General features: G+C 67.8%; 104 protein-coding genes, 3 tRNA genes and 2 pseudogenes (2 of these 109 cut by a window edge). 52 read left to right on the top strand and 57 right to left on the bottom strand.

Features of this window, described 5'->3' with window-relative positions; translation table 11 throughout:
- Positions 1-382 carry the 3' end of a DUF1839 family protein gene (locus tag GON04_RS22090; RefSeq protein ID WP_157400136.1) on the top strand. The gene continues 599 nt to the left of window position 1, outside the view, so only the last 382 of its 981 coding nucleotides appear in the window; its start codon lies beyond the left edge, outside the window; its stop codon occupies positions 380-382.
- A 161-nt stretch (positions 383-543) separates the two neighbouring features.
- Here GON04_RS22090 and GON04_RS22085 read toward each other — a convergent pair whose 3' ends face one another.
- The 9 genes from GON04_RS22085 to GON04_RS22045 all read right to left on the bottom strand — a co-directional run bounded on the left by GON04_RS22085 (position 544) and on the right by GON04_RS22045 (position 13543).
- Positions 544-1554 (bottom strand): class 1 fructose-bisphosphatase, encoded by a 1011-nt coding sequence (locus GON04_RS22085; RefSeq protein ID WP_157400135.1) that lies wholly within the window; start codon positions 1552-1554, stop codon positions 544-546.
- A gap of 20 nt (positions 1555-1574) precedes the next feature.
- The gene (pepN, locus tag GON04_RS22080) at positions 1575-4223 is read right to left on the bottom strand and encodes an aminopeptidase N (protein WP_157400134.1); all 2649 of its coding nucleotides are present in this window, start codon (positions 4221-4223) and stop codon (positions 1575-1577) included.
- A 26-nt stretch (positions 4224-4249) separates the two neighbouring features.
- Positions 4250-5354, bottom strand: a protein-coding gene (prfB, locus tag GON04_RS22075; RefSeq protein WP_157400133.1) for a peptide chain release factor 2 whose coding sequence is annotated in 2 segments (ribosomal slippage) — positions 4250-5272 and positions 5274-5354 — 1104 coding nt in all. Because the reading frame shifts where the segments join, the coding sequence is not laid out codon by codon here.
- A gap of 30 nt (positions 5355-5384) precedes the next feature.
- Positions 5385-6518 (bottom strand): hybrid sensor histidine kinase/response regulator, encoded by a 1134-nt coding sequence (locus GON04_RS22070; protein ID WP_157400132.1) that lies wholly within the window; start codon positions 6516-6518, stop codon positions 5385-5387.
- Complete coding sequence (locus tag GON04_RS22065; protein ID WP_157400131.1) at positions 6515-7093, bottom strand: chemotaxis protein CheB; 579 nt, start codon at positions 7091-7093, stop codon at positions 6515-6517. Before GON04_RS22065 ends, GON04_RS22070 begins: the two co-directional genes overlap by 4 nt.
- A 20-nt stretch (positions 7094-7113) precedes the next feature.
- Positions 7114-7935: a CheR family methyltransferase gene (locus tag GON04_RS22060; protein ID WP_181653707.1), complete on the bottom strand. Its 822-nt coding sequence runs from the start codon at positions 7933-7935 to the stop codon at positions 7114-7116.
- Positions 7935-11387: a response regulator gene (locus tag GON04_RS22055; RefSeq protein ID WP_181653706.1), complete on the bottom strand. Its 3453-nt coding sequence runs from the start codon at positions 11385-11387 to the stop codon at positions 7935-7937. Before GON04_RS22055 ends, GON04_RS22060 begins: the two co-directional genes overlap by 1 nt.
- 164 nt (positions 11388-11551) lie before the next feature.
- Positions 11552-12481 (bottom strand): hypothetical protein, encoded by a 930-nt coding sequence (locus tag GON04_RS22050; RefSeq protein WP_157400130.1) that lies wholly within the window; start codon positions 12479-12481, stop codon positions 11552-11554.
- Positions 12482-12637: 156 nt separating this feature from the next.
- Positions 12638-13543: an alpha/beta fold hydrolase gene (locus GON04_RS22045; protein WP_157400129.1), complete on the bottom strand. Its 906-nt coding sequence runs from the start codon at positions 13541-13543 to the stop codon at positions 12638-12640.
- A gap of 26 nt (positions 13544-13569) precedes the next feature.
- Here GON04_RS22045 and GON04_RS22040 point away from each other — a divergent pair, with 26 nt between their 5' ends.
- The 4 genes from GON04_RS22040 (at position 13570) to plsY (ending at position 17860) form a co-directional block, all read left to right on the top strand.
- Complete coding sequence (locus GON04_RS22040) at positions 13570-15489, top strand: acetate--CoA ligase (RefSeq protein ID WP_232533165.1); 1920 nt, start codon at positions 13570-13572, stop codon at positions 15487-15489.
- A gap of 132 nt (positions 15490-15621) precedes the next feature.
- The gene (locus tag GON04_RS22035; RefSeq protein ID WP_157400128.1) at positions 15622-16683 is read left to right on the top strand and encodes an aldo/keto reductase; all 1062 of its coding nucleotides are present in this window, start codon (positions 15622-15624) and stop codon (positions 16681-16683) included.
- A gap of 9 nt (positions 16684-16692) precedes the next feature.
- Positions 16693-17187: an aminoacyl-tRNA deacylase gene (locus GON04_RS22030; RefSeq protein WP_157400127.1), complete on the top strand. Its 495-nt coding sequence runs from the start codon at positions 16693-16695 to the stop codon at positions 17185-17187.
- A 40-nt stretch (positions 17188-17227) separates the two neighbouring features.
- Complete coding sequence (plsY, locus tag GON04_RS22025; RefSeq protein ID WP_157400126.1) at positions 17228-17860, top strand: glycerol-3-phosphate 1-O-acyltransferase PlsY; 633 nt, start codon at positions 17228-17230, stop codon at positions 17858-17860.
- Here plsY and pstS read toward each other — a convergent pair.
- The 4 genes from pstS to GON04_RS22005 form a co-directional block, all read right to left on the bottom strand.
- Positions 17805-18917, bottom strand: a complete 1113-nt coding sequence (gene pstS / locus GON04_RS22020; RefSeq protein WP_157400125.1) for a phosphate ABC transporter substrate-binding protein PstS — start codon at positions 18915-18917, stop codon at positions 17805-17807. The genes plsY and pstS overlap by 56 nt on opposite strands.
- A 92-nt stretch (positions 18918-19009) precedes the next feature.
- Complete coding sequence (locus GON04_RS22015) at positions 19010-20620, bottom strand: MFS transporter (RefSeq protein ID WP_157400124.1); 1611 nt, start codon at positions 20618-20620, stop codon at positions 19010-19012.
- Positions 20620-21264, bottom strand: a complete 645-nt coding sequence (locus GON04_RS22010; RefSeq protein WP_338051032.1) for a retropepsin-like aspartic protease family protein — start codon at positions 21262-21264, stop codon at positions 20620-20622. Before GON04_RS22010 ends, GON04_RS22015 begins: the two co-directional genes overlap by 1 nt.
- Positions 21265-21271: 7 nt before the next feature.
- Entirely contained in the window at positions 21272-21757 is a 486-nt protein-coding gene (locus GON04_RS22005) for a YajQ family cyclic di-GMP-binding protein (RefSeq protein WP_157400123.1), read from the bottom strand.
- Between the two features lie 49 nt (positions 21758-21806).
- On the opposite strand from GON04_RS22005, the gene murB reads away from it, so the two are divergent.
- The 3 genes from murB (at position 21807) to GON04_RS27220 (ending at position 28516) form a co-directional block, all read left to right on the top strand.
- Positions 21807-22862: a UDP-N-acetylmuramate dehydrogenase gene (gene murB, locus GON04_RS22000; RefSeq protein ID WP_181653783.1), complete on the top strand. Its 1056-nt coding sequence runs from the start codon at positions 21807-21809 to the stop codon at positions 22860-22862.
- A 105-nt stretch (positions 22863-22967) separates the two neighbouring features.
- The gene (locus GON04_RS21995) at positions 22968-24788 is read left to right on the top strand and encodes an autotransporter assembly complex protein TamA (protein ID WP_157400121.1); all 1821 of its coding nucleotides are present in this window, start codon (positions 22968-22970) and stop codon (positions 24786-24788) included.
- Entirely contained in the window at positions 24785-28516 is a 3732-nt protein-coding gene (locus GON04_RS27220; RefSeq protein WP_198349388.1) for a translocation/assembly module TamB domain-containing protein, read from the top strand. The genes GON04_RS21995 and GON04_RS27220 overlap by 4 nt, the downstream gene beginning before the upstream one ends.
- A 12-nt stretch (positions 28517-28528) precedes the next feature.
- Here GON04_RS27220 and argG read toward each other — a convergent pair whose 3' ends face one another.
- From argG to GON04_RS21970, 4 genes are all read right to left on the bottom strand, one after another.
- The gene (gene argG, locus GON04_RS21985) at positions 28529-29863 is read right to left on the bottom strand and encodes an argininosuccinate synthase (RefSeq protein WP_157400119.1); all 1335 of its coding nucleotides are present in this window, start codon (positions 29861-29863) and stop codon (positions 28529-28531) included.
- A gap of 19 nt (positions 29864-29882) precedes the next feature.
- Positions 29883-30200 (bottom strand): pyrimidine/purine nucleoside phosphorylase, encoded by a 318-nt coding sequence (gene ppnP, locus GON04_RS21980; RefSeq protein ID WP_157400118.1) that lies wholly within the window; start codon positions 30198-30200, stop codon positions 29883-29885.
- Between the two features lie 136 nt (positions 30201-30336).
- Complete coding sequence (locus GON04_RS21975; RefSeq protein WP_157400117.1) at positions 30337-31005, bottom strand: glycine zipper 2TM domain-containing protein; 669 nt, start codon at positions 31003-31005, stop codon at positions 30337-30339.
- Between the two features lie 96 nt (positions 31006-31101).
- Positions 31102-31458, bottom strand: coding sequence for an ArsC family reductase (locus GON04_RS21970; protein ID WP_157400116.1), 357 nt, complete (start codon positions 31456-31458; stop codon positions 31102-31104).
- 41 nt (positions 31459-31499) lie between these two features.
- Between GON04_RS21970 and folC the strand changes: the two genes are divergently transcribed.
- From folC to GON04_RS21925, 9 genes are all read left to right on the top strand, one after another.
- Complete coding sequence (gene folC / locus GON04_RS21965; RefSeq protein WP_157400115.1) at positions 31500-32789, top strand: bifunctional tetrahydrofolate synthase/dihydrofolate synthase; 1290 nt, start codon at positions 31500-31502, stop codon at positions 32787-32789.
- A gap of 21 nt (positions 32790-32810) precedes the next feature.
- Complete coding sequence (locus tag GON04_RS21960; protein WP_157400114.1) at positions 32811-33590, top strand: SPOR domain-containing protein; 780 nt, start codon at positions 32811-32813, stop codon at positions 33588-33590.
- 8 nt (positions 33591-33598) lie between these two features.
- Positions 33599-34087, top strand: coding sequence for a CvpA family protein (locus tag GON04_RS21955; RefSeq protein ID WP_157400113.1), 489 nt, complete (start codon positions 33599-33601; stop codon positions 34085-34087).
- Positions 34088-34106: 19 nt separating this feature from the next.
- Positions 34107-35627 (top strand): amidophosphoribosyltransferase, encoded by a 1521-nt coding sequence (gene purF, locus GON04_RS21950; protein ID WP_157400112.1) that lies wholly within the window; start codon positions 34107-34109, stop codon positions 35625-35627.
- A gap of 2 nt (positions 35628-35629) precedes the next feature.
- Positions 35630-36841, top strand: coding sequence for an O-succinylhomoserine sulfhydrylase (locus GON04_RS21945; RefSeq protein ID WP_181653705.1), 1212 nt, complete (start codon positions 35630-35632; stop codon positions 36839-36841).
- On the top strand, positions 36838-38220 hold the full coding sequence (gene gltX / locus GON04_RS21940; protein WP_181653704.1) for a glutamate--tRNA ligase: 1383 nt from the start codon (positions 36838-36840) through the stop codon (positions 38218-38220). Before GON04_RS21945 ends, gltX begins: the two co-directional genes overlap by 4 nt.
- A 35-nt stretch (positions 38221-38255) precedes the next feature.
- Positions 38256-38331: transfer RNA gene (locus tag GON04_RS21935), tRNA-Ala, on the top strand.
- Positions 38332-38371: 40 nt separating this feature from the next.
- Positions 38372-38447: transfer RNA gene (locus GON04_RS21930), tRNA-Glu, on the top strand.
- A 70-nt stretch (positions 38448-38517) separates the two neighbouring features.
- Positions 38518-38594: transfer RNA gene (locus GON04_RS21925), tRNA-Asp, on the top strand.
- An 89-nt stretch (positions 38595-38683) separates the two neighbouring features.
- Here GON04_RS21925 and GON04_RS21920 read toward each other — a convergent pair.
- From GON04_RS21920 to GON04_RS21875, 10 genes are all read right to left on the bottom strand, one after another.
- The gene (locus tag GON04_RS21920) at positions 38684-39781 is read right to left on the bottom strand and encodes a site-specific integrase (RefSeq protein WP_157400111.1); all 1098 of its coding nucleotides are present in this window, start codon (positions 39779-39781) and stop codon (positions 38684-38686) included.
- Positions 39778-39993 (bottom strand): hypothetical protein, encoded by a 216-nt coding sequence (locus GON04_RS27135; RefSeq protein WP_157400110.1) that lies wholly within the window; start codon positions 39991-39993, stop codon positions 39778-39780. Before GON04_RS27135 ends, GON04_RS21920 begins: the two co-directional genes overlap by 4 nt.
- A 997-nt stretch (positions 39994-40990) precedes the next feature.
- On the bottom strand, positions 40991-41362 hold the full coding sequence (locus tag GON04_RS21910; protein WP_157400109.1) for a hypothetical protein: 372 nt from the start codon (positions 41360-41362) through the stop codon (positions 40991-40993).
- 23 nt (positions 41363-41385) lie between these two features.
- Positions 41386-43149 (bottom strand): hydantoinase B/oxoprolinase family protein, encoded by a 1764-nt coding sequence (locus GON04_RS21905; protein ID WP_157400108.1) that lies wholly within the window; start codon positions 43147-43149, stop codon positions 41386-41388.
- Positions 43146-45218 (bottom strand): hydantoinase/oxoprolinase family protein, encoded by a 2073-nt coding sequence (locus GON04_RS21900; RefSeq protein WP_157400107.1) that lies wholly within the window; start codon positions 45216-45218, stop codon positions 43146-43148. The genes GON04_RS21905 and GON04_RS21900 overlap by 4 nt, the downstream gene beginning before the upstream one ends.
- A gap of 1 nt (position 45219) precedes the next feature.
- Entirely contained in the window at positions 45220-46083 is an 864-nt protein-coding gene (locus GON04_RS21895; RefSeq protein WP_157400106.1) for a fumarylacetoacetate hydrolase family protein, read from the bottom strand.
- A gap of 32 nt (positions 46084-46115) precedes the next feature.
- Positions 46116-47108, bottom strand: a complete 993-nt coding sequence (locus GON04_RS21890) for an NAD(P)H-quinone oxidoreductase (protein WP_157400105.1) — start codon at positions 47106-47108, stop codon at positions 46116-46118.
- Positions 47105-48517: an FAD-dependent oxidoreductase gene (locus tag GON04_RS21885; RefSeq protein ID WP_157400104.1), complete on the bottom strand. Its 1413-nt coding sequence runs from the start codon at positions 48515-48517 to the stop codon at positions 47105-47107. Before GON04_RS21885 ends, GON04_RS21890 begins: the two co-directional genes overlap by 4 nt.
- A 5-nt stretch (positions 48518-48522) precedes the next feature.
- Entirely contained in the window at positions 48523-48744 is a 222-nt protein-coding gene (locus GON04_RS21880; RefSeq protein WP_157400103.1) for a hypothetical protein, read from the bottom strand.
- A 20-nt stretch (positions 48745-48764) separates the two neighbouring features.
- Positions 48765-49760 (bottom strand): Bug family tripartite tricarboxylate transporter substrate binding protein, encoded by a 996-nt coding sequence (locus GON04_RS21875; RefSeq protein ID WP_157400102.1) that lies wholly within the window; start codon positions 49758-49760, stop codon positions 48765-48767.
- Between the two features lie 109 nt (positions 49761-49869).
- Between GON04_RS21875 and GON04_RS21870 the strand changes: the two genes are divergently transcribed.
- From GON04_RS21870 to GON04_RS21860, 3 genes are read left to right on the top strand one after another with little or no spacing between them, the layout of a single operon-like run.
- On the top strand, positions 49870-50703 hold the full coding sequence (locus GON04_RS21870) for an IclR family transcriptional regulator (RefSeq protein WP_157400101.1): 834 nt from the start codon (positions 49870-49872) through the stop codon (positions 50701-50703).
- On the top strand, positions 50669-52171 hold the full coding sequence (locus GON04_RS21865; RefSeq protein ID WP_157400100.1) for an FAD-dependent oxidoreductase: 1503 nt from the start codon (positions 50669-50671) through the stop codon (positions 52169-52171). Before GON04_RS21870 ends, GON04_RS21865 begins: the two co-directional genes overlap by 35 nt.
- Before the next feature lie 43 nt (positions 52172-52214).
- On the top strand, positions 52215-53186 hold the full coding sequence (locus GON04_RS21860; protein ID WP_157400099.1) for a Bug family tripartite tricarboxylate transporter substrate binding protein: 972 nt from the start codon (positions 52215-52217) through the stop codon (positions 53184-53186).
- A 194-nt stretch (positions 53187-53380) separates the two neighbouring features.
- Here GON04_RS21860 and GON04_RS27130 read toward each other — a convergent pair whose 3' ends face one another.
- Positions 53381-53848 (bottom strand): DUF2314 domain-containing protein, encoded by a 468-nt coding sequence (locus tag GON04_RS27130; RefSeq protein WP_157400098.1) that lies wholly within the window; start codon positions 53846-53848, stop codon positions 53381-53383.
- A gap of 229 nt (positions 53849-54077) precedes the next feature.
- Between GON04_RS27130 and GON04_RS21850 the strand changes: the two genes are divergently transcribed.
- Entirely contained in the window at positions 54078-54431 is a 354-nt protein-coding gene (locus tag GON04_RS21850) for a nuclear transport factor 2 family protein (RefSeq protein WP_157400097.1), read from the top strand.
- Between the two features lie 127 nt (positions 54432-54558).
- Here GON04_RS21850 and GON04_RS21845 read toward each other — a convergent pair whose 3' ends face one another.
- From GON04_RS21845 to GON04_RS21835, 3 genes are all read right to left on the bottom strand, one after another.
- On the bottom strand, positions 54559-56073 hold the full coding sequence (locus GON04_RS21845; protein WP_157400096.1) for a hypothetical protein: 1515 nt from the start codon (positions 56071-56073) through the stop codon (positions 54559-54561).
- 470 nt (positions 56074-56543) lie between these two features.
- On the bottom strand, positions 56544-56984 hold the full coding sequence (locus tag GON04_RS21840) for a thermonuclease family protein (RefSeq protein WP_157400095.1): 441 nt from the start codon (positions 56982-56984) through the stop codon (positions 56544-56546).
- 856 nt (positions 56985-57840) lie between these two features.
- On the bottom strand, positions 57841-58674 hold the full coding sequence (locus GON04_RS21835; RefSeq protein ID WP_157400094.1) for an AraC family transcriptional regulator: 834 nt from the start codon (positions 58672-58674) through the stop codon (positions 57841-57843).
- A gap of 100 nt (positions 58675-58774) precedes the next feature.
- Here GON04_RS21835 and GON04_RS21830 point away from each other — a divergent pair, with 100 nt between their 5' ends.
- From GON04_RS21830 to GON04_RS21805, 6 genes are all read left to right on the top strand, one after another.
- Positions 58775-60433 carry an FAD-dependent monooxygenase gene (locus GON04_RS21830; protein WP_157400093.1) on the top strand — a complete coding sequence of 553 codons (1659 nt, stop codon included), beginning with the start codon at positions 58775-58777 and terminating at the stop codon, positions 60431-60433.
- Entirely contained in the window at positions 60430-60825 is a 396-nt protein-coding gene (locus tag GON04_RS21825) for a VOC family protein (protein WP_157400092.1), read from the top strand. Before GON04_RS21830 ends, GON04_RS21825 begins: the two co-directional genes overlap by 4 nt.
- Positions 60822-61607 (top strand): alpha/beta fold hydrolase, encoded by a 786-nt coding sequence (locus GON04_RS21820; RefSeq protein ID WP_157400091.1) that lies wholly within the window; start codon positions 60822-60824, stop codon positions 61605-61607. Before GON04_RS21825 ends, GON04_RS21820 begins: the two co-directional genes overlap by 4 nt.
- Before the next feature lie 12 nt (positions 61608-61619).
- A complete protein-coding gene (locus tag GON04_RS21815; RefSeq protein ID WP_157400090.1) occupies positions 61620-62588 on the top strand; it encodes a Bug family tripartite tricarboxylate transporter substrate binding protein in 969 nt (322 codons plus the stop codon).
- Positions 62589-62590: 2 nt separating this feature from the next.
- Complete coding sequence (locus tag GON04_RS21810; protein WP_157400089.1) at positions 62591-62935, top strand: chorismate mutase; 345 nt, start codon at positions 62591-62593, stop codon at positions 62933-62935.
- A gap of 1046 nt (positions 62936-63981) precedes the next feature.
- On the top strand, positions 63982-64869 hold the full coding sequence (locus GON04_RS21805) for a hypothetical protein (protein WP_157400088.1): 888 nt from the start codon (positions 63982-63984) through the stop codon (positions 64867-64869).
- 129 nt (positions 64870-64998) lie between these two features.
- Here GON04_RS21805 and GON04_RS21800 read toward each other — a convergent pair.
- Positions 64999-65733 (bottom strand): annotated as a pseudogene (locus GON04_RS21800) (IS30 family transposase); the annotation flags it as partial.
- 483 nt (positions 65734-66216) lie between these two features.
- On the opposite strand from GON04_RS21800, the gene GON04_RS27300 reads away from it, so the two are divergent.
- On the top strand, positions 66217-66438 hold the full coding sequence (locus tag GON04_RS27300) for a carbonic anhydrase (protein ID WP_181653782.1): 222 nt from the start codon (positions 66217-66219) through the stop codon (positions 66436-66438).
- A gap of 300 nt (positions 66439-66738) precedes the next feature.
- Here GON04_RS27300 and GON04_RS21790 read toward each other — a convergent pair whose 3' ends face one another.
- A complete protein-coding gene (locus tag GON04_RS21790) occupies positions 66739-66942 on the bottom strand; it encodes a hypothetical protein (RefSeq protein WP_157400087.1) in 204 nt (67 codons plus the stop codon).
- Between the two features lie 354 nt (positions 66943-67296).
- Between GON04_RS21790 and GON04_RS21785 the strand changes: the two genes are divergently transcribed.
- Both GON04_RS21785 and GON04_RS21780 read left to right on the top strand, forming a co-directional pair.
- Positions 67297-67521, top strand: a complete 225-nt coding sequence (locus GON04_RS21785; protein WP_157400086.1) for a hypothetical protein — start codon at positions 67297-67299, stop codon at positions 67519-67521.
- A 633-nt stretch (positions 67522-68154) separates the two neighbouring features.
- On the top strand, positions 68155-71529 hold the full coding sequence (locus tag GON04_RS21780) for a PAS domain-containing hybrid sensor histidine kinase/response regulator (RefSeq protein WP_157400085.1): 3375 nt from the start codon (positions 68155-68157) through the stop codon (positions 71527-71529).
- Between the two features lie 748 nt (positions 71530-72277).
- Here GON04_RS21780 and GON04_RS21775 read toward each other — a convergent pair.
- Together GON04_RS21775 and GON04_RS21770 are read right to left on the bottom strand one after the other, a co-directional pair.
- The gene (locus GON04_RS21775) at positions 72278-73015 is read right to left on the bottom strand and encodes an anti-sigma factor family protein (RefSeq protein ID WP_198349381.1); all 738 of its coding nucleotides are present in this window, start codon (positions 73013-73015) and stop codon (positions 72278-72280) included.
- A 2-nt stretch (positions 73016-73017) separates the two neighbouring features.
- On the bottom strand, positions 73018-73593 hold the full coding sequence (locus GON04_RS21770; RefSeq protein WP_181653703.1) for a sigma-70 family RNA polymerase sigma factor: 576 nt from the start codon (positions 73591-73593) through the stop codon (positions 73018-73020).
- A gap of 120 nt (positions 73594-73713) precedes the next feature.
- Between GON04_RS21770 and GON04_RS21765 the strand changes: the two genes are divergently transcribed.
- The 5 genes from GON04_RS21765 (at position 73714) to GON04_RS21745 (ending at position 80688) form a co-directional block, all read left to right on the top strand.
- Positions 73714-74592: a metallophosphoesterase family protein gene (locus tag GON04_RS21765; RefSeq protein WP_157400083.1), complete on the top strand. Its 879-nt coding sequence runs from the start codon at positions 73714-73716 to the stop codon at positions 74590-74592.
- Positions 74593-74596: 4 nt separating this feature from the next.
- Positions 74597-74944, top strand: coding sequence for a cupredoxin domain-containing protein (locus GON04_RS21760; RefSeq protein WP_157400082.1), 348 nt, complete (start codon positions 74597-74599; stop codon positions 74942-74944).
- Positions 74945-75896: 952 nt separating this feature from the next.
- A complete protein-coding gene (gene wecB / locus GON04_RS21755; protein ID WP_157400081.1) occupies positions 75897-77051 on the top strand; it encodes a non-hydrolyzing UDP-N-acetylglucosamine 2-epimerase in 1155 nt (384 codons plus the stop codon).
- A complete protein-coding gene (locus GON04_RS21750) occupies positions 77048-78505 on the top strand; it encodes a glycosyl transferase family protein (protein WP_157400080.1) in 1458 nt (485 codons plus the stop codon). The genes wecB and GON04_RS21750 overlap by 4 nt, the downstream gene beginning before the upstream one ends.
- On the top strand, positions 78502-80688 hold the full coding sequence (locus GON04_RS21745; RefSeq protein ID WP_157400079.1) for an NfrA family protein: 2187 nt from the start codon (positions 78502-78504) through the stop codon (positions 80686-80688). Before GON04_RS21750 ends, GON04_RS21745 begins: the two co-directional genes overlap by 4 nt.
- A gap of 63 nt (positions 80689-80751) precedes the next feature.
- Here GON04_RS21745 and GON04_RS21740 read toward each other — a convergent pair whose 3' ends face one another.
- Positions 80752-81348: a DUF6151 family protein gene (locus GON04_RS21740; protein WP_220132892.1), complete on the bottom strand. Its 597-nt coding sequence runs from the start codon at positions 81346-81348 to the stop codon at positions 80752-80754.
- Between the two features lie 540 nt (positions 81349-81888).
- Here GON04_RS21740 and GON04_RS21735 point away from each other — a divergent pair.
- The 5 genes from GON04_RS21735 (at position 81889) to GON04_RS21715 (ending at position 87241) form a co-directional block, all read left to right on the top strand.
- Complete coding sequence (locus GON04_RS21735) at positions 81889-82332, top strand: hypothetical protein (RefSeq protein ID WP_157400078.1); 444 nt, start codon at positions 81889-81891, stop codon at positions 82330-82332.
- 17 nt (positions 82333-82349) lie between these two features.
- Positions 82350-83219, top strand: coding sequence for an alpha/beta fold hydrolase (locus GON04_RS21730; protein ID WP_157400077.1), 870 nt, complete (start codon positions 82350-82352; stop codon positions 83217-83219).
- Between the two features lie 815 nt (positions 83220-84034).
- Entirely contained in the window at positions 84035-84211 is a 177-nt protein-coding gene (locus GON04_RS21725; RefSeq protein WP_157400076.1) for a hypothetical protein, read from the top strand.
- 87 nt (positions 84212-84298) lie between these two features.
- Positions 84299-84691 carry a response regulator transcription factor gene (locus GON04_RS21720; RefSeq protein ID WP_232533164.1) on the top strand — a complete coding sequence of 131 codons (393 nt, stop codon included), beginning with the start codon at positions 84299-84301 and terminating at the stop codon, positions 84689-84691.
- A gap of 663 nt (positions 84692-85354) precedes the next feature.
- Positions 85355-87241 carry an ATP-binding protein gene (locus GON04_RS21715; RefSeq protein WP_181653702.1) on the top strand — a complete coding sequence of 629 codons (1887 nt, stop codon included), beginning with the start codon at positions 85355-85357 and terminating at the stop codon, positions 87239-87241.
- Positions 87242-87669: 428 nt separating this feature from the next.
- Here the strand turns inward: GON04_RS21715 and GON04_RS21710 are convergent, their stop codons facing one another.
- The gene (locus tag GON04_RS21710; RefSeq protein WP_157400074.1) at positions 87670-88644 is read right to left on the bottom strand and encodes a serine hydrolase domain-containing protein; all 975 of its coding nucleotides are present in this window, start codon (positions 88642-88644) and stop codon (positions 87670-87672) included.
- Between the two features lie 190 nt (positions 88645-88834).
- Positions 88835-89296, bottom strand: a complete 462-nt coding sequence (locus tag GON04_RS21705; RefSeq protein WP_157400073.1) for a cupin domain-containing protein — start codon at positions 89294-89296, stop codon at positions 88835-88837.
- 139 nt (positions 89297-89435) lie between these two features.
- Here GON04_RS21705 and GON04_RS21700 point away from each other — a divergent pair, with 139 nt between their 5' ends.
- Complete coding sequence (locus GON04_RS21700; RefSeq protein WP_181653701.1) at positions 89436-90326, top strand: LysR family transcriptional regulator; 891 nt, start codon at positions 89436-89438, stop codon at positions 90324-90326.
- 333 nt (positions 90327-90659) lie between these two features.
- Here the strand turns inward: GON04_RS21700 and GON04_RS21695 are convergent, their stop codons facing one another.
- The gene (locus GON04_RS21695; RefSeq protein WP_157400071.1) at positions 90660-91913 is read right to left on the bottom strand and encodes a hypothetical protein; all 1254 of its coding nucleotides are present in this window, start codon (positions 91911-91913) and stop codon (positions 90660-90662) included.
- Between the two features lie 135 nt (positions 91914-92048).
- Here GON04_RS21695 and GON04_RS21690 point away from each other — a divergent pair, with 135 nt between their 5' ends.
- Positions 92049-92252, top strand: coding sequence for a hypothetical protein (locus tag GON04_RS21690; protein ID WP_157400070.1), 204 nt, complete (start codon positions 92049-92051; stop codon positions 92250-92252).
- Between the two features lie 77 nt (positions 92253-92329).
- Here the strand turns inward: GON04_RS21690 and GON04_RS26900 are convergent.
- The 4 genes and pseudogenes from GON04_RS26900 to GON04_RS27295 all read right to left on the bottom strand — a co-directional run.
- Positions 92330-92685: pseudogene (locus GON04_RS26900) on the bottom strand (IS30 family transposase); the annotation flags it as partial.
- A gap of 181 nt (positions 92686-92866) precedes the next feature.
- Positions 92867-93214 (bottom strand): hypothetical protein, encoded by a 348-nt coding sequence (locus GON04_RS21685; protein WP_198349380.1) that lies wholly within the window; start codon positions 93212-93214, stop codon positions 92867-92869.
- Positions 93215-93468: 254 nt separating this feature from the next.
- The gene (locus tag GON04_RS21680; protein WP_157400068.1) at positions 93469-93756 is read right to left on the bottom strand and encodes a hypothetical protein; all 288 of its coding nucleotides are present in this window, start codon (positions 93754-93756) and stop codon (positions 93469-93471) included.
- Between the two features lie 96 nt (positions 93757-93852).
- Positions 93853-94143, bottom strand: a complete 291-nt coding sequence (locus GON04_RS27295; protein WP_370530020.1) for a BPSL0761 family protein — start codon at positions 94141-94143, stop codon at positions 93853-93855.
- Between the two features lie 100 nt (positions 94144-94243).
- Here GON04_RS27295 and GON04_RS21670 point away from each other — a divergent pair, with 100 nt between their 5' ends.
- Entirely contained in the window at positions 94244-94552 is a 309-nt protein-coding gene (locus GON04_RS21670; protein ID WP_157400066.1) for a hypothetical protein, read from the top strand.
- Positions 94553-94620: 68 nt separating this feature from the next.
- On the opposite strand, the gene GON04_RS21665 is transcribed toward GON04_RS21670, so the two are convergent.
- From GON04_RS21665 to GON04_RS21650, 4 genes are all read right to left on the bottom strand, one after another.
- A complete protein-coding gene (locus GON04_RS21665) occupies positions 94621-94830 on the bottom strand; it encodes a hypothetical protein (RefSeq protein ID WP_157400065.1) in 210 nt (69 codons plus the stop codon).
- 55 nt (positions 94831-94885) lie between these two features.
- The gene (locus GON04_RS21660) at positions 94886-95332 is read right to left on the bottom strand and encodes an AbrB/MazE/SpoVT family DNA-binding domain-containing protein (RefSeq protein ID WP_157400064.1); all 447 of its coding nucleotides are present in this window, start codon (positions 95330-95332) and stop codon (positions 94886-94888) included.
- A gap of 85 nt (positions 95333-95417) precedes the next feature.
- Positions 95418-95891, bottom strand: coding sequence for a hypothetical protein (locus GON04_RS21655; protein ID WP_157400063.1), 474 nt, complete (start codon positions 95889-95891; stop codon positions 95418-95420).
- 110 nt (positions 95892-96001) lie between these two features.
- Positions 96002-96604, bottom strand: a complete 603-nt coding sequence (locus GON04_RS21650) for a hypothetical protein (protein ID WP_157400062.1) — start codon at positions 96602-96604, stop codon at positions 96002-96004.
- Positions 96605-96892: 288 nt separating this feature from the next.
- Between GON04_RS21650 and GON04_RS27290 the strand changes: the two genes are divergently transcribed.
- The gene (locus GON04_RS27290) at positions 96893-97090 is read left to right on the top strand and encodes a DNA-binding protein (RefSeq protein ID WP_157400061.1); all 198 of its coding nucleotides are present in this window, start codon (positions 96893-96895) and stop codon (positions 97088-97090) included.
- 358 nt (positions 97091-97448) lie between these two features.
- A complete protein-coding gene (locus tag GON04_RS21640) occupies positions 97449-99341 on the top strand; it encodes a hypothetical protein (RefSeq protein WP_157400060.1) in 1893 nt (630 codons plus the stop codon).
- A gap of 741 nt (positions 99342-100082) precedes the next feature.
- Here GON04_RS21640 and GON04_RS21635 read toward each other — a convergent pair.
- Complete coding sequence (locus GON04_RS21635) at positions 100083-100382, bottom strand: hypothetical protein (protein WP_157400059.1); 300 nt, start codon at positions 100380-100382, stop codon at positions 100083-100085.
- 14 nt (positions 100383-100396) lie between these two features.
- Positions 100397-101902, bottom strand: a complete 1506-nt coding sequence (locus GON04_RS21630) for a DUF4331 domain-containing protein (protein WP_157400058.1) — start codon at positions 101900-101902, stop codon at positions 100397-100399.
- Between the two features lie 215 nt (positions 101903-102117).
- On the opposite strand from GON04_RS21630, the gene GON04_RS21625 reads away from it, so the two are divergent.
- The gene (locus GON04_RS21625; protein WP_198349379.1) at positions 102118-102945 is read left to right on the top strand and encodes a DUF4198 domain-containing protein; all 828 of its coding nucleotides are present in this window, start codon (positions 102118-102120) and stop codon (positions 102943-102945) included.
- A gap of 9 nt (positions 102946-102954) precedes the next feature.
- Here the strand turns inward: GON04_RS21625 and GON04_RS21620 are convergent, their stop codons facing one another.
- The 7 genes from GON04_RS21620 to GON04_RS21590 all read right to left on the bottom strand — a co-directional run bounded on the left by GON04_RS21620 (position 102955) and on the right by GON04_RS21590 (position 108199).
- Positions 102955-103386 carry a GAF domain-containing protein gene (locus GON04_RS21620; RefSeq protein WP_198349378.1) on the bottom strand — a complete coding sequence of 144 codons (432 nt, stop codon included), beginning with the start codon at positions 103384-103386 and terminating at the stop codon, positions 102955-102957.
- Positions 103387-103770: 384 nt separating this feature from the next.
- Positions 103771-104304, bottom strand: coding sequence for an ATP-binding protein (locus GON04_RS21615; RefSeq protein ID WP_157400055.1), 534 nt, complete (start codon positions 104302-104304; stop codon positions 103771-103773).
- A gap of 202 nt (positions 104305-104506) precedes the next feature.
- Entirely contained in the window at positions 104507-105130 is a 624-nt protein-coding gene (locus tag GON04_RS21610; protein ID WP_157400054.1) for a DNA-binding protein, read from the bottom strand.
- Between the two features lie 118 nt (positions 105131-105248).
- Positions 105249-105872 (bottom strand): site-specific integrase, encoded by a 624-nt coding sequence (locus tag GON04_RS21605; RefSeq protein WP_157400053.1) that lies wholly within the window; start codon positions 105870-105872, stop codon positions 105249-105251.
- Positions 105869-106264: a hypothetical protein gene (locus tag GON04_RS21600; RefSeq protein ID WP_157400052.1), complete on the bottom strand. Its 396-nt coding sequence runs from the start codon at positions 106262-106264 to the stop codon at positions 105869-105871. The genes GON04_RS21605 and GON04_RS21600 overlap by 4 nt, the downstream gene beginning before the upstream one ends.
- A 358-nt stretch (positions 106265-106622) precedes the next feature.
- The gene (locus GON04_RS21595; RefSeq protein WP_157400051.1) at positions 106623-107654 is read right to left on the bottom strand and encodes a DUF898 family protein; all 1032 of its coding nucleotides are present in this window, start codon (positions 107652-107654) and stop codon (positions 106623-106625) included.
- Between the two features lie 107 nt (positions 107655-107761).
- Complete coding sequence (locus GON04_RS21590; protein WP_157400050.1) at positions 107762-108199, bottom strand: HU family DNA-binding protein; 438 nt, start codon at positions 108197-108199, stop codon at positions 107762-107764.
- 196 nt (positions 108200-108395) lie between these two features.
- On the opposite strand from GON04_RS21590, the gene GON04_RS21585 reads away from it, so the two are divergent.
- From GON04_RS21585 to GON04_RS21565, 5 genes are all read left to right on the top strand, one after another.
- A complete protein-coding gene (locus tag GON04_RS21585; protein ID WP_157400049.1) occupies positions 108396-108680 on the top strand; it encodes an HU family DNA-binding protein in 285 nt (94 codons plus the stop codon).
- Between the two features lie 38 nt (positions 108681-108718).
- The gene (locus tag GON04_RS21580) at positions 108719-110041 is read left to right on the top strand and encodes a M16 family metallopeptidase (RefSeq protein WP_157400048.1); all 1323 of its coding nucleotides are present in this window, start codon (positions 108719-108721) and stop codon (positions 110039-110041) included.
- Between the two features lie 108 nt (positions 110042-110149).
- Entirely contained in the window at positions 110150-110629 is a 480-nt protein-coding gene (locus tag GON04_RS21575; protein ID WP_157400047.1) for a MarR family winged helix-turn-helix transcriptional regulator, read from the top strand.
- Positions 110626-111873 carry an MFS transporter gene (locus tag GON04_RS21570; protein ID WP_181653700.1) on the top strand — a complete coding sequence of 416 codons (1248 nt, stop codon included), beginning with the start codon at positions 110626-110628 and terminating at the stop codon, positions 111871-111873. Before GON04_RS21575 ends, GON04_RS21570 begins: the two co-directional genes overlap by 4 nt.
- A 9-nt stretch (positions 111874-111882) precedes the next feature.
- The gene (locus GON04_RS21565) at positions 111883-112185 is read left to right on the top strand and encodes a hypothetical protein (RefSeq protein WP_157400046.1); all 303 of its coding nucleotides are present in this window, start codon (positions 111883-111885) and stop codon (positions 112183-112185) included.
- A 43-nt stretch (positions 112186-112228) separates the two neighbouring features.
- Here GON04_RS21565 and GON04_RS21560 read toward each other — a convergent pair whose 3' ends face one another.
- Positions 112229-112963 carry a response regulator gene (locus GON04_RS21560; RefSeq protein WP_157400045.1) on the bottom strand — a complete coding sequence of 245 codons (735 nt, stop codon included), beginning with the start codon at positions 112961-112963 and terminating at the stop codon, positions 112229-112231.
- Positions 112964-113087: 124 nt separating this feature from the next.
- Between GON04_RS21560 and GON04_RS21555 the strand changes: the two genes are divergently transcribed.
- Positions 113088-113261: the 5' portion of a YjiS-like domain-containing protein gene (locus tag GON04_RS21555; protein ID WP_157400044.1), read on the top strand. 66 nt of this gene lie beyond the right edge of the window; 174 of the gene's 240 nt are visible here — the first part of the coding sequence; the start codon lies at positions 113088-113090; its stop codon lies off the right edge, out of view.

The following is a 113261-nucleotide window of genomic DNA, read 5'->3' as shown; positions in this document are numbered from 1 at the left end:
GCTGCTGTGCGACCACCATGGGTGGCGGCCGCGCACCAACCCGTTCCCGCGCTTCGCCGCCCGCCTCGAGCAGGACCTGCCGACGCTGCGCGAGCAGGGCCTGGCGCACTACCACCAGTGGGCGTTCGCCTCGGTGCGGCAGGCCGGCGCTGCCTTCGAACTGCTGGCCGCGCACCTGCGCTGGATGGCCACCCAGGGCTACCCGGAACTGGACGATCCGGCCGCCTGCTTCGAGGCGATCGCGCAGGCCAACAAGACGCTGATCCTCAAGGGCGCGCGCGCCGTCCATTCCGGCCGGCCGCTCGCGGCAGACGAACTGCTGCAGGGGATGGCCACGGACTGGGAGCAGGGGATGGCGCTGCTGGCGCCGCTGGTGGGGTGAAGGAACACATGAACCCGTCACGTCCTTGCGGGCTTGACCCGCAAGCCATCTTGCGCGCGAGGACCGGGTGCGGCCTGGTTCCGGAGATGGATGCCGGGTCAAGCCCGGCATGACGGGAAGGGGCGAAGACCGCCCCTCATTTCCCGCGCGACGGTCTAGCCCTACTGCTTGGCTTCGCGGTGGTACGACGTGACCCGCTCGACCTCGTTCTTCGACCCCAGGATCACGCTCACCCGCTCGTGCAGCTTCGTCGGCTGGATGTCTAGGATCCGCTCGTGGCCGTTGGTGGCGGCGCCGCCCGCCTGCTCGACGAGCCAGCCCATGGGGTTGGCCTCGTACATCAGGCGCAGCTTGCCCGGCTTCCCGGGCTCGCGCTTGTCCCAGGGGTACATGAAGATGCCGCCGCGCGTGAGGATGCGGTGCACGTCGGCCACCATGGAGGCGACCCAGCGCATGTTGAAGTCCTTGCCGCGCGGGCCTTCCTTGCCGGCCAGGCACTCGTCGATGTAGCGCTTCACGGGGGCGTCCCAGTGCCGCATGTTCGACATGTTGATGGCGAATTCCTTCGTGTCCTCGGGGATGCGCACGTTCTCCTGGGTGAGCACGAACGAGCCCTGCTCGCGGTCGAGCGTGAACATCGCGACGCCGTCGCCCACCGTCAGCACCAGCGTGGTCTGCGGGCCGTACACGCAGTAGCCGGCCGCCACCTGGCGGTTGCCCGGCTGCAGGAAGTCGCCTTCGTCCACGCCGCGGTCGTCCTCGGGCATGCGCAGCACGCTGAAGATGGTGCCGATGCTCACGTTGACGTCGATGTTGGACGAGCCGTCCAGCGGGTCGAACAGCAGCAGGTACTCGCCGTGCGGGTAGCGGTTGGGCACCACGTAGATGCCGTCCATTTCCTCGCTGGCCATGCCGGCCAGGTGGCCGCCCCATTCGTTGGCCTCGATCAGCACCTCGTTGGCGATGATGTCCAGCTTCTTCTGCATCTCGCCCTGCACGTTCTCGCTGCCGGCCGAGCCGAGCACGCCGCCCAGCGCGCCCTTGTTGACGGCGTGGCTGATGCTCTTGCAGGCCCGGGCCACGACTTCGAGCAGCAGCCGCAGCTGCGAGGGGATGAGGCCGTCGACGCGTTGCTGCTCGACGAGGTAGCGGGTGAGGGAGATCTTGCTCATGTCGGTCCTGGGGCGTTCGGTCAGTCGGCGAGGGCGCGGGTGACCACCTCGCGCACGTCGTTGGACAGGTCGGGCTTGGCGGCCACGCGGGCGATGGCCTCGCGGGCGGCGCCGCGCATCGGCTCGGCCAGCTTGCGCCAGCGGTCCAGCGCGCGCGCCAGCCGCGCCGCCACCTGCGGGTTCAGGCCGTCCAGCTCCATGACGCGCTCGCTCCAGAACACGTAGCCGGCCGCGTCGGGGCGGTGGAAGGCGCCCGGGTTGGCGCTGCAGTAGCTGAAGATCAGGCTGCGGGCGCGGTTCGGGTTGCGGATGTTGAAGTCCGGGTGGTGCATCAGCTGGCGCACCGCCGGCAGGATGTTGCCGCCGCGGTCGGGCGCGCCGGCCTGCAGCGCGAACCACTTGTCGAGCACCAGGGCCTCGTCGCGGAACATCGCGTGGAAGCGCTCCAGCGCCGGCCGCGCCAGGTCCTGGCCGCCCACCACCAGCGCCGCCAGGGCGTTGAAGCGGTCGGTCATGTTGGAGGCGTCCTTGAAGCGCTGGTAGGCCTTGCCCGGCCACACCGTGTCGCCGGCCTGGCGCGCGGCGATGCACAGGTGGGTGAGGGCCAGCCCGGCCAGGGCGCGCCGGCCCGACGACACCGGGTCGGGGCTGTAGGCGCCGCTCTCGCGGTGCGCGTCCCAGGCCCAGGCCCAGTCGTCCAGCAGCGCGGTGGCCAGCTGCTCGCGCATCGATTCGCGCACCGCATGCACCCGCTGCGGATCGACCACCTCGAGCTGCTCGCCGATGTAGGCCTCGGCGGGCAACGTGAGCACCAGCTCCTTGAAGGCGGCATCGAGCGTCGGGTGGCGCAGGATGCTGCGCATGGCCTCGATGTAGGGCGCGTCGAGCCGCAGCGGGCCGCCGGCGGGGTCGCCGATGCAGGCCAGCGCACGGTTGACGGCCAGCCGCTGCGCCGCTTCCCAGCGGTTGAACGGATCGGTGTCGTGCTCCAGCAGGGTCAGCAGCTGGGCATCGGTGTAGTCGAAGTCCAGCACCACCGGCGCGGTGAACCCGCGCAGGATGGAGGGCACCGGCTCGCCCTGCAGGCCGGGCACGGTGAGCGTCTCGCTCTCCTGCGTGAGCACGTGCATGCCGCTGGCGACCTCGCGGCCGCCGGCGTCCAGCAGGCCCCAGGCGATCGGGATCACGAACGGTTCCTTGGCGCCCTGGCCCGGCGTCGGCGGGCAGCTCTGCGACAGCGCAAGGCCGTAGGTGCCGCTGGCGGCATCCCAGCTCGCGCGCGCCGTGACGCGGGGCGTGCCGGCCTGGCTGTACCAGCGCTTGAACTGCGGCAGCAGCCCGGCGAACCGGCTCTGCGGGTTGGCGTCGGCGATGGCCTGGGCGAAGTCGTCGCAGGTGACCGCCTGGCCGTCGTGGCGCTGGAAGTACAGCTCCATGCCGCGCCGGAAGCCCTCGCGGCCGACCAGGGTCTGCATCATGCGGACGACTTCGGCGCCCTTCTCGTACACCGTCACGGTGTAGAAGTTGTTGATCTCCAGGTACTGGTCGGGGCGCACCGGGTGCGCCATCGGGCCGGCGTCCTCGGGGAACTGGGCGGTGCGCAGCACCCGCACGTCCTCGATGCGCTTGACCGCGCGGGCCGAGGCCTCGCCGGCCAGGTCCTGGCTGAACTCCTGGTCGCGAAAGACGGTGAGGCCTTCCTTGAGCGACAGCTGGAACCAGTCGCGGCAGGTGACCCGGTTGCCGGTCCAGTTGTGGAAGTACTCGTGTCCCACCACCGACTCGATGTTGCCGAAGTCGACGTCGGTCGCGGTGGCCTGGCTGGCCAGAACGTACTTCGTGTTGAAGATGTTCAGGCCCTTGTTCTCCATCGCGCCCATGTTGAAGTCGCTGGTGGCGACGATCATGAAGCGCTCGAGGTCGAGCGGCAGGCCGAAGCGGGCCTCGTCCCAGGCCACCGAGGCCATCAGCGAGTTCATCGCGTGCTCGGTCTTGTCCAGGTCGCCGGGACGCACGAACACCTGCAGCAGGTGGTCCTTCCCGGTGCGCGAGCGGATGCGCTGTTCGCGGCACACCAGCTGACCGGCTACCAGCGCGAACAGGTAGCAGGGCTTGCGGAACGGGTCGACCCACTTGGCGAAGTGGCGGCCGTCGCCCAGGTCGCCCTGCTCGACCAGGTTGCCGTTGGACAGCAGCACCGGGTACTTGCGGCGGTCGGCGCGCAGCAGCACGGTGTAGCTGGCCATCACGTCGGGCCGGTCGAGGAAGTAGGTGATGCGGCGGAAGCCCTCGGCCTCGCACTGGGTGAAGAACGAGTCGTTGCTGACGTACAGGCCCATCAGCTTGCTGTTCTTGGCCGGTGCGCAGGTGGTGAAGATCTCGAGCTTGAACGGCTCGTTGCCCGCCGGCAGGTTCTCCAGCACCAGCCGGCTGCCTTCCATCTTGAACGAGGTGCCCTGGCCGTCGACCAGCACCCGCGAGAGCACCAGTTCGTCGCCGTCCAGGCGCAGCGGCTGCGGCTGCACGTCCGGGTTGCGGCGCACCGTCATCCGGTTGAGCACCCGGGTCTTGGCAGGGTCGAGATCGAAGCACAGTTCGACGGTGTCGATCCAGTACGCGGGCGCCTGGTAATCGGCCCGGTAGACGACGGTGGATTGGCCTTCTCGCATGGTCACAGTGTTCGGTTGGGACGGCTTCAGACGCCCTGCTTGAGCGATGCCTGGATGAACGGGTCGAGATCGCCGTCCAGCACCTTCTGCGTGTTGGAGATCTCGACGTTGGTGCGCAGGTCCTTGATGCGGCTCTGGTCCAGCACGTAGCTGCGGATCTGGTGGCCCCAGCCGACGTCGGTCTTGGTGTCCTCCAGCTTCTGCTGCTCCTCCATGCGCTTGCGCATCTCGTGGTCGTACAGGCGCGAACGCAGGCGCTGCCAGGCGACGTCTCGGTTGCTGTGCTGGCTGCGGCTGTCCTGGCACTGCACCACGATGCCGGTGGGCACGTGGGTCAGGCGCACCGCCGAATCGGTCTTGTTGATGTGCTGGCCGCCGGCGCCCGAGGCGCGGAAGGTGTCGACCCGCACGTCGGCCGGGTTGATGTTGATCTCCACCGAGTCGTCGATCTCGGGGTAGACGAACACGCTGGCGAAGCTGGTGTGGCGGCCGCCGGCGGAGTCGAACGGCGACTTGCGCACCAGCCGGTGCACGCCGGTCTCGGTGCGCAGCAGGCCGTAGGCGTACTCGCCCTCGACCTTGATGGTGGCGCTCTTGATGCCGGCCACGTCGCCGGCGGTCTCGTCCTCGACGTTGGACTTGAAGCCCTTGCGCTCGGCGTACTTCAGGTACTGGCGCAGCAGCATGCCGGCCCAGTCGCAGGCCTCGGTGCCGCCCGCGCCGGCCTGGATGTCCAGGAAGGCGTTCATGGGGTCGGCCGCCTGGTTGAACATGCGCCGGAACTCCAGGTCCTCGACGATGGCGGTGAGCTTGGCGGCCTCGGCCTCGATGGTCTGCAGGCCGGCCTCGTCGCCGTCCTCCTTGCTCATCTCGTACAGCTCGAGGTTGTCGGCCAGTTCACGGTCGAGGTCCTGCAGCACGATGACGACGCCATCGAGCTGCTTCTTTTCCTTGCCCAGTTCCTGGGCCTTCTTCGGGTCGTTCCAGACCGCCGGGTCCTCGAGGGCGGCGGTGACGGTCCTCAGGCGTTCGGACTTGGCATCGTAGTCAAAGATACCCCCGAAGCTGACCGCACCTGGACTGCAGGTCCGCGAGGGTGGTGCCGATGAGGTTGATGCGTTCTGCGTCCATGGTGTGCTTTCGGGGAAACCGTCGATTTTCTCATGCGCCGCCGGGCGGCGAGGGAAGCCGGATGATGAACTCCGCGCCGTCGCCGCGGGTGCTGTGCACCTCCAGCCGGCCGCCGTGCGCCAGCACGATCTGCCGGCTGATGAACAGCCCCAGGCCCAGGCCCGGCACGTCGCGGCCGGACTCGGCGCGCTCGAACTGGCCGAAGATGCGCTCCTGGTCGGCCGGGTCGATGCCGTCGCCGTGGTCGCGCACCGACAGCGCCGCCTCGCCGCCGTCGACACGCAGCGTGACCGCCACCGGGCGCGAACGGCCGTAGCGCAGGGCGTTGGTCAGCAGGTTGGTGATGACCTGCTCCAGCCGCACCTCGTCGCCGACCAGGGGGATGCTGGCCGGCGCGTCCAGGCTGAGCGCGACGCCGGCGGCGCGCGCCGGCTCGTCCATCGCCTCCACGGCACGGCGCGCCAGCGCGGCCAGGTCCATCGGCGCGTACGACATCGCCAGCTGGCCGGTGCGCGAGCGCGACACGTCGATGATGTCGTCCAGCAGCCGGATCATGCTGCGGATCTGCTGCTCGTCCCGCTGCACCAGCTGGCCGAATGCCGCCGCGTCGGGCAACCTGCCGGCCGCGGCCATGCGCTTGCGCAGCTGCGCCTGCAGGAACAAGGTGTTGAGCGGGTTGCGCAGCTCGTGCGAGACCATGGACATGAAGTCGTCGCGCATGCGCACCGCTCGCTCGAGCTCGCCCTGCATGTGCAGCAGGTCCAGCCGCTGGCGGAACAGCTCGACGAACACGTTGACCTTGCTGCGCACGGCGTGGGGATCGAGCGGCTTGTAGAGGAAGTCGACCGCGCCGGATTCGTAGCCGCGGAAGGCGTAGTTCTGCTCGCGGCCGGCCGCACTGACGAACACGATGGGGATGCCGCGCGTGCGCTCGGTGCCGCGCATCAGCTCGGCCAGCTCGAAGCCGTTCATCGACGGCATCTGCACGTCCAGGATGGCGAGCGCGAACGGGTGCTCGATCATCAGCGACAGCGCCTCGTCGCCCGAGCGCGCCGTGTGGATGCGCCGGCCCGGCTGGCGGATCAGGGCCTCCAGGGCGACCAGGTTCTCCTGCAGGTCGTCGACCAGCAGCACGTTCACATCGGTTTCCGTCGACAGACTCATCGGGTCAGCAGGGTGTGGAGCAGGGTTCGGAGGTCGGGCAGGGGCAGCACGAAGTCCGGCGGGGCGGCTGCGATGGCAGCCGCGGGCATGGTCGGGTAGGCGGCATCGGCGGGGTCCTGTGCGGCCGTGAGGCCGCCCCGGGCGCCGATGGCGGCCAGCCCGCGCGCGCCGTCCTCGTTGGCGCCGGTGAGGAGCATTCCCGCCACGGCCGGGCCGAGGGCATCGGCGCAGGACTCCAGCAGCACGTCGATCGAAGGCCGCGAGAACAGCGCTGGCGGCTCACAGCTGAGGGAGAAGGTGCGATCGGCTTCCAGCAGCAGATGGTAGCCCGGGGGTGCGAAGTAGAGCCGCCCGGGCTCCAGCCGCGCACCGGGCTGGGCTTCGTGGACGCGATCGCGTCCCAGCCGCCGCGCGAACAACTCGACCAGCTGGCTGTCGTGGTCTTCCGGCAGGTGCAGCACCGTCACCACCGCTGCGTGGTCCGAGGGCGGCAGGCCGTCGAACAGCTGGAACAGCGCGTCGATGCCGCCGGCCGAGGTGCCGATGGCCACGAGCTCGGGCCGCCTCCGCGTCATGGGAGCGCCAGCGGGTGCGGTCACCGGCCCGCCCTCCGGTACAGGCGCTCCGGGCGGCTGACCGGCTCGAAGCGCGTCGCATAGGCCGAGAAGTCCAGCGTCTCCTTCGAGCCCAGGCCGAGGAAGCCGCGGTGCGACAGCGACTCGTGGAACAGGCCCAGCGCCCGGTCCTGCAGGCGCCGGTTGAAGTAGATCAGCACGTTGCGGCACGACACGAGCTGGGTCTCGGAGAACACGGCGTCGGTGGCCAGGCTGTGGTCGGCGAACGTGATCCGGTCGCGCAGCCGCCGGTCGAACAGCGCGCCGCCATAGGCCGCGGTGTAGTAGTCGGCGAAGCTGCGGGTGCCGCCGGCGCGCTGGTAGTCGCGCGTGAAGGCCTGCATGCGCTCCAGCTCGAAGATGCCCTGGCGCGCCTTGTCCAGCGAGGCGGGGTTGATGTCGGTGGCGTAGAGGATGGTGCGCTCCAGCAGCCCTTCCTCCTCCAGCACGATCGCCAGCGAGAACGGCTCCTCGCCGGTGCTGCAGCCGGCCACCCAGACCTTCAGCGAGGGGTAGGTGCGCAGCACCGGCACCACCTGCCGCCGCAGCGCCAGGAAGTAGGACGGGTCGCGGAACATGCCGCTGACCGGCACCGTGAGGTACTGCAGCAGCACGGCGAACTGGCCGGCGTCGTGCAGCACGCGTTCCTGCAGCGCCGACACCGAGGGCAGGCCCATCTTCTGCTGGGCCTGCAGCACGCGCCGCTTGAGCGACGCCGGTGCGTAGTCGCGGAAGTCATGGCCGTAGCGCAGGAAGACCGCCTCGGCCAGCAGGCGGATCTCGATCTCCGCCAGCCCCGCCATCAGATGCGCTCCATCTTCGGGATCCAGACCCGCATCAGCGAGAACAGCCGCTCCAGCTCGATCGGCTTGGCCAGGTAGTCGTTGGCGCCGGCCTCCAGGCAGCGCTGCTGGTCTTCCTTCATCGCCTTGGCGGTCACGGCGATGATCGGCAGCTTCTGCCAGCGCGGGTCCCGCCGGATCTCGCGGGTGGCGGCGTAGCCGTCCATCTCCGGCATCATGATGTCCATCAGCACCAGGTCGATGTCCGCCGGCGCGCGGCGCAGCTTGTCCAGCGCCTCCAGCCCGTTGCGCGCCACCTCGACGCCGGCGCCCTTTTGCTCCAGCGCGCTGGTCAGCGCGAAGATGTTGCGCATGTCGTCGTCCACCACCAGGATGCGGCGCCCCTCGAAGGCCTTGTCGCGGTTGCGCGCGGCGCGCAGCATCTTCTGGCGCTCGGTCGACAGCTGGGTCTCCACCTGGTGCAGGAACAGCGTCACCTCGTCGAGCAGGCGCTCGGGCGAGCGCGCACCCTTGATGATGATGGAGCGCGAGTAGCGCAGCAACTCGGCTTCCTCGTCGCGGGTGAGGTTGCGGCCCGTGTAGACGATGACCGGCGGGAACGAGCGGCTCTCGCCCGAGGCCATGCGCCGCAGCAGCTCCTGGCCCGTCATGTCGGGCAGCTTCAGGTCGATCACCATGACGTCGAACACCGAGCCGGCCAGCGCCTGCAGCGCCTGCCCGCCCTCGGACACCGGCACGATCTCGACGTCGCCGCCGCCGATCAGCTGCACGATGCTGTCGCGCTGGCGCGGGTCGTCCTCGACCACCAGCACCCGCTTGACCTTCTGGCTCAGCTTGGATTCCAGGCGCGAGAACACCTCCTGCAGCTGCTCGCGCGTGGCGGGCTTGAGCGCGTAGCCGATCGCGCCCAGGTGCAGGGCGGTCTCGGACCGGTCCTCGACCGAGATCACGTGCACCGGCACGTGGCGGGTGCCCGCGTTCTCCTTCAGGCGCTGCAGCACCGACAAGCCCGAGTCGTCGGGCAGGCGCATGTCCAGCAGCACGGCGTCGGGCGCATGGGCGAGGGCCAGTTCGACGCCCTCGTCGGCCTGGTGGGCGACCAGGCAGCGGTAGCCGAGCTCGTGCGCCAGGTCGAACAGGATGCGGGCGAAGGGCTCGTCGTCCTCCACCACCAGCACGGTGCGCCGGCCCTCCGCTGGCGCCGTGCGGTCGTCCTCGAACGCGGGCCCGCGCGCCGCTGCCGCCGCCGGAGGCACCGTGGGTGCCGGCAGGCGCGCGACCGGGGCGGACGTCGTCGCCGGCGCCGGGGCGGCGGCGCCCGCCTGGTACTCCAGCGGCAGCACCAGCGTGAAGGTGCTGCCCACGCCGGGCGAACTGGTAAGGGTGATGCTGCCGCCCAGCAGGCGGGCCAGGTCGCGCGAGATCGACAGGCCCAGGCCCGTGCCCCCGAAGCGCCGGCTCACCGTGCCGTCGGCCTGCCGGAAGGCTTCGAAGATCAGCTCCTGCTGCGACGGCTCGATGCCGATGCCGCTGTCGCGCACTTCGAAGGCGATGGCGTCGGTGCCGTGGCGCGTGACGTGCAGCGCCACCCGGCCGGTTTCGGTGAATTTCACCGCGTTGCCCACCAGGTTGCGCAGGATCTGCTCCAGCCGCTGGCGGTCGGTCGTCAGCGCCTTCGGCACGTCGGGCGCGACGTGCAGTTCCAGCGCCAGGCCCTTGCGGGTGGCCAGCGGCAGGAACATGGCCTTCAGGCCCTCGGCCAGCGCGCCCACCGGCGTCGGCTCGGGCCGCACTTCCAGCTTGCCCGCCTCGACCTTGGCGATGTCCAGGATGTCGTTGATGAGGTTCAGCAGGTCGGCGCCGGCGCCGTGGATGGACTGCGCGAAGCGCACCTGCTCCTCATTCAGGTTGCCCTCGGGGTTGTCGGCCAGCAGCTTGGCCAGGATGAGCGAGCTGTTCAGCGGCGTGCGCAGCTCGTGCGACATGTTGGCCAGGAACTCCGACTTGTAGCGGCTGGCGCGCTGCAGTTCGAGCGCGCGCTCCTCCAGCGCCTGCTGCGCACCCCGCAGCGCGTCGCGCTGCTGCTCGAGGCGGTCGGCCTGCTCGGACAGCTGCACGTTGGTCTGCTCCAGCTCGGCCTGCTGGCTCTCCAGGTGGGCCTGCGATTCCTTCAGCGCCCGCGACTGCTCCTCGAGCTCCTCGTTGGCGGTGCGCAGTTCCTCCTGCTGCACCTGCAACTCCTCGTTGAGCTGCTGGGTCTCTTCCAGCGCGTCCTGCAGCCGCTCGCGGTAGCGGGCGGCCGCCATGGCGCCGCCGAAGATCTCGCCGGCGGCGGCGGTGAGGTCGCGGTCGCGCGACTGCAGCGGCCGCAGGAAGCCCAGCTCCAGCACGCCGACCAGGCGGCCCTCGTGCAGCACCGGGGAGATGAGCACCGAGCGCGCGGTGCTCGAGCCCAGCGACGAGGCGACCTGCAGGTAGTCCGCGGGAACGTCGTCGAGCGCGATCTGGCGGCGCTGGGCCGCCGCTTCCGCCAGCAGGGTGCGCCCGGCCGGCACCTGGGCGTTGCCGTCGTCCTCGCCGGCCGGCCAGCCCCAGGTCGCGCGGCGCACGAAGCCGCCCTCCGCCTCCGCGGTGTAGACCGCGGCCACCGCCATCCCGAGCGACTCGCCCAGTGCCTCCAGCCCGGCATGGCCGACGGCCGTGAGCTCCTGTTCGCGGGCCAGCCGCTCCGACAGCCGGCTCTGGTTCTCGTGCAGCCAGGCATGCGCCTGCAGCGCGTCCGACTGGCGCTGCTGTTCGGCCCGAGCCGCCTCGTAGCTCTGCGACAGGCCGAGCAGGTCTTCACGGCCGCGCCAGGCCAGGGTGGCGCCCACCGCCAGCATCAGCAAGACGAAGGCGGTGACGGAGGTGATGGTGGTGCTGTTGACGGTCGCGGTGCGTTCCGCGCGCAGGCGCTCCTCGGTGGCCGCGATCTCGTCGAACAGGTCGCGCACCCCGTCCTTGAGCTGCCTGCCCAGGTTCGCCTGCGCGACCAGGCTGGCCTGGGAGTCGGCGCGGCGCAGCGCGATGCGCTCGGCCGCCCCGGCGGCCCATTGCTGCTGCAGGCCCTGGATGCGCTCGAGCCGGCGCACCTGCTCGGGGTTGTCGGCCACCAGCTCGCGCAGCTGCGCGACCTCGGCCGTGAGCTCGATCCGGGTGCGGTCGAAGTTCTCCAGGAAGCGCTCGTCGCCGGCGAGCTGGAAGCCGCGCACCGCCGACTCGAGCTCGAGGTCGAGCTTCTGCAGGGCATAGCTGCGCGCCAGCACCAGGTCGGAATGCTCGACCCAGCGCATGGCGCTCATCAGGTAGAGGATCAGGCCGATGAAGACGGCGGCACTGAAGACGCCGAGGCCGAGCGGCAGCGCGACGTTGCGAAGGAGGATGCGGCGGAATCGGATGGACGCTTGCGGCACTGCGGGGCGGGGGACGCGCCCGTCGATGCGCGGGCGGCCGGCAAGTGTGCCGGAAATGGCCCATCCGCGTGGGGTTTGCGCCCCAGGATCGTGCGTTCGCCGTCGGTCGCGGCCGCCGCCGCACCAGGCTCATCCGTGGCATGGCCCCGCGGGGCCGTGCCGGCTCAGCGGCGGTTGCCCAGCCAGGCCTGCGCGCCGCGGTTGCCGGCGCTGGCCGCGCGCTCGAACCAGGACAGCGCCTGCTTCTGGTCGACCGCCACGGTCGTGCCCTCGAAGTACGCCACACCCAGGAAATAGCTCATCTCGCTGCGGCCGCGGCGGATGCCTTCGTCGGTCGACTTGCCCGAGCGCTTGACGATGGACGGAATGTCGCCCTTGCCGGCCGCGTAGGCCTGCATCTGGTCCATCGTGCTGGCGAAGAAGCGGTCGCGGGTCTGGGCGGCCGTCGCCTTGTCGGGCATGGTGGCCACGAGCTCGTCGGCCAGCACGGGCAGGGCCTCGAAGGGGGTCATGCCGCCCTTCATGCGCGGCGAGTACCAGGCACGCAGCATCACCCGGTCGAGCGGCAGCAGGCCGTCGACCTTGACCGGGAAGTAGCTCAGCACGGTCTTGCCGGCCGGATGGCCGCGCACGCCCATCAGGTGCATGCCCTCGTGGTACGCGCAGCGGTACACGTCGCGGCTGCGCATCTGGATGCTGGCGGTGTCGACCTTGTCCTCGCTGCGGAAGTCGAGGTAGGTGACGCAGGGCTGGTTGTCCTCCAGGGCAGTGTCGGGCGTGACCTCGACCTTGAGGTTGGCCAGCTGGGTGGCATTGGGCTGGTCGGTGACGTCGACCAGGCGCACGCCGGCCTCGTCGGTGACGGTGCGCAGGGCGTTGAGGATGTAGTCGCGGTGCTGGGGCAGGTCGACGCCGGTCAGGCGCAGGCGGATCTCGTTCTCCCAGCGCACGATGCGGGTGGGCGTGCCGCTCTGGTGCCACAGCACTTCCCACAGCGTGGCCAGGCCCTGCTCCGTCTCATCCGCGGCCATCGCAGGCGCGGCGCAAGGCGCGAGGATCGCTGCCAGCAGCAGCGACCAGAACTTCCTGCTCATCCGAGTCACCCTTGTTAACTACGGATGAGAGTCTATGGGTAGGAGGCCTCCTACGCCAGCGCCTGTCGCAGACCGACATTTCGCCCGGCATTTCCGTGAACAATCACCGCCCCCCGCGGCGGACGGGTCACGCTCAGCCGTGGCTCCGGCCCTGGCTCAGCCGTCGAGGAAGGGCTCGACCACGGCGGCCAGTGCCTGCGGCTGGTCGTGGTGGAGCATGTGGCCGGCGTCCTGGACCACCGCCTTGCGCAGGTCGGGCACCGCCGCCAGCCGCTGGTGGAATTCGGCCAGGGTGAAGCGCCCCTCCCACCACTGCGACAGGCTGTCGTCGCTGGCCTCGACCCACAGCACCGGGCCGGTGATGCGGCGGTACAGCTCGAGCACCTCGTCGACCCGGAACAGCTGGGCGTTCGTGATCTTGTGGGCCGGGTCGCCCAGGATCTGCCAACGGCCGTCGGCCCCCTGCCGGGCCCAGTGGCGCGCCAGCCAGGCGGCCTTGTCCGCGGACAGGCGCCGGTTGGTCTTCATCAGCCGGCGCGCGACGCCGTCGGCGTCGTCGTAGGTCTTGAGCACCAGCTCGCCGCGGTGCAGCGCCTTCAGCTCGTCCATCCACCTGGCATAGCGCCCCGGCGCCTGCGCCGGGCGGGTGGCGGGCATGCCGAAGCCCTCGAGGTTGACCAGCCGCCGGATGCGCTGCGGCCGGGCGCCCGCGTACAGCATGGCGATGTTGCCGCCCATGCTGTGCCCGGCCAGGTCGACCGCCTGGCCGGGTGCATAGTGGTCCAGCAGCCAGTCGAGGTCGGCCAGGTAGTCGGGGAACCAGTAGTTGTCGACGACCGGCGTCTCGGTCAGGCCGTAGCCGCGCCAGTCGGGTGCGATGACGTGCCGGTCCTGCGCGAAGGCGTCGACCATGAACTGCCAGGACGCCGCCACGTCCATCCAGCCGTGCACCAGGACCAGCGGCACCTGGCCCGGCCGGGGCTCGCCCCACACCCGCACGTGGTAGCGCAGGTGGCGGATCGGGACAAACTCGCTGCGCGACGTACGTCGGGGTTGGTACATTGCGGCCGATCATAGGAGGGGAGCCCATGCCGGTCAGTCAAGGCAGCGACAACGCCGACCACCACGCGAGCATGCATGCAGCGTTCCGCTGGTCGGTGCCGGCGCAGTTCAACATCGCTCAGGTGTGCTGCACGCGCTGGGCCGAGCGGCCGGACGGCGCCGACCGCATCGCGATCCGCGCCCACGGGGCGGCCGGCAACGGCCGCGTGCTCACGTTCGGCGCGCTGCAGGCACAGGCCAACCGGCTCAGCCGCGTGCTCGCCGGCCTCGGGGTGCAGCGCGGCGACCGCGTCGCGCTGGTGATGCCGCAGCGCTTCGAGACCGCCATCGCCTACATGGCGATCTTCCAACTCGGCGCCATCGCCATGCCGTTGTCGATGCTGTTCGGCCCCGAGGCGCTGGACTACCGGCTGCGCGACAGCGAGGCGGTGGTGGCGCTGGTCGACGAGAGTTCCATCGCCAACATCCTGGCCGTGCGCGCGAACTGCCCGGCGCTGCGCACCATCGTGGGCGTGGACGCCGCCGCCCTGCAGGCCGACCTGGACTGGGGGGGCGAACTCGCGCGCCAGCCGTCGACCTTCGCCGCCGTCCCCACCCAGGCCGACGAAGGTGCCGTCCTGATCTACACCAGCGGCACAACCGGCCCACCCAAGGGCGCGCTCATCCCGCACCGCGCGCTGATCGGCAACCTGCCCGGCTTCGTCTGCAGCCAGAACTGGTTCGGCTTCGACCCAACACTCTCGGCCTCTCGCGTCGATGGGACCCCCACGCCTGTCACACCCTCCCCCGCGAGGGGCAGGGAAGGGGAGGGGGCGGGCGTCAAGCCATGGCAAGCGCCCAGCGCCGGGGACGACCAGAACACGGCAGTGTTCTGGTCCCCGGCAGACTGGGCGTGGACAGGAGGGTTGATGGACGCCCTGCTGCCGTCCCTCTACTTCGGCCGCCCCATCGTCGCCTACAACGGACGCTTCGCCCCCGAGACCGCCTTCGCCCTGCTGCAGGAGCACGGCGTCACGCACACCTTCCTGTTCCCGACGGCGCTCAAGGCCATGATGAAGGCCTATCCCGAGCCGCGGCGGCAGTTCCGGCTGAAGCTGCAGGCCATCATGAGCGCCGGCGAGGCGGTCGGCGACGCGGTGTTCGCCTACTGCCGCGACCAGCTGGGCGTGGCGGTCAACGAGATGTTCGGCCAGACCGAGATCAACTACGTGGTCGGCAACTGCAGCATGACCTGGGCCCCCACGCTTCCCGCTTCGCGTGGTGCGCTGCCCCCCGAGGGGGCCCAACCTGCCTTGGGGCGGCCCGGCGGCAGGTTGACGGCCTTCACCGGCGCCGTGGGCTGGCCGGCGCGTCCGGGGAGCATGGGCCGGCCCTATCCCGGGCACCGGGTTGCCGTCATCGACGACGACGGCAACGAATGCCCGGTCGGCGTGCCGGGTGACGTGGCCGTCAACCGCTACGACGTGCACGGCGATCCCGATCCGATCTTCTTCCTCGGCTACTGGCGCAACGAGGCCGCCACGCGCCGCAAGTCGACCGGCGACTGGTGCCGCACCGGCGACCTCGCCACCCGCGACGCCGACGGCTACCTGTGGTACCAGGGCCGGGCCGACGACGTGTTCAAGGCCGCCGGCTACCGCATCGGCCCGAGCGAGATCGAGAACTGCCTGGTCAAGCACCCGGCAGTGGCCAACGCCGCCGTCGTGCCCAAGCCGGACCGCGAACGCGGCGCGCTGGTCAAGGCCTACATCGTCCTCGCGCCGGGCCATCGGCCGGGCGACGAACTGGTGGCCGAACTGCAGCAGCACGTGCGCGGCAAGCTGGCGCCCTACGAGTATCCGAAGGAGATCGAGTTCATCGAGGCGCTGCCCATGACCACCACCGGCAAGGTGCAGCGCCGCGTGCTGCGGCTGCAGGAGGAAGAAAGGGCGCGCGCTGCGGGCTGAGGCCTCGGCCGCGGCGGACCCGGCCCGCGCAGGATCACCGGGGAAGGGCCTTCGGGCAGGGCGGGGACGGCGGGCCGGCGGGTTGGTTTATTCTGCGCAGCTTCGCCGTTCCGGCCCTGCCAGTCTTCCTCCATGAACCTCGTCCCGCTCGGCGCCAGCGACCTGCGCGTCACCCCCATCTGCCTGGGCACCATGACCTTCGGTGAACAGGTGTCCGAAGCCGATTCCCACGCCATCCTCGACCGCGCGCTGGAACGCGGCATCAACTTCCTGGACACCGCCGAGATGTACTCGGTGCCCACCCGCGCCGAGACCTTCGGCGCCACCGAGACCATCCTGGGCAACTGGTTCCGCAAGAACCCGGCGGCGCGTCAGAAGGTGGTGCTGGCCACCAAGGTGGCCGGTCCCTCGCGCGGCATGCCCTGGGTGCGCGAGGGCGTCGGCATGACGGCCAGCGACATCGTCGCCTCGTGCGAGAAGTCGCTGCGCCAGCTGCAGACGGACGTCATCGACCTCTACCAGATCCACTGGCCCGAGCGCCACGTGCCGATGTTCGGCTCCATGTACTACGACCCGCAGCAGGAGCGCACCCAGACCTCGATCCACGAGCAGCTGGAAGCCTTCGAGCGGCTGCGCAAGGCCGGCAAGATCCGCCACATCGGCCTGTCGAACGAGACCCCGTACGGCGTGCACGAGTTCGTGCGCCTGGCCGAGCAGCACGGCCTGCCGCGCGTGGCAACGGTGCAGAACGTCTACTGCCTGGTCAGCCGCGGGCTGGAGAACGGCCTGGACGAGACCATGCACCGCCTGGACGTGTCGCTGCTGGCGTATTCGCCGCTGGCCTTCGGCCTGCTCACCGGCAAGTACGACCTGTGCGGCACCGACGGCCCGGACACGCCGCGCGACGCCCGCATCGGCAAGTTCGAGTCGGTGCGCAAGCAGCGCTGGGGCCGGCCCGAGGCGCTGGCCGCCGCGCGCCGCTACAACCAGCTGGCGCGCGACCACGGCCTGACGCCGACCCGGATGGCGCTGGCCTTCTGCTACACCAAGTGGCAGGTCGCCAGCACCATCATCGGAGTGCGCACGCTGGCCCAGCTCGACGAGGACCTGGACGCCTGGGGCACCACGCTGGCGCCGGAACTGCTGGCCGAGATCGACAAGGTGCGCTGGGAGATCCGCGACCCCGCCGTCTGAAGGCGCACCATGGCCCGCAAGGAGCACGTGAGCGAGACCCCGGCCACGGCGCTGCTGAAGGCGCGCGGGGTGCCGTTCACCGAGCACCCCTACGAGTACCTGGAGCACGGCGGGGCCGAGCACAGCGCCAGGGTGCTGGGGTTCGATCCCTTCACCGTGGTCAAGACGCTGGTGATGGAGGACGAGAAGGCCCGCCCGCTGATCGTCCTGATGCACGGCAACCGCAAGGTCTCGACCAAGAACCTGGCGCGCCAGATCGGGGCCAAGTCGGTCGAGCCGTGCAAGCCCGAGGTCGCCAACCGGCACAGCGGTTACCTGGTGGGGGGCACCTCGCCGTTCGGCACCCGCAAGGCGATGCCGGTCTACGTCGAGGAGACCATCCTGGGGCTGCCGCGCATCGCCATCAACGGCGGCCGGCGCGGCTACCTGGTGGGCATCGACCCGCAGGTTTGCGTGCAGTTGCTGGACGCCAGGCCGGTGCGCTGCGCGCTCGACGAGACCTGATCGGCCGACCCGGGCCCGGCGCTGGCAGAATCGTCGACCGATGAGCTCGCTGTACCCCTCCATTGCCGCGCTGGCCGCCTACCTGCTGGGCTCGCTGGCCTTTGCCGTGATCGTCAGTCGCGTCATGGGCCTGTCGGACCCGCGCACCTTCGGCAGCAAGAACCCGGGCGCCACCAACGTGCTGCGCTCCGGCAGCAAGGCCGCCGCCGTCGTCACGTTGCTGCTCGACGCGATGAAGGGCCTGGTGCCGGTGCTGCTGGTGCGCACCGTCGGCAAGCGCTGGGGGCTGGACGAGGGCACGGTGGCCCTGGTGGCGCTGGGTGCGTTCCTCGGCCACCTCTACCCGGTGTTCTTCCGCTTCCAGGGCGGCAAGGGCGTGGCCACCTTCCTGGGCGCGGTGTTCGGCATCCACTGGGCGCTGGGCCTGGCCACCGCCGCGACCTGGCTGATCGTCGCGTTCTTCTTCCGCTACTCGTCGCTGGCGTCGCTGGTGGCGGCCGTGTTCGCGCCCGTCTACTACCTCATGGGCAAGGGCATCGCCTGGTACGCCGAGGCCGAGGTCGCGGCGGCGCTGTTCGTCATGGCCGCGCTGCTGGCCTGGCGCCACCGCGCGAACATCAAGCGCCTGCTGGCCGGGACCGAGTCGCGGCTGGGCGCGAAGAAAACCAGTTGAACGCGTACTCGGTGGCCCAGGGCTGGGCGCCGAGGAATTCGATCGGACGCCCGTCCGGACCGGTGATCTCGCGAAAGCGCGAGAGCAGCCGTGCCTGGATGCGGGTGGGCAGTGCCACGAAGCCGGTGTCCGAGGCCATCTGGTCGCCCTGGGCGAACACCCAGTAGAAGAAGTTCAGCGTGCGCTTGGCCTGGGCCGGGTCGGTGACGGTCTTGGGAAGCAGCACGAACGTGGTCTCGGTCAGCGGCCAGGCCTCGGGGCCGGCCACGTCGACCAGGTTCGCCGTCTCGTCGCCGCGCGACAGGTCGCTGGCCGCCACCGCCGCCTGGATGCTGCGTTCGCCCGCCAGGACGAAGGCGCCGCTGCGGTTCTGCAGTTGCGCGGCCGACAGGGACTGGCGCACCACTTCCTGGTAGGAGACGTAGCCAATGGCGCCTTCGGTGGCCTTCACCGCCTCGGCCATTCCCTTGGTGCCGCGCACCGCCTGCGCTTCGCCGGCCCAGTCGACCTTGAGCGCGATGCGCGGTTCCCAGCTGGCGTCGTGGCGTGCCAGGTAGCGCACCAGCGTGCGGGTCGACCCCGACGCCTCCTCGCGCACCACGCGGTGGATGGGCCGTGCCGGCAGGGCCAGGCCGCGGTTGAGGGCGGCCAGTTCCGGGTCGTTCCAGGCCTTGATGCGGCCGGCGAAGATCTTCGCCAGCACTGCGCCGTTCAGGCGCAGCTCGCCCGGCTTGACCCCTCGCAGGTTGTAGACCGGCACCAGGCCGCCGACCAGGGTCGGGAACTGCAGCAGGTTGTTCTTCTGCAGCTCGGCCGCGGCCATCGGTTCGTCGCTGGCGCCGAAGTCGACTTGGCGGGAGGTGATGCGCTTGACGCCTTCGCCCGAGCCGACGGCCTGGTACTGCAGGGGCACCTTCTTGTCGCGGGCATAGCCCGAGCCCCAGGCGGCATACACCTCGGCGGGAAAGGTGGCGCCGGCGCCGCGGATGGCCGGGGCGGACTGGGCGTGTGCGAGCACGGGAAACGCCAGGGCGGCAAGCACGCAGGCAATACGCATGGAAAACTCCTCCTTCTTGTGAATCGGGTGTGCGCGCCGGCGCGGCAGCAGCCGGGACCGCGCGGCGCCGCTGGGTCGCGGCGCGGCAGGACTCAGTCCTGCATGACGACGTAGCGCATCACGCGCGGCGGGCCGTCGCCGGTGTGGAAGGCCAGGCGGCGGTCGCGCAGCAGGGCGTCGGCCGCGGTCAGGCGGTCGAAGCGCCGCAGGTGCTCGGTCCAGGATTCGTCTGTGACCTGCTCGACGTAGCGGGTCGGGTCCGACACGTCGTGCAGCAGTTGCCAGTCGAGCGCGCCCTGCTGCAGGCGGCTGCGCCGGCTTTCCTGCATCACGGCCAGGAAGGCCTGGTTCTGGGCCGGATCGATGAGGTATTCCACGCACAGCCGGATGCGGCCCGACTCGGGCGGGCGCGGGATGTCGGGCACGCGGATGACCTGCGAGGGCGTGAGGTCCTCTTCGGTGCCGCGGTCGACCACCAGCCGCTGCGCCACCACCATCAGGAACACGCCGCTGAAGGCCGCCACCGAGAGGGCGTCGCGCACGCTGAAGACGGTGGCGATCTGGCCCCAGAACGCCGCGCCGCTGGCAGTGGCGCCCATGATGCAGATCTGGTAGATCGACATGCCGCGGGCGCGCACCCAGTCGGGCAGCGCCATCTGGGCGGCGACGGTGAGCGAGTTGGCCACCGAGATCCAGGCCGCGCCCGAGACGATCATGGCCGGCACGGCCAGCCACAGGGCGGGTGCGTAGGCCACGCCCAGCGTGCCCAGCGCCTGCAGGGTCATGCCCACCAGCAGCAGCCGCTGCAGCGGCAGCGCGGCGCGGATGCGCGGCATGTTCAGAGCGGCGACGATGGCGCCCGAGCCCATCGAGGCCAGCAGGATGGTGTAGGTGCTGGCGGCACCGCCGGGCAGGCCGCGCGCCACCAGCGGCAGCAGCGCCAGCTGGGCGGTGGAATGCAGGAAGAACAGCGCGATGCGCAGCAGGATGGCGCGCATGCGGCTGGACTGGCGCACGAACTGCACGCCCACCCGCATCGCGCTGGTCAGCCGCTCGCGGCCGAGCGGGCTCTCGTGGTGCTCGCGCCGCCAGCGCATGATGGTGAAGCCGGCCACCAGCGACAGCACGGCGTTGAGCACGAACACGTAGGCGCTGCCGGCGCCGGCGATGATGGCGCCGGCCAGCAGCGGGCCGATGATGCGCGAGCCGTTCATCGCGATGCCGTTGAGGGCCAGCGCCTGTGCCAGCTGCGCCCGCGGCACCACCTCGGGGATGATGGCCGCGAACACCGGCCAGCGCATCGCCAGGCCGACCCCGTTGGCGAAGGTCAGGGCCAGCAGCAGCGGCGCCGTCATCTCGTCGGCCAGGATCACGCCGCACAGCACCACCGCCACCATGGCCACCCAGAACTGGGTGGCCATGAAATAGCGCTTGCGATCCAGGATGTCGGCCAGCGCGCCGCTGGGCAGGCCGAGGAAGAACACCGGCAGCGTGGAGGCCGACTGCACCAGCGCCACCCACAGCGGCGACGGCGCAATGGTGGTCATGAGCCAGGCGGACGACACGTCGTTCATCCACATCGTCGTGTTCGCCGCCAGCCAGGTGAACCACAGCATGCGGAACACCGGGTTGGACAGCGGCTCGAGGGCGGAGTCGCGCGGCGGCGACGCAGTCGTGACGGCTCCCGGGGCGGTTTCAGGCATCAGTAGCGGCGCTCCAGCACCATCTGCTCGTTGTCGCGCCGCATCGAGAAGCGGCCGAGGAAGCTGTTGCCCAGCAGCACGTAGGGCATGGAGCCGGAACCCACTACGGCGTCGACCTCGCGCACCTCGACGTCGCCCAGCCGCACGCTGGGCAGCTTGACCTGCCAGCCCATGACCACGCCGTTGGCGGTGGACATGCGCACCGGCTGGCCGGCCTTGTAGTCGATGCCCAGCCGCTCGGCGTCGGTCGCGCCCAGGCCCACCAGGGTGGCGCCGGTGTCGACCATGAACATCGCGGCGCGGCCGTTGATGCTGCCCTCGCTGGTGAAATGTCCGCCGCTGCTGGCGCTCAGCACGATGCGGCTGCCGCCGGGGCGGGCCGGGCCGCCGCCGAAATTGCCGGGCGATTCGCCCACCCGCAGGGTCTGGCGCCGCCCGCCCACTTCGAGCACGGCCTGGTCGCCGGCGGTGGAGACCACCTTGACGCCCTTCCAGGTGTCGCCGACCGCCACGGTCTTGGGGGCGCCGCCGTCGACCACCAGCAGCGGCTTGCCGCCCAGCATGCCCTGGACCGCGACGGTCTGCGACTGCGCTGCGGCACAGGCCAGCAGCAGCCAGGAGGCCAGCGGGACGGCGCGCGGCACGGGGCGCTCAGTCGCGGAAATTGTTGAACGACAGCGGAAGATCGTCGATGTCCTTGCGGATGAGGGCCATGACGGCCTGCAGGTCGTCGCGCTTGGCGCCGGTGACGCGCACGCTGTCGCCCTGGATGGACGCCTGCACCTTGAGCTTGCTGTCCTTGATGAGCTTCTGGACCCGCTTGGCCTGCTCGGTCTCGATGCCGCTGCGCACCTTGATGACCTGCTTGACCTTGTCGCCCCCCATCTTCTCGACCTTGCCGCGGTCGAGGAAGCGCACGTCGACGTTGCGCTTGGCCAGCTTGCTGGTGAGGATGTCCTCGACCTGCGTCAGCTGGAAGTCGGCGTCGCCGAACAGGGTGATCTCCTTGTCCTTGAGCTCGATGGCGGCCGAGGTGCCCTTGAAGTCGAAGCGGGTGCCGATTTCCTTGGCCGTGTTGTCGACGGCATTGCGCACCTCGACCAGGTTGGGTTCGCACACGGTATCGAAGGACGGCATCGGCAGGGACCTCGGGATCGCGGGTGGGTTGGGCCACAATTGTCCCATGATCGTCGTGGAGCAGAACGTTTCGCTGGCGCCCCACAACAGCTTCGGCATCGTGGCCAAGGCGCGCGAGCTCGTGCGCGTGCGCGGCGAGGCCGAGGTAGTCCAGCTGCTGGCCGACCCGGCGCTGGCCGGGCGGCCCACGTTCATCCTCGGCGGCGGCAGCAACATCGTGCTGACCGGGGACGTCCGGGCGCTGGTCCTGAAGGTCGAGGTGGCCGGCCGGCGGGTGCTGGACGACGGCCCCCGGGCCACCATCGTCGAGGTCGGCGCGGGCGAGAACTGGCACGACACCGTCGCCTGGACGCTCGACCAGGGCTTCCCGGGCCTGGAGAACCTGGCCATGATCCCGGGCACCGTGGGCGCCTCGCCGGTGCAGAACGTCGGCGCCTACGGGGTCGAGCTGCAGGACCGGTTCGAGTCGCTGGACGCCATCGACCTGCAGACCGGGCGCCCGTTCACCCTCGACGCCACCCAGTGCGCGTTCGGCTACCGTGACTCGGTGTTCAAGCACCCGCCGGCCGACGCCGCCGAGGGCGGCTCGCGCGGCATGGGGCTGGCCGGCCGGGCCCTGATCCTGCGGGTGCGGCTGCGCCTGCCCAAGCCCTGGAAGCCGGTGATCGACTACGCCGACCTGCAGCGCAAGATGGCCGAGACCGGCATCCGCCACCCCACGCCGCGCCAGATCTTCGACTGGGTGTGCGCCATCCGCAGCGCCAAGCTGCCCGATCCGCGGGTGATCGGCAACGCCGGCAGCTTCTTCAAGAATCCCACCGTCACGCCCGAGCAGTGCACGGACATCATCGCCCGCGAGCCGGGCATCGTGCACTACCCCATGCCCGACGGCAGCGTGAAGCTGGCCGCCGGCTGGCTCATCGACGCCTGCGGCTGGAAGGGCAAGTCGGTCGGCAACGCCGGCGTCTACGAGAAGCAGGCGCTGGTGCTGGTCAACCGCGGCGGCGCCACCGGCGGCGAGGTGGTCACCCTGGCGCGCGCCATCCAGACCAGCGTGTACGAGCGATTCGGCATCCGCCTCGAGCCCGAGCCGGTGGTGGTCTGACGGCGGGCCCATCGGCAGCGTGTCGGTGGCGGCCTACGAGGCGGTCCCGGCAACCTCTGCATCATGGCGGCAGGCAACCGCCGCACCACAAGACCATGAGCAGCGATGACTCCCGGCCTGCGCGCCCGGCTTGAGCACGGGCTGCGGCTTGCCATCGCCTGCGCCTGTTTCGCCACCGCGTCCGCCGGCGCCCAGACCAGGGAGCCGGTGCGCCCGGCGTTCACGCTGGACGTCCGCGCCCCGGACGAGATCCGCAAGCTGCTGGAACAGCACCTGGACCTGCGGCGCTACCGCGCCGTGAGCGACCTCGACGAAGCCGAGCTGGCGCGGCTGGCCCGGCAGACCGACCGCGACGCCCGCGAGCTGCTCGGCACGCTGGGCTACTTCGCACCGGGGGTCGACGTGCGCCAGGAGCCCGGCGGGCCGGACGGCGTGCCGACGGTGGTGGTGGACGTGGCGCCGGGACCGCAGACCACCGTGGGCAGCATCGACATCCAGTTCGAGGGCGACATCAAGGCCTCCGAGGAGCCGAACGCCATCATCCAGCGCGGCCGCATCCGTGACACCTGGACCCTGCCGGTGGGGCGCCCGTTCACCCAGGACCGCTGGGACGACGCCAAGGCGCAGGCGATGCGCGAGCTGGTGATGCGGCGCTACCCGGCCGGCAAGGTGAGCTACAGCCTGGCCGACATCGACGCGGCTGACCACCGCGCCGCGCTGGGCCTGCGGCTGGATTCCGGGCCGCTGTTTCGCCTCGGCCCGATGCAGGTCACGGGCATCCAGCGCTACGACCCGGCACTGGCGCCGCGCATTGCCCGGCTGCCGCGCGGCTCCATCTACGACCAGGAGGAGATCCAGCGCGCCCAGGCGCGGCTGGTGGGCAGCGGCTACTTCGACTCGGCCTACATCTATGTCGACCCGGCCGCCGACCCCGAGGCGGCGCCGGTGCAGGTCACGCTGCGCGAGGCGCCGCTGCACAAGGTGGTGCTGGGCGTCGGCCTGTCGACCGACAGCGGGCCGCGCAGCTCGATCGAATACACGCACAACCAGGTGCCGGGCATCGGCTGGCGCGCCGTCACCAAGCTGCAGCTGGAAAAGAAGTCACCTTATTTCCAGACCGAGCTGAACGCGGTGCCGGGCGAGGACGGCTGGCGCTGGGGTGTGTCGGCGCGCGTCGAGCGGCTCGACGACGGAGCGCTGGTCACCCACGGCCAGCGCCTGCGGGTGGGGCGCACGCGCGCCGAGGAGCGCATCGACCGCAACGTGTACCTGCAGTACGACAACGCCGACGTGACGGCGGCCGAGGGTGCGCCGCCGCCCGAGGACACCGGCGACGGCAAATCGCTGAGCGCCAACTACATCTGGAACGGCCGTTACTTCGACCGCATTCCCTACCCCAGCCTGGGCTTCTTTGCCGGCGCCGAACTCGGCGGCGGCGTCACGCTCACCGGCAGCCGCAGCCCGTTCCAGCGCACGGTGCTGCGCTGGGTGGAGATCCATCCGGTGGGCCGCGGCCGCATCCAGTGGCGCTTCGAGGGCGGCAGCGTGCTGGCCGCGCAGAGCGCGCGCGTGCCCGCGACCCAGCTGTTCCGCACCGGCGGCGACACCTCGGTGCGCGGCTACGCGCTGCGCGAGATCGGTGAGCGGGTCAACGGCCAGGTGGTGCCCGGCCGCTTCATGGCCGTCGGCAGCATCGAGTACCAGCAGCCGATCCGTCGCGGCGGGGTCGACACGCCGCTCGAAGGCGTGGCGTTCGTGGACGCCGGCGCGGTGGCCAACCACCCCACCGACTTCCGGCCCTCGGTCGGGGTCGGTGTCGGTGTGCGCCTGCGCAGCCCGCTGGGACCGCTGCAGGTCGACCTGGCCTACGGAGTGCAGCCGCAGCACTACCGGCTGCACATCAACCTCGGCACCATCTACTGGTGAAGGAGCGACGCGTGCGTGTCCTGCGCTGGCTGCTGGGAACCCTGTTCGGGCTGGTCCTGCTCGTGCTGGCGGTCGCCGCCGCCCTGTGGCTGTGGTCCGGCACCGAGGGCTCGGCGCGCTTCGTGCTGGAGCAGGTGGCCCGGCGCCAGCCGCTGGTGGTCGAAGGCGTGCGCGGCGACCTGCGGCACGGCCTGCAGGCCGACCGGGTCGCGTGGCAGCAGGACGGCCTGGCGGCGGAGGCACGGCAGGTCGAACTGGCCTGGCAGCCGCTGGCGCTCCTGCAGGGCGTGCTGCGGCTCGACCGCCTGACCGCGGCCGTGGTGCGGATCGAGGACCGCCGGCCGCCCTCGGGCACCCGGCCGCAGCCGCCCGCGTCGGTGGCGCTGCCCATCCAGGTCGCGATCGGCGAACTGGCGCTGGGGCGGCTGGAGTGGGCCGGTCCGCCCGAGGTTGCCCTGCTCGAGGTGTCCGCCGGCTACAGCTGGGACGGCACCGAGCACCACCTGGCGCTGCGCAACCTGCGCGTGTTTGATGGGCACTACCGCGGCGACGTCCGGCTGGGCGCCGGGGAGGGCCTGCCGCTGCTGGCCTCGCTGCAGGGCCGCATCGTGGCGCCCGTGCCGGGTGGGAAGGCGCCGCTGCCGCTGGTGTTCGATGCCACGGCCAGCGGGCCGCTGGCGGGCTTCGATGCGCAGTTGCGGGTGCAGGGCGAGCCGGGGTCGGCCGCGGCGGCCGGCACCCGGCTGGTGGCCAATGCCCGCGTCACGCCCTTCGCCGAGCTGCCGGTCGCGACGGCCCAGGCCGAGCTGCAGGGCCTGGACGCCGGCGCGCTCTGGCCGCAGGCGCCGACCACGTCGCTGTCGGGGCGGGTGTCGGTGCGCCCGCAGGGAACCGAGACCTGGGTCATCAGCGCCGACCTGCGCAATGCGCTGCCCGGGCCCTGGGACAAGCGGCGGGCACCGGTCGAGCGCCTGCGTCTGGAAGGCGACTGGCGGTCCCCGGGCACGGTGCTGGTGCGCGAGCTCGATGCGCGGGTGGGCGGCGGCCGGCTGCAGGCGCGCGGCCAGTGGCAGGGCGAGGCGGCCTGGCAGGTCGACGGCACGCTCACCGGCGTCCATCCCGCTGCCCTGCACGGGATGCTGTCGGCGCTGCCCCTGAGCGGCCGCGCCACCGTGCGGGCCAACGGCCCGGCGATCACGTTCGACACCACGCTGGAGGCTCCCGATGCCGCGCCGCCCGCCACCAACGGGCTCGCGGCGGCAGCAGGGCCGCTGGAAGTGCGGTCGCTGGCGGCCAAGGGCCGCTGGGCCGGCGGCGAGCTCTCGCTGCAGACCCTGGTGGCCCGGACGGCCGACGCCCGGCTGGACGCGGCGCTGGACCTGCGGCCGTCGCGCCGCTCCGGCCGCGGCCGCATCGACCTGGAGGCCCCGGGGATGCGGGTGCGGGGCGTGGGGTCGCTGGCGCCCGGCAGCGGAGGCGGCACCATGCGGCTGTCGGCCACCGCCATCGGCCAGGCCCAACGCTGGTTGCAGAAGCTGCCCGGCCTGCCGCCGGCGATCGGCGCGCTCGCGCTCGACGGCCGGGCCGAGGTCCAGCTCGGCTGGCAAGGCGGCTGGGACGACCCCACCGTGCAGGCCACGGCGACCGTGCCGCTGCTGACGGCGCCGGGCGCCCCCGGCCAGCCGGCAGCATGGGCGGTGCGGGACCTGCAGGCCAAGGTCGACGGCCGGCTGGCCGATGCCCGGCTGGAACTGCGGGCCAAGGCGCAGCAGGCCACGCGCGAAGCGACGGTCGAACTCGCCGGTCGCGGTGGCCGGCGCGGCGCCGACGCCTGGCAGGGCGAGGTCGCCTCACTGCAGCTGGCGGCCAGCGACAGCGCGCTGGGGAAGGGCGTCTGGCGGCTGGTGCTGCGCCGTCCCGTGGCCCTGCGCTGGGCTGCCAGCCAGCTCGACCTGGATGCGGGCGAGGCCGGCCTGGTCGCGCCGGCGGCCCCGGGAACGCCGCCGGAGGCATCGCTGGCCTGGGACCCGCTGCGCTGGCGCGCCGGCCAGTTGCGCACGGCCGGCCGCCTGAGCGGCGTGCCGCTCGCCTGGCTGCAACTGTTCGCCGGCGCCCAGCTGGCGGGGACCACGCTGGGCGGTGACATGGTGGTCGATGCGCAATGGGATGCCCAGCTGGCCGACACCCTGCGCCTGCGCGCGTCGGTGGTGCGCGCGCGCGGCGATCTGTCGGTGCTGGCGGAGACTGCCGACGGCCACCCGGCGCGCGTGCAGGCCGGCGTGCGCGAGGCCCGCCTGACGCTCGACAGCGAAGGCGATGCGGTGACGCTCGCCCTGCGCTGGGACTCCGAACGGGCCGGCAGCGCCGACGCGCGTCTGGTCACGCGCCTGGCGCGCAGCGACAACGCCTGGACCTGGCCGCAGGATGCGCCGCTGTCGGGCACGGTGCACGCGCAGCTGCCGCGCCTGGGCGTGTGGTCGCTGCTGGCCCCGCCGGGCTGGCGCCTGCGCGGCTCGCTGGCGGCCGACATCAGCGTGGCCGGCACGCGCGGCGAGCCCGCGCTGAGCGGATCGCTGCGGGCCGACGACGTCGCCCTGCGCTCGGTGGTCGACGGCGTCGCGCTGCAGGACGGCCGGCTGCGCGCCCGGCTGGAGGCGCACCGGCTGGTGGTCGACGAACTGGTCCTGCGTGGTGCCGGCGACGACGGCGGCACGCTGAGCGGCAGCGGCGAGGCCAACTGGAGCGGCGGCAGTCCGCAGGTCGCCGTGACGGCGCGGCTGGAGCGCCTGCGCGCCAGCAGTCGCGGCGACCGCGAGCTCACGCTGTCGGGCACGATCGCCGCCGGCGTCGATGCCGAGGCTGCCCAGGTGCGCGGCGACCTGCGCATCGACCGCGCCCGCATCACCCTGCCGGACGAGGCCACGCCACGCCTGGGCCAGGACGTTGCGGTGCGCAATCTGCCGCCCGGCGTGGCGCTGGGCCCGCAGCGCCGCACGCCCGAGGCGGCCGCGGAGGGCGGTGCCCGCAAGCTCACGCTGGCGGTGAACCTCGATTTCGGTGACGACTTCCGCGTGACCGGCAAGGGCATCTCGACCCGCCTGGCGGGCGCGCTGGTGGTTTCCGGTGCATCGCTCGCCGAGCCGCAGATGGTCGGGCAGGTCCGCACCGTCGGCGGCGAATACCAGGCCTACGGCCAGCGGCTGGACATCGAACGCGGCGTGCTGCGCTTCACCGGCCCGGCCGACAACCCGGCCCTGGACGTGCTGGCGATCCGGCCGCACCTGATCCAGAAGGTCGGCGTGCAGGTCACTGGCACGGCGCAGCTGCCGTTCGTGCGCCTGTACGCCGATCCGGACCTGCCCGAAGCGGAGAAGCTGGCCTGGCTGGTGCTCGGGCGGCCGGCGGCGTCGGGCGGCGCCGAGGCCGCGGTGCTGCAGTCGGCGGCGCTGGCCCTGCTGGAGCGCCGCGCGGGCGGCGGCACGGGCCGGGGACCGGCGCAGCTGCTGGGGCTGGACGAAGTGGGAATCCGCCGCGATGCGGCCGAGGGTCCGGCCGTGACGCTGGGCAAGCGGATCGGGCGCAACCTGTACGCCTCGTACGAGCGCAGCCTGTCCACTGCGCTGGGTTCCCTGTACCTGTACTACGAGCTGTCGCGGCGGGTGCAGGTGCGCGCCGAGGCGGGCGAGCGCGGCGCGCTCGACCTGATCTTCACCTTCCAGTACGACTAGCCGCAGGTCCGGTCAGCGTTCGTCGGTGAGCTGCGGCAGCGGCGAATCGCCGCCCAGCGACAGCAGGCCGGCGCGGCTGTACACGCCCAGCTTCTGGCGCGTGTCGACGATGTCGAGGTTGCGCATGGTCAGCTGGCCGATGCGGTCGAGCGGCGAGAACGGCGCGTCCTCCACCTTCTCCATCGACAGCCGCTCGGGCGCATAGGTGAGGTTGGGGCTCTCGGTGTTGAGCAGCGAGTAGTCGTTGCCGCGCCGCAGTTCCAGCGTGACCTCGCCGGTGATGGCGCGCGCCACCCACCGCTGCGCGGCTTCGCGCAGCATGATGGCCTGCGGGTCGAACCAGCGGCCCTGGTACAGCAGGCGGCCGAGCTTGCGGCCGCTGTCGCGGTACTGCTCGATGGTGTCCTCGTTGTGGATGCCGGTGACCAGGCGCTCGTAGGCGATGTGCAGCAGCGCCAGGCCCGGGGCCTCGTAGATGCCGCGGCTCTTGGCCTCGATGATGCGGTTTTCGATCTGGTCGCTCATGCCCAGCCCGTGGCGGCCGCCGATGCGGTTGGCCTCGAGGATGAGGGCGACGGGGTCGGCGAACGTCTGGCCGTTGAGGGCGACCGGCTGGCCTTCCTCGAAGCGCACCGACACCTGCTCGCGCTTGACCTCGACCTCGTCCTTCCAGAACGCCACGCCCATGATGGGATTGACGATGCGGATGCCCGAGTCCAGCTGCTCCAGATCCTTGGCCTCGTGGGTCGCGCCCAGCATGTTGGAGTCGGTGCTGTAGGCCTTCTCGACCGACATCTTGTAGTCGAAGCCGTTGGCGATGAGGAACTCGCTCATCTCCTTGCGGCCGCCCAGTTCGTCGATGAAGGCCTGGTCGAGCCAGGGCTTGTAGATCTTCAGCGACGGGTTGGTCAGCAGGCCGTAGCGGTAGAACCGCTCGATGTCGTTGCCCTTGAAGGTGGAGCCGTCGCCCCAGATGTGGACGTCGTCCTCCTTCATGGCGGCCACCAGCATGGTGCCGGTGACGGCGCGGCCCAGCGGCGTGGTGTTGAAGTAGGTCAGGCCGGCGGTGGAGACGTGGAAGGCGCCGCTCTGCAGCGCCGCGATGCCCTCGTGCGCCAGCTGCAGGCGGCAGTCGATTAGGCGGGCCAGCTTGGCGCCGTACTCCATCGCCTTGCGCGGGATGGCGTCGTAGTCGGGCTCGTCGGGCTGGCCCAGGTTGGCGGTGTATGCATAGGGCAGGGCGCCCTTCTTCTGCATCCACAGCAGCGCGGCACTGGTGTCCAGGCCGCCGGAAAAGGCGATGCCGACCTTCTGGCCGGTGGGCAGGTTCTGCAGGATGGTGGCCATGGCCGGCGGTCCCTCGGGTTCAGCCGAAATGGCAGATGTAGTGGTACGCCTCGGTCACGCGGATCTCGAAGCTCGAGTTGCCCGGCACCGAGAAGCGCTCGCCGGCGGCCGAGGTCAGCCAGCGGTCGCTGCCGGCCAGCTTGTAGTCGCAGGCGCCGGCCACGCATTCCATGATCTCGGGCGCGCCGGTGTTGAAGGTCAGCTGGGCGGGCAGGATGACGCCCACCGATTTCTTCGTGCCGTCCGGGAAGGTGACGCCGTGGCTCACGCACTTGCCGTCGAAGTACACGTTGGCGCGCGTGGTCACGCTGACGCCGGGGAGGGTCTCGGTGGTCATGGGAAAGGGTGGGGATCGGGGGAAACGGTCGATTTTAGGCGACCCGCCACGGCGCCCATTCCGCCCGGCGCGGGCCGCCACCAATGACAAGGCCGCCCGGAGGCGGCCTTGGTTGCGGGCGCGGCGCGCGGCCGCGTCAGCGCCAGTGGCCGTGCCCGCCGTACACGAAGCCCAGGTTCACTCCCACGGGCGGGTAGTAGTACGGCCGCGGGTAGTAGTAGGCCGAGGGCACCACCACGGTCTGCACCGGCTGGCCGTACACGACCGGCGGGGCGCTGACCATGGGCTGGGGCGGGGCCGGCTGGTGGATTGCCGGGGGCGGCACCGACTCCATGCCGTTCGCCGTCATCGGCGTGACCTGCAGGCGCACCGTGGGGCCCGGATCCTGCGGCATGTTCACGGTGTATTGCTTGCCGTTGAACTCGTACACCACGTTGTAGCTCATGGTGCGGTTCTCGTAGACGGTCTGGGTCGTGCAGTTCTGCACGTTCTGCACCGTGGTGGGCGACCCCTCGATGCGGTCGCCGAGCACCAGCCCGCCGACCACGCCCAGGATGGTGGCCGCGGCCTTGCCGCCGCCGGAGCCGATCTGGTTGCCGACCGCACCGCCGGCGATGGCGCCCATGGCGGCACCGGCGCCGGTCTTGGGCTGCTGCACGGCGACCTGCTGGGTGCCGCACATCTGGCGCGGCACGGCCACCTGCTGGACGACCGGGGTGCTGGAGAGCACGCGGCCGACTTCCTGCGCCTGGGCGGCGCCGGCGGCCGCGAGGCCGAGGAGGGTGAGGGCAACGACTTGTTTCATGGAAAACCTCACAGGAGGCAGGGATGCAGGAAATTCTAGGGAAGGCATGTCAGCGGCACCTGACTGGAGGGTAAAGCGGCGGTAAAAGTTCCTGGATCAGCCACCCTCGGCCAACGATTCCCAGGTGGCGGGATCGAATCCCACCGTGGTGCGGCCCGGCCATTCCACCACCGGCCGCTTGATGACGCTGGGCTGGGCCAGCATCAGCTGGCGGGCGCTGGCGTCGTCGTGGACGGCGGCCTGCACGCCCGGATCGAGCTTGCGCCAGGTGGTGCCCTGGCGGTTGAGCAGCTTGTCCCAGCCGGCGGCGCGGCTCCAGGCCGCCAGCCGGTCGGCCGGGACGCCGGCCTTCTTGAAGTCGTGGAAGGCATAGGCCACGCCGTGGGCGTCTAGCCAGGTGCGCGCCTTCTTGACCGTGTCGCAGTTGGGGATGCCGTAGACGGTGATGGACATGGGAGCTCGGGGTGAACTGGTGAACTGGGACAATCGGGGCCATGCAGACCTTGCAAGACTGGCTCGCACACTGCGAGCGCCTGCACCCCAAGACGATCGCCCTGGGCCTGGATCGCGTCCGGATGGTGTCACAACGCATGGGCCTGGCGTTCCGTTGTCCGGTGGTCACCGTCGCCGGCACCAACGGCAAGGGCTCCACCTGCGCCATGCTGGAGTCCATCGCCCGGCAGGCGGGCTGGCGCACCGGGCTCTACACCTCGCCCCACCTCGTGCACTTCGAGGAGCGCTGCCGCCTGAACGGCGAGGCGGTGGCGGCCGAGGCGCTGGTGCCGCACTTCGCGCACGTGGAGGCGGCTCGCCAGGACGTGCAGCTGACCTATTTCGAGTTCACGACGCTGGCCATCCTGGACCTTCTGGCAGCCAGCGGGCTGGACCTGGTGATCCTGGAGGTGGGCTTGGGCGGCCGGCTGGATGCGGTGAACATCGTCGATGCCGACTGCGCCGTCATCACCAGCATCGACCTGGACCACCAGGAGTTCCTCGGTCCCGACCGGGAGGCGATCGGGCGCGAGAAGGCCGGCATCCTGCGGGTCGGCAAGCCGGCCATCGTGAGCGACCCGGTGCCGCCGCGCAGCGTGCTCGCCGCCGCCGAGACGACCGGCGCCGACCTGTGGCTGCTCGGCCGCGACTTCAATTTCTCGGGCGACAAGCAGCAGTGGGCCTGGGCCGGCCGCGGGCGGCGCTATGCCGGCCTGGGCTACCCGGCGCTGCGCGGCGCCAACCAGTTGATCAACGCCTCGGGCGTGCTGGCGGCGCTGACCGCCCTGCGCGACCGGGTGCCCGTCACGGCGCAGGCGGTGCGCAACGGCCTGTCGATGGTCGACCTGCCCGGCCGCTTCCAGATCGTGCCCGGCCAGCCGGCGCTGGTGCTCGACGTCGCCCACAACCCGCATTCGGTGGCGGCGCTGGCGGCCAACCTCGATGCCATGGGCTTCTACCCGACGACGCACGCGGTGTTCGGCGCCATGGGCGACAAGGACCTGGCGGTGATGCTGCGCAAGCTCGACCCGCTGGTGGACCGCTGGTACTTCGCCGACCTGCCGACGCCGCGCGCCGCCGCCGCCACCTCGCTGCAGGCCCTTTGGCAGTCGCAGACGGCCCGCAAGGACGTGGCCTCCAGCACCCATTCCTCGCCCGAGGAGGCCCTGCGCAGCGCGGTGGCCGCGGCAGACCCCACTGATAGAATCCTGGTCTTCGGATCGTTCTACACGGTGGGCGGTGTCCTCAAGGATGGCGTCCCCCGCCTCCAGGCCCGCCACCTGGGCTCCTGACCCTCCACCGCGACACGCTGCATGGCCTTTTTCAAGTTCCGCAAGGGTGGCGACGCGACACCGGCCACGCCGGCGCAGGCCGAGAGCGTCGAAGTCCTGCGGCGCCGCGCGCGGCATCGCCTGATCGGCGCGGCGGTGCTGGTGCTGATCGGCGTCATCGGCTTCCCCCTCCTGTTCGACACCCAGCCGCGCCCGGTGGCGGTCGACATCCCGATCGAGATCCCGGATCGCAACAAGGCCAAGCCGCTGCCGATGCCGGCCACCAGGGCGTCCGGCCCGCAGGCCGCGGTCGCCGCACCGGCGTCGGCGCCGGCGGTCGCCAAGGCGGAACCGCAGGACGCATCCAGGCCGGAAGCCAGGGAGCCGTCCAAGGCCGAGGCAGCCAGGCCCGCCGCCAGGCCGGAGACCGTTGCCCGGTCCGAGCCGGCGGCCAAGGCGCCCGCGTCGGCGCCCGTGGCCAAGACAACGTCGTCCGCGCCGGCCGCGCCGCCGGTCGATGCCTCGCGCGCGCAGAGCTTGCTCGAAGGCAAGCCGGTGCAGGCCGAGGCCCGCGACCGGCCTGCCGCCGCCGACGGCCGCTTCGTGGTCCAGGTCGGTGCCTTTGCCGATGCCGTCAAGGCGCGCGAGACCCGGCTGAAGGTCGAAAAATCGGGCCTCAAGACCTATACCCACGTGGCCGAGACCAAGGACGGCAAGCGCATCCGGGTCCGGGTCGGGCCGTTCGCGACCCGGTCAGAAGCCGACAAGGCGGCCAGCAAGATCAAGGAACTGGATTTGCCAGCGGCCATCCTCACCTTGTGAGGTGATCGTTGGCGCCGCTCGACTGGGTGTTCGTTGTCGTGCTGCTCGCGTCCTTCCTGCTGGGCGTGCTGCGCGGGCTGGTCTACGAGGTGCTCTCGGTGCTGAGCTGGCTGGTTGCCTTCGTGCTGGCACAGTGGCTGGCACCGCAGGCCGGGGGCTGGCTGCCGATGGGTGCTGCCGCCGAGCCGGTGCGCTACGCGGCGGGCTTCGGCACGGTGTTCGTGCTGGCGCTGTTCGCGGGCGGACTGGTGGCCTGGGGCATGCGCAAGCTGGTCGAGGCCGCGGGCCTGCGGCCGGTCGACCGCGCGCTGGGCGCGGCGTTCGGCCTGGTGCGCGGCGTGGTGCTGCTGCTGGCCGCGGCCGTGGTGGTGAACATGACCCCGCTGCGCAGTGCGGCGTGGTGGACCGAATCGATGGGCGCCGCCGTCTCGACGACGGCGCTCAAGGGATTGAAGCCGGTGCTGCCCGAGAGGTTCGGCCAGTACCTGCCGGAATGACTTCAGGAAGGCTCTTGCCATGTGTGGAATCGTCGGCGTCGTCAGCGCCGCCCCCGTCAACCAGCTGATCTACGACGCGCTGCTGCTGCTGCAGCACCGCGGCCAGGATGCGGCCGGCATCGTCACCCAGCTGGAGCGCAAGTTCTTCATGCACAAGGCCAAGGGCATGGTGCGTGACGTCTTCCGCACCCGCAACATGCGGGCCCTGCCGGGCAACGTTGGGCTGGGCCAGGTGCGCTACCCGACGGCCGGCAACGCGTACAGCGAGGAAGAGGCGCAGCCCTTCTACGTGAACGCGCCCTACGGCATCGTGCTGGTGCACAACGGCAACCTCACCAACGCGCAGGCGCTCCAGGCCGAGCTGTTCACCACCGACCACCGCCACATCAACACCGAGAGCGACTCCGAGGTGCTGCTCAACGTGTTCGCGCACGAGCTGGAGAAGTCGACCCGCGGCGCCCAGCTGCAGCCGCAGGACGTGTTCACGGCGGTGGCCAACGTGCACCGGCGCGTGCGCGGCTCCTACGCGGTGATCGCCCTCATCGCCGGCCACGGCGTGCTGGCCTTCCGCGATCCTTATGGCATCCGGCCGCTGTCGATCGGCCGCGGCAAGGACGGCACCGTGATGGTGGCCAGCGAATCGGTCACGCTGGAGGGCACCGGCCACCAGTTCGAGCGCCACGTGGCGGCGGGCGAGGCGGTGTTCATCGACCTGCAGGGCCAGCTGCACGCCAGGCAGTGCGCCGACAAGCCCAGCCTGCACCCCTGCATCTTCGAGTACGTCTACCTGGCGCGGCCCGACTCGGTGCTGGACGGCATCTCGGTCTACCAGGCCCGCCTGAACCTGGGCGAGACGCTGGCCAAGCGGGTGGTGTCGACGGTGCCGCCCAGTGAGATCGACGTCATCATCCCCATCCCCGAGTCGAGCCGGCCCAGCGCCACCCAGCTGGCCCACCTGCTGGGCGTGCCGTACCGCGAAGGCTTCGTGAAGAACCGCTACGTCGGCCGCACCTTCATCATGCCGGGGCAGGGCGTGCGCAAGAAGTCGGTGCGCCAGAAGCTCAACGTCATCGCCAGCGAGTTCCGCGGCCGCAACGTGCTGCTGGTCGACGACTCCATCGTGCGTGGCACCACCAGCCGCGAGATCGTGCAGATGGCGCGCGATGCCGGCGCGAAGAAGGTCTACCTGGCCAGCGCCGCGCCGCCGGTGCGTTTCCCCAACGTGTACGGCATCGACATGCCCACCGCCAGCGAGCTGGTGGCCTACGGCCGCACGGTGGACGAGGTGCGCGAGATCATCGGCTGCGACGCGCTGATCTACCAGGACGTCGACAGCATGAAGCGCGCGGTGATGGCCGCCTCGCCGGCCACCGGCCCGAAGCTGGACGGCTTCGACGCCTCCTGCTTCGACGGCGTGTACGTCACCGGCGACATCAACCCCGAGGACATCGTGCGCATCAACGAGGCGCGCGTCGGCCAGGAGGACCCGCTGGAGGAGTCCACCTCGCGCCTGGCGCTGCCCAACGCGCAGGAGGCCTGAGCATGCAAGTCAAGACCCTGCCACCGGGCCTGCACCGCGACACCCTGGCGGTGCGCGCCGGCCTGCCGCCCAGCCAGTGGGGCGAGAACTCCGAGGCGCTGTTCCTCACCAGCGGCTTCGTGCAGCCCGACGCCCAGACCTCGGCGCAGCGCTTCGCGAACCCGCAGGAGGGCTACACCTACGCGCGCACGTCCAACCCCACCGTCACCAGCTTCGAGCAGCGGCTGGCGGCGATGGAGGGGACGGAGGCCGCGATCGCGACGTCCACCGGCATGGCCGCCATCCTGCTGCTCGGCATGGGGCTGCTCAAGGCCGGCGACCACGTCGTCTGCTCCCGCTCGGTGTTCGGCTCGACGCTGAACCTGTTCGCCAAGGAGTTCGGCAAGTTCGGGGTCGAGTCCACCTTCGTGTCGCAGACCGACCTGCAGGAGTGGAAGGTGGCGATGCGCCCCAACACCCGGCTGCTGTTCGCCGAGACGCCGACCAACCCGCTCACCGAGGTCTGCGACATCCGCGCGCTGGCCGACATCGCGCACGCCGGCGGCGCGCTGCTGACGGTGGACAACTGCTTCTGCTCGCCCGCGCTGCAGCGCCCGGTCGACCTGGGCGCCGACCTGGTGATGCACTCCGGCACCAAGTATCTCGACGGCCAGGGCCGCGTGATGGCCGGTGCGCTGTGCGGCTCGGCCCGGTTGATCAACGAGGTGTTCGCGCCCATCGTGCGCACCGCCGGCATGACGCTGGCGCCGTTCAACGCCTGGGTGGTGCTCAAGGGCCTGGAGACGCTGGGCATCCGCATGCAGGCGCAGTGCGCCAACGCGATGGCGGTGGCACGCTTCCTCGAGTCGCACCCCGCCGTCACCCGCGTGTACTACCCCGGCCTGGAGTCGCACCCGCAGCACGCCCTGGCCATGCGCCAGCAGTCGGGCAAGGGCGGCGCCGTGCTGTCGTTCGACGTGCGGGGCGCCGATCCGCAGCAGCTGCGCGCCAACGCCTTCACGGTGATCGACAGCGCGCAGGTGATGAGCATCGCCACCAACCTCGGCGACACCAAGACCATCATCAGCCATTCGGCCACCACCTCCCATGGCCGGCTCACCGAGGAGCAGCGCCAGGCGGCCGGCATCGGCCAGGGCCTGCTGCGCGTGGCCGTTGGCCTCGAACACATCGACGACCTGAAGGCCGACCTCTCGCGCGGCCTCGACAAGCTGTGACCGTCAGAACCCGCTTCGCGCCGTCGCCCACCGGCTTCATCCACCTGGGCAACATCCGCTCGGCCCTGTACCCGTGGGCCTTCGCCCGTTCGCAGGGCGGCACCTTCATCCTGCGCATCGAGGACACCGACCTCGAGCGCTCGTCGCAGGCGGCGGTCGACGTCATCCTCGAAGGCATGGCCTGGCTCGGCCTCGACCACGACGAGGGCCCGCACTACCAGATGCAGCGCATGGACCGCTACAAGGAAGTGCTGCGGCAGATGCAGGAGCGCGACCTGGTCTATCCCTGCTACATGAGCGTGGCCGAGCTCGACGCCCTGCGCGAGCGGCAGATGGCCAACAAGGAAAAGCCGCGCTACGACGGCACCTGGCGGCCCGAGCCGGGCAAGACCCTGCCGCCGGTGCCGGCCGGCGTGCAGCCGGTGCTGCGCTTCCGCAACCCGGTGGGCGGCTCGGTGGCGTGGGACGACAAGGTCAAGGGCCGCATCGAGATCAGCAACGACGAACTCGACGACCTGGTCATCGCGCGGCCGGACGGCACGCCCACGTACAACTTCTGCGTGGTGGTGGACGACATCGACATGCGCATCACGCACGTGGTGCGCGGCGACGACCACGTGAACAACACGCCGCGCCAGATCAACATCTTCCGCGCACTCGGCCAGGAGCCGCCGGTGTACGCGCACCTGCCCACGGTGCTGAACGAGCGCGGCGAGAAGATGAGCAAGCGCAACGGCGCCAAGCCGGTGACGCAGTTCCGCGACGAGGGCTACCTGGCCGATGCGGTGGTGAACTACCTGGCGCGCCTGGGCTGGTCGCACGGCGACGCCGAGATCTTCAGCCGCGAGCAGTTCCTGCAGTGGTTCTCGCTCGACCACCTGGGCAAGAGCGCGGCCCAGTTCGACGAGGCCAAGCTGCGCTGGGTGAACGCCCAGCACATGAAGGCCATGCCCGACAGCGAGCTGGCCCCGCTGGTCGAGAAGCACCTGCGCGCGCGCGGCATCGAGCCCGACCAGCGCCTTGCGCAGCTGTGCGGCCTGCTCAAGGACCGCTGCGACACGACGGTGGCACTGGCCGACTGGGCTGCGCGCTTCTACCTGCCGGTGAAGCCGTCGGACGAAGACCTCGCCAAGCACATCACGGAAGGCGTGCGCCCGGCCCTGAGCATGCTGGCCCGGATGCTCGAAGGCGTGGCCTGGGAGAAGGCCGCCATCGCCGAGAGCATCAAGGAGGTGCTGCGCGCCACCGGGCTCAAGATGCCGCAACTGGCGATGCCGGTGCGCGTGCTGGTACTGGGCACGGCGCAGACGCCGTCGCTCGATGCGGTGCTCGAACTGCTGCCTCGCGAAGTTGTCTTGCAGAGACTGGCGAAGAGCTGATTTTTTGGGTTAGAATTCGAGGCTCGACACCCAACGGGGGTATAGCTCAGCTGGGAGAGCGCTTGCATGGCATGCAAGAGGTCAGCGGTTCGATCCCGCTTACCTCCACCATCAAAGTGTCGAGAGAGACGGAAGCAATTCCCTAGGTTACGACCCTATCGTCTAGAGGCCTAGGACATCACCCTTTCACGGTGAGTACCGGGGTTCGAATCCCCGTAGGGTCGCCAAGATTCACGTCAGTGATCGAGGCACAAGTGGCAGGCACTTGGCTCGCAAGAGCAAAACGCCGCACCACGTGGAGTGGTAGTTCAGTTGGTTAGAATACCGGCCTGTCACGCCGGGGGTCGCGGGTTCGAGTCCCGTCCACTCCGCCAAAAAACGAGGAAGATCAACGGGTTCCGGTCGCAAGACTGGAACCCGTTTTTCGTTTTTGGAATAAGTCCGGGTTTTTGGAATAAGCATCTCAGGTCACGGGCGTCGCGCGCCGCACCCGGCGGCGGTCGTACGTCGCCGCGATCATCTTGTCGCTGCTGTGCAAGGTGGCGTCCTTGACGTCCGTGTGACCCTTCTCGAGCTTGTCCGTCACGCCCATGGGGCGGCAGTCCTGCAGGCTGAACTTGGCGAACGGCTTACCCTCCAGCTTGGCGACCCGCTCGCACTCGGTCATCAGGTTGTGCAGGATCTTCTTCCAGCCGCCCTTGGTGTAGCGCTGCCCGCGCATGTTCCCGAACAGGTACATGGTGCCGGCGTCCTCGAAGCGCTTGATGGCCAGGGTTTCGTTGATGGCCTCGCGCAAGTCGTCGCTCCACTCGATGAGCGCCGCAGGTTTGGTCGGATCCTTGCCGTCGGACCACTTGATGCCCTCAGCTGTGATGCCCTCCACGGTGAGGGCACGCACTTCGACGGATCGCCGAACGCACAGCCAGGCGGTCTTGAGGCCCATGGCAACGATGTGGCAAGCGCCGCCCATCTTGCGGCCGGTCTCCACGGCCCGCTTGAGTTCCTCGGCGCTCACGCGACGCTTGGGCACATCGCTCCGGACGATGTTCTTGACCAGGTTTGCCAGAGGGTTCGTCTCCAGCAGGCCCTTGCCGGCCCCCCACTCGAGGATCACGGAGGCAAGCGCCATCTCCTTGTTGCCCTTCTTCGGGCGGGTGGCGAAGCATGCCTCAAGGTAGTCGGCGCCCATTTTCTTGGTGATCTCGCGCGGCTCAAAATGGCCCCAGGCGCGGACCAGATTGTTTGCCTCCCGACGGTTCTCGTTGATCGTTGATTCCGCGCGCTTGTGCCCGTTGGCTTGGGGCATCGCCTCCTGCCATGCGAACCACGCATTGACAAGGCCGGCGAAGGCGCCGATGGGCGCGTCGTTCGTGACGTTCTGGGATTCCAGGATGGCCTTCTTGCGTGCGATTGCGATTCCCCGGCGGTCGGTCACCTTGCACTGGTAGCTGAACGCCCACTTGTTGGACGGAAGCTTGTAGCCGATTGAATAGACACGCTTGCCGTACCGCTCGTACACGCGATAGGGAAGTCCGTCTGCGACTTCGCGGGGGCGCGTCATGCCTTCCCCTTCAGGAACTCGAGATTGGCCTGCTTGCGCACCGGCTGGGCGAGGACCTTTCCATCGACGACTGCGTGAACTTCGCCCCTGCTCACAGATTCGTAGTGCGCTCGCTCCAGCACCAGATCGCCGCGGCGGCTGATGAATGCGCGCAGAAACCCGCGGGTGTGCAACACGGCAAGCTGCCTTGTGGCCTGCTGGTAGCCGGTCAAGGCAACGAGTTCGTCCGTAGACAGCGTGATCCCGCTCACAGGCCACCCCCGTCCGACGGTGATCCGGACGCAGCCGAGCGACCGACAAGAACGGGAAGTGCGTGAACGATCCGGCGCGAAACGACAAGGGGCCTTTGCGGCGAAGGGCAAGTTGCTGAAACCATGGATCGTGTAGCCATGGTTACGGTGAACCGCCTTGGAGCGAGGCTCGAAAGGTGGAATCTGCAGCGGCGGGAGTGTTCCCGCCGGTAAAGGCGGCCGTGATGCTGTCGGAAGATCTTCTGCCACGGGTGCCAACGAGTTTTCAGGCCACGGCAACTTGAGGCCTGCGCGGGGATGCTCCTTCGGTAGGTGCCTCGCAGGCAAGAACTTCCGATTACGAAATCGGACCGAGCTGGAAGCACCCGGCAACGCGAGGAATGGCGACACGCGCCGGGTTCAGAGCCCTGCGGTGACAAGCGCTCACTCGGGTGACATCAGGGACTGAGCGAAGGGCGGAACTTGGGCGTGAACCATCGCCCTCGACCCCGCCGCCGCTACCGGGCTGATCGGACAGCGGCGCAAGCATGTTTGTCGGCCAGGAAACTGCCAAGGGCGACCTTGTCGCGCCCGTTGGCCAGGATGTCTCGCACGAGGCTGTGGCACGCCGTGCCCATCTCTAGCGCCACCAGGCACGCAGCTTCGAGCGTGGGCTTGCCGCACTTCCTTGCCAGCGAGAGCAGGCCCAGGCGGGCGCGGTAGCCGTGCTAGGGATGGCGCCGCTCTTCAAGCAGACGAGCGACGTGCGGCCGGTCGCCACCCCATTGGTCTAGCGCCAGTGCACAAGGCGCTCGAGCGTCCACTCCAGGTGGGCGCCGTGCGTGGCCCGCAAGTGCTCCACCCACGATGCTCGCCACTCCGGCCCACCAGCCTGAGGCCGCCCGGGCCTCTGGCCAGCCGTCCGCGTAAGCCGGTCGAGATCTGCTCGCCTGATCCCCCAGCCCTCCTGTGCCCTGCGTCAGCGCCGGTCGTTCGCGAGACCTGAAATGGCGCGTTCAAGATCGGCGAGCAGCGCCTCCAGCAGGGCCGGATCGTCGATGCGCGCTTCGGCAATGGTGCGCAGCAGGGTGGCGAGGTCGCAGCTGGCGTCGCTGGTGCAGCCAGCGGCCGCGAACAGCAGGCCTAGCGCCGGCGTCCCGCGGTGCTTCTCGTGGACGTAGTCGACCAGATCGTGCTCGAGGTCCTCGACGGATATACCGTCGAACGCCGAGCCGCAAGCGCAGGACACGCCGCCGCCCAGCGCCAGGTGGGCCGCGCCCAGCCGGCGCCACTCGGCCATGAGGCCGATGGCGCGCAACGCGATGGCACCGGAGTTGGCGGGAGCGGTCATGCGGGCTCCTGTAATGCCGCTGCTCACCCCGGGACGGCGCGGGCCGAGCGCAGGGCCTGCGTGGCCGCGCCGTCGACGCTGCCGTCGCCGCGCAGCACCACCTTGTACTTCTCCCGCGCGCCATCGGCGCCCACGTAGCCCTGGCGCACGTCGTGGGCCACCAGCTCGGGGTCGCGCTGTTCGGGCGGGCCGAAGCCGCCACCGCCGCCGGCGCGCAGGAACAGCCGATCGCCCGAGCGCAGTCGCTGGTTGCGCACCTTGCCCGTCTGCTGCTGCGCCGGGTCTTCCCCCTTAGCCGCGACGAACACCTCATTGGCCAGACCGGCGTGCCCGCCTTCCAGTCCCCAGGGCGGACAGTGCATGCGGTCGGACTGGATGTCCACTGCCAGCGTCGCGCGGGCCCGCACAACCGTCTCGGTGCCCAGGCCGCCGCGGTGAAGGCCGGCACCACCCGAGTCTGGCCGCAGGGCCTGTCGCTCGATCAGGATCGGGTACTTGGCCTCCAACTGCTCGCAAGGACTGTTGTGGGTATCGCCGTCGTTGGAGCACACCACGCCGCTCATGCCGTCCTCGGACTGCTTCGCCCCCCAGCCGCCGCCGGTGGGACCGATGAAGCCGATGAAGAACTGCCCGTCTTTCGGCGAGATGCCGTGGAACAGGGCGATCACCAGATCGGCGTGGTGGGCGGCAATGGTGCGGTCGGGAATGGCCTGCGCCATGGCCTTGAAGATGGTGTCGACTACGGTCATCGGGAAGGTCATCCACTTCCGCATCGCGGCCGGCTTGCTGGCGCTGACCACCGTTCCCTCGGGCACGATCACCTTCAGCGGCCGGAAGCTGCCTTCGTTGATCGGGTAGTCGGTCGGCGAGGTCAGGCACTTGTAGGCCACCTGCGCGCAGGAGTAGCCGGTGCTCGGGCCGGAGTTGAAGAAGCCGCGCACCTGTGGGGCCACCTCGGACAGGTCAACCGTGATCTGGTCGTCCTTTTTGATCACGCGCACCTTGATGGGCACGCGCGTCCCCAGGTCCAGCCCGTCGTCGTCCATGAACGACTCGGCCTCGTAGATGCCGTCCGGGATCGAGCGGGTGCGGGCCCGGGCCGCGGCCTCGGACAGGTCCATGATGTTGGCAATGGACGCCAGCACCGGCTCGCGGCCGTAGCGGGCCAGCAACTCCGAGAAGCGCCGGTGGCCGGTGTTCACTGCCACGATTTGGGCTCGCAGGTCGCCCATGGCGCGCTCGGCCAGCCGGACGTTGGTCTTGATGATGCGCACCAGGTCCTGGTTGACTCGGCCGGCGTCCTGGTACTTCATCACCGGGATCTGCAGGCCCTCGGAGTAGATGTCCGACGTGACTCCGCCCAGAGAGCCTCCGACGTCGGGCCAGTGCGCCATGCAACACGACCAGGCCGTGAGCCGGCCGTCGCAGAAGATCGGCTGGCTGAAGGTGAAGTGGTTGAGGTGGCTGCCGGTGGTGTAGGCGTCGTTTGTGACCAGGATGTCATCGGGCCCGATCGAGCCGTTCTCCGGGTCGACGTAGTGCGCCAGCTTGGCCTTGATCGTGTTGGACATGCCGCGGATGAAGCTGGGCAGCCCGATGCCGATGGAGATGGTCTCGCCCTCGGCGGTGAACAGGCCCACCGTGAAGTCCAGGGCCTCGTAGATAATCATGTTGTAGGCCGTGCGCATGAGGTTGGTCTTCATTTCCTCGGTCACGGCCAGCACGCCGTTGCGCACGATTTCTGTCAGCACCGCATCCGTGTGCGGGCGCCCGGTTGGCGTGGTCATGTCTTTCCTCCCAGTTCGATCCTCAGGTTGCCGTATGCGTCCACCTCGAGCCGGTCGCCCGGAAGGAGGACGGTGGTGGATGCGTGCTCCTCCACCAGCGCGGGGCCATCGATTCGGTTGCCCGCCAGCAGCCGGTCGCGGTCGAACACCATCGCGGGCACGGTGCGGCTCAGTTCGCTGTAGTAGACCTCGCGGCTGCCACGGCGTGCGGCGGCCGGGGGCGCGGCATCACCGGTCGCGATGGTCTCCATCGAAGGCTTGTCCATCACCCCGATCACCGCCGCGCGCAGGGTGACGATCTCCACCTTCTCGGCCGGGGCGCAGGTGCCGTAGCGCTGCTGGTGGACCTCGTCAAAGCGCCGCTTCAGGGCCTTCCGGTCGCGCGCGGCGAGCATGCCGGGCACCAGGTCCACCGTCACGGAATGCTCCTGGCCCACATAGCGCATGTCGGCGGCGTAGTCCACGTTCACCGAGGCGGTCTTCACCCGGCTCTCAGTCAGCGTGCGCCGGCCGATGGCGGCCAGTTCCTCGAAGGCGTGTTCGACCTCGGTGAAGTCCATCTCCTCGAGCTTGCGGAACGTGGTTCGAACATTGTCGTAGCGCAGGTCCGAATGCAGCATGCCGAAGGCGCAGAAGTGGCCCGGCGCGCGCGGAATGATCAGTTGGCGCATGCCGATCTCGCGGCCGATGGCACTGGCGTGCAGCGGCCCGGCGCCGCCGTAGGCGATGAGGGGAAAGGCCGCCGCATCGAAGCCGCGCTCGGTCGACACGCCCTTGACCGCATAGGACATCTTGGTGACCGCGATGCGCAGGATGCCCTCGGCCGCGGCCACTTCGTCCAGGCCCAGCGGCCGGGCCACGCGCTCGCGGATCGCCGTCGCCGCAGCGTCGCGGTCCAGCGGCATCTCGCCCCCCAGGAAGCTCGCGACGCCCAGCCGGCCGAGGACCAGGTTGGCATCGGTGACGGTCGCGAAGGTACCGCCGCGACCGTAGCAGGCCGGTCCGGGCTCGGCGCCGGCGCTGCGGGGGCCCACGTGCAGGGCGCCGCCCACGTCCACCTCGGCGATGCTCCCGCCACCCGTGCCGACCTCGAACACGTCGACCAGCGGGATCTGGATCGGCAGGCCCTCGTTGTAGCCGCCGACCATGGCCAGATTGGTGGTCAGCACGGCGTCGTTGTGGATCACGCCCGCCTTGGCGGTGGTCCCGCCCATGTCGAAGGCCACCGCATTGCGTAGGCCCAGCTCCCGGCACAGCGCATGCGCGCCGATCACGCCGGCGGCAGGACCGGACTCCAGCATGCGCACGCACTGCACCTGGGCCTGCTGCGACTCGTATAACCCGCCGGTGGACTGCACCAGCAGGAACTTGCCGTCGAAGCCGGCCTGGTTCAGGTGGGCGTCGATCCCCGACACATAGCGGCGGACGATGGGACCGACGTAGGCATTGGCCACGGCCGTGGAGCAGCGTTCGAACTCGCGGTACTCCTGCGACAGCTCGTGCGAAGCGCTGACGAAGGCGTGCGGCAGGCGCTGCTGCACGATGCGCTTGACGGCCAGCTCGTGCGCCGGGTTGGCGTAGCAGTGCAGCAACAGGATGGCGACCGCCTCGATGCCTTCCTCGACCAGCCGGTCGCAGATGCGGTGCACACCGTCCTCGTCGAGCGGCGTGTCCACCGTTCCCTCGGCCGTCAGCCGCTCGCGCACCTCGAAGCGCAACCGCCGCTCGACCAGCGGCACGTGCTTGCGGAAGAACAAGTTGTAGGCGTCCGGCCGATTGATGCGGCCGATCTCGTAGATATCGCGGAAGCCCTCGGTGACCAGCAGCGCCGTGCGGGTCCCCTTGCGCTCCAGCAACGTGTTGATGACGACCGTGGAGCCGTGCAGGAAGGTCTCGGGCCGCGCAAACGTCGTGCCGGCCTTGGCCACGCCGCCGGCGATGCCGTCCACCATGCGGCCGGGCGTGCTCAGCGTCTTGCCCAGCGACAGTGCGCCGGTGGCCGGGTCGAAGTACGCGACGTCGGTGAAGGTGCCGCCGATGTCGGCGGCCAGTCGGCTTCCCTTCTGCATCTCAGGCCCCCGCCCGCGATTCGTCGCGCACCGGGTTGCGCAGGATGCCGATTGCGTCAACCTCGATCTCGACCACGTCGCCGTCCTTCATGAAGACCGGCGGGTTGCGCTTGGCGCCCACGCCGCCCGGTGTGCCGGTGACGATGACATCGCCCGGGGACAGCGGCACGAACGACGAGACGTAGGCGATCTGGCGCGGGATGCCGTGGATCATCTTGTCGGTGGTCGTGCGCTGCATCTCCTGGCCATTCAGCCGGGTGACCAGGGTCATGACCTGGTCAGGCGCGATCTCGTCGGCGCTGACCATCCAGGGGCCGAAGCCGCCGGTGCGCCAGAAGTTCTTGCCGGCCGTCCACTGCGTGGTGGCGAGCTGCCAGTCGCGGATGGAGCCGTCGTTGTAGCAGGCGTAGCCCGCGATGTGGTTCCAGGCCTGGTCCTCCGCGATGCGGCGCCCGCCCTTGCCGATGACGATGGCGATCTCGCCCTCATAGTCGAGCCGCTCGGATTCCGGCGGCCGCACGATCGCCTCTCCATGCGCGACCTGCGAGTCCGGGAAACGCACGAACAGCGCCGGGCTCTCCGTGGTCTCGCGGCCGGTCTCGCGCACGTGCTCGCCGTAGTTGAGGCCCACGCAGATGATCTTTCCGGGGTTGGGGATCACCGGCAACTGCCGGACTTCGGCCAGCGCCACTGAGCCTTGCTCACGCTTGCCGAGCGCGATCGCCTCGGTCACCAGGCCCTGGGCGATCAGCGACTTCAGGTCGGGGGCACGGCCGCCCAGCGCGGCACCGAGGTCAAGGACACGGTCCTCCTGCACGATGCCGTAAGAGGCCTGGCCGTTGCGCTCGAAGCTGATGAACTTCATGGTGTTCCTGTGTGTGGGGTTGAATGGAGGGGTCAGGCCAGGGCCGGGTCGACCACCAGGACGACCTTGCCGATCTGTTCGTTGCGATCGAGGATGGCGTGCGCCTCGTCGGCGCGCTCGAGAGGGAAGGTCGACTGGATGCGGGTGCGGATGCGGCCGCTGGCCAGTTCGGGCCAGGCCTGCGCCACCAGTTCGTCAGCGATCTTCTGCTTGAAGTCGGTGTCGCGGCGGCGGATCTGCGCGCCGGTCAGGGTGAGGCTGCGCTGCACGAAGGCGCGCGTGCGCAGCGTGGAGTGGTCGCCGCGGTGGTTGGCGATCAGGGCGAGCCGTCCGCCGATGGCCAGCAGCTCGACTTCCAGGGCCACGTAGTCGGCCGCCTGCGAGTCCAGGATCACATCGACCCCGTGCGGGCCGGCCCAGTCGCGGACCGCCGCGTCCCAGGCGCCGTGGTAGTCGACGGCGTGGTGGGCGCCGTACTCCTCGCTTATGCGGCATTTCTGCGCCGTGCCGGCGGTGGCGATCACGCGCGCGTCGCGCAGCACGCGCGCCATCTGCATGGCCGCCATGCCGACGCCGCTGGTGCCTCCGTGGACCAGCAACGTCTCGCCGGCAGCCAGCCGGGACAGCTGGAAGACGTTGTGCCAGGCAGTGAAGAACACCTCCGGCAGCGAGGCGGCCTCCACCAGTCCGAGGCCGGCGGGCACCGGCAACACCTGGCCCTGTGGGACGGAACACAGCTCGGCGTAGCCGCCGCCGCTGGACAGGGCGCAGACGCGGTCGCCTGGCCGCCAGCGCGTGACGTGGGTGCCCACCTGCTCGACGATGCCGGCGGTGTCCAGGCCCGGGATGTCCGAGGCGCCGGGTGGCGGCGGGTACAGGCCCTTGCGCTGCTGCACGTCCGGGCGGTTGACGCCCGCGGCCGCGACCCGAATCAGGACGTCCAGCGGTCCGACCGGCGGCGTGGGGCGGTCGCACACCCGCAGCACCTCGGGGCCGCCCGGTTGGGTGATCTCGATCGCTTTCATGTGTTTTCCAGGATGTGCTCGGCGGCGCAGAGCGCGGTGACGGTCGCTTTCACGAGGCCGCCGAAGTAAGCGACGTTCTCGCCGCCTTCGAGCCCGCCCGCGGTCGAGCCGACGGCGTACAGCCCGGGCAGCGGCACGCCGGAGGTGGCGAGCACGCGTGAGTGCTGGTCGACGGCGATGCCGCCGAAGGTGTAGGTGATGCCGGCGGCAGCCGGCAGTGCGTAGAAGGGCGGCGTGAGGATCGGCCAGGCGCGGAACTGACCTGTGCTGCGCGCCGGCTGGAGCGTGCCGAACTCGCCGCTGCGCACCGCGGTGTTGTAGGCCGCTACCTCCCGCTCGAGGCCCTGGGCGTCGATGCCGGCTTCGGCCGCCAGGGCGGCGAGCGAGTGAGCGCGCAGGATGCGGCCGCCGGCGCGCTCCAGCTTCGGGTTGGGACCGGTGGGCCGGTCGGCGGCGGGGCCTTCCCACGCTGGGCGGTCGGCGATCACGAACGTGGACGCCGGCTCGCGCAGCCGGGCAATGCAATTGGCCAGGTGGATGCCGCCGCGGCCCTCGTCGGCGATGCGTCGTCCGTCGGCTCCCACCACGATGCAACTGCGGGCCAACTCGTCCAGCCAGGGGTAAGGCCACAGCTGGTCGTCGTCGAGCGCGCTGCGGGATTGCACATGGCCGTAGAAGGTGGCGGATTCCCTCATGGCCGCGCCGGCTGCCTGCGCCATGCGCCAGCCATCGCCGCGCCCGGTGCGCGCATTGCGCTGGACCAGGGCTTCGGGCCGCGGCGTGACGTGGCGGCGCAGCAGATCCGGATCCCCCTGGAAGCCGCCGTCGGCCAGCACCACGGTGCTGCTGCGGACCTCCAGCGCGCCCTCGGCTCCTTCGCACTGCGCGCCGGTACAACGGCCCTGCTCCTGGAGCAGCGCCTGCGCGCGGTGCCCGCGGCGCACCACGCCGCCGTGGCGCTGCAGCGTGGCTTCCAGCGCACGCAGGAGCACGTCGGCGCCGCGGCCCTGCCACGCACGTCCAGAGCGGGCGACGGCCGGCGGCGCCAGCACGTAGTCGTACAGCGGTTCGGCGCCGGCGCGCATGAAGTGCGCGCCAGCCTCGTCGCGCAGCCACCGCGCCGCACGCAGAGCGTTGTGTGCCAAGGTACGGATCAGCCGGGGATCGGCCGCGGGGTGGCGCTCGCGCATGCGGCGCTCGAGCTCCTCCGGCGCCGTGGCCGGCGAACAGAAGGCGACGTGGAACACGCCGCTGGCCAGCCGCGAATTGCAGACATGCCGCTCGTCGGACGCCTGTTCCAGGACCACCACGCGCCGGCCGCCGCGCGCGCAGCGCAGCGCGGCCACCAGCCCGGCGAGCCCGGCGCCGACCACGGCGACGTCTGCGTCGAGAGATTGCGTGCCCGTCATGGTTGCTACTTGGGCAGCAGGGTGTCCGCGACGAGTTCCAGGACCTCCGCTGCCACCCGCAGCAGGAGGAAGGCCAGAGTCGCGCCGGCGAGGCCGAGCGCCAGGCTGGCGGCCGACGAGGTGCGCAGCGCGTGGGCCACGGCAGCCGCGCCGCAGGCCAGGCCCACGGCCGCAGCGACGCGCCGGCCGTGCGAAGACGCGAATTCCAGGGCGGGGTAGTGTTTCATGCGGGGCCCGCGCTGCGTGCTCAGTCGAGCTGGATGTTGAGGTTCTTGACCGTGCCCGCCCAGGCTGCCGAGTCCTCCTTGATGAAGTCGGCGAACTGCTGCGGGGTCCACTGCGGCACGCGCAGCCCGTCGCGCAGGACGATCTGCTGGACCTCGGGCGTGGCCATGGCCTGCAGCACTTCCCTGTTCAGGCGCTCGACGATGGGCGCCGGCGTCCCCTTCGGGACGAAGACGCCGAACCAGCCTTCCTGCGTCATTGCGGGAAAGCCGAGTTCCTTGAAGGTCGGCACGGTCGGCAGCAGCGCCGAGCGCTCCGGCGTAGACACGGCCAGCGGCCGCAGCTTGTTCGCGCGCAGGTGCGGCATGGACGTGACCGCGGTGTCGATGAAGAACTGCACCTGGCCGGACATCAGGTCCACCAGCGCCGGGCCGGCGCCCCGGTAGTGGATGCTGGTGATGGGCACGCCGGCGGCGGCCGCGAAGCGCTCGTTGAGCAGGTGCGTCACCCCGCCCAGGCCGAGGGACACCGCGTTGACCTTGGCGGGCTCGCGCCTGGCGTAGTCGACCAGCTCCTTCACCGAGTTGGCCGGCACGTTCAGGTTGACGCTCAACACATAAGGATTGGTCACCAGCGGGGCCACCGGGATGAAGTCCTCGGTGCGGTAGCTGGGCTGCCTGGTGACCAGCACGTTGACCGAGAAAGCCAGGCTGTTGACCAGCACGGTGTGGCCGTCCGCAGCGGCGCGCGCCGCTGCCGCCGTGCCGATCATGGTGTTGCCGCCGCTGATGTTCTCGACGACCACCGGCTGCCCGAGCGATTTGGCCATCGGCACCGCGATCAGGCGGGCCAGCTGGTCCGTGGAACCGCCGGCGGGGTAGGGAACGATCAACTTGACCGGGCGCGATGGATAGGTCTGGGCCATCGCCCCGGTGCTGGCAAGGGCCTGCAGTCCGAGGCTGGCGAGTGCGGCGGCCGCGTAGCTCAGGATGCTGCGGCGAAGCGGGGTGGCGGGCATGCTGTCTCCTGGTTGTCGAGGCCGTCGGGATCGTGGGTAACCTGGGTTACCCACAACGGCGCGGCGATGGTAACATGGGTTACCACAACGCCGTCAAGGGGCAGGAGCCATGTCCAAGATTCCAGGCATTCCCGACAAGCAGACCGACACCATCACCGGGGTGGAGCGCGCGCTGTTCGTGATCGAGCAGCTCGCCGAGGCCCCGGATGGCCTGTCGTTCACCGAGATCCTCAACATCCTCGAGGTGAACAAGTCGATTGCGTTCAAGCTGCTGAACACGCTGATCGCCACGCGCTACGTGTTCAAGGACGAGAAGACCGGCAACTACTGCCTCACGTACCGCATCAGCAACGTCGGCATGAAGAAGATGTCGCGCTCCCGGCTGCTGAACCAGAGCCAGGTGATCCTGCGCGAGCTCGCCGACCAGACCGGCGAATTCATCCGCCTGGCGGTGGTGGAGCAGGACACGATCACGTGGGTGATGTCGATCCTCACGAAGAAGCGCTACCTGCAGATCGACCCGAACTACAGCACCGAGATCGGGCTGCACACGCACGCCGCGGGCAAGGCCTGGCTCGCCACCATCGAGCCGGATCGGGCGCGCCGCCTGATTCTCGAGCGCGGCATCCAGCGCATGACGCCGCACTCGCTGGTCGACATCAAGAAGATCATGGCGGACCTGCACGTGACGGCCGAGCGCGGCTACGCCATCTCCTACGAGGAGCACGGCCTGGGGGTCGGCGCCATCGGCGCGCCGATCATGGTGCAGCAGTTCGGCAGCGAGCAACCGCGCTGCGTCGGCGTGGTGACCCTGGCTGCGCCGGTGGCCCACATGGACCGCGCCGCGCTGGAGACGTGCGCGCCGCAGGTGGTTGCGACGGCAGAGAAGCTCGCCTCCGTCTGGCCCTATGCGCACACGGAGGTGTTCCATGAAGCAGTGTGACGTCCTAGTCGTCGGCGGCGGCGGTTCGGGCCTGGCGGCGGCCATCACCGCCGCCGAGGAGGGCCGGTCCGTGGTGCTGCTGGAGAAGGGCGAAAAGCTCGGCGGCACGACGGGCTGGTCGATCGGATCCATCACGGCGGCGGGGACTCCCGATCAGCGCGCGGCCGGCGTGGACGACTCGTGGCAGGACCACCTGGCCGACATGCCCGCCTGGGCCGGCGACCTCGCTCACCGCGACAACATGGCCCTCTGCGAGGTGCTCACGCGCCATGCTGCCGACGCCGTGGCGTGGCTGCGCGAGAGCGGTGTCGAGTTCATCGGCGTGTTCGAGGAGCCGCCGCACCGCAGGCCGCGAATGCACAACGTGCTGCCCAATTCGGGCTCATACATCTACCACCTGTCGCGCCGGGCGCAGCGCGCAGGCGTGCAGGTGCAGCTGGGGACCCGGGCCGAGAAGCTGCTGCAGGGGCCCGACGGCCGCATCGTCGGGGTCCAGGCCTGCGGGCCGGACGGCGCCTCGCACGCGATCGGCGCACGCTGTGTCGTACTGGCTGGCGGCGACTTCAACGCCAGCCGCGAATTCAAGATCGAATTCGGCAACCAGGACCAGGTGGACATCCCAGCGGTGAACCGGCTGGCCACGGGTGATTGCCAGCGGATGGCACGCGATGTCGGCGCCGTCATTGTCAACGGCGACATCGCCCTGAACGATCCGCGCTTTCGCTTCGCGCCGCCCGCGCGTCTGCCCTGGTTCCTGTCATTGCCGCCCGTGCGGCCGATCACGACGCTCATGCGCTGGGCCATGCGCACCATGCCGCCTGCGCTGGCGCGTCCGTTCGTCATGAGCTTCGTCACCACCGCCCTGGCGCCGGAGGCGCATCTGCTCAAGCTCGGGGCCGCCCTGGTCAATCGCGCCGGCGAGGCGTTCCTGGGTGACGGGGAAAAGATCGGATTCGGCATCGCGCGCCAACCCGGCAACGCCGCCTGGCTGTTCATGGACGGCGAGCGGCTGCAGTTGTTCTCCCGCTGGCCCAATTTCATTTCGACCGCGCCCAGCGTGGCGTATGCCTACGTCGACGACTACCAGCGCAACCGCCCGGATCTGTGCGCGCGAGCGCCGGACCTGGAGGCGCTGGCAGCGCGCAGCGGCATGCCGCTCCCCGGCCTGCAAGCCACCGCGACGGCGGCAGGGTTCCGCGACGGTCCGTTCCTGTTGCTCGGCCCTATCCATGCGGTCACCGTGCTGGCGGACGGCGGCCTCGCGGTCACGCCGCAGCTGGAGGTACTGGACGCTGGCGGGCACCCCGTCCCCGGCCTGTATGCCGCCGGCTCGACCGGCCAGGGCGGCTTGCTCCTCAAGGGCCACGGCCACCACCTGGCATGGGCGTTCGTTTCCGGGCGCCTAGCGGGGCGCAACGCCAGCCAGGCGGCAGTCCGGGCCCCGGCCACCGTGCACGCGGCCGCCTGAACGTCGCCCGATTCCGATCACCCACTAAAACTACGGAGACAACATGACCCGCCGACAACTCTTGCAGGCAGCCTTCACCGCAGCGCTGTCGTCAGCCGTGTGGCCCGGCGCCCGGGCGCAGACGCCCTTTCCCACCCGCCCCGTGACGCTGGTCAATCCCTATCCGGCCGGTGGCGGCGCGGACAGCGTGGCGCGTGCCGTGGCCCGCGACCTCTCGCAGGACTGGGGCCAACCGGTCATCGTCGAGAACCGGCCCGGCGCCGGAACCACCATCGCCGCGGCCTACGTGGCCCGGGCGCCGGCCGACGGCTACACCATGCTGCTGAGCACCACGCAGCACGCGATCGCACCGGCCATCTTCAAGAGCCTGTCGTACAACTACCTCACCAGTTTCTCGCCCATCGCGATCCTGTCCGACAGCCCGTTCTTCCTGGTGGTGCGGCCCGACCGGGGCATCAACACCATCGACGATCTCGTCGCCGAGCTCAAACAGAAGGGCGGTGCGATGAACTTCGCCTCCTCTGGCCCCGGCAGCCTGCCGCACCTGGCCGGCGCCTTCCTGAATCAGCTCACCGGCGCGAATGCCACGCACGTGCCCTTCGCCGGCACGGCCCCTGCCCTGACCGCGCTGCTGGGCAGCCAGGTCGACTTCCTGTTCGCCGACACCTCGGCCCTGCCGAACATCCAGGCCGGCAAGGCCAAGGCGATCGCGGTCAGCTCCGCGCAGCGCAGCCCGGTGCTGCCGTCCGTGCCCGCTGTCCAGGAAAGCATCCGGGGCTTTGAGCTCACGGTCTGGACCGCGCTCGAGGCGCCCGCCGGCACGCCGCAGGCGGTGATCGACCGCGTGCACGAGGCCGTCTACAAGGTCCTGCGCTCGCCCGGCATGACGCGCCTGTACGCGGAGAACTCCCGCCAGGTGGTCAACGTCACGCCGGCCCAGTTCTCCGCCTACAAGCAGGCAGAAGTGCAGAAGTACCAGAAGCTGGCGCGCGACGCCGGACTGAAGGTCGAGTAGCAGTGCCCCTTCAGCGGCCGCGCGTCAGACGAGACGCCGAAACCGCAGGACTTCTCGAACTCGCATCACATCCCCGCGCGCTCGCCAATTCCGCGGCGGATGGATGGCTGCTATGGATCGGTAGCAGCCGCGCCGCAACCGCAGCCGCAAAGTCCTTGCTTCGGTAGCAAGTTCGTGGCGAGCTCCCGGCCACACTAGGCGCCGTGCACCTCAGCTTCGACAACGCGAACATTGGCACCACTCAGCAATTGAGTGGTAACAGCGTCCGCAGCGGCGATCTTGATCACGTTCCTTGCCTTGAATCGCACCAGATCACCAAACCGAAGCGTGGTGATGAATTCGGGGGTGTTCGCGAGGCGGCCGATATAGCTGTCTCCCTCTCGCTGCCTGATCTTTACCCACATGCGCTCCGCGATGGACCGATACTCCACTTCCATTCTGAAGTTCAGCCTCACGTATTCGCCAGCTTGCACAGCAGATCTCTCTTGCGCGCTTGGGGTGCAGTATGTCTCGGGCGCGCTGCGTTGCATCGCTTCTCCGTCGTCGATGCTGTAGCGACACAGAAGAAGGTTGCCCAGCGAGAAGTTGTTTTCGAGGATGGGATGGACCTCGATACGCGGGTGCTGGGCATCGAGCACGATCTGGTCTTTGGATTTGGGCACGGTTTTTCCTTTGAGAGAATGTCAGCAGGACTGTCTGCTGTCTCCCATAGGCACAGGTAGTTCGAAGACCGCGCATTCAGTAAACCATACGGTCGGGGAACGAGAAGACGCACGTCGCTGGGGCGGCTGTGCTGTCGCATCCGCCTTTCGTCGTCCAGAGCGGCCTCCTCCGAATCGGCGGGGGATCGGCTCAAAGCCGGGCCTGCGGTTCGGGCGCTACAGTGTTTGAATGAACGACGCAACTAGGCTCCCTCCCGACCTTCAAGCCGCAATGCGTGCGCGCGACGAAGCCTTCTATGCTGTCGATCCCGCGCAGTGGGGCAAATACACAGCGGCGCAATTCACAACTGTCCAGCAGAACGGCAATTTCTACACGCGCGCCGATCGGATCGAGAATCTGAAGACGCAGAAACAGCGGCCATACGTCCCCCGCGAACGCGAGCAGTTCGAGATTCAAGGTGATGTTGTGGTCACTCGCTTTTTCAGCGGTGGGCTGTGGGTGGTGGAGGTCTGGAAGCGCGTAGACGGCGCGTGGGCAAGCGTGATGTCACAAGCCACGACTGCGAGCGCCACCGGACCCTGAGCCATGTGGAACGTCGCAAGCGAACGTCCGGCGTGCGGGGACGGCAGCGACGCGACTTGAGCCGTGCCGCCTTTCGCCCCGACGACACGGCTGCTCTTGGCCGGAAGCGGCCGTCGCCGGCTGTGCTTCAAGGCAGCCCGATTTCGCGCAAGCTCGCGATCATGCGGTCCCGACCCGCGATATTGTCCGGCTCCGTGCTGCGAATGCTGGCCTGAATGAACGCCGCATTGAAACCAGGGTTGCGGGATAGATGGTCTTGCAAGACCTTCCGGCCATCCTCCTGTCGCCCCGAGCGAACCAGCGAGGCGGCCAGCATGCCGGCCGACAATGGAAGCGCCGGATTTGCAATCAATGAGCGCCGGGAATTCTCCGCCGCGTCGGCATAGCGTTCCAGGTTGAACTGGTCGGCTGCGATCACAAAATACCAGATGCCAACACGGGGATCGAGTCTGCTGATTCTCAGCGCGCGTTCGGCAGCCGAGATGCTTTGCTCGAATCGCCCAAGGCTGAGCAGCGCGACCGCCTGGTGCTGGTGCCCGCTGGGTTCACTGGGAAAGCGATCGGCCAAGTCAGTGGCGATCCGCAACGCTGTTTCCCAGTCTCCATTCATGTTGGCAATCTGGACCCTGGAGTTGATGGCGAAGAAGTCGTTGGGATCGAGCTGTTGCAGGCGCGCCGTCGCTTCCTCGAGCTGCCTCCGCGCGGCGTCCTTGTCGGCGGCAAATCCCAAGCCCCGGCCGGTGCCGCTCATGGCGGCGACGCATCCCCACCCTCGAATAGATCGCGAATCCTTGGCGACTGCCTGCTCGCACGCGCGAAGCGCCCCCGCCACGTTTTCCGGAGTGATGCCGCGAAACCAGAAGCCCCAGCCCTGCATGGCCAGGTCATCGGCCTCGACTTCGTGCGGTTTCAACTTGGAAGCCCGTTCGCCAGCCGAACGATAAATTTCCATCCATAGCGCTCTGGCGATCTGCTGAGCGATGTTGTCGAACGAACTGGACAGCTCCGATCGATCGAAGTCGAAATTCTGCGCCCAGCGCTGCGAGCCGAATTCGCCGTCCACGATGGAAAGACTGAGGCGCACACGCTGGTCCGTACGCCGGGCACTGCCGTTCACGACGTAGCGCACGCCCAGTTCACGGGCGACTTGCCGCGGATCAGCGGCCCTGCCCTTGTAAGTGAATGCGGTGTCACGGGCAATCACGAGACTGTTTGTGATACGGCCCAGTTCGGTCGTGAGATCGCCGGTCAACGCGTCGGTGAACCATTCATCGTCAGCTCCTCCGACGTGAGAGAGGGGGAGAACCACCATCGACACTGGCGGAGTCGTGCCGGGCGTCGCCGACTTTTGCGACCGCACCGATTCCTGTTTGTGTAGCGCGCCGAACGTGACCTCGTAGGCGTGCCACCAGCCAATCATGCCCCCCACAAAGTGCCCGACCGCCGCTAGGGTGCCGAGCACAACTGCGGCGACGCCGAGCTGCCGTGCCCAGCCGAATCGCAGATCCTTCCAGAACCGCGCGGGCCAGGGACTCGCGATGGGAACGGTGAGTCCAACTGCGGCTGCCGCCGCAGGCTCGTCCGGCGCGATGGGCGGTGCGCTCGGATTCACTGGCTGGCCCGGGCTGGGCTCGGCGTTCATGTTTGCGCCCTCAGCTTGCTCCTCAGTGCGAACGTCGCTGCTCGGCAAGCGGTCGCCGACAAACTTTACTGCAGTTCGTCAGTCAGCGCGAGTCTTGGCGAGCGCGGCCCGGCGCGCTGCAGGTCCGCTGTCGCGGTGCGTTGAGGGCCGGTCCCGACCCGAAGCAGCTCCTGTGCGCCGAGGCGTTATCCGCCCCCCGTCCGTCGATCAGTGTCGCGGCCGTCTCAATACGCCACTGGGAGGAGCGGAGGTCGGAGAAGCAACCTGCGGTCCCACGCCGTACCAAGATTGGAGTTGTTCCGCAGAACAGCGCCCTGTCTGCGCACACGGTGGATCGATCATTGGAGGCGGGAAGTCACTCGGTGGCGGAGTGCCTGCGGGAAGAACCCTGGTCATAGGTCGCTTCGCAGGAAGAGTGTCAGGGACAGGGACTTGCGCTTCCGCAACGGAGACAAGGCCCAGGAAAGCAACTATGACCGACGCCCTCTGCATGGACATGAGCATAGCGTGACGCAACAGGATCGCCGGTCCGGCGCCGACTGCTCGCGCTGATATTGCTTGTAATGCCAAGCGAGCCCGGCCTGCACTTGGCGCAGGTTGCAGTCAACGCCGCTGACGACGACTTTGCCGACGAGACGTCCGTAGTGGTCGACCTTTTCGCCATCGACATGCGCCCGCTGTCCGAACGCGCATGCGGAGAGCGACTGCTTTGAGCGCGCTCCAAAGGCCTGCAACTTCTCCGGAGCGTCGATTCCGGCGAGGCGCACCTTGTGTTGAACGCGCTCATCGTCCAGCACCGTTATGGTGTCTTCGTCGGACACGCCGACGACGGCGCCATCGATGTCCGCGCGCGCCCAAGTCGCCGAGACAAGGATGAATGCAGTCAGAGCGAATCGCGTGTGGATGACCATCCGAGGTAAACGCGCCTCGCGCAGGATTCGTTGATCACGGCTCCGCCGGCCTCGTCAACGCTGAGCCTCAGCTTGGTGTGTTCGAGCAGCATGCCTCTGGGAGGGCAGAGTATTACTGCGCGTGGATCAGGGCCGCGGCGGCCTTGCGCTGAATCAGGCCGTGCCCTCGAGATTTAGTGCGTCATCAGTTATCCTTGTCCCAAGAGAGGCAGGAAACGGGATGAGTAGTCTAAAAATTTCTATTCTTTGCTTAGTGGGCGCTACCCTTGTCCAACTTGCGGGCTGCGGTAGTGAGGATGAAATTCAGAAGGTGTCCCGAGCAGTAGCACTGGATCGCGAGAGGGAAGCGTGTTTTGATAAGGGCCTTAACTACTTCATGGACATCGGTTCGTATCCGACCCTGAAGTCAGCTCCCAATGAGGGTCGCCTCGCCACGGATGTGATCAAAGAACGTTGCGCGCGGACCGTGAACGCATTCGGGGAGTTGAGTATCCGGAGATAAAGAGGTCTGCCCGAGTTCGCGGGCGTGGGTGCCGAATCGCGATCTCGCCGGTGAGTGGGTACGGCCTTGAAAGCACGGCATAGGGCGAGAACTCGTGCATCCGCAACCGCCTTTAGCCGACCTACTGTCCGCCACGGGATGATGTCGCCGTGCGCAGGCAGCCGGGATGGGCGCCACGTTCAGCTGCAGCTGCGTCGGCCCCGCTGGGCCGGCTGCTCTGCCGTTAGATCCGCCCGCTGGCCGCGCTCCGAGCTAGTCCCACTTGACCGCATCGGCCAGGAGCAGACCTACTTCCCGTTGATGTCACGAATCAAACGGACTCGATCCGCTCATTGATGCACTTGCCCCAGGCAACTACTGTGACGCGAAGTACCGTGCCGGGGGCTCGCCGAAGTGCCGCCGGAACATGGCGATGAATCCGCTCGGCGTGGCGTAACCCAAGGCATCGGCCACGCTCGCTACGCTCTCGCCGTGGGCCAGCCTGTCGACAGCCGCCATCAGTGCCGCTTGCTCGCGCCACTGCGCGAAACTGATCCGCACTTCTTCCTGGAAAAGCCGCGTCAGCGTGCGCGATGACAGGCCTGCCCAGGCAGCCCATTCGTCGCGTGTCCGGGTATCTGCCGGGTTGTCCAAGATGGCCGTGGCGATGCGCAGCAACCGCCGATCGCGCGGGATCGGCAACTGCATTCGGTCGTGCGGGGCCGACGCCAGCTCGTCGATCAGTACCGCCATCAAGCGGCCTTGCGCGGCATCGAGACGCTCCTGGGCCGTCCAGAGCACGGCGCGCGGCACGATGTCCTCGATCAACGGGTTAACCTCAATGACACAGGGGCGCGGCGGCATCGGCCGACTTGCTGCAGGAGACAGGTAGAGATGCCAGCTGTGGCTGACGCCGTTGCTGTTGACCGCGTGCGGCACGCCGGGGGGCACCCAGGCAGCCCGTCCCGGCGGAACGGCCCACGAGCCGTGCGTGGTCCGCACGTGCAATAAGCCGTCTTTCACACACATCAACTGGCCGCGGTGGTGGCTGTGCCAGCTGCCCTCGCGCTTGGCCTGGCGTCCCGTGAACGACGGCGTGCCTGCCGCGGAGATGGCGAGCACGCGATGCCCGATGCGGCGGGCGCCTAGGTCGTTCAAAGCCTGGTTGTAGGAGGCCAGCGAGGGGAAGACTTGCTGTTGCGCTTTCATGGCTCGATCTCGCAATTTCTTTGCAGCGTGACGCTATCGCGTCCAGGCCAGGAAGTGGGAAATTTCGCTTCGCCCGTCCCACTTATAGCGATTTCGAGCCATGAATCCCATCCGCCTTCCCGCGTCACCCGGCGCCACGGCAGTCCTGATCGTCGGCGCCGGCCCCACGGGCCTCGCGACCGCCCTGCTGATGGATCGCTTCGGCATCCCCTTCATGGTCGTCGAGCGCAATGCCGGCCTCACTGACCACCCGCGCGCCCGTGGCACCTGGGTGCGCACCATGGAGCTGTTCCGGCAGTGGGGCATCGAGCGCGCGGTGAAGGCGCGCGGCCTTCCAGACGATGCCAATGGCTTCGCCTTCGTGGAGTCGATCACGGGGCACGAATACGGACGTGTGCCGCGCGAGATCGATTTCGGCCAGACGCCGGCGTGGAAATGCACGGTGTCGCAGGACGTAGTGGAGGACGAGCTTTACCGCGTCGTGCGGCAATCCAGGCTGGGGCGTGTCTGCTTCGACACCGAATTCCTGCGCTACGAGGAGACCGCCGACGGCGTGGTGGCGTTTACACGCGACACCAGGACCGGCGAGGAAACGAAGAGGCCGGCCCTCTACCTGGTGGCCGCTGACGGCGCCGGCAGCGGCCTGCGCCGGCAGATGGACATTGCGATGACAGGCCCAGCCAGCCTGGCCATCATGAACAACGACTACTGGCAGGGCGATCTCTCGCACGTGCCGAGCGTGCGCCAAGTCGGCGTGTTCCGCATTCTGCCGGGCGACCCCGGTGTGTCGCAAGCCAGCGTGCTCAACACCAATGGCGCCGACCGCTGGCTCACCGTGACCAAGGTGGGCGACGGAAGCGACGTCACGCCGCCACAGCGCAGCGATGCAGAAGTGGTACGGCTCGCGCGCGCGCATTCGGGCGTTCCCAACCTGGACGTGAAGATCATCAACCGCTCGGTGTGGCGGGTGAGCAAGCAGGTGGCGGCACGCTACTCGCGCGGCCGGGTGTTCCTCGTCGGCGACGCTGCGCACCGCTTTCCTCCCACCGGCGGCTACGGCATGAACACCGGCATCCAGGACGCCCACAACCTGGCATGGAAGCTCGCCTTGGTGCTGCGCGGACAGGCGGGTGAGGCCTTGCTGGACACCTACGATACGGAACGCCGGCCCATCGGCCAGGCCAATGCGGACTTCAGTCACGGCAACACCGTCCGTTTCATGAAGCTGGAGGAAGCGTTCCGATCCCGCAACCTGCAGGCGATCAACTTCTGGATCAAGGACGTGGTTCACCACAGCCACAGCATCGGGCTGGGGCTGGGCTTCAGCTACGACGACGGCGCGATCGTGCCGGACGGCACGGCGCCCCGCGGCCTGACACTGGGCCGGTACGACCCCAGCGACCGGCCCGGCGGCCGCTTTCCCCACCTGTGGCTGGACCTGGCCCGGCAGCGTTCGACACTGGATCTGTTCGATCGCGATTTCGTCATCGTGCACGGTCCCCGGTCGGCCGACTGGAAAGCCGCCGCGCGCGACGTCTGCGAGCGCTTGGACGTGCCGATCCGCACGCATGAACTCGAGTCGGTGGACGCGCGCGACGGCCTCGACATGGGCCTGTACGGCGCGGTGCTGGTCCGTCCCGACGGCCATGTGGCCTGGCGCATGCCCTGGGTGCCGGAGGAGCCGGCCGCCAGCCTGGCCTCGGCAATGGAACACACGCTTCGGCGCCAAGGCGCCGCGACGCTGCGGAGGGCGGCGTGACAATCCACGGCCTGCACCATTTCACGCTCCGCTGCGATGCCGAAGACCTCGAAGGGCTGCGTGCCTTCTACTCGCAGGCGCTGGGACTCGAACCAGGCCCACGGCCCACGCTGCGCTTCGGCGGCTATTGGCTGTATGCCGCCGGCCAGCCGGTCGTGCATCTGTATGCCTCCGGCCGCGCCGCCAGCGTCGAGGCCGTCGCACTCGACCACGTGGCCTTCCGGGCCAGCGGTCTCGCCCCCACACGCAGCCGGCTCGCGGCGGCCGGCATCGGCTTCACCGAGGCGCCGGTGCCCGGCTGGACCTTGCACCAGGTCTTCCTTCGCGATCCGCTGGGCCTGAAGATCGAGCTCACGTTCGACCTGGCCGAGGAAGGGGAGCAGGCCGGATGACCCGCTTCGTGGACTTGCACGGTCATCGGACGGCGTACGACGTCCGAGGCGAAGGCGCCCCCATCCTGCTGGTGCATGGCGCCGAGGCCACGCGCGAAAGCTTCTCGGCGCTCGCAGAAGCCCTCGCCGCCCATGCCTGCGTCGTCACCTACGACCAGCGCGGCTGCGGCGAGTCCGCCGCCGACGCCGGCGAACACCACATCCCGGACCTGGCGCAGGATGCGAACGATCTCATGGAGTCGCTCGGATTCGCCCGCTTTGCGGTCATGGGGACCTCGCTGGGTGGCCGCATCGCGCAATCGGCGGCGCTGGGGCAACCGGCCCGCTTGACGGCACTGGTTCTCTGCAACACCTGGCCACTGGACCGCGCGATCGCCGATCTCCATCCGGAGGGGGCGAGGAAACTACGCACCCTGCGGGCGGGACTACCGTCATCGGCGCGGGCGCTTGCGGAAATGTTCTACACGCCGGCGCACGTCGCTACGCATCCGCAGCTGGCGGACCGCTTCGCACGAGCGCCCTCGACGTCGCGGCGCGGTTTACTAGCGGCAGAAACGCATCCGCTTCTGCGCGCGGAGTCCATCTCCGTGACCACCCTTTGCCTGTCGGGCAGCGAAGACCGAGTCGTGCCGTCCCGAGTGGCGAAAGGTCTGTCGGCGCGCATTCCCAATTCGCGCTTCGAGCCGCTCCCGGGTGTTGGGCATTCCGCGGCCGTCCAGGCGCCTGCGCTGCTCGCCGACCAGATCGCATCGTTTTTGGACCGTTCCATTCACCATCTCTGAAAGACTGCTTCCATGACAGCATCTCTCCTACATCGCCTGGCCAAGGCTGCTGCAGCTATCGCCGTGGCTAGCTTCGCCAGCGTAGCGTGGGCCCAGCAAACCGTCCGCGTGGTCGTGCCCTTCGCGGCCGGCAGCTCCACCGACCTGCTGGCCCGGCAGCTCACCGATGCACTGCGCAAGGTCAACGGCAACACCTACGTGATCGACAACAAACCCGGCGCCAGCGGGATCATCGGCTCGTCCGAGGTGAACAAAGCGAAGCCAGACGGCGCTACGCTGCTACTCACGACTGGCGGTCACATCACCAATGCGGTGCTGTACGAGAAGCTGCCTTACGAGCCGATTGGAGGATTCACCCCCATCTCGCAGCTCACGTCGACGGCGGGCTTCCTGCTTATGGTGCCAGCCAACTCGCCTTACAAGACGCTCGAACAGCTGATTGCCGCCGCCAAGGCGAAGCCAGACACCGTCAGCTACGGCTCGGCGGGCAACGGCAACACCACCCACCTTGCGGGCGCGCTGTTCGAGAAATCGGCTGGCCTCAAGCTTATCCACGCGCCCTATAAGGGCTCACCCATGAACGACCTGGTCGCGGGCCACATCCAGATGCTGTTCTGGGGCTCCTCGTTCGCCACGCCGATCGTGAAGGATGGCAAGGCGCACGCACTGGCTATTGCCGGCGAGAAGAGGATTGCAGAGTTGCCCAACGTGCCGACGCTCAACGAGAAGGGCATCCAGGGCGTCGACGTACCGGCCTGGGCCGGGCTGTTCGGCCCGCCCGGCATGGCACCCGACCTCGCCGGAAAGATCCAGCGGGAGGTTGCGACGGCGATGAAGTCGCCCGCATTCATCCAGCAGTTTGCGGCCACCCCCGGCAGCTCCAGACTGGCATCGACACCGGCGCAATTCAGCGAGGCGATCGACAAGGAGGTGGCGAGGCTGAAGCGAGACGTGACGCCCCTGGGCATCCGGATGGATTGAGGATGCAGGACGCGCACCAGTCTCTGACCACCTTGCGGGCGCAGATCGACGAGACCGATGACCGCATCGTCGCGCTGCTGGCCCAGCGCTTCATGCTGACCCGGCAGGTCGGAGAGTGCAAGGTGGCCATCGGCGAACCTCCCATCAGCCCAGCGCGGCAGACGGAGCGGCAGCACCTGTTGTCTCAGCTTGCCTCGAAGCACCGCGTGGACGAACTGCTCGTGCGGCATCTGTTTGACGTCGTCCGTCAGCACACCCTCGCGGATCACCAACGAATTGCGGCGGAGAGTTTCGTTGATTTCCAAGATGTTGCTTCCGGCAACGAGCGCACGCAAAACTACGGCTGAACGGCGAGTGCACGGCGCGGTCCGCAAGCCAAGGTCCTCAGTCAACGCTAGCGCTGCGCTATTTCGTTTCCGGGAAGGGCTCCCGACATGCAAACCGCAATGGACGCGGCGTAGTGCTTTCGGCGCGGAACTTCCCGGGGCCACCGCTCAACTCAAGGACTACGCCGCAGGACGCTATCTCCCGCCCAGCAACTTTAGCTCGAAGGTGAACCCTCACCCGCGCCACCGAGAACGTAGCCCGACTGCGCCTTCCAGACAAGCGGCAATCGGCGTGAGAGTTTGTTGAGCCGCTCGCTCCCTGCGTCCTGTCAAGCACGGCCGCAGCGCAGAGGGGGCCGAGCCCCCTCAGCCTGAAACTCGCACGTTCAGCAACGTCACATCTCGGCACAGACGCTCCCAAGCGCGCTTGCGGCCCCAGAGTTAGGTTCCGAACATAGCCTTCTCCGTCAAAAAGGGGTTTGGCGATGCGCAGCGAGAAAACCCTGGCCAGCGTGACCACGCTGTTTGCGCTCGTCTTAGCAGCCTGTGGAGGCGGCGGGGGCGGCGGCACCGCCCCTGCGCCCGGGGCAGCATCCGAGGGCACGGCGGGGGCTGCGAGCGCCCCGGCCGCCGCATCGAACCCTGCGAGCGCACCAGCCCCAGGCCCCGCAACCACTCCTCCGGCGGCATCAGGCCCTGCAGCTCTCCCTCCCGCAGCGGGTCCGGCCAGCCCTGCACCGCCGCCGGCCGCCGGAGGCGGCACCTCAAATGGTGCGCAGTTCGCCGCGTTCGGCCCTCTCGCCGTGGCGTCCTCTGTCGCTTTCGCGAGCATAGGAGCGTCCACGGCCGGGCCAAAGGCGGCCCGGCTTGCCCAAGGTGGCGCCGTCATTGCGTGGACCCAGGCGGGAGCGCTAATCGCCCAGCTGATCGACGCCGCCGGCGGACCAGTAGGCCCTCAGCTGGCAGTCGCCAGCCAAGCCACGATCTTCAGCGTCGCAGGCACCTCCAACGGCGAGTGGGTCATCGCCTGGAGCGCCTCCTCGGGACCGGCCGCGGCCACGGTGCAGATGAGACGCTACAGCGCGAGCGGGGCACTGCTGCAGGACACGACTTCAGTCACCACGGCCCCGGCGGCGGCGATCGACGCAGGCTTGGACGTCGCCGCAGCGCCCGACGGCGGACATGCTGTCGCCTGGTCAGCGCAATCGACAGCGGCGGGGCCGCGACAGATCTTGGTGCAACGTTTTTCCGCGAACGGCGCTGCGGTCGGGAGCGCTCCCACAGTGGCTAACGAGACCCAAGGCGACCAGGCGCAGCCACGCATCGTGCCACTCGCAGACGGCTCCCTCGTACTGACATGGCTGCAGACCCAGGGCGATGCAGCCTTAGGCGGGCTCAGCTTCACGATCACCACCCGACCGTTTAGCGGCTTGACGGCCCCCTTGGCAGCCGCACGGGGCGTGGCGGCATCCGCGGCAGCTGCGACTTTTCCGTTCGCCGCAGCGCCACTGGCAGACGGGCGCGTGGGACTGGCCTGGGGACAGCCGGCGTCGACTAGCTCGAGCTCGCCCCAGGCACGCTGGCAGATCGTCGACGCGCAAGGCAACCCAGAGTCTGTCATCGGAGGAATCACGGTCCTGCAAATCGACTCGGTGGCCATCGCGCGGGCAGACCGGGGCTTCACCGCGTTTTTCCAGACGGTCATTGGCGAACGCCGCGGGACCACCGCCAGCATCAACTCAATCGCCGTCAACAACGATGCCGTAGCCGCCGCAACTGTCTTGACACAGGAGGTGGACCGAACCCTGAACCTGGTGGTCTCTCCCACCCTTGGGATCTTTACTGGGCCTGCCGCGCCGGGCTTTGCCGTCGCAGGCGGATCAGACGGCCGCTACGTTCTCACGTATGCGAGCGCGACAGCCAACGGAGCGGATGTGATCGCGTTGGGCAAGTGACCCGCCGGAAGTGGTTCCCGGACGCAGCTGTGGACGCAGCGAATTCTTGTTGTCGGAGGTACCGCCCAGCAAGTGAAGGACGTCGCGAACTGCCAGTGAGAGCGGGCATGTCCGCTTCTGGCGGCGGATTCAACCGGTCGACGCAACGCGTTCGTCGAACATCTCAGCCGGCGTCCTGAAGCCCAGAGTCTTCCTCGGACGCTCATTCAATTTTCGTGCGATCGCATCCAAGCTGGTCTGCGAGTAGCTTGAGATGTCCAGGCCCTTGGGCAGGTACTGCCTGAGCAGCCCATTGGTGTTCTCATTCGAGCCGCGCTGCCATGGGCTCTGAGGATCACAGAAGTACACCTTGATGTCTGTGGCCAGCGTGAAGCGCTTGTGAGCTGCCAACTCCTTGCCGCGGTCCCATGTGAGTGATCGATAGAGTTCCTGCGGCAGCTTCCGGGCGTGGCGCACAAGTGCATCGACCACAGTCTGCGTGTCCTTGCCACCCACCTTCACCAGCATCACGTATCGTGTCTGCCTCTCCACAAGGGTCGCGATCTGGCTGTTGCCACTGCCGAAGAACAGATCGCCTTCCCAATGTCCTGGCACTGCTCGATCTTCGACCGCAGCAGGACGCACGCTGATCGAGATCGCGTCAGAGATCTTGCCGTGCACCGCGGTCTTCTGCGTATGGTGGCGTGAGCGGCGCATTCCACGCGTTCGCCTCAGATGCTCGAGCAGTTCCTTCTTCAGAGCACCTCGCGCCTGGATGAAGAGGCTTCGGTAAATGGCTTCGTGTGACACCTGCAGGCTCTCGTCGTCTGGATAAGTATGCTTTAGCCAGCCCGCGATCTGCTCGGGCGACCACTGGCTCTGGAGCGGGACGCAAGCCCAGTCACGGAACGATGTAAAGGCCAGTGCAGCGGTCACTTTTCGCCACTCGTCGGGTTCCCTCGTAAACACGCGGAGCTAGGTAGCTACCTCCAAGCCGGAGGACGGCAGCAATCGACCCGCGGTTGCCCTCAGCCGCCGCTGGCCCGCTTTTGCTTCTGTTCAAGATCATGGGATAGGTCTTCTGCCCCCCGTGGACCTGAAGTCGCAAGGAACTGCTCGATCGAATCGGCGCTGTGCATCGGTGTAGGGTCCGCGGCGGCGCTGACCACAGTCGTGCCGGTTGACGCCTGTTGCGCGGAATCGGATCAGGACCTTGTCTTCGCGCGGGATGGGAACAGGCAGGCGCCTGACGTGCAGGACCTCCGGGCGCCGCCGGCGGCCGTGATGACTGAGCAGTTGTGTTCGACAGGAATGCTCGTACGGTGACTGTTCATGCGTTGTTAAGAGTGAGGGCGGCGAGGCAGTCGAATCGCTGCGCTGCTGGAAGACATCGTACCGGCCCTCGATGGCCTCGACGCGTCGCAGCCCGACGAGGCACTGCTGCACCAGGCCGTGGAAGCGAATGTCCGCCAGACCGTGCGATTGCTGCGCGAGACGCCGGAGGGTCAGGCGCGTCTCGCGCAAGGTACGATGAAACTCGTCGGCGCGGTGTACGAGCTTGAGTCAGGGCGGGTGCGCTTCCTTGAATAGCCGAGATAGCCTAACGATCCATTCAGGGCAAGTCGTTGAGACGCTGCTGCAGCTGAACCAGCCTGGCGCCGGCCACATGAAGGCCAGCACGAGCAGCTGCCACGGGAGCCGGCGCTCGCCCGTCGTGACGCCGGCCTGGATCCGACGCTCGACGAAGGCTGTTTCAAACTATACCGGTACGCTCGCCGTGCACTTCGGCCAATGTCCAGTGTCGGGAATCGCCGTCATCGCGCGTTCGAACTGGACCGACCGCACTCAGTCTTGAGTGGTCCTTCCTCCGGCTTCCGCGAAGGAACATTTCTAGCCGAAAGCTGCCATCAGCCGGCGGACTAGGAATCCACGGGTCGTGCTATCCGAATGGTCGAGCCCGGCGGGGCAGACCGCCGCAGCCACGGCGACGATCAGCGCTAGAGCGACGAGGATGATGCCGCCCGCGACGATCAACGGCAGCAGCGCAATGATGATGTACGCCAAGACGATGCCCAGCGCGATCTCCAGGATCATGTAGTTCTCCTCTACCCCGCTGATGGGTTTGATGTGCCTTAACATGGGCCTTATCAAGGCGGACATCGACAGAACTTCCACAGCACTACCGAAGGTGATTGGCACGCGTGTCCACCTTCATCGCGCACATGACCAAGCCGAAGCCAAGATCGGCTGGCACTGGACCACGCGCCTGTTGAGTTTCTGATCCCCATCCGGACGGACTTGCTCCGTTCGATCCCAGAACTGCGGCTCAGCCCTGCAGACTCGACGTCGATCTGTTCCCCGCCACCCCCAGGCTGCTATGCCTAGATCAAGCGCGCGAATGTGATCGAAATGCCGGCCGAGACCAATCAAGCCTTGTGGGGTCGCTGAATGGACGAGCAAATCCAGCACTGGCACGACGTCGAGCGCGCCATAAGGGACATCGAGAGAAGATTGCTGATCGCCCAGACGCTGTTGCAGCCCGGCGCGGTGCGATCAGCAGTGTCTGCACTACGACAACAGCTTGAGGAAGCCCAGGCCGCTGCAGACCGGGCGCTTGAAGCTTGCCTTGGCCAAGTCAACGAACACAGCGGTCTACCGCGCCGAACTACCTGATGCCTCGTCGGAACCGCTCCGCCGGCGCAGTCCCCGGCCGCTCGGTCATCCGCTCGCCCAGCAGTAGACTGGGTTGGACTTGGCCACCTAACGCTTCCGGCAGATTGGCGTACTGGGACTTGCCGAGGCCTGATGAGTGCACGGCCGCATCTGGCCGGAAGCAGCCGTAGCGCAGAGTAGCGAGCTCAAGCGCTCCGCTTCGCGAGTCCGCGCAGTCCGGCTGCTGCGGTGACTCGTCGAAGTGTGGGAGTCCGTCATTCAGGCTGACCCACGGCGGCTTACTGCCTACCGAGAGACATGACGATTCGGGACATCAGGTCTTGTTACGGCGGCCCGCAGAGATCGATGGCCACATGGACTCTAGGCCCGACCTAGCGTTGCTCCGAATCGCCATCAGGGAAGGCGGCGCTGCGCCGCTGGTGGCTGCCGCCATGCTGTGCCGGACCGCCGGCGCGTCATGCAGTGACGACTAAATGTCTACATAACTTGGATAGATGCCCCGTTACGGTGCAAAATAAGCACTTTTGGTGCGCTGGCGTGGCGTCAAAAGCACGATTCATGCTGACGGCCAGCGCGAGGCCAGGCTGTTTCGGCCGCAACGCCCCACACCGTTTAAGGCGAACGAACTGCCGCATGACGACAGCCATCCCCAGCCAAGCCCTCCCCGTATCCGAACCCGAGGGGCCTACAGTTTGGTTGCGCTTTCTTACGCCCCTGCTCGGACTCACCCTGCTCATCGGGGCTCTTGGCGTGGTCGGCTATCGCCACCTCAGCGAGGGTGTCCGGCGCGACAACGATCGCACGCTGGCCGTGATCGCCGAGCAAAAGCGCCAGCAGATCGAAGGTGTCCTGGCCGATGCGCGGATGGATGCCCAACTGAATTTCGCCAGCCACTCGCAACTCGAAAACCTCTTCGGCCGCTGGATCGCTGGCGGGCGCCGCGACGGCGCCATGCAGGAATGGATACGCCGACGTCTGGTCGAAGTTGCCGAGATTCGAGGCTGGGACGGCGTACTCATGTTCGATGCCAGTGCGAAGCTGGCGCTGGCGGTCGGCCAGGGCAGTCTTGCGAACGAGCAGGAACGAATCCTCGACATCATTCGACGACCGCGAATCGAACTCGTTGACCTGCACGTCGACGCGGCCGGCAGGGTGCACTATGGCATTCTGTCACCCATCGGCGGGGCCGGACAAACGCCGCATGGCGTCGCCTACATCAGCTGGCCTGCAGACAGCACCCTCTATCCGCAAGTCAAGTCCTGGCCGGTGCCGACGCAGACGGCGGAAACCTATCTGGTGCGCCGCGAGGGCGCGGACGTGCGCTTCGTGACACCGCTGCGCCACTTCGAACGCGCAGATCTGGGTTTCGTGCAGTCCATGAGTCGTCAGGATATGCCGGCCGCCCGAGCGGCCCGCGGCGAACACGGAATCATCTCGGGAGGGCGTGACTACCGGAATGTTCCGGTGCTGGCCTACGCCGTCCCGGTTGCCGGCACGTCCTGGCTGATGCTTGCCGAGATCGATGAAGTCGAGGCCTACGCGGCCATCCGGGCCATGGGCTGGGAGGCCGGCGTGCTGGTCGGTCTGGGGCTGCTGCTGGTGTATTCCGGCGCATTCCTGCTCTCGCGCCGTGCCCGCCAACGGGCCGAGTTGGCCAGCCTGCAATCCCACCAGGCGGCGGAGTCGCGCTTCCGCGTCGTCTTCGAGCAGGCGCCGCTGGGCGTCGTCATGGTCGATGCCAGCAGTGGGCGTATCGTCGAAGCCAACCAGCGTTTCGCCGAAATCGTCGGACACAGCCATGAAGATTTGCCCGGCATGGCACCTGTGCGCTTCACGCACCCCGACGACCGCGCCGAAATCCGCACGCAGATCGAGCGACTGCAACTTGGCGAGAGCCAGGTCTTCCGGCTGAACATGCGCTACGTCCATAGCGACGGATCGGTGATCTGGGTCAGCCTGACCGCATCCCCGGTCAAGGTGGCGGACGCCGCCGCACCGCGCTTCCTGTTCATCGTCGAGGACATCACGGCTCGCATGTCCATCGAGGAGCGTCTGCGCATCAGCGAACAACGGCACCGCCTCCTCGCCGACAACGCCATCGACGTGATCATGACGATGGACCTGGCCGGACGCTTTTCCTATGTCAGTCCGTCGGTCGAACGGCTGCTCGGCTACACGGTGGACGAAATGCTGAGTCAAACCCTGAGCGACGTGCTGACACCGCCGTCGCTGGCCACCGTCGAGGGCTATTTCGACAGGCTGCGAGCGGCCCAGGGCGGGGGGGGCGCACTCTTTTTCCGTGACGAGTTGGAGTGTCGCTGCAAGGACGGCGCGACGGTGTGGGTCGAGCTGACTGTCAGCCCCTTGCTGCGTCCTGATGACAGCCTGGTCGAGATTCTCGGCGTGGCCCGCGACATCAGCGAGCGGCGCCGCTACGAGGTCGAACTGCGCGGCGCCTACGACGCCGCGGAGGCCGCCAACGCGGCGAAGAGCGAGTTTCTGGCCCACATGAGCCACGAAATCCGTACGCCGATGAATGCCGTGCTCGGATTAGCGCAGGTGCTCCAACGCGAGCCCCTGGCCAACAACCAGCGAGATATGGTGGCGCGCATCCGCGGCGCCGGCCAATCCCTTCTGAGCATTCTCAACGACGTGCTCGATCTGTCCAAAGTGGAGGCTGGGCAACTGCGTATCGAGCCGCGTCCTTTCGAACTGTCCAGTCTGCTCGCCGACATCGACAGCTTGATGGGACAGGCAGCCAACGCCAAGGGCTTGACATTGCGTGTCGCCTTACCGGACACCGGGGCGGACTTGCTGCTCGGAGACGGCCTGCGCCTCGAACAGGTGCTGCTGAACCTGATCGGCAACGCGATCAAGTTCACCGAACGAGGCGAAGTCACCTTGATCACTTCGTGCAGCGAGCGCAACGAGGCGGGTCTGCGGCTGCGTTTCGAGGTGCGCGACAACGGTATCGGCATCGTCCCCGAGGCCCTGGAACGGCTTTTCGAGCCATTCGCCCAGGCCGATGCAGGGATCAGTCGCCGTTACGGTGGCACGGGACTCGGGCTGTCGATCTGCAAACGCCTGGTCGAGTTGATGGGGGGGCAGATTGGCGCTACGAGCGAGCCGGGGCAGGGGAGCTGTTTCTGGTTCGAGCTGCCCATGTTGCTGGCCGAGGCACAGGCCGCCCCGGCACTGCCCGGACGACCAGTGCGGCCGATGGGGCCTTGTCTGGTCGGAGCGCACCTGCTGGTGGTGGACGACAGCGCTATGAACCGCGACCTGGTCGATCGGGCGCTTCGCCAAGAGGGCGCTCGCGTCAGTCTCGCTGCCGATGGCCAGCAGGCCGTGCAGATCCTGTCGAATCGATCGGATGCATTCGACGGAGTTCTGATGGATGTGCAGATGCCGGTGATGGACGGACTCACAGCGATTCGCATGATCCGCGACAAGCTTGGCATGGTCGACCTGCCCATCATCGCGTTCACGGCCGGGGTCGGGGCCAAGCAGCAGGCGGCCGCCCGCGAGGCTGGCGCCAACGACGTGCTGCCCAAGCCGATGGATCTTGACGAGATGGCGGAACTGCTCTCGCGCTGGATTCTGCCCCGGGTGCCAGCGGTGGCTCAGGGGCAGGGGCAGGAACCAGGCAACGAATTCCCCGACATCCCGGGCATCGACCGCGAGCGCGCGGCACAACGCCTGGGGCACGATCGAGACATCTTCTTGTCGCTGCTCGACTTCTTCATCAAGGACAACGCCGACGCGGTGAAGCATGTCCGCGCGGAACTGGCGGCGGGTGACCGCGAGGCCGCCGGGCGCCGCATGCATACGCTGGCCAGCAATGCCGGTTTTCTGTGCGCGCTCAATTTGATGGAAGTGGCGCGCCAAGCCGAAGCGGCCATCGACCGGGGCGAGCTCGAGCTCGAGCTCGAGGCCATGCTCGATGCGATCGCCGCGCAAGTATCAGAGTTGGTCGAAGCCAGCCAGCCTTGGTGCCTGACCGTCTAAGCGCGCTGCAGTTCGATCCTGGCTGCAGCGTCGCTAATCGGACGCCTCCATTGCGCAGAGCCAGGGCAGCCTGCTCGGTTCAATCCTACACTTCCGAGATGGTTGATGAGCTACAAGAGGAACTGGAGCAGTTGCGGAAGACGTATGCGTCGTCGAAGCCCGCAGCTAGACTGGGTGTTATCCGCCAGCGGCTTTCTCGCGCAGACGCGGAGGTCGGTCCGACGAGGTTGGTGACAGTGGTGTCGGCGGTGGAGGCACTAGCTAGGTCCCTCGTGGTTCACGCGCCTGGTCGACCAGCTTCAAGCGCGCACTTCCGGTACCAGCAAGTCCGTCTCAAGGCGCCTCTGGAGTTGGTAGAAGAGGCGCTGCGGGTCTATGGGGCGTCCCCAGCGGTCGAACAGTACGGCGAGGAGACGTGGCAGATGTTCGAACTCGCACACAAGTACCGCAATTTGGTGGTCCATGAGTGCACCTATCTCGGCCAGGACAAGTATCCGGGCCTGGTCGCGGCGTCACAGCGAGTGCTAGAAGGTCTGGTCGTAGCCGGGGGACTGCCCCGCTTGGTCTCAGCCCAGGCCTGAGCGGCCGAGCAGGGCTGCGTTTGGCCGAGAGCAGCCCTAGATCCGTGCGCACAATTCGGAGCAAGCCAGGTAGAGGTCGGGGCGTCTTTCGCAGGCAAGCCGGCGGACAGGCACGAAGGCAGTCGACCTTTTGACGTTTAGCCGGTCCCGCAAGACATGCGCGGAGTCTAGTCCTGCGCGCGCAGGTCACGAACCAGGGCAGCGAACTCCTGCGGATTGAGGTCCGACACCAGCCAGCGGCGCATGCCGTGCGCGGTCCAGCCCGCCAGCTGGAAGCCGCGCTGCTGCGCCAGGACCACGCCCTCGTCCGCGCCCGCTACCGGCCAGGCGTAGGACTCGGCGACGTGCCCGGCATGGCGCAGCACAAGTACGGCCACCGGGCGGCCATCGACGAAATCGACCCGCGCACCCAGTAGTTCGCTGCCCAGCGGAGGTGACACCGGCGGAGAGAAATCCAGCCGGCCGGATAGCCAGGGCTTGACCGTGTGGTGATCCGAGGAAGCGACGTCGACCAGACGTCCGGACATGATCGCGCGCGCATGGCTGGCCAACACCTCGCCCTGGATGCGGCCGACATCCTGCTGGGGCAGCAGGAGCCACTGCACCGAGGCCAGCACTAGGGCGAGCGCAGCCGCCCCGGCAACGAAGGACGGCCAGGCGATGGCCCAGCGCCGCCGCGGCAGCGCGGGTGAGGGGCGGACCTCCGCGCGCAGCAGCGCTTGCACGTGGTCGCGCAGTTCGGGCGGCGCAGCGTGATAGCTCGCATGCTCCCGCACGGTCGTGCGCAATGCGCGCAGGCGCTCCACCGCGGCCCGTTCGACGGCGTCGGTGTCGCGCTCGAGGGCCAGCTGGCGCTCGAGCTCCAGTTCGCCGTCGACGAAGGCGTTCAGCAGCCGCGGATCCATGCTCATCGCCGGCCCTCCTCGTTGGCGGCGCGCGGCACGGCCCTCAGGCCCGGCCGCGCCTCCGTTCGCAGCGCCGCGCGCAGTTGGTCGCGGGCGCGCGCCAGGCGCGACATCACTGTGCCCACCGGCACCTGCGCGATGGTTGCGATGTCGCGGTAGCTCAAGTCCTCAAGTTCGCGCAGCACCAGCACCTCGCGGTAGTGCACGGGCAGGCTGGCCAGCGCGCGATTGACCTGCGCGCGCTCGTCGCGCAAGGCGGCGGCCACGTGCGGCTCGTCGCGTTCGGGCGCGGGCAGCTGTGCACCTTCGTCCTCCTCGTCGTCCAGCGGCGACAGCAGCGCGGGCCGGTTGTCACGCAGCCAGCCCATGCAGGTGTTGCGGACGATCGCCAGCAGCCAGGGCCGAGCATTCTCACCGCGGAAGGCGGCGAAGTAGCGCAGCGCGCGCAGCATCGCCTCCTGCACCACGTCCTGCGCGTCCTGCTCGTCGCGCGTTAGCCAGCGCGCGAGATTCCAGGCCGCATCGAGATGTGGCAGCGCAAGCCGCTCGAAGCGGCTCAGGTCGGTCTCGTGCGTCACGGAGGTCCTTACCGCAGGCAGCGCCAGTTTATTCCCCTTGCCCCTGCGAGCCGCAGGGGCGTGGAATGTGCGCGCGCTTGCGCCGGTACTGCACGCACGCAATCCACTCCAGGAGCAAGCATGACTGAACTCGATCGCAGGCAATTCCTGCAACTGGCCGCCTTCGGCGGCGCGGTGTTCTCCTCGGCGCTGCCGGGCGTGGCGCGCGCGGCGGCGGACGACTTCTACTTCGTGCAACTGTCGGACACGCACTGGGGCTTCGAAGGGCCCGAGAACCCCGACGCACACGGCACGCTGCCTAAGGCGATCGCGGCGGTGAACGCGCTGGCCGAGCAGCCCGACTTCGTCATCTTTACCGGCGACCTCACCCACACCACCGAGGACGGACGCGAGCGGCGCAGGCGCCTGGCCGAGTTCCAGCAGCAGGCGCGGGCGCTGAAGGTGCGCGAGGTGCGCTACATCCCTGGCGAGCACGATGCAGCGCTAGACCAGGGAAAGGCCTTCAGCGAATTCTTCGGGCCCACGCACTACGTGTTCGACCACCGGGGCGTGCACTTCATCGTGCTGGACAACGTCAGCGACCCGGCGGCCAAGCTGGGCGACGCGCAGCTCGCCTGGCTGCAGGCGGACCTGCAGGGGCAGCCGCGCGACGCGCGCATCGTGGTGTTCGCGCACCGGCCGTTGTTCGACCTCTACCCGCAATGGGACTGGGCCACGCGCGACGGCGCTCAGGCGTTGGAGCTGCTGCAGGCGCAGACCAACGTCGTTGTGTTCTACGGCCACATCCACCAAGAGAACCACCACATGACGGGCGCGATCGCACACCACTCGGCGAAGTCACTGATATTCCCGTTGCCCGCGCCGGGTTCGCAACCCAAGCGCACGCCGGTGGCCTGGGACCCCTCGCAGCCTTATCGCGGGCTGGGCTTCCGCGAGGTGGAGGCCGAGCCGGACACGCCGCGCTACGTGCTGTCCGAACTGCCGGTGACACGGGGGTGATGCGATGGCCGTCAATTCCCTGCGCCGAGCGATCGTCATCGCCCTGCCGGCCGCCGCGCTGGCGCAATCCGAAGGCGTGCTCGAACTGCACGTGGTGGCGCGGCGCTTCCGGTTCGATCCCGAGACCTTGCGCGTGCGCGCCGGCGTCCCGGTGCTGCTGCGCCTCACTTCGCCCGAAGTGCCAATGGGCTTCAACCTGCCGGACTTTGGCGTGCGCACCGACATCGTCCCGGGCAAGGAGGCGCAGCTGCGCTTCACGCCACAGCGCACGGGACAGTTCACCTTCCTGTGTGACGTGTTCTGCGGTAACGGACACGAGAACATGAGCGGGACGCTGGAGGTCCACGGCTGAAAAGCCGGGGCCTCCGCTAGAGTTTTGCGGCGCACAAAAGGGCGGAGCTGCCACGAAAATCGACGAGTCCTGCGGCGAGCTCGGCCGTTCTGCAGCCCATCAGAGCCAGCAGCAGGACGTTCAAAAGCTGCTGCAAATGGTACTGGAGGCGCGGCGCGCGCGTCGACAGGAGATGTACGACCTTCTAGTGGACATGCTGACGTCCGATATCAAGTTGCGGCAGTTCATTCGCGAATAGGTTTCTGCCGTCGGGCCGGGACGTCATCCAGGATCGGCAATCGCGGTATTGCGGCAGTACTTCTCCAAGCCTTCACGTTTTGTCCAGGAAGTCTGCTTGGGGTCGATTGCCGCTGTCGCAAGCAGGTGAGTGCTTCCTGGCGGCCGAGAGACCTGACGACATGGAAGGCGGCCGCTCGCTCCCGCCTGCGCATCTCGTTTGCGGAATTTTGCCAACCTTAGGGACATACCCGCGCTCAGGTCGACTCCACCCAGAACCCGACGCATCATCAGCAGCGGCAGGCGTTCTTTGCAAGTTTCTTCAGCCTGACCATTGAGCCCTCTGGCAAAGAACCAGAGGGCTCTTTTTGTGCCCAGTCGGTTGCCCGCTACTGGTCAGCAGCAGGCTGGATGCCAGACTTGCCTCAAGGCGCCGGTTCTACGTCCGCGGATCACATGAGGCTGAGAGCGCCCCAAGCAGGCATGAGACCCGCACGATCACACCAAGCGCGCGGTCGCACAGGTTGCGCGACGCTTTCACCGTGATCTTCTCGCCGCGGGCGCGCATCGCCACCTTTTCCCTCCTCCGAGTGCGCCGGCGTCCGCTGCTGGCCAGGATGAGCTTGTCCACCAAGCTGAGCAGCAGGCCGCCAGGTCGGCCTGAGCCTTGCATGTGTAGCTACGCCACGCGTTGACGGTTAATCTCGCGCCTTCGAATTTGAACCAGAAGCTGCCCATGCAGACTTCGGCCTCGGCCGCGCTCCAGGTCCTTTGCGTCTTCGGCACGCGGCCCGAGGCCATCAAGATGGCTCCGGTGGTCCGCGCGCTCAAGGCCGATGGGCGCTTCGACTGCCGCCTGTGCGTCACCGCACAGCACCGCCAGATGTTGGACCAGGTGCTCGAACTGTTCGACCTGGTGCCCGACGAAGACCTGAACCTCATGCGCGCCGACCAGGGCCTGGCGGAGCTCAGTGCCCGCGCGCTCACCGGCCTGGACGAGGTGCTGCAGCGCCGCCAGCCTCACGTCGTGCTGGTGCATGGCGACACCACCACCAGCTTCATCGCCGGGCTGGCCGCCTTCTACCGCCGCATTCCGGTGGGGCACGTGGAAGCGGGCCTGCGCACCGGCGACTTGCACGCGCCGTGGCCCGAGGAATTCAACCGGCGCGTGGTGGGCCTGGTGGCGCGGCTGCATTTCGCGCCCACGCAGCGCGCCTTCCGCGCGCTCGTGAACGAAGGCGTGCCGGCCTCGCACATCGGCATCACGGGCAACACGGTGATCGATGCGCTCAAGGTGGTGAGCCAGCGCCTGGACGAGGACACGGCGCTGTCGGCGCGGCAGGCGGCGCTGCTGCCCACGCTCGATCCCGCGCGCAGACTGATCCTGGTAACCGGCCATCGGCGCGAGAACTTCGGCGAAGGTTTCCAGAACATCTGCCGCGCGCTGGCCGAACTGTCCCGGCGGCCGGATGTGCAGATCGTCTACCCGGTGCATCTCAATCCCAATGTGCAGGGCCCGGTGCATGCCATGTTGTCCAGGTGCGGCAACGTGCACCTGATTGCGCCGCAGGACTACCTGCCCTTCGTGTGGCTGCTCAAAAACTGCCACCTGGCGCTCACCGACAGCGGCGGACTACAGGAAGAGGCGCCCGTGCTCGGCAAGCCCGTGCTGGTCATGCGCGAAACCACCGAGCGGCCCGAGGCGCTCGAGGCCGGCACCGCCGAACTGGTGGGCACCAACGTGCAGCGCATCGTGGGCGCCGCGGCGCGCCTGCTGGACTATCCGGCGGCCTACCAGCGCATGGCGCAGGCCCACAACCCCTACGGCGACGGCACTGCAGCCACACGGATCGCGCACCTGTTGGCGCAATGGGACAGGACCCTGGTGTGACCCTGGTCGACTTCCTCGCGTTCTTCTGGCTGGTCATCTCCGTGATGCTGCGCATCGGCGTCGTGATCATCCTGATCAGTTCGATCGACGACTTCTTCATCGACCTGCACTACTGGTACTGGCGCCTGACGCACCACGGGGACTGGCGCCGCAGCGATGCGCTGCCACCCCATGCCGACGCCCTGTACCGGGATCGGCAGCAGCACATCGCCATCATGATCCCGGCCTGGCACGAGGCACCGGTGATCGCGCGCATGGCCGACTATCTAGCCAGGAGCTTCGACTACGACAACTACCACGTCTTCATCGGCACCTATCCCAACGACCCCGAGACGCAGGCGGAGGTCGACAAGGTGGTGGAGCGCTACCCGCACCTGCACAAGGTGGTGACCAACCGCGCCGGACCCACGACCAAGGCCGACTGCCTGAACCACATCATCGCCGCCATCACCGCCTTCGAGGCCAGGCACGGCCTGCACTTCGGCTGCCTGGCCTACCACGACGCCGAGGACGTCGTGCACCCCCTGGAACTACGCGTGTTCAACCACCTGGTGCCGCACCACGACCTGGTGCAGCTTCCGGTGATGCCGTTGGTGCGCCCCTGGTGGCAGATGGTGGGCAACCACTACGTCGACGAATTCGCCGAATGGCATGGCAAGGACCTGCTGGTGCGCCAGCGGCTCACCGGTCAGGTGCCCAGCGCTGGCGTGGGCACCGCTTTCAGCCGCAAGGCGATCGCGCTGCTGGAGGAGATCAACGAAGGCCAGGTCTTCGACACCTCCGCCCTGACCGAGGACTACGAGATCGGCGTGCGCCTGCACGAGGTGGGCGCGCGCCAGATGCTGGTGCATTACCCCGTGCGCTTTGAGGGACAGCCGCCGGCCTGGTTCCGGCGCGCGGGTGTGCAGGACACGGTGTGCGTGCAGGAGTACTTCCCCCACGCGGTCTCGGGGGCGGTGCGGCAGAAGGCGCGCTGGGTGGTGGGCATCGTGTTCCAGAGCTGGCACAAGCTCGGCTGGCGCGGCGACCTGGCCATGCGCTACATGCTGATGCGCGATCGCAAGAGCGTGCTGGCCTTTCCCTCACTGCTGCTGGGCTACCTGATCGTGCTGTCGGTGCTGGTGCGCGAAGGGCACTTGCTGATCGACCCCGACTGGTGGCGCTTCCCCGACCTGATTCCCGCCGACAGCACCTTCTGGACGCTGGCCTTCATCAACTTCCTGTTCATGCTCAACAGGCTGGCGCAGCGCTTTGTCTGCACGCAGCGCCACTACGGCTTCTGGCAGGGCGTGCAATCGGTGCCGCGCATGGTGGTGGGCAACTTCATCAACATCGGAGCCTTCTTCCGCGCCTTCCTGCTGATGCGGGCTAGCGGACGCAGCGGGCGACCGGTGCGCTGGGACAAGACGCACCACGTCTTTCCCGACCTGCACGCCGGGGAGCGCGAGCCATGAGAGGCCCCCTCCGGATGCTGGGCCTGCTGGCGGCCCTCGGCGGCGCGGCCGCACCGGTGCATGCCAACTGGCTGGCCAGCGAGTTGCGCGCCTATCGCAGCTTTCCCAGGCTCAACGAGGCCCTGCGCCTGTACGACCTCCGGCAGTACGACAAGGCCCGCGAATACATCGACCAGGTCGAGCGCATCGACCCCGGCAGCCGGCAAGCCGCCGTGGTCAAGTTCAACATTTGCGAGAAGCAGAAGGACCATGCCTGTATCCGCGAGCTGAGCCAGGCTTGGCAGGCGCGCGCCCCCGGGGACGGGCTCGGGACCGCCCTGGCGACCTACCTGGCGTACGTTGATGGCCGCGACGCCGACCTGGCGCAGCTGGCGCCCGAGGCCCTGCGAGGCAGCGGACTGACGGCGGCCGTCCGTCGCACCCTCGGGCAGGAATGGGTGAGGGCGCTGCTGCGCCTGGATCGTTTCGACGATGCCAGGGCGGCCATCGAGTGGCTCGATGCCAACAAGGTGACCATCGGCGATCGCGATCGCAGCGCGTGGCAGCAGGCCATTGCCGCGGGCACGTCGGCGCCGGTGGCGCGCGGGATGCCGACGGGACCGAGCGTGCCGCCGGCGCAGGTCGTGCCCGGCGCACCGGCCCCATCCCAGCCGGCAGCGCGCGCGCAGCCCCCCGTGCGGGGCGCACCCGGCGCGAGGGCCGCCCAGTCGGTCGCACCCGCGGTGCCCACGCCGCCGCCGGCTCCGCCCCCACGGCCCTCGGCGGAATCGGAAGTGCTGCCGCTGATCGAAGCGGGCCGGCATTCCGATGCGGTCGCCAGGATCCAGCAGCTGCAATCGGAAGGCCGCCTGACTGCGCAGGAGCGCGAAGCTTTCGTGCTCACCTTGCAGGGCCGCGACTGCGCGGGCGTGCTGCGGCTAGTGCCGCCGGATGCATCCTCACCGCTGACCACGGCGCGCCAGCAACTGGCCGCCGCCTACTGCAGCGGTCAGGCCTCGGCCCGCGCCGGCCGGCATTTCGCCGCGGCGCAGGCCCTGGCCGGCGGCGACGCCGCCTTGGCAGCCCAGGCACTGACCGGCAAGGCGAACGCCCTGGCGCTGCAAGGCGACGCCGCCGGCGCCCGGGCCGCGCTGGCCGAGGCGGTTCGCATGGCGCCCAACGACGCGCAGGCGCGTGCCGCCCATGGCTACCAGCTCAAGTCCGCGGGCGCCGACGAAGAGGCCCTGCGCGAGTTCGAGGCGGCCTGGCAGCTCGACGGCGCGCGCACCGAGCTCCTGCCCGAGATGGCGCTGCTGGCCCAGCACCTGAACCGGCGCGAAGACTCGATCCGCTACGGCCGCGCCGCCATCGACGAGTCCGACGGCATCCGGCGGCGCCAGCCTCTGTCCGAGGACGAGGCCCGGCGCCGCCTGTTCGGCTGGCGCCGCGAGGTGCAGACGCAGGAAGACCGCTTCAACTGGATCGCCAACGCCAACGTCCGGCTGGATCATGGTCCCGACATCAACCAGCCGCTCTCGCCGGTGGACTATGCGCAGTACGCCGGCTCGCTGAACCTGGGTGGCTCCTACCGCTACACGCCGCTCGGCGCGCAGTTGCCCACCTGGGCCTTCGCGCGCGCCGCCACGGGCCTGCAGGACCGCAGCCTCGCGTTCGAGCCCGAGAACAAGCTGCTAGGCCTGGGCGTGCGCCAGCGCCTGTCGCGGGACTACCTGGCCGTCGCTTCGGCGGAGTACCTGTGGCGCAAGTCCGCCGCGTACCCGGACGACGTCATGCTGCGTCTGTCTGGCTCGCACACTTGGAATGGCGACTGGAACCCTGCGGACCGCCAATGGAATTTCGCCAACGTCTACGCCGACTTCGCCTGGCTGGTGCGTGCCGAGACCTACTACGCGACGCTGTCGGGCGAACTGGGACGGCACTACAAGTTGCCCGATGTCCCCTTCGATGCCAGCGTCATGCCCTACCTGCTCGGCAGCTACACCTCGAGCAACGACAGCATCGGGCGCGCCGCCGTGGACCGCCTGGACGTCGGGCTGGGCCTGGCGTTCCAGAGCTGGCACTGGGAGGACAAGCACCGCGCGCCGGCCCTGAGCCATCGCCTGTCGCTCGAGGTGCGCCGGGTGGTGGGTGGCAACACCACCGATCGCCATGCCGTGCAGCTCAAATGGATCCTTCAGCATTGAGCGAGCGCAGCTTCTGGCCGGATGCGGACATCCCACTCTGCGGACTCGCAATGACCGTGGGTGTTAGGTGTCACCTCGGAGCACGTGACGTTCGTCCGGCTTCAGAACGTGCGGAACCACTATTGGCACGGCGGAGCCTGGGCGGAAGAACGGGTTTTCCTTGAACGCTCCGCTCAGGCGAGCGCCCAAGACATTCCTCATGATCTTCAGGATGGCGAAGAAGGCTGCGATTCGCGTGGGACTGACCTGACCGTTCGCCGAGCCGGTGTTCAGTGAAACCCGGGCGGGCCCGAAAGCGCCATCAAGTTCGCTTGGAGTGCCCGGTAGGCAAGTTCGAACAAGACCGACGTAAGGGAGCTTTGGATCCGGCGGAGTGTTGCCAATAGGTGTACGGCAGCAACTCGCGTACCACCGCAACATCCCTTTGTCGCTCAAGCGCACGCAGAGCAAGCGCTCCGCGCCCTTTGTCAGGTGAACGTGACGGGGCAGCGTGGCGATGATGTCGGTGCCACCTTGGTCATTCAGAATGCCCTCCGGCGTGCCCAAGTAGCGGGCGAAGGCTTGGCAGTCTCGGCAGTAGCACACGGCCCGACCTGCGGCGCCGGGTGATGTCAGAAATCCCTCGATAGCGCCGCACTGGCAACGCAATGGGTAGTTCATGGCGCGAGCGTAGCGCAATCGATCGCCTTGTGACGCCTAGGTCCGAGCTGGGGGTGGTTTGAAGCCAGCGCACCTTTGCTAAGCGCGAACGCACATGGATTGAAAGACTTCTGCGGATAGATCACGAACCCGCGCGTGCCGCCGCTGGTTGCAGACGACCTGCGCTGGCACGATGTTCAAGTGACAGTGCCATCCTTGACGGATGCAGGCTCGATTGCGGGCGGACTGGATGGATGCAGCACCCATGGGCAGATCTCCTTGGGGCAAGACCAGATGAATGGAATTGCGCCAGGAGAGACACTCTTCCATGGACGCGGGGCCAGCAGCGGCCAGGGTCGCACGACGATCGGGAAGCTCAGCTGAAAAATTTGCGCACTGCCGAGCTTGTGCCTGAACGGCGGCGACATACGATCACGCGACCTCGCCGACGAGGACGGTTCCGGGGCGCAACCCGGTCATCCGACGAATCTTCGCAGTCCGTTCTTTCGCAGTCCGTTCTTCAACTGCAACTGTGGACACCGTGTCCACCTGGAGCGCGCCATGAATCGCCGCACGATCCTCACTGGGTCGCTCATGACCGCACTCGGCCTGGGCGCGGGGTTGCTGGGCCCGCAGGCAACTGCTGCGGAGCCAACCGTCGCGGGCACATGGGTCCTCAATGTGCCGGCATCCAGGTCCACGGACCCCATGCCGAAGAGTGCCACGCGAACCTACGAGCTCGTTAGGAATTCCGAACGAATGACCGGCTCGGTCGACACCGCTGATGGCAAGGACAGCCCCTCGCAGGACCCGGGCGTGGACACCGTCGTTCTGACGCCGATCGACGCGCGGACGGTGAGCTTCGTGACGAAGCTGGCACGAAAGAGCGTCTACAGCGGCACGCGCATCATCTCCGAAGACGGAAAGACCATGTCGCTAACCACGAAGGGCGTCAATCCCGCTGGCAAGCCGTTCGAGTCCACGATGGTCTTCGATCGGCACTGAGACTGATTGGCCTCGTCATGCCTTCGACGGTTTCGGCCCAGGACTTCGCCTTTGCGGGATTCGCGGTACGCGAAATTGCGGTCAATGGCGCCACGATCCACACGCGATCAGGCGGTTCAGGACCGGCGGTCGTGCTGTTGCATGGCTACGGGGAAACCGGGGACATGTGGGCCCCCCTGGCCGTCGACCTCGCGCGCGACCACACAGTGGTCGTCCCCGACCTGCGTGGGCTAGGCCTGTCGTCCAAGCCGGCGGGCGGCTTCGACAAGAAGAACCAGGCCGTCGACGTGGACGCCCTGCTCACGGCATTGAGTGTGAAAGAGGTCGACATCGTAGCGCACGACATCGGCAACATGGTGGCGTTCCAGTTCGCCGCACAGCACCCCGAGCGTGTCCGGCGGCTGGTGCTGATCGACGCGCCAGTCCCCGGCGTCGGGCCGTGGGAAGAAATCCTGAAGAACCCGTTGCTGTGGCATTTCCGCTTCGGCGGACCCGACATGGAGCGTCTGGTCGCCGGCCGCGAGCGCATCTACCTGGACCGCTTCTGGAACGAGTTCTCGGCGTCTCCCGAACGCTTCAGCGAAAGTGCCCGGCGCCACTATGCCGCGCTCTACGCACTTCCCGGCGCCATGCACTCCGGCTTCGCGCAATTCGCCGCGTTCGACCAGGATGCCATCGACAACCGCGCTTTCTTGGCTCGTGGCCGGCTGAAGATGCCGATCCTTGCGGTGGGTGGCGAAAAGTCCTTCGGCCCGACGATGGCCGCGGTGATGCGTGCCGCCGGCGACGACGTGACAGAAGGCATCGTTCCCGATTCGGGGCACTGGATCATGGAAGAGAACCCGCGAGCTACGATTCGCCTGGTCCGCGACTTTCTTGCTCGATAGGAGACGCCGGCCCTGAGCCACTGCCTGTCACTCGAGGTGCGCCGGGGGGTGGGCGGCAACACCACCGATCGTCATGCCGTGCAGCTCAAATGGCTTTCAGCATTGATCGATGGCAGCTCCTGGCCGATTTCGGTCGTCGGCGGGGGAAGCTGAGCAGAGGGGGAGGAATTGGCTGGAGTCCTCCCATGCTCGTAAGAGAGGACGGGCAGAAGCTGAGCCACCGAGAGCGCCCCGCTGGTCGGCCACGAGTCCAGCGCGGAAATTGAAGGCATGCCCTTGCCTACTTGAAAGGGGTCCCGAGGGGCGAACTAGGCGACCGGCGGAGTGGCCGTGCCAAGTAAGTGGCAGTCCTCCCCCGAAACAGGCAAGCAGAACAAATTGCGCACGGCCTGTGGTCCGAGCACTTCGAGTGCTGCATCGACGGAATGGAGCGCTGAGGAGGGCAAGACTTTCCCAGGGAGTTCACACGATGGCTCTGCTGCACTCCCTCGAATCGCTCGATTCCGGTGCGTTGCGCGCCGGAGGTCCGGCTTCTTCTTGCGCGATGGAGGCAGTAGTTTTTCCACTTGCGCAGACGGCGCCGGCGCGCGGCGTGCACGGTAGTCCGCGACCTACCGGCGGTCGGAGGACGCGACGACAGACCCCGACAAGCCTATCGCAAAAATGGGCGGCTTGTCATCGCAACCCCAACAACCAACGCCGCTGCATCCCTACTGCCAGGCACGACCAGCCCCGTAACCGAGGAACAGGTGGAGTCCTTGGATTTCTGCACGAACTTGGTGCGGCGGATGTGGACGAACGCTTGAAGCACGCCGATGGAAAACGAAGAACAACGCGGCCAGGACGACAAACCGCGTATGGACTCCACCGGCGACGCGGCAGCGGTCTTCACGTTCTGGCGCACCCAAGGGAAGCGGGCGGAGGACGTTCCTCTCGAGTGGCGCGAGCCATACGTCGCCTGGCTGCGCAAACAGGCCATGCCGCCGTTCTAGGCCTCCCCGCATGGCCCGCCGCCACGCCGATCAACGAGAAATATAAGAACAGCAGAGGTATCGGTCGTGCGGTCGTACTACGTTCTGTTGTCCGACGATGACGTCGAACTCGAGGCCCAACTGGCGCGTCTGTTGCGTCTTCATGACTACGTGCCTCAGGGTACCGGTGACGGAGCATTGTCCCCGATCGCTCTATTCCAAACGGACTTAACGGTATGGTTCAGCGATGGCACTGACGTCGATTCCATTTCGGTTGTCCATCGGGAGCGAGAAGACATCCAGGCGCGGCTGGCGTCGCTGACCGAGCGCGAGCAGCAGGTACTCTCGGGCGTTGTGGCGGGCCGATTGAACAAGCAGATCGCCTCGGAAATGGGCATTGCAGAGAGGACCGTGAAGATCCACCGCGGCCGCGTGATGGCTAAGATGGCCGCCGCGTCGCTGGCCGAACTGGTGCGCCTCTGCGAACGCGTGGGTCGATGAGGCGCGGGCTCGGCCTCATCTGACGCGAGTTCCACTGGCGTGGAACGTTGAGCCGGCCTTTTTGACCATCACTGAGAAGAGCGACGGCGGCACCGTTTTGGGGATGGCGTCAAAGACTGCAGCGTCTTGCGGAACCCGCGACGTAGCAATCAACCCATAGCCCGGCGCAGGAAAGAACCCCCATCGCACTCGCGAGGTGGCTGGGGAATGCTGCGCCGCAAGCGGCGAATGAGTAAGACCAATGTCCGATGGCAGACAGTGAAGGAAACGATAAGCTTTTGGGAATCGTCGCTTGCGCAGGCCGTCGTCGCTCGTGCTTTTCTCAGCGCCACGAAAGGAGTGCGACTGGAGCCATGTGTGGTGCGCGGTACGACGATCAAAACGCTCTGGGAATGGGTTGTCAGATCGCATTCATGCTCGACGCCAGGATGATTCCAAGCTGCAACACGAAGCTGGCGTGCGCCAGCCAAAGGCACGCCAGCCCTTCCCAAAGCCCGGCGATGAGGGCGCCCGACGCCCACGCCCAGCGGCCAAGCGCCGGATTCCGCGGACAGACTGGGTGGATCACAGCAAGAACCATGGGTCACCGCCCACGACGTGACCAAATGCATGTCTACTGGAGCTGATGACCTGCAGCGATACACGCATGCCCTTCAGGAGCGAGTGAAGGAACTGGAGTGCCTCTACGCCGTCGCGCGAATCACGGGCCAAGCCGAGCTGTCCGACGATGCGCTGAAGGCGATTTTGCAAAACTTGGCGAAGGCATATCAGTATCCTCAGGTCACGTATGCCAAGGTCGAACTCGAGGGGCGGGTCGATCAGACCGATAACTACCGGACCACCGAATGGCGACAGCGCAGCGTCATCCAGGCGGACGGCCGTGACTTCGGGTTTGTAGAGGTAGGTTACATCGAACCTCGCCCAGACGAGGACGAGGGGCCGTTCCTCAAGGAGGAGCGCGACCTGATCGATGCCATCGCGGGCCTGATAGCCAGCTATGCCAGTCGGGGGCGAGACCGCGCCAAACTTGTCGAGAGTGAAGTGCAGCTTCGGCACTTAGCAGACGCAATGCCCGAAATCCTGTATCGAGGCAGCGGCTCTTCTGACTCCAAGCTCACCTTCGTCAGCCCAGCTGTGGTGCGCCTGCTCGGCTTCACTCCCGACGAATGGTTGCAGGGGCGGGAGCGCTGGGTTCATCAGTTGCACGATGAAGATCGCGACGTTGTCCTCCGCGAGTTGGCGGCGGCGCGTGCGAGTCCCGACGTCGAGTTCTTCACCACTGAATACCGAATTTGGACGAAGGATGGCAAGACCCTGCGGTGGGTCCGAGATAGCCAGCACATCGAGCGTGATCAGGAGGGCAACGTGGTTTCATGGGTCGGCGTGGTCAGCGACATTACCGATCGCAAGCACCTGGAACAGGAACTTCAAAAGGCCCATCGACGCAAGGACGCCTTTCTGGCCACGCTCGCGCACGAGCTACGCAATCCACTCGCACCGATCCGCAACGCCTTCGCACTGATTCGGCGAGGTGGCGATCGTCCTGAGATCGCAAGTAAGGCCCTAGAGATGGGCGAGCGGCAGATGGGCCAGTTGGTGCGCGTCGTCGATGAGCTTTTGGACGCTGCACGCATCAGTAGTGGAAAGATTGCACTGCATCTGGAGTGGGTCAGCTTGCGCAGTGTTGTCGAACATGCGGAGGAGTCGAGCCGTCCACAGATCGAAGCCGGCAAGCATCAACTCACCATCGAGCTGCCGGAGTCCGAGGCGCTGTTGCAGGCCGATCCGTTAAGGTTGGCTCAGGTTCTGTCCAACCTCTTAAACAACGCCGCAAAGTACACCGAGAGTGGCGGACGCATCCACCTGGCAGCGAGGATTGTGGCCTCTGATCAGGCGCTCGTGATCGAGGTTCGGGACAACGGCATTGGTATGGCGCCTGACGTGCTGCCGACCATTTTTGACCTTTTCCTGCAGGGCGCCCGTTCGCGTCACCGAATCTGGCAGGGGCTAGGCGTTGGGCTGCCGCTGGCAAGGTACTTGGTCGAACTGCATGGAGGCAGGCTGGCTGCTGCCAGTGACGGCCCGGGCCTGGGAAGCACCTTCAGCATCTACCTGCCGTTAGTGGCTACGCCCGCGCAAGCGATAGACGGGGGTGGCGAGGCGAGCGTAGCGCCGAACCCGCTTCGGCTTCTCATCGTGGATGACGAGAAGGACGTGGCGGACTCTACCGCAATGCTCTTGCGCGAAGACGGTCACGAAGTGGAGATTGCCAACGACGGCACAACGGCAATTGAGATGGCGCTCGCCCGTCCACCCGCAGTGGTGCTCCTGGATATTGGGATGCCGGGAATGAACGGCTACGAAGTTGCACGCCGATTGCGTGCCGAGCGCGAGCTTGATGCCACATGGCTTGTTGCCCTGACCGGGTGGGGCCAAGAGCAAGACCGACGCAGGTCTGAGGCGGCTGGCTTCGACCAGCACCTTATCAAGCCAGTGAACTCTGAGACGCTGGAAGCGCTATTGGGCGCGTGCTCTGCTTCCCGGTGTTAGTCCGCAACCTCAAATCGACACCGAGAATCCGACCGCGCGCATCCGTGGTGCTCGCGAGCGGCGCCCGAGTTCGGAAGCTGGGCGTGCCTGGCGAGAAGGAGCCAAGCGAGCTGGCATGCCTTCAGCGGGCAGTCATCCCAGGTCGCGCGCTGAGCGGCACATCCCTCGCCGTTCTCATCTTTCTTGGGGAGACAACACGGCGCGCACTTCTGAATCAAGGCGAGCCGCTCGCCGATCAAAAGCAACGCATCCGCTCGCCTTGGCCCTCTACGCGCGCTTCATGGTCGCAACAACCGTACGTCCTCCGACGGCAGCAAACGACCCGTAGCGAACATCGAGGCATCAAGGCGAGGGGTCAAGGTACTCCTGCCATACGCTCGGGGCGCTGCCTTCCTTCTGAAGGTCGCACGTTCGACGGTGGCGCTGGGTCACTTTCCACGGCCAGGCGAGGCGAGGAGCCGATCGAACACCATTCGCTCTGCCCAAAGCTCCTCATCGGCGCAAAGCGCGCAGTCGACCCGGGCCAGCCCGTTCGCGTCGAATTGGGCAAAAGCCGACGCGGAGTAGCCCGGACCTCCGCCGGTATGCCCGAATACCGGGCCGGCGGGAGAGGCAGGATCCCCCATGATGCCCAGGCCATAGCTCGGCTCGTACCACGGCGGATGCACCCCTGGAACACGCCGCATGCGCACCATCTCCGCCATCGTCTTGGCACCGAGCAGCCGCCCTCCGAACAGCGCCTCTATGAAGCGGACGAGTTCCTCCGCGGTGGATGCGATCAGGCCGTGTAAAACCCATCCCGGGTGGTAGCGTGCAGGGACACTTTGCGATTGACCGTCGACAGAAATCTGCCTGGACAGCGCCGGCGCCAGATCCTCCATGGACGCTTGCGAATCGACGACACGGGTTCGGGAGAGAGCTAGGGGACGGCAGATCTCCAATGCCACGATGTCTCGAAAGTCGAGGCCATGCACGGCCTGCAGAATCTCCTTGAGGAGCATGTAGCCCGGATTGGAGTAGGCCCACCCTTGCCCCGGCGGGAAGAGAAGAGGCTTCGCAAGGGTATGCGCCCGAAAGGTGTCAAACGTCCACGGGTTGCCGGGATGCTGCCGGACCGCCTCGTGGTACGCCTTGACACCTCCGTAATCTGGAAGACCGGAGGTGTGTGAGAGCACGTGTCGAAGGGTGATACCGCTTTCAAGCTCGGGAAGATTCGAAAGGTGTAGCAGCGGTGCGTCCAGCGCGAGTCGGCCCTGCTCCACCAATCTCAGGATGCACACAGCGATGAACACCTTGGTGACGCTGTAGATCGGGAACTGAGCTTGCGGCAAAGTTCCGCCGATCTCCAGTCCATCAGAGCGGCTCCAGGTTGCAAGTGCAAAAGGGGGTTCGGCTACGGACATGTCCCTTCAATTGTGAATTGTGACGCGAGTTCTTCGGCTCATGCGCTCAACGAGGGGGCGTTCCAGCGCCTGACTGTGGCCAGCACTCTAAGACGGCTTCGGATGTCTGTTTCTGGCCGGAGGCAGCCATCGAACTCCGGATGTCGCCGCAGCGCCTCAGGATTGGTTGACATGAGGGCTCCGCGGCACGTCAGCCGGGGACCTGCTCGAGCGGATGGTTTGCCGGTGCCGGCGGCCGCGCCGGGACCAGTCCATATCGCGCCATCACTTGGGCCAACTTCACTCGATCAGGCGGCCCGCCCGCATTGACGACGGCGCCGACATCGTGGAAGTACCGCGGCCCGATGTCCGGCGTCATGATGACCAGCGCGCGCACAGCGGCTTCGGTCTTGTTGATGAAGTGATGTGTCGAGCCCCGCGGCGTCGACATCCAGTCGCCCGGCCCGAGGTCGCGCGCTCCCCCGTCGACGGAATAGCGAAGCAGGCCTTCCAGGACGTAGACGCACTCCTCGTTGTCGGCGTGGCTGTGTGGCGGGGGAACGATGGCCCCCGCAGGCACCGTCATCTCGAACACGCCCAACCCGCCCTTTCCCGCACCATCGACGAGATAGCGGATCTCGAGTTGGCCTACCTTGATCTCTTCACCGTTCATGACCTTCTCCTGGGTTCGTTGCCGGGCCGGATATCGGTGCCGGTGCGATGAATCTAGAACGTTGCTGGAATCTGATAAATAGGGTCTAGTTCAACTCATTGTTGCGAGGGCATCGCTAATGAGAAACAGGCTGGCCGGCATGAACGTGTTCGCGGAGGTGGTGGGCGCGAAGAGTTTTTCCGCCGCCGCCGACAAGCTCGGCATCTCAAAATCGCTCGTCAGCCGGGAGGTCAGCGCGCTGGAGCGCTCGCTGGCGGTGAAGCTGCTGAACCGCTCGACGCGCAAGCTCAGCCTGACCGAAGCCGGCAGCATCTTGTACGAGCACTGCGTGAACATCCTGCACGAAGCGGAGCTTGCCGAGCGGCGCGTGACGCAGGCCCAGTCCGAGCCGGCCGGAATCGTGAAGATGACCGCGATCCCGGCGTTCGCCGTGCGGCACGTGTTGCCGGCAATCGTCGAATTCCAGAAGCAGTATCCGAAGATCCAGGTCAAGCTCTCCTGCAGCAATCGCACGGTGGACTTGGGCGCCGAGGGCTTCGACATCGGCATCCGGTCGTCGCCCCCGGCGCCGAACCTGGTCGCACGAAAGCTCGCGATCAGCCGGCTCGTCCTGGTCGCCTCGCCTGCATATCTGGCGAAGCGCGGCACGCCGCGCCGGATCGAGGACCTGGAAATGCACGACTGCGTGTTCTTCCCGATGCTCGCGCCCAAAGGGATGTGGACGTTCCGGCGCGGCGGGCGGAAATACATGCTGAAGGTTCCGGCCGCATTCGAGACCGATGACATGGAGGCCGTCCGCGCGGCCAGCCTTTCCGGCCTCGGCGTGGCCCTGCTGCCGCTCCACATGGTCGACGCGGACGTGCGCCAAGGGACCCTCGTGCCGTTCCTGCGGCAGTTCCAGCCGGTGCCCGAGGGCAGCATCTATCTTGTCTACCTGCCCAATCGCACGCATCCTTCACGGATGCGGGTGCTCATTGACTTTCTCGTCGCGCGCTTCGGTCCCGTGCCGCCCTGGGAGGAGGGTTGGTAGCGACCGGCGGCGCAAGCCGAGTGGTGTGGAACTACGATGCGGCAAACGTGTTTGACCTTTCCCTGCGGGTGAAGCGCCTGCGGGGCCGGGAGAAGCCGCTAGCTCTGCAGTTCGACGGCTGCTTCCGGCCAGAAGCTGCCCTCATGGCTACGGGCTAGAAAACGATGGGCGAGAGCTAAAGGCGATCCGGCGCCGACCGCTATGCCATTGGAGGAATGGGCATCGTTCGCACCGCAGTCCCCAAAATGGTCGAAGGGAAGGATTCAGCATGTCAGGCCCAGACTGCCAGGGCACGGCCCGGGCCTCGCGCGGGCGACCTGGCCTATCCGCGCGTCATGCAGCGCAGCGGCACGGGGCGGCAGGATGCGGCGAGAACGCATACCCGGCGCGGTGCAAGCGTTCGTATAGGCATCCGGTCCCGAACTCCCATCCCGGCGGCATACGCGTCTTCCAACGGTGGCTGTGGTCCAGGGCGTCGGCCTCGGCCTTCGTGATCTCCACGATGGCAAGATAGTCGCGCAGCCAGGCGGCGACCTCGGCGACGCTTGTTCCCTCTGCGAGCATCTCGTTGCTTCGATCTCGCAACAACTTGAGGGGAACCACGTGTTCGCGGCGACCCGTCCCGTTCGCACCTTTGCCCACCGGCACGTACTCGTCCGGAATGAAATCCTCGAACGCCCGGGAGCTGGCGCCGACGCCCGCCCGCCTCCGGAGATCCAGGTAGCGCACAGCGCGCACAGCCGCACGGGCACGCAGCGTCTTTGCGTCAGTCACGCGCTCTGCCGCGAGCTCGCTCTCGAAAGGCGCGCAGGCGCGAGCCACGTCGTCGGCCGACACGTTCGCGGCCGCGCACGCATCGGGAAACCAGTCGCGGGCCATCCAGGTCGCAGCGGCGGTGACCGGTGTCGTGCGAGCAGCGAGAATTACTGATCGCACGCGCGCCCAGTTCGAGCGCGGCCGCTCCAGCCCGGGTTCCAGGAGGGCATCGCTGGCGCGAGTGTTCGCGCCGACGCCCTCTTCGACGCTCTCGGCGTAGTAGCGGGCCAGCGTGACGATCCGGTCAATCAGGAACTCCGGCATCGCGCAACGCGCCTGGATCTCCCGTGCGCGGTGCAGACCAGGGCCTGTCGCTTGGCGCTGGATGGCCTCGATCCCGCCCGGTGCCATGAGATCAGTGTCTAAGAGGACCTGGATTCCGGGCATCCCGGCCTCCGGCCAGTTTCGCGCAATCCACTCCTTCGAGGCGAGTCCTCCGGGCGGCATTCCCTTTGCGATCAGTTGACTCGCCACGCTGTAGAGGGCCACGAACTTCAGGCAGTCGCCGACTTCGCGGAACTTCTCGCAATCAGCGGCGAGGCTGGCAGGTGCGGCGTCCTGCCCTTCGATCTCAAAGGCAGCGACCACGTGGCCATGATGGAGCCACACCCAGTCGATTTCGCCTGCGGCGCCGTTACCCAGTGAGACACGGAACTCGCTCTGAACTTCGAAGCCTGCGGTTCGCCCAGCTCGACGAATGAGTTCGGCGAGGTCGTGCAGAGTCAGGTGGTGGGGGTTGGAGGTGTAGCCTCCGAGCACTTCTCTCAGCATGTCCGCTCCTGTGTGACGATTATCGGTGCGCGACTGTTATCGGCCAAAAGCAGCGTAATGGCCTGCCCGGCATGTGCCCCTGCGAGCGGTTTTTGGGGAAGGGCGGCGAAAATAGATGCCCAGAGAGGGGGCGCCATGAAGCTACGCTACTACAAGCTCCGCATGCCGACGAGGACCCCGAGTGGCGTGCGCGCCAAGCACAAGCTGAAGCCGCGCATTGGTCGGGGTGGCTACGATGCGGCCATCGCAGATTTGCTCGCGCTCAGTCCTGCGCTGGCGGACATCGACTTTGAGCCGCCTCGCCTCGACATTCATCTTCGACCGGCTGATCTTGCCTGATTTGCGAGGGAAGCCCTCGGCGACAAAGTCACTGCTGTGGTCAGGTAGCCGCATGACTCGGCTCACTGCTTTCCACGAGCTGCCGGGCGGGCCAACTTGGCGCACTGAGCTAGCTCGCACTGTTTGGGCCGATGTGCCCGCTGCCAAGCCGCTTGGTCGGCCTGAGTAGCTCGATAGCAAGAGGCGCCACCGTTCCGGGCGATGGAGGGAGCGCGCGCGAGCCGGACGGCTACAGCCGGTATGGATTCGCCGGCCACCAAGGCGCGAGAGATTTCCTCTTGCTCAACCAGGGTCAGAGCCAACTTGGAGTGGCGGCGCTCAGGAGGGCGGATGCCACCCGATTCGGCCAGGACCTGCCAGATCGAGGTATGCGGGCGATCGAACAGGCGAGCGATCTGGTGAAGGGTCTCCCCTTTTTCCATCGCTCCCACATCAGCGCCTTCTGCGTTTCCGTGTACTTGGTTCTTGGTCTTCTCCGCAATCCACACTCCTTCTGCTTGCGCAGCCTAGTGTGTTGCGTCGATCAGTTGAATCCGCCGCCGAAAGGAGACGTGGCCGCCCTCATCCTCAACTAAAGATCGAAGCGACTGCGGGGCATAAGTCTGCCGCGCTACTCAATGAGGGTCGAGCCGATTCTCGAGTTCCCACTGCGCGTGCGCAACCACTGATTCAGGATCGCCCTCGAGCATGTCAACTGAGCGCAGCCCCCCGTGGAACCATGTGGGGTTTGCTAGCCAGACCACAAAAGCATCTTCAGACAGCACATCTGGCACCAGAATCTCCAAGGCCCGCCGAACAGCTGGATGGTCCCTGTGCGGCGCGACGAGCGCCTTGCGTTCAGCCACGACCCGCTCCCACTCGGCTTCGGACATGTCCAGCGCGAGCGGTCTCGCAGGCAGGTCTGGCGGGCTGCGGCCGCGCTCGAGCAGCGATCCCGATTGGACGTCAGGTTTCTTCACCATTGCACAGCCAATGCAATACCTCGCCTGCTCGCATCGCAACGAATCCCCATGAATGCTGGGCCAGCCAACAGGTGTGAATGGTCATCAGGAACCTCCTTGGAACTAGCAACGGAACTTCGAAGTGGTGACGGCATTCCTGCGACCAGCAGCCCTTTAAGCGACCGCTAGTGGCCACCTGCCACAGCCGGGCCTGCGCGATCATCGCTGGCCGCATGCGCGGCCGGACGCCCGGTTCATTGCCGCCCTGCAAGTCACTAATCCTGGGCGCGCGTCTTGACAAGCCTGTTCTGTTGGTCGACCTCCGGGCCCCAGCCGAGCGTCTCAAGTTGTTCGCCAATCCAAGCATGCAGTTTGGTGCGGCTGGCGGCAATCGGTGCACCTGTAACCGGAACGACGAGGTTTTCGTTCGAATCCATGGTCGATTCGAGCAGCAAGTTGGTTCGGCTGTCATCGAGGCGCGCACGACCGTAGACGCCTTGTCCTCTAAATCCCTTGAACGCACACGTCCAACGACCGGGGCCCGCGCCGTCGAGCGAGATCATGTCAATTCGGAAAGTCATTGGTCCATTCCCGTTCGGTCAGCACGACAGCCACTTGGACGACGCGGTCAGTTGGGGCAACTACAGCCACTTAAGGGCTCAGTCGGCCCGACTATCCCCGGCGTTTCCTAGCCCCTCGCCGGCGGCAATCACTGCGTCGGTCTGTGGATTGCCGCGCATGCGCGAGAACGGCGGAGGTGGACCGAAAAGGTTCGGGAGAGCCTCATGGACCCGCTGCAAATCGCCGAGCGTCGGGAAGTGCTTCAAGACCGCTGCGGCGTGTTGCCGTACGGCGTCCGGAACTCCGGGCAGCGCGACGGCATCCTCGAGGACGCGCAGCAGCTCCTTGGTTTGCACCAGGGCGCGGGTCCGTTGATATGGTGAGCTCATGACGCAACCACTCCGCTAGTTTGTGATCTGCCGAGTTACCGGCCTCGGGGGCACATTGCGCGCGCAGCGAGGCCTCGCGGCCCGCCGGACCAAGACGGACATGCGGATCAACGACATCGCCGCGATGCTCCAGGCGGCCATTGATCCAATTGGTGTGGCCTGGCGCGCAGCGTCATGGTCCGCCCTCCTTGCCGTCGGTCCGGCCTGTGTACCTGCATCTGTGGACATCTACTCGTCGATGACGCAGCAAGTCAGTGTCACGCCCGTGGGCGCATCGTCGGGGCGCGCCGGCCGGAACTGCGCGGTCGGTGCGCCGCAGCCAAAGCAGGTCAGAAACGGTTCCATCGACCCCCCGGGGTCCAACCTGGTGAGGACCCGTTCAGCCTCATCACGCGAGATGCGCATGTGAACACGGCCGCAGCGCGGGCAGGTGTATTCGCCAAGGATCATGGTGCAATAAGAATCTGATCGAGTTTTCTAAAGGGGTTGCGCGGCTGCGAGCAGCGCGGACAGTCGTTCCACGACGGCCGCCTCGCTGGCTTCCTGGAACCGCTGTCGGGGGCCGTCGCCGCTGAGTGGGAGGAGTTCGACGGTCCAGGGCAGGGCGATCGGCGCCTCATTCGGATCCATCGGGTGTGAGTGCTCGATGCGAACCGCGCAGTCCCGGGCCCAGGACACGGCGGACATCAGTTGCTCCAGCTGCGCCTCGGTTGACATAAGCGCCGTTCGATCAAGTGCTGTTTCAGGGTGCATCACCGTCGTGCTGATCAGCGCCTTCCGGTGGCAAGCGTTCATCCAGGTCTACCCGGACCCCCGCGACGCTCTCGCGAAGGCGTTGGACGAGTTCCGGATCCACGGGAAGCGCCACGTCCTCGATGCTGTCCAGTTCCTTGATGGTCGCTCCCGCCGCGCGCGCCTGCTCCTGGTAGCTCGCGAGCACGCGGGAGACGAATGCGGACGTACCCTGGGCGCCCTTGACGCAGATGTAGACGCTGCCGGTGGTGTCGTTGTGAACGCGGTAGTGGTCTGGGCCCGGCTCGATCTTGGAGATGCCGCTGCTCATCCGCCAGCTATCGCTGCCGAGAAATCCTCCATACCAGGACGCCAGAATCCGGAAATGGCGCTCGCCGGCCGCGTTGGTGATCGCGAGGACCGTCCACCGGTCAGGGGTGTAAGTCGCGGAACTCATCTCGTGGCGTTCCTCTTGGAGGCGATGCCGGCCCAGGAACCGCTGCTCCATACGGTCGACCGAAGCGCTGCATATGATTCGGACATCAGCGCTCCTGTGGCGAAGCACGCTCGCAGCGAGCGCATGTCACCCGAAGCCAACCACCCTTTCGAAGCAGGCCGGGCGATCCGCATCTCGAGCAGGTGACGGCGGACAGCCTCTCTGCCTCGCCGACCAAGGCGTCCACAGCAGCCGCCGGAAACAGCGGCGGATATGACGGTTCCATGTGGATCCGCTGAGTCCCATCCGTTCCCTGGATGTCGATCGTCAGCTTGGCGTCGTGCGCAAACTGATAGTAGAAGCGCAGCGTTCCGAACTTTTCCTTGACCTGGAGCACTTGAAATTCGGCGGCGAGCCGGTCGTCGAGAAGGCGATCAATACCGGCACAGAGCGTTCGGAGAATCCCGGCCCAGCCGGGCGGAAACCACACATCCAGGCGCGCGCCTTTCGCGAAAAGCCGGGGATAGTCGTCCAGCAGCTTGGATACCTGCTGCGGGACCTGGTACTCGGGCTCATTCATGGCTTCTCCAGTTGAATGACCGTGCCGGTGAAGTGCCTGGCAAACCACGTTGGGGCCGGCGATCGCGTCGACTCGATTCGTTCAATCAACTCATGCCGGCTTGTCGCCGATCAAGCCCCGAATGTCAGCTCGAGCTCGTTCCAGTATTCAAGCGGTAGCACGCTCGAGACGGAAATGGTGGTGGGGCGCGGCATCCCGTGCGCGGGGTCCAGGGACGAGGGGGCCAGGATATGTGCCAAGGCTCGTGCATGCTCCTCTATGAGACGCCCTTCGTCTACGGCGGTGTTGTGCTTCTCTCGCAGATCCGAAAGCATGTCGTCGGAGATGCTCAGGCGCGCCTCGAGAAATGGCGTCGGAAGGCCCGTGTGCATGACCAAGCCGACGCTGCTGTGAGGGATGCCGGCCAAGAGGGATCCGACGAAGGCGCCGGCCAGCGGAAGCACGATTCGATGCTGAACCTTCTTAGCCTGGTAGGCCACGACCCAGAACGCGCTCTCTCCGTCTCTGCCGATCAGGTCGGTCGTGATCGCCGCGGACGATCGTGCCGCTTGAAAGCACGAATAGGCCTGGCGCGGGATGGGGGTTATGAGGTTCCAGTGGTCCGTACAGGCTGGGTCCTCCGGCGTCCGTGAGTGCACTAGTTGGCCGTCAACAAGTCGGCCTTCTTCGATCGCGACGTTCACGCGGTCGGCGAGGTTCTCTGATTCCTTCATTGCGCGAAAAACTACTTCTGGGCAGCAATGCTCGCCCACGATGCCGCGCGCGGCAAGAAATTTCCATTACGAAATTCAAGGCGCGAAGAGAGTCCTCCATCGAACGCGTCGACTGCCTATCGAGAGCCCGTCTCCTCACATGGAATGCCTGCCTGCGCCCATGTGACGTCCGTCGGAGTAGCCGCTTCGCTGGGTCTTCGCCGGAGCGTGCCGATCGAACGAGATCCTTTGCCTTGTGCCCATTGCTAGACGGTGTGCGGGGGACGTCCCCGCGCAACGAAGGACAGCATGGGCAAGAAGGGACGTGGCCGACCCGGCATCACTTTGGAGGACGTGAGACGGGCGTGCCGGGAGCTTGAGTTGCAGGGCCGCAAAGTGGGGCCGTCCAATGTACGGCTCGAACTAGGAACGGGCAGCTTCGACACCATCCAGGAGCATTTGCGGACCCTTGGCTATGCCACGCGTCCGCGACCCCGAAAGAAGTGACGTGATCTATGGCGGCCCCGATCGGGGCCGCCTTCCTTTGCATCTCGGGATCCGTTTCTGTGCACCCCTCATTGCGGCACCTGGCGTCAGGCCGGCAAGGCGCCGACGCCTAAACGCACGGGCCTACACCCATCGCGAGTGTTCAACCCATTCGCCCGAATCTGGTGTGCCAGGTCACCACATCCACTGTTAATGACACGCACAGCGCCTTCCTTGCAAAGGAAAGGAGCTGGACGTGAAAGAAAAAGGTCAAGAAAGACGGCTTGAGCAGCTCAAGCGTCATTACACAGCCCCGGTGCCGCTTGATGACACTACGCCGGCAGGGGAACGCCACAGGTTTCGGGCGCCAAAGCGACCGATGACCCTTCCTCCCCTGACCTTTGCACAACTCAAGAATGTGATGATCGAGCGCTCGCGATCTGGCGACGCCGTCTCCGCCAGCTCACTGCCGAACGCGATGAGTGCGCTTGTCCAGTTCATGGCTGAGCGTGGATTTCGAGATGACAGCCTCATCGGCACACACCTGCGCGCCAGCTATTACAAACAGGTGGCCGCCCACGTCAAAGCACTTCGGGAGGAGGGCCGGCCAGGGGCATACATCCGCAACCGAAAGTCGTTGGTCAAGCAGTGGCGCGCGCTGGTATTGGAGCTCGACAGGCAGGCGGCAGCGCAAGGTGGCACCGAGACGCCGCTGCAACGTGCTCTGCGAGAACTGTTGGATGGGGGCCTGCCGCTCAAGACCGTTGCCTCACGCGCACGCGTTCCGCACGCAAGCCTCAAGCGCTGGCTCAGGGGAAGCCTTCCCCAACGCGGGAAGCTCGGTCATCTGCAGAGCCTGGAGCGGTTCTTTGGGCAACCTCCCGGGACCCTGACCGATCTGCTGCCCATTGCGCGACCGTCCGCCGGATCTGAGTCCGCCAGTGAGGCAGAACCGCCGAAGATTGCCTACAGAGCCCGCCTCGGCGAGCAAATCAAGCTGAAGTACCGCTTGAAGGATCCGTGCGAGACCTTGGTCAAGGAGTGGAAAGACTTTCTCCTTCACAAGACCAGCCTGACCGCGTCGGGCCTGAAGCGGCAGAAAAGGGGCAAATGGAACACGACCAGCCGCCCCGTGAAACCCGAAGACAAGGTCCAGTGGTTCGAATCCGTGACGTTCCTTGGACAGAGGACCATTTGCCAGACGGCCGCAATCACCTGGACGCATTTCTCCCAGTACGTGGGATGGCTTTCCTTGGCCGTTGAATCGGGCGGCGCGGGCCTGCCCGCAGAGGCCGTGCAGTCGCTGGCATCCCTTCTGAACCGCGAGCACCTGGAGGCATACATCGAGTGGCGGGTCGCCCGAGCCGGAGGTGTCCTTCATCGTGGCATTTGCAGCATCCTGAAATTGGCTGCGAGCATTTGCCATCCCGTGACCGGCTATCTGACGCAGTGTCGCAACCGCTTCCCCGTGCACCCAGACGCTCGGGACGAACTCGCCTGGAATGCCACGTGCCGTTCCGCCCACGAGGGGGCTCGCCAGCTCATTCAGCACATCGAAAGCACGTGCGAGCTGTCGCGTGACCCGAGCGCGCCTGTGGCCGCCATCCTGTCCCTCCCGAATCCTTTGGCGGCCATCAAGGATGCGACCAAGCGGATGGATGCTGTACGGCCGAGCACCGGGGGAATGGCCGAAGCCATCTGGGCGCGCGACCGACTGATGGTCAAGCTCCTGACCTCCAACCCCCTGCGGGCCAAGAACCTCATTCTGCTCACAATCGCACCAAGCCCCTCGGGCGAACCGGCGCAGCTCCGGGAGGTGAACGGAGTCTGGCGAATCGCGATCGACAAGAAGGACTTTAAAAACCTGGCCGGAGCAGCCAAAGACCGTGCGTATGACATGCCGGTGCGTCGAGAGCTCTGGAGCGATATTGAGGCCTATCGCGACACGTACAGAAAGATGTTGGCAAGCCCTTCGAACCCCTACCTGTTCGTTTCAAGCAAATCCCCGGATGGGCCCATGTACAGCCTGAACCGGCAATTCGAGAACATCTCGAAGCGGTACTTCAGTGATTGCCCTGGGGTCGGTCCGCAAACCATGAGGCACATCGTCGCCACGACGATACTGAAAATGCATCCCAATGCGTGGGCCGCTGCGGCATACGTGCTTCACGATCGCGAAGAAACTGTGCGCAAGAATTACGCTCACCTTGCGAGCGACGATGCTGCGCGGTGGCTGGACGAGATGATGACTAAAGCGCTCTCTGGGCTGTGATCTTTGCCTGGGTCGGGTCGTTCGCAGCTCAGCTGTTGCAGGCCCGTTTGATTAGCTGGGGCACTCTAGGCATGATCTGGCGCCATACGGGCGGATGATCTTGCATACGCAACTCATAAGAGCTCGTATGGGGCGCTGAATGGGGACGCTGCGCCGTAAGCGCCAATTTCCCCCCGCTGCTTAGGTCTAAATGCTGAGGCTGCAAGTGCCTTTGGAACGGCGGTGATCAACGCTGAAAGCCGCGCAGATATCTGGCGGTACTTGGGGGCGCCGGCCTCATCAGGCGGGCGTAGGCGAAGACTCACGCCGCGGAAGGGGGCCTCGCATTGCTGCGCCGTCCTGGGTTCGCTCGCTGCCGTTATGGTGGGGCTCCGCGGGTGCCGGATGAGGCGCGCCGTCCTGCCGATGACGCGCGAGAGCTGACAGCACCCGAAGGCGTAGACACAGCAGCGAATGTGCTGCATCGCGCTCCGCTGGGTTGAGCGCTGAGCTGGCCCGCTGGGACTCAGCGCTGACAGAAGCAGCGTCCGAAAGGAATCCAAGCGAAAAAGAAAACACCCCCGAAGCCTTCCCGCCGCGGGGGTGAACAAGCCGACGATGAAACTAGAAGACGTCGGCCCGCGCAAGATGGTGTACCGCAGATCAATAGTTCTCGCTACTTGCTCGTCGTCCGGGGCGGCTACCACGTCGCCCGTCAGCGGAGCTCCCCTCGTGGCAGGTGACAACCTGCCCAGGGAGTCGTCAGATCGGCGTCGAGCCGACGGTGTCGTCCACCGGCAGTGTCACACCCTCCAGCGACACCGGCGTGGCAGTTTCGTTGGTGCCGGCGATCAGCGATTGCAGGTAGGCGATCAATCCGGCCACACTAGCCTGCGCGGATTGGGGTACGCCGCTGCCGCTGTTGTTTGTGGTGGACGGCGTCGTGCCGCCGCCGTTGTTGGTGGTAGTGGTCGTTGTGCCGCCGCCGTCACCGCCGCCACCGCCGCAAGCGGTGAGTGCGAAGCAGGTGGCGGCCAGCGTCAGCAAAGTTCTGGTCTTCATGGCCGAGCCTCCGCTCAGGGGAAGGTTGTGCCGCCAGCGGGCGCCGGGTTCAGGTTGCCCGGCAGCGGCGCCGTCAGGTACGGGAAGACGGTGTCGTAGTTGGCGGCCGTCTTGCGCACGCCATCGGTCAGCGCCGCCGTGCCGGCGGGTGCATCCGCGGGCTTGCAGCCCACCTGCAGCGTGTCCGTCGCTCCGGTCAGCGCGCAGAGTGCACCCATGGCCACTCGAAGCGACAAGTCGACCACATCGTCGGCGGGCCGACGGCCGTTCGGGAAGCCGGCATTGTCGCCGGCGGCCACGCCCAGCGGATTCTGCGCTCCAGCGGCGGCCGGGGCGATGGAGGTGTTCAGGCGCAGCATCTCGCTGGCGACCACGTTGGCCGGCTGGTTGACGTTCTTGATGCCCTTCAGGAACACGGTCACGAGGTCAGTGCGCGGGAAGTTGGTGGGCGCCGGCGCGGACGGGAACAGCGTTTGAATCAGTGCCGGCAGCGTCGGGTTGGTGACGTAGTCGGCGAACTGCGCGTCGTCTTTGGGCTTGGACGCGTTGAACCTATCCTTGTCATCCAGACCGATGACCACCTCATTGACCAGCGGCATACCAAGCCGCGAAACCTGGGTCCAGGCGCCGCCCGACTTGGCTGCGTTGCCCAGGCCACTGCCGGGGTTGCCGTTGGCCAGCCGTGCCTGCCGCACGCTGGCGGTGGTGAAGGCGCCGATCACGGGTTCGCCGGCGCTGGTCACGCACGAGATCGGCAGTTCCATCGCGATGGTGCTGACGTTCTTGCCTTCCAGGTCGTTGTTGTTGCCGCCGACCTCCGGGCCGAGCGGATTCAGGTTGATCAGGTCGAAGGTCTTGCCGACCGCGATGTAGAACGGCTCCTTGCGCTGGCCGACGAACACGCGCCCGGGCGTGGCGCAGCCGGGGATGTTGACACTGTAGATGTGCAGGTTCGCGTACGCCGCGTAGCCGGCCGCGAAGGTCTTCTCGCCGATGTTGTCGGCCGGCTTGTCGAAGTCGCCAGTGCCGGAGGCCTTGCTGACGCTGCTTCGGGTGCCCGAACGGCGGTCACCGCGCACCATGTCGACCGTGAAGGTTTCGCGCACGTTCAGGCTGGCCGGGTTGATGCCGCTGATCGTGTTGCTGTTGATGAGGGGAATCTTGACCGACTTGCCGCCGACGGTGAGCGCGGCAGCCTTGGATGTGTTCTTGAAGCGGAACTGGAAGGTCAGGTCCTCGACGGCGTCGCCGTTGTTGTCCAGGTGGATCTCGTACAGCGCGTCGGGATCGAACATGGAGAAGTTGGGGCCGCCCTGGGGATCCTGGAACGGCATGTAGTTGGCCAGGACGGTGACGAAGTCCTGCCGTCCGGTTTCGTAGCTTCGGAACATGTACAGGTCCGTGGCGTCGAGCTTGGGCATGCCGGTCAATGCCGGCGATTCACGGTGGCTGGAAGCCAGGGATCCAGTGGCGGCCAGGGCCAGCATGCATGCCGGCAACAGGCGCAGGGTTGCTTTCATCGGGTTCTCCTGTGAGGATTTGAACTGCTCGGTCTCGATATGACTCGTGCGGTTTCATTCTTGGAGCCCGTCCTTCCCTCGCCTTGTAGGACAGTCGTTGCCGCCCACGTTCGCGGACGTAATAAGGTGCTGCTGCCACGACACATCCTGAGCAGACGCAGATGACGCGACATGGCGGTTGGTACCGACAGGAACCGTTCACCGGCCAGACTAGCGTGGGGCAGCACCGCCCTCCGGTCCCTTCCCTGAACCTCCTCTCCCGCACCCTGTTTCGCCTCATCCTCGGATGGGCATGCGTCGTGGCCCAGGCGAGTTGGGCGCATGACAGCTGGATTCGTGCGATGCCAGGCGGCGCGTCGCTGGAGATCGGTACCGGCAACCGGTTCCCCGTAATGGACGTGGGCGTCGGCCCCGACAACGTGAAGCAGTCGCATTGCACCGATGGTGAGAGCGTGGTCACGCTGCAGGCCGGCATGGCCGGGCCGCGCTCGCTGCCACTGGTGCCCACGGGGGGCTTGCAGCCGCTGGCATGCTGGGTCGAGCTCGGCGCGCTCGACGTTGTCATCGACCCGGCCCTGGTGCAGGTCTACTTCAATGACATCCAGGCCCCTGCGGCGACGCGGCAGGCATGGGCCGATCAGCAGGCGCGCGGCCTGCGCTGGCAGGAGACCTACCGGAAGTTCGCGCGCATCGAGCTGGCGGCGGCGGCTGAGGCGCAGACGACGCTGCGGTTGCAGGCCCGCAAGCCGGCCGGCCTGCCGCTGGAGATCGTGGTGCTGGGCGAACAAGCGCTTGCTGCGCGTGCACCGCTGCAATTCCAAGTGCTGCGCGATGGCACGCCGCTCGCGGACTTTCCGGTCGAATTCGTCAGCGCGCGCAGCCCGGTAGGAATCTGGCGCCGCACTGACGGGCAGGGGCGCCTGCGCGAATCGCTGCCATTTCCGGGCCGGTGGCTGTTGCGCGGCACGGACCTTCGCCCCGCGCCTGGCGAAGTCGACCGATGGGCCAGCCGCTTCGTCACCCTCGCAATCGAGTTGCGCTGAGCGCCCGGATCAGCAGATGGTGGCGTCCGCCGCCAGGCAGTAGGTCCACACCAGCCCTGCAGCGGTTCGAATCGTGGGCAATTCCGCCTTCGGGATACGGCACGGTCGCAGGTCGAAGTGGCACACCGTCCCGATGACGTCTCCACGCGGCTCGAACACCGGCACGCCGCAGTAGGCAATCACCGCGCTGCCCTGCATCCAGGGGAAGCGCGGATCGACCTGGCCGTTCTCGACATTCAGGACATCGCCGCCCGACCCGGTGATGCCGCAGTAGGTCTGGCTCACCGGCGCATCCTGGCCACCGGACTCGCCCGGGGCCTCGCGGTCGAACAGGCAGACGTTGCGCAAGATCGCGCCGTCGAAGCGGTACACGCCGGTAAAGCGGAAGTCGACGCGGTTATTCAGGAACCCGAGCGCAGCGTACAGGCCGTCGCGGACCAACACATCCCGGAAGGTAGAGGTTCGGCCAACGGAAGTCACACCGTACTCTATTGGCCGGTCCGGCCATCAGATGTCGGACACCAATCCATTTGCACTACCGACAACGGCGAAGCGCGAATAAGCCGCCGGCTCCTGCCGGGATTCAACGAGCCGGAGTGACGGCTCGCGGTCATATCGCGAAGCTCGGTTTGTGATCGACCGGAACCAATGGTTGGCTGCGCGGGCACTCGTGGTCCGTTGGCGCAGTTGGCCTCCAGTCACGCTAAGTCAGCTTCACCTGCAGCAAGCTGGACCCGGGCTTCGGGCTCAGGTAGTCGCCGTTGCGGCCCCGGCTATTACGCGGGACACGCCGATCGCTGCGCAGGGTCGTCTAGTTAGTCGCTGCTACTGCGAGGGTTCCGGCTCTGCACCGATCCGGGGCAGGATGACGGTGAATGGGCTGCCATGCCCGGCCCCGAGGCTGCGCACCTCCACCTGGCCCTGATGCTCCGACACCAGGCGATGGACGAGCGTCAAGCCGATGCCCAGGCCTCCCTCCTTCACCCGGTCGGGAGCGCCCTGGACAAACAGGTCAAAGATGTGTGGCAACAGATCGCCCGGGATCCCGATGCCGCTGTCGACAACGTCGACGATCGCCGACTCCGCGTCGGCCCGCGACGAGATCTGGATGCTGCCACCCGGTGGCGTGTAGCGAGCCGCGTTCTGGATCAGGTTCGAAAAGACCTGCTCCATCCTGGAGGCGTCCGCAATGACCCAGATGGGCTCGGCCCGCAACTGGGTCGAGAGCTCATGCGATTTGCCGGCTACGACCGCCCGGCCCGTCTCCTCCCAGTAGAAGTCGCCCGAGTAGCCGAAGCTCCAGTAGGCCACGAGTTCGGCGGTGTCGGTGTTGTAGGTGCGGCCTTCGATGACTTTCACGATTGCTCCAGTGCAAGTTGGGTTGGCGCCGCTTGCGAAGCCCATCCCCGGGCGGCGTTCATTGAATAGCGATGACAACGAACGAAAATTTCGCAATCGCGCGCGGGCCCGCCGGCCGCTCGTCCTGGGATCCAACCAGGAAGCCTGAGCGGCACCAGGTGTCCGCGCTACGGTTGCTACGGTAATTACCGTAGCGCGGCGGTCAGGTCGCGGCGTTGCGCCGCTGCTTCGGTGCTGGCTGGGTGCCCTGCAGCCGGGCCATCGCGTCCAGCAGCTGCTGGCGCAGCGACTCGCACTGCCCCTCCAGGGTTGCCGCGCGAGCCAGTTGCTCCTGCGCCTGGGTGCGCGCCAGCTCCAGGGCCTGGGTGACTTGGCTGTTCTGCGCTTCGAGGCGATCGAGCCGCTGCGTCAGGAAGTGGCCGTGCGAGCGCTCCCGCTCGATGGTCTGCAGGGCGATCGTGAGCTGCTGCTGCAGCTGCTCGCCTTGGCGCTCCAGCTGTCCGATGTGCTCCTGCGCGAAGGTGAGCTCCGAGGTGGCCTTCTGCACCTGGGTCTGCGCTGCCTGTCGCAGTTGCTGCACTTGCCGATCCGCTTCCTCCTTGGCTGCCCTCCACAGGACGCGGGCGAACCGATCTGTCCTGGCCGCGATCTCGGGCGGCGGCGGCGCAGCGTTGCGCTCCTCGTTCCATTTCTCCAGTTCTGGCCCGATGCTGCTGTAGCTGCCGCCGGTGCGGGCCTGCAGGCGGCGGAGGGTCGGCTCCACGCCCTGGGCGTGCAGCTCGTCGCAGGCGGCGAAGACCGCTTCCTTGGTGGCTAACTTTTTCATGGTGTGCTCCTCGGTCAGATGAACTGCTGCATCGAGAACCCGAGCGCGCGCTGCAGCGCGAGCACTTGCGGGTCAGGACGGGGCAGGAGATGGGCTCGTCGAGGCAGGAGCTGGCCGCCTAGCGACGCGGCCGCGCGGGGCGCGCCGGCGCCGACTCCGGGTCCGCGGCCATGGACGCCCGCAGGTTCGGGACGACGTAGCGCTTGATCGTGTTCAGGCGCTTGTGCCCCGTGGCTTCCTCGGCCGCTCGGAGCGCCTCGTGTGGCTCCTCACGGTCCAGCTTGGGTGACGCCGAAGATCTTGCGCAGGTCGAGCTCGGACACCGTGTACTTGTTGCGGTTGAGGAAGCCGGGCGCAGGTCCTTGCTCTGGAAATCGGACACGCCCGCGGCCTCACAGGCGGCTTCGATCTGCTTGCAGATGTCATCCGGACCATTGAAGGCGGGGAACAGGGGGCCGTTTCCGTGTAGCTTCTTGCGGTCCAGCAGGAGCTGGGCAGCAACCAGCGACAGCTGCACGTCTCGTCTCGTTGCCGTTTTGTGATACGTCTTGTGCTTGAACAGGTGCAGGCGGCCGCCGAAGAGGTGCCCTTCTTCGTCATAGAAGAAGGTCACCTGCGAGCCATGGGCCTCGCTCACTTCTTTCGGACGGCAGCCAGTCTCGTCCAGCACCTGGATCAGAATGCCCAGGGGGCTGTCGAGGCCGACGGCGCGCAGGGCCGCATCGGTTGTCTTGACTCTCATGCTGCGCTCCACGACGTGAATTGCACAGAGGCGAACTGAATCCGCGGCGGTGCCTTCTCAGCCGTCCGGTCTTGGCGCGCGGCGCGCGTCGAGAGGCTGCCGGCCATCGCCGCAGCGAGTGCCTGGCCGTGCCACTGTTGGGCCAGACTTTGTTGGTCGAAGGTTCGGGGCCAGAAGTAGCGGCTACCGCGCCACATCGGGGCCCGAAAGTTGATCATGCCGGTCTTGCCGGCGACTGCTTTGACGCTCACGTTGCGCTCCAGAGGTTGATGAAGTTGATGAAGTGAAGAGAGATAGGAAAGAGCTAGTTCAAGAGTTGCGGTGGTATACTGAATGCCCAACAGTTGGGCGCTGTGCAGACCTGCGCAATCGGCGGACTTGTTGGTCTCCACCCTCGCGCAAACGGTTTGCTGGCCGCGATCGCCAGACCAGGCTGTGCGTCGATCCGGCGACCCGGGGCATCGGGAATTTTTGGAATGCATTCCTGGAGCCCCCGCGACGAACAAGGGTCGAACTTGGGATTTTTGGAATTCCGAATCGGCCGCCAGCCCGCGCCAGATCTCACTTCTGCCACCGGCCTGTCACGCCGGGGGTCGCGGGTTCGAATCCCGTCCACTCCGCCAAAATCAGCGGTCCGCCGCGGAAAAGCGCCCACTCACCAGTGGGCGCTTTTTTTTCAGCTCGGAACACTCGCTCCAGCGTGTGTCTCCTGTCGAGAAGGTGCCGTGCGTCGCGCAGGCCCGAGCAAACCTACTCGACCCAAACCCGCAGCGATGCCAGCTTGGCCTGGTACGCGCGCACCACGGCCTGCGCCCGGTGCCATCCCAACGTCCCGATCGTGCGCCAGGCGTCCAGCGTGCGCAGGCGGACGAATGTCCGGACGTCGAGGACGCAGTCGATGCGTGCAGTGCCCGTGACGCGCAGCCCATCCCAGGTGAGCACGTGCATCCTTGCTTCGTGCCACGCCCGCGCCGGCGCGGACAGCGCCAGCAGCAGGACGAAGGCGGCGCCGTAGACGAGTGCGGCCTCGGTCACCGGCAGCCGCTGGAGGGTGAGCGAGCCGAAGAGGACCGTACGCAGGAGCAGCACCGGCGCGACCGCCGTCGCCAGCAGCACCACACCGCTCAGAAAGCACTGTCGCAGGTAGGCCGGCAGGCGGGCGGCCCAGGCGATCGGCGCCTGCGCCAGACGGGTGTGCGTGAAGCGCAGCCGCCGCAGGTTGAAGGCCTGCCAGGCGAGCAGCGGCCATGCGACCGCAGCCGCTGCGGCTGTCCCGAGCAGCCACTGCAGGTCGGTCATGGATGCGGCGGCGGCACGGGCGGCGACCTGCGGCTGCGCGAAGGCCCAGGCGACTCCCAGCAGCAGGAGCGGCCAGCTGGCGCGATAGACCTCGGCCATCGGGGCTTCGAAGGTCAGCCGCATCCCACGCCACTGGATCGCGTCGATGGTTCTTGCCGCTGCGGTGGTCCACAGGACGGGAAAGAACAGGACGGCGCCGACGATCAGCAGGGGCAGCGGGGGACCATGTCCGAACTCGTCGGCCACCCGCAGGGCAACGAAGGCGGCGACCAGCACGATCGCCGGCCAGCGCCGGCGCGCGACCGGCACGTGCTCGATGGGCGCGCCATCGATGGTGGTCCGGCTCGCGAGGTAGTCCGCCGTGTGGCGGCGGGCCACCGGCGTGTAGAGGCCGCCGAGGACGACGTTGATGAGGAAGTCGCGGCGGGAACGCCGGCGCAGTTCCTCGCCGCTGCCCGTGAAGGCGACCGCCACTGCACGCATGCCGGCGATTGTGAGGGGCCGCGGCACGGCCGGGGCGGGAGGCCGTGGCCGGAAAGAAGAACGGCCGTCGCGGGGACGGCCGTTGCCAACAGGGCGGGGAGCGCGCGTTAGGCCGCGGCGTCCTTCAGCTTCTTGAGCGGGCGCACCTTCAGTTTCACCGAGGCGGGCTTGGCCTTGAAGACCGTCTCTTCCTTGGTGAACGGGTTGATGCCCTTGCGCGCCTTCTTGGCCGGCACCGCGATCGCCGTGACCTTCAGCAGGCCCGGGAGCTGGAAGCTGCCGGCGCCCTTGCGATTGACGGACGCGATCATCGTGCTCTCGAGCGCGGCCATCACGGCCTTGACGGCCTTGGGCTCGACACCGGTGGTCTCGGCCAGGTGGGTGGCCAGGCTGCTCTTGTTGAACACTTCCTTGATGGGCTTCATCGGGCCGGCAGCCGCCTTGGTGGGAGCTGCCTTGCGGGCCGCCTTCGCGGGCGCCTTGGTCTTGCCGGCAGCAGCCTTCGGGGTGGATGCAGTCTTGGTCGATTTCTTCGCAGTTGCCATGGTTGCCTTGTGATTGGTTGGTCTTTGCCTCGCGATTCGAGGTCCGGCGATTCTAAGTTCGGCGCCGGCAGGCAAGGCAAATCACGTGCATGGAACCGATGCAACCAGGCCGAGCCGGCGCAACGGGGTGTTACTCCGGACCCCAGCCCGAGCGTTGGGGTGCCTACACTGCCGGCTTTCCATGAAGGACCCATCGATGAACAAGACCGAGCTCGTGCAATCTTTGGCTTCCACCACCGACCAGACTCAGGCATCCGCCCTCCGGTCCATCGATGCCTTCGTCAAGATCGTCTCCGACGAGCTCGCGAAAGGCGGAGAGATCGTGATTCCCGGCTTCGGCAGCTTCAAGAGGGCTGACCGGGCGGAGCGCGCCGGCCGCAATCCCAAGACGGGCGAGGCCCTGACGATCGCCGCGTCCACGACCGTGCGGTTCATCCCGGGTGCCGCGCTGAAGGGCGCCGTCAACAACCGGAGCGACTGACCTCCTGCTGCGGCGCCGCCCGCAGCGACAATGCCGCCATGGTTCACGACACCGCGGCGGGCACGCCGGTCCTGCGCACGCTCGCCAACGGGGTCAGGCTGCTGGCCATCCCCATGCCCCATGTGCGCAGCGCCAGCATCGGCGTGTTCCTGCACGTGGGCTCGCGCGACGAGACGCCGGCCACCAACGGCATCGGCCACGTCCTGGAGCACATGGCGTTCAAGGGAACGACCACCCGGTCCGTGCAGGCCATCAACCTGGATGCCGAGCGGCTGGGCGCGGACGTCAATGCGTTCACCGGCAAGGACACGACCGGCTACTTCATGACGGGCCTGGGCCGGCACGCGGAGCAACTGCTGCGCATGACGGCCGACATTGTCCTGAACAGCACCTTCCCCGAAGCCGAACTGCAGCGCGAGCTGGAGGTGATCCGCCAGGAGGCGATCGAGTACGAGGAAGACCCGCAGGAGAGCTCCAGCGACCTGCTGGACCGTGCGATCTGGGGCGACGATCCGATGGGAATGCCGGTGATCGGCACCGTGGCGAACATCGAACGCTTCAGCCGCCAGGACTTGGTCGGCCACGTGCAAGCCCACTACGCGGCGGACAAGACCGTCGTCGCCGCGGCCGGCAACTTCGACGTCGCCGCCTGGCTGGCCCTGGCCGCCGAGCTCTTCGCCGCGATGCCGGCATCGGCGGCCCGCGCCGACGCGCGGCCCGTCGTGCCGGCGACCTACGTCGGCCATGCCCTGGGCCGGCGCTTCACGCAGGTCTCGCAGGTGTTCCTGAACATGGCCTACCCGCTGGCGCCGGCGGCGCAGGACCAGCTGCCGCAGCAGCGCTGGCGCCTGGCGGCTTCGCTGGCCGCCAATTTGTTCGGCGGCGGGATGTCAGCTCCCCTGGTGGACACGGTGCGCGAGCAGCTCGGCCTGGCCTACACGGCCCATTCGACGGTGGACAGCGGAGACGCCTGGGCCAACTTCGTGGTGCAGGCGGTCACGACACCGGACAAGCTCGATGCGCTGGTGACGGCCACCGGCCGCCTGCTGCGGGCGCAGGCCGGCGCCATCGACCCGGTGCACCTGGAGCGGGCCAAGAACCAGCTGACGGTGTCGCGCGTGCGCGCCGGCGAGAGGACCTATGCCACCATGGAACAGGCGGTCGAGGAGCTCTTCGCCAGCGGGACCGTCACGTCGATACCGCAAGCGCTCGCCCTGATCGACGACATCGACGCGGACGAAGTGCGGGCGGTGTTCGAGCGCATGCTGGCCAACCCGATCGCGCTGGCGATCACCGGCAAGGGCGCCAGTGCCCGGGGCGCGCGCCAGCTGGTGGCCTCCCTGGCGGCCGCCGACCGTTAGCCGGAACAGCCTTTCTCCTTGCGGCCGGCGTGGCCATCGCCGGTCCTTCCTGACGCCGTGCAGATATGAAGGTAACCTTCACAGCTAGCCTTCCTAGTCAGCACCCGCATGGCCACCGACACTTCCCAGCCCGACCTTCCCGCGCAGCTGGCCGTCGAGCTGCATGAGCTCGTGGGCAACCTGCGGCGGCGGCTGCGCGAGCAGGCCGATGCGGGCGACCTGCCGCCTTCCCAGGTCGCCGTGTTGCGGCGGCTGGAACGCCAGGGCCCCCTCACCGTCAGTGCGCTCGCGCGGGTCGCCGGCATCCGTCCCCAGTCCATGGGCGCGACCGTCGCCGCATTGCAGGAGGCCGGCCTGGTGACGGGCACGCCCGACCCGGCGGACGGGCGCCAGACGTTGCTGTCGCTCACGCCGGCGTGCCGCAAGTGGATCCGCCAGAACCGCGCGGCCAAGCAGGACTGGCTGCTGCGCGCGATCCACGCGGAACTCAGCGCGCGTGAACAGCAGGAGCTGGCACGCGCCCTCGCGCTGCTGAACCGCGTCGTCCACTCGCAGCCCGCCGCCGCGGGCGGGGCATCCGGGCCGTGAGGACCACCTTCCGCTCCCTCGCGGGCTACAACTACCGGCTGTGGGCGGCCGGCGCCCTGGTCTCCAACGTGGGGACCTGGATGCAGCGCACGGCCCAGGACTGGATCGTCCTCACGCAGCTGACCAACCAGGACGCCACGGCGGTGGGCATCGTGATGAGCCTGCAGTTCGGACCGCAGTTCCTGCTGCTGCCGCTCACCGGCTACGTGGCCGACGGGCTCGACCGGCGCAAGCTGCTGTTCTTCACGCAGGCCGCCATGGCGCTGCTCGCGCTCGGGCTGGGCGTGCTGACGCTGCTGGATGCGGTGCAGCTGTGGCATGTCTACCTGTTCGCCTTCCTGCTCGGGTGCGTCACCGCCTTCGACGCCCCCACCCGCCAGAGCTTCGTGGCCGAGCTGGTGGGCGACGCCCACCTGTCGAACGCGGTGGCGCTGAACTCCACGTCGTTCAACGCGGCCCGCATGGTCGGGCCTGCGGTTGCGGGCGTCCTCATCGCCGCCGTCGGTTGCGGCTGGGTCTTCATGCTCAACGCGCTGTCCTTCGTGGCCGTGCTGGGGGCCCTGGCCCTGCTGCGTCCTGGTCAATTCCATCCACGGGTGGCCGGCGGCGGCCAGCGCCGCGGCGTGGCCGACGGCATGCGCCATGTCTGGCACCGTCCGGACCTGCGCGTGGTCCTGGCCATGTTCTTCCTGATCGGGGCCTTCGGCATCAACTTCCCGATCTACATCTCCACCATGGCGGTCTCGGTGTTCCATGTGGGCGCCAGCCAGTTCGGCCTGCTCACCTCGTCCATGGCCGTCGGCTCGGTGACCGGTGCACTGATGGCGGCGGGGCGGGAGAAGCCGCGCATGCAACTCCTGCTGGGGGCCGCCCTGGCCTTCGGCACCTTCCTCCTGGTCGCGGCCGTGATGCCCAGCTACCGGCTGTTCGCGGTGGCCCTGTTCTTCGTCGGCCTGTCGACGCAGACCTTCACGACGACCGCGCACAGCGCCGCGCAGCTGTGGTGCGACCCCGCGCTGCGCGGCCGCGTCATCGCGCTGGTGCTCGCCGTCTCCGCCGGCAGCACGCCGCTGGGCGCGCCGCTGATCGGGCTGGTGGCCAACACGCTCGGGCCACGCTGGTCGCTGGTGGCCGGCGCCAGCTCGGGCTTCCTCGCCGCGATCGTGGGCCTGTCGGCGCTGGCGCGCCAACGCCGGGCAGCGCGCGCGGCCTTGGCCGCGAATGCCGGCGCGCGCACCGGTTAGAGTGCTCCGATGCTTTCGCTTCGCTCCCGTATCGCCCGGTCCCCGCGGTTCGCCATGGTGGTCGGCAAGACGCTGTTCCTGGCCGGCAGCATCCTCGTCCTCGGCGCGGTGTTCGCGCGCGCCGACCTGTCGAACCTGAACGCGCAGCGGGTGCAGGCCAACCAGGCGCCGCTGCACAGCTTGGCCCAGGCCTACCCGCAGTACCCGACCTGGCTGGTGCCCGAAGGGCCGGTGGGCTTCAGCATCGCGGCCGCGCTGGTCCTGGCCGGGCTGGGCGTGGTCCTGCTGGCGGAAAAGGCGATCAAGCGCTAGCCGGGAGTCGACGGCCCGACGGCCTCGCGTTGCAACCCGGCCGTTATTTCGCGTCCGGCACGAACATGTAGCCGGCGTTGCGCACCGTCCTGATCACGCGCGGCTCGCCCGCCGGATCGGGTTCGACCTTGCGGCGCAGGCGGCCGATGCGGATGTCGATCGAGCGGTCGAACGGCTCCCACTCGCGGTTGCGCGTCTTCATCAGCAGCTGGTCGCGTGTCAGCACCCGGTTGGGGCTGGCGAGGAAGGCCGTGAGCAGGTCGTATTCCATGGCCGTGATGGCCACTTCCGCGCCGCCGGCCTCGAACAGGCGGCGCGACTGCAGGTCGAGCTCGCAGCGGCCGAAGCCGCGCCGCTGCGGCGCTGCTTCCGGCCTGCCGGCGGCGCCGGCGGGTGCGGCCGGCCTGGCCTGCAGCCGGCGCAGCACGGTCTTGATGCGGGCCAGCAGTTCGCGCAGGTCGAAGGGCTTGGCGATGTAGTCGTCGGCACCCAGCTCCAGGCCGACGATGCGATCGACCACGTCGCCCGAAGCGGTGACCATCAGGATGCCCACGTCGTAGTGCTCGCGCAGGTAGCGCGCCAGCGCCAGGCCGTCCTCGCCGGGCAGCCGGACGTCCAGCAGCACGGCGTCGGGCAGTTCGCGCTCGATCTCGGCCCGCATCTGCGCGCCGTTGCCGGCCTGCGCGACGTCGAAGCCATGGCCGTGGAGATAGTCGTGCAGCATGGTGCGCACCGACGGGTCGTCGTCCACCACCAGCAGCCGAGTTCGCTCGTCCATCGCCGGATTTTCCCGCGGTCGATACAAAAACGCTACGCGCCGTGCACCGCCTGCAGCGTTGTGGTTACCGACGCACGCCATTGTTGCCGGACGGCCTTGCAGGGCCGACAGCAAGGAGTGTGCGATGACCAACCTTCTTCTCCTGACCCACCTGCGCGAACTGCTGGGCTGGGCGGCCACCTGGCTGGCGGAGGCGCGGCGCCGTGCCGCGGCCCGCCGTGAATTCCAGGCCCTGGACAACGCGGCGCTGCGCGACCTCGGCATGGCACGTTCGGAGTTCGGCTCGTTCTGGGCCGAA

This window comes from Ramlibacter pinisoli (assembly GCF_009758015.1).
In the GTDB taxonomy this organism is placed as follows: domain Bacteria; phylum Pseudomonadota; class Gammaproteobacteria; order Burkholderiales; family Burkholderiaceae_C; genus Ramlibacter; species Ramlibacter pinisoli.
This window is presented reverse-complemented; position numbering and strand designations above follow the sequence as displayed.

What these genes read in the sequence shown, in the direction of transcription:
- GON04_RS21890 (WP_157400105.1), bottom strand. Translation starts at nt 47,108, where the DNA reads ATGAAAGCGATCGAGATCACCCAACCGGGCGGCCCCGAGGTGCTGCGG.
- GON04_RS21880 (WP_157400103.1), bottom strand. Translation starts at nt 48,744, where the DNA reads ATGAAACACTACCCCGCCCTGGAATTCGCGTCTTCGCACGGCCGGCGC.
- GON04_RS21860 (WP_157400099.1), top strand. Translation starts at nt 52,215, where the DNA reads ATGACCCGCCGACAACTCTTGCAGGCAGCCTTCACCGCAGCGCTGTCG.
- GON04_RS21690 (WP_157400070.1), top strand. Translation starts at nt 92,049, where the DNA reads ATGAAGCTACGCTACTACAAGCTCCGCATGCCGACGAGGACCCCGAGT.
- GON04_RS21865 (WP_157400100.1), top strand. Translation starts at nt 50,669, where the DNA reads ATGCGCACACGGAGGTGTTCCATGAAGCAGTGTGACGTCCTAGTCGTC.
- GON04_RS21885 (WP_157400104.1), bottom strand. Translation starts at nt 48,517, where the DNA reads ATGACGGGCACGCAATCTCTCGACGCAGACGTCGCCGTGGTCGGCGCC.
- wecB (WP_157400081.1), top strand. Translation starts at nt 75,897, where the DNA reads ATGCAGACTTCGGCCTCGGCCGCGCTCCAGGTCCTTTGCGTCTTCGGC.
- GON04_RS21820 (WP_157400091.1), top strand. Translation starts at nt 60,822, where the DNA reads ATGACCCGCTTCGTGGACTTGCACGGTCATCGGACGGCGTACGACGTC.
- GON04_RS21585 (WP_157400049.1), top strand. Translation starts at nt 108,396, where the DNA reads ATGAACAAGACCGAGCTCGTGCAATCTTTGGCTTCCACCACCGACCAG.
- GON04_RS21605 (WP_157400053.1), bottom strand. Translation starts at nt 105,872, where the DNA reads ATGAGAGTCAAGACAACCGATGCGGCCCTGCGCGCCGTCGGCCTCGAC.
- GON04_RS27290 (WP_157400061.1), top strand. Translation starts at nt 96,893, where the DNA reads ATGGGCAAGAAGGGACGTGGCCGACCCGGCATCACTTTGGAGGACGTG.
- GON04_RS21780 (WP_157400085.1), top strand. Translation starts at nt 68,155, where the DNA reads ATGACGACAGCCATCCCCAGCCAAGCCCTCCCCGTATCCGAACCCGAG.
- GON04_RS21700 (WP_181653701.1), top strand. Translation starts at nt 89,436, where the DNA reads ATGAACGTGTTCGCGGAGGTGGTGGGCGCGAAGAGTTTTTCCGCCGCC.
- GON04_RS21660 (WP_157400064.1), bottom strand. Translation starts at nt 95,332, where the DNA reads ATGAGTTCCGCGACTTACACCCCTGACCGGTGGACGGTCCTCGCGATC.
- GON04_RS21910 (WP_157400109.1), bottom strand. Translation starts at nt 41,362, where the DNA reads ATGACCGCTCCCGCCAACTCCGGTGCCATCGCGTTGCGCGCCATCGGC.
- GON04_RS22065 (WP_157400131.1), bottom strand. Translation starts at nt 7,093, where the DNA reads ATGACGCGGAGGCGGCCCGAGCTCGTGGCCATCGGCACCTCGGCCGGC.
- GON04_RS21735 (WP_157400078.1), top strand. Translation starts at nt 81,889, where the DNA reads ATGAATCGCCGCACGATCCTCACTGGGTCGCTCATGACCGCACTCGGC.
- GON04_RS21815 (WP_157400090.1), top strand. Translation starts at nt 61,620, where the DNA reads ATGACAGCATCTCTCCTACATCGCCTGGCCAAGGCTGCTGCAGCTATC.
- GON04_RS21905 (WP_157400108.1), bottom strand. Translation starts at nt 43,149, where the DNA reads ATGACCACGCCAACCGGGCGCCCGCACACGGATGCGGTGCTGACAGAA.
- GON04_RS21590 (WP_157400050.1), bottom strand. Translation starts at nt 108,199, where the DNA reads ATGGCAACTGCGAAGAAATCGACCAAGACTGCATCCACCCCGAAGGCT.
- GON04_RS21595 (WP_157400051.1), bottom strand. Translation starts at nt 107,654, where the DNA reads ATGCGTGCAGTGGCGGTCGCCTTCACGGGCAGCGGCGAGGAACTGCGC.
- pstS (WP_157400125.1), bottom strand. Translation starts at nt 18,917, where the DNA reads ATGCGTATTGCCTGCGTGCTTGCCGCCCTGGCGTTTCCCGTGCTCGCA.
- GON04_RS21975 (WP_157400117.1), bottom strand. Translation starts at nt 31,005, where the DNA reads ATGAAACAAGTCGTTGCCCTCACCCTCCTCGGCCTCGCGGCCGCCGGC.
- GON04_RS21710 (WP_157400074.1), bottom strand. Translation starts at nt 88,644, where the DNA reads ATGTCCGTAGCCGAACCCCCTTTTGCACTTGCAACCTGGAGCCGCTCT.
- GON04_RS21725 (WP_157400076.1), top strand. Translation starts at nt 84,035, where the DNA reads ATGGAAAACGAAGAACAACGCGGCCAGGACGACAAACCGCGTATGGAC.
- GON04_RS21850 (WP_157400097.1), top strand. Translation starts at nt 54,078, where the DNA reads ATGAACGACGCAACTAGGCTCCCTCCCGACCTTCAAGCCGCAATGCGT.
- GON04_RS21920 (WP_157400111.1), bottom strand. Translation starts at nt 39,781, where the DNA reads ATGACGCGCCCCCGCGAAGTCGCAGACGGACTTCCCTATCGCGTGTAC.
- folC (WP_157400115.1), top strand. Translation starts at nt 31,500, where the DNA reads ATGCAGACCTTGCAAGACTGGCTCGCACACTGCGAGCGCCTGCACCCC.
- plsY (WP_157400126.1), top strand. Translation starts at nt 17,228, where the DNA reads ATGAGCTCGCTGTACCCCTCCATTGCCGCGCTGGCCGCCTACCTGCTG.
- GON04_RS21650 (WP_157400062.1), bottom strand. Translation starts at nt 96,604, where the DNA reads ATGAAGGAATCAGAGAACCTCGCCGACCGCGTGAACGTCGCGATCGAA.
- GON04_RS21805 (WP_157400088.1), top strand. Translation starts at nt 63,982, where the DNA reads ATGAGACGCTACAGCGCGAGCGGGGCACTGCTGCAGGACACGACTTCA.
- GON04_RS21695 (WP_157400071.1), bottom strand. Translation starts at nt 91,913, where the DNA reads ATGCTGAGAGAAGTGCTCGGAGGCTACACCTCCAACCCCCACCACCTG.
- GON04_RS21845 (WP_157400096.1), bottom strand. Translation starts at nt 56,073, where the DNA reads ATGAACGCCGAGCCCAGCCCGGGCCAGCCAGTGAATCCGAGCGCACCG.
- GON04_RS21655 (WP_157400063.1), bottom strand. Translation starts at nt 95,891, where the DNA reads ATGAATGAGCCCGAGTACCAGGTCCCGCAGCAGGTATCCAAGCTGCTG.
- GON04_RS21785 (WP_157400086.1), top strand. Translation starts at nt 67,297, where the DNA reads ATGGACGAGCAAATCCAGCACTGGCACGACGTCGAGCGCGCCATAAGG.
- GON04_RS22070 (WP_157400132.1), bottom strand. Translation starts at nt 6,518, where the DNA reads ATGAGTCTGTCGACGGAAACCGATGTGAACGTGCTGCTGGTCGACGAC.
- GON04_RS21835 (WP_157400094.1), bottom strand. Translation starts at nt 58,674, where the DNA reads ATGAAAGCGCAACAGCAAGTCTTCCCCTCGCTGGCCTCCTACAACCAG.
- GON04_RS21630 (WP_157400058.1), bottom strand. Translation starts at nt 101,902, where the DNA reads ATGAAAGCAACCCTGCGCCTGTTGCCGGCATGCATGCTGGCCCTGGCC.
- GON04_RS22035 (WP_157400128.1), top strand. Translation starts at nt 15,622, where the DNA reads ATGAACCTCGTCCCGCTCGGCGCCAGCGACCTGCGCGTCACCCCCATC.
- GON04_RS21665 (WP_157400065.1), bottom strand. Translation starts at nt 94,830, where the DNA reads ATGTCCGCCGTGTCCTGGGCCCGGGACTGCGCGGTTCGCATCGAGCAC.
- GON04_RS21610 (WP_157400054.1), bottom strand. Translation starts at nt 105,130, where the DNA reads ATGAAAAAGTTAGCCACCAAGGAAGCGGTCTTCGCCGCCTGCGACGAG.
- GON04_RS21560 (WP_157400045.1), bottom strand. Translation starts at nt 112,963, where the DNA reads ATGGACGAGCGAACTCGGCTGCTGGTGGTGGACGACGACCCGTCGGTG.
- GON04_RS22005 (WP_157400123.1), bottom strand. Translation starts at nt 21,757, where the DNA reads ATGCCGTCCTTCGATACCGTGTGCGAACCCAACCTGGTCGAGGTGCGC.
- GON04_RS21580 (WP_157400048.1), top strand. Translation starts at nt 108,719, where the DNA reads ATGGTTCACGACACCGCGGCGGGCACGCCGGTCCTGCGCACGCTCGCC.
- GON04_RS21745 (WP_157400079.1), top strand. Translation starts at nt 78,502, where the DNA reads ATGAGAGGCCCCCTCCGGATGCTGGGCCTGCTGGCGGCCCTCGGCGGC.
- GON04_RS21830 (WP_157400093.1), top strand. Translation starts at nt 58,775, where the DNA reads ATGAATCCCATCCGCCTTCCCGCGTCACCCGGCGCCACGGCAGTCCTG.
- GON04_RS21875 (WP_157400102.1), bottom strand. Translation starts at nt 49,760, where the DNA reads ATGCCCGCCACCCCGCTTCGCCGCAGCATCCTGAGCTACGCGGCCGCC.
- GON04_RS21945 (WP_181653705.1), top strand. Translation starts at nt 35,630, where the DNA reads ATGCAAGTCAAGACCCTGCCACCGGGCCTGCACCGCGACACCCTGGCG.
- GON04_RS21870 (WP_157400101.1), top strand. Translation starts at nt 49,870, where the DNA reads ATGTCCAAGATTCCAGGCATTCCCGACAAGCAGACCGACACCATCACC.
- GON04_RS21640 (WP_157400060.1), top strand. Translation starts at nt 97,449, where the DNA reads ATGACCCTTCCTCCCCTGACCTTTGCACAACTCAAGAATGTGATGATC.
- ppnP (WP_157400118.1), bottom strand. Translation starts at nt 30,200, where the DNA reads ATGACCACCGAGACCCTCCCCGGCGTCAGCGTGACCACGCGCGCCAAC.
- GON04_RS22060 (WP_181653707.1), bottom strand. Translation starts at nt 7,935, where the DNA reads ATGGCGGGGCTGGCGGAGATCGAGATCCGCCTGCTGGCCGAGGCGGTC.
- GON04_RS21740 (WP_220132892.1), bottom strand. Translation starts at nt 81,348, where the DNA reads ATGAACTACCCATTGCGTTGCCAGTGCGGCGCTATCGAGGGATTTCTG.
- GON04_RS21685 (WP_198349380.1), bottom strand. Translation starts at nt 93,214, where the DNA reads ATGGTGAAGAAACCTGACGTCCAATCGGGATCGCTGCTCGAGCGCGGC.
- GON04_RS22045 (WP_157400129.1), bottom strand. Translation starts at nt 13,543, where the DNA reads ATGTACCAACCCCGACGTACGTCGCGCAGCGAGTTTGTCCCGATCCGC.
- GON04_RS22030 (WP_157400127.1), top strand. Translation starts at nt 16,693, where the DNA reads ATGGCCCGCAAGGAGCACGTGAGCGAGACCCCGGCCACGGCGCTGCTG.
- GON04_RS21575 (WP_157400047.1), top strand. Translation starts at nt 110,150, where the DNA reads ATGGCCACCGACACTTCCCAGCCCGACCTTCCCGCGCAGCTGGCCGTC.
- GON04_RS22015 (WP_157400124.1), bottom strand. Translation starts at nt 20,620, where the DNA reads ATGCCTGAAACCGCCCCGGGAGCCGTCACGACTGCGTCGCCGCCGCGC.
- GON04_RS21810 (WP_157400089.1), top strand. Translation starts at nt 62,591, where the DNA reads ATGCAGGACGCGCACCAGTCTCTGACCACCTTGCGGGCGCAGATCGAC.
- GON04_RS21995 (WP_157400121.1), top strand. Translation starts at nt 22,968, where the DNA reads ATGACTCCCGGCCTGCGCGCCCGGCTTGAGCACGGGCTGCGGCTTGCC.
- GON04_RS21790 (WP_157400087.1), bottom strand. Translation starts at nt 66,942, where the DNA reads ATGATCCTGGAGATCGCGCTGGGCATCGTCTTGGCGTACATCATCATT.
- GON04_RS21970 (WP_157400116.1), bottom strand. Translation starts at nt 31,458, where the DNA reads ATGTCCATCACCGTCTACGGCATCCCCAACTGCGACACGGTCAAGAAG.
- pepN (WP_157400134.1), bottom strand. Translation starts at nt 4,223, where the DNA reads ATGCGAGAAGGCCAATCCACCGTCGTCTACCGGGCCGATTACCAGGCG.
- GON04_RS21760 (WP_157400082.1), top strand. Translation starts at nt 74,597, where the DNA reads ATGGCCGTCAATTCCCTGCGCCGAGCGATCGTCATCGCCCTGCCGGCC.
- GON04_RS21680 (WP_157400068.1), bottom strand. Translation starts at nt 93,756, where the DNA reads ATGATCTCGCTCGACGGCGCGGGCCCCGGTCGTTGGACGTGTGCGTTC.
- GON04_RS21765 (WP_157400083.1), top strand. Translation starts at nt 73,714, where the DNA reads ATGACTGAACTCGATCGCAGGCAATTCCTGCAACTGGCCGCCTTCGGC.
- GON04_RS21840 (WP_157400095.1), bottom strand. Translation starts at nt 56,984, where the DNA reads ATGGTCATCCACACGCGATTCGCTCTGACTGCATTCATCCTTGTCTCG.
- GON04_RS21900 (WP_157400107.1), bottom strand. Translation starts at nt 45,218, where the DNA reads ATGCAGAAGGGAAGCCGACTGGCCGCCGACATCGGCGGCACCTTCACC.
- GON04_RS22050 (WP_157400130.1), bottom strand. Translation starts at nt 12,481, where the DNA reads ATGAGCAGGAAGTTCTGGTCGCTGCTGCTGGCAGCGATCCTCGCGCCT.
- GON04_RS27295 (WP_370530020.1), bottom strand. Translation starts at nt 94,143, where the DNA reads ATGAGCTCACCATATCAACGGACCCGCGCCCTGGTGCAAACCAAGGAG.
- GON04_RS21635 (WP_157400059.1), bottom strand. Translation starts at nt 100,382, where the DNA reads ATGAAGACCAGAACTTTGCTGACGCTGGCCGCCACCTGCTTCGCACTC.
- GON04_RS21895 (WP_157400106.1), bottom strand. Translation starts at nt 46,083, where the DNA reads ATGAAGTTCATCAGCTTCGAGCGCAACGGCCAGGCCTCTTACGGCATC.
- GON04_RS21730 (WP_157400077.1), top strand. Translation starts at nt 82,350, where the DNA reads ATGCCTTCGACGGTTTCGGCCCAGGACTTCGCCTTTGCGGGATTCGCG.
- GON04_RS21565 (WP_157400046.1), top strand. Translation starts at nt 111,883, where the DNA reads ATGCTTTCGCTTCGCTCCCGTATCGCCCGGTCCCCGCGGTTCGCCATG.
- purF (WP_157400112.1), top strand. Translation starts at nt 34,107, where the DNA reads ATGTGTGGAATCGTCGGCGTCGTCAGCGCCGCCCCCGTCAACCAGCTG.
- GON04_RS22085 (WP_157400135.1), bottom strand. Translation starts at nt 1,554, where the DNA reads ATGAGCAAGATCTCCCTCACCCGCTACCTCGTCGAGCAGCAACGCGTC.
- GON04_RS21705 (WP_157400073.1), bottom strand. Translation starts at nt 89,296, where the DNA reads ATGAACGGTGAAGAGATCAAGGTAGGCCAACTCGAGATCCGCTATCTC.
- GON04_RS22040 (WP_232533165.1), top strand. Translation starts at nt 13,570, where the DNA reads ATGCCGGTCAGTCAAGGCAGCGACAACGCCGACCACCACGCGAGCATG.
- GON04_RS21775 (WP_198349381.1), bottom strand. Translation starts at nt 73,015, where the DNA reads ATGGATCCGCGGCTGCTGAACGCCTTCGTCGACGGCGAACTGGAGCTC.
- GON04_RS21960 (WP_157400114.1), top strand. Translation starts at nt 32,811, where the DNA reads ATGGCCTTTTTCAAGTTCCGCAAGGGTGGCGACGCGACACCGGCCACG.
- GON04_RS21670 (WP_157400066.1), top strand. Translation starts at nt 94,244, where the DNA reads ATGCGGATCAACGACATCGCCGCGATGCTCCAGGCGGCCATTGATCCA.
- argG (WP_157400119.1), bottom strand. Translation starts at nt 29,863, where the DNA reads ATGGCCACCATCCTGCAGAACCTGCCCACCGGCCAGAAGGTCGGCATC.